This window comes from Kitasatospora sp. NPDC048365, from assembly GCF_043200835.1.
Classification (GTDB): Bacteria; Actinomycetota; Actinomycetes; order Streptomycetales; family Streptomycetaceae; genus Kitasatospora; species Kitasatospora terrestris.
Genome location: NZ_JBICYJ010000005.1, coordinates 1 through 113272, shown reverse-complemented (window position 1 = coordinate 113272; position 113272 = coordinate 1). Strand labels below are relative to the sequence as shown.

At 73.4% G+C, this 113272-nt stretch carries 104 protein-coding genes and 1 tRNA gene (1 of these 105 cut by a window edge); 49 read left to right on the top strand and 56 right to left on the bottom strand.

Annotation, left to right across the window (positions count from 1 at the left end):
• Together ACGFX4_RS06765 and folE are read right to left on the bottom strand one after the other, a co-directional pair.
• A protein-coding gene (locus tag ACGFX4_RS06765) for a hypothetical protein (protein WP_393070893.1) crosses the window boundary here: on the bottom strand, positions 1-209 show its start. The gene continues 1279 nt to the left of window position 1, outside the view; the window shows 209 of its 1488 coding nt (coding positions 1-209); the start codon lies at positions 207-209; its stop codon lies beyond the left edge, outside the window.
• Between the two features lie 30 nt (positions 210-239).
• Positions 240-851 carry a GTP cyclohydrolase I FolE gene (gene folE, locus ACGFX4_RS06760; RefSeq protein WP_393071073.1) on the bottom strand — a complete coding sequence of 204 codons (612 nt, stop codon included), beginning with the start codon at positions 849-851 and terminating at the stop codon, positions 240-242.
• 236 nt (positions 852-1087) lie between these two features.
• Here folE and ACGFX4_RS06755 point away from each other — a divergent pair, with 236 nt between their 5' ends.
• Positions 1088-1828: a helix-turn-helix transcriptional regulator gene (locus tag ACGFX4_RS06755; RefSeq protein ID WP_393070892.1), complete on the top strand. Its 741-nt coding sequence runs from the start codon at positions 1088-1090 to the stop codon at positions 1826-1828.
• A gap of 71 nt (positions 1829-1899) precedes the next feature.
• Here ACGFX4_RS06755 and ACGFX4_RS06750 read toward each other — a convergent pair whose 3' ends face one another.
• Complete coding sequence (locus tag ACGFX4_RS06750) at positions 1900-2751, bottom strand: LysR family transcriptional regulator (RefSeq protein ID WP_393070891.1); 852 nt, start codon at positions 2749-2751, stop codon at positions 1900-1902.
• A gap of 80 nt (positions 2752-2831) precedes the next feature.
• Here ACGFX4_RS06750 and ACGFX4_RS06745 point away from each other — a divergent pair, with 80 nt between their 5' ends.
• A complete protein-coding gene (locus tag ACGFX4_RS06745) occupies positions 2832-3197 on the top strand; it encodes a DoxX family protein (RefSeq protein ID WP_393070890.1) in 366 nt (121 codons plus the stop codon).
• A gap of 40 nt (positions 3198-3237) precedes the next feature.
• Here ACGFX4_RS06745 and ACGFX4_RS06740 read toward each other — a convergent pair whose 3' ends face one another.
• The 5 genes from ACGFX4_RS06740 to ACGFX4_RS06720 form a co-directional block, all read right to left on the bottom strand.
• Entirely contained in the window at positions 3238-4365 is a 1128-nt protein-coding gene (locus ACGFX4_RS06740) for a hypothetical protein (protein WP_393070889.1), read from the bottom strand.
• Between the two features lie 270 nt (positions 4366-4635).
• A complete protein-coding gene (gene infA, locus ACGFX4_RS06735) occupies positions 4636-4860 on the bottom strand; it encodes a translation initiation factor IF-1 (protein WP_393070888.1) in 225 nt (74 codons plus the stop codon).
• Positions 4861-4921: 61 nt separating this feature from the next.
• Complete coding sequence (locus ACGFX4_RS06730) at positions 4922-5677, bottom strand: GNAT family N-acetyltransferase (RefSeq protein WP_393070887.1); 756 nt, start codon at positions 5675-5677, stop codon at positions 4922-4924.
• A 276-nt stretch (positions 5678-5953) separates the two neighbouring features.
• Positions 5954-7507, bottom strand: a complete 1554-nt coding sequence (locus tag ACGFX4_RS06725; RefSeq protein ID WP_393070886.1) for an alpha-L-arabinofuranosidase B — start codon at positions 7505-7507, stop codon at positions 5954-5956.
• 194 nt (positions 7508-7701) lie between these two features.
• On the bottom strand, positions 7702-8112 hold the full coding sequence (locus ACGFX4_RS06720) for a hypothetical protein (RefSeq protein WP_393070885.1): 411 nt from the start codon (positions 8110-8112) through the stop codon (positions 7702-7704).
• 124 nt (positions 8113-8236) lie between these two features.
• Here ACGFX4_RS06720 and ACGFX4_RS06715 point away from each other — a divergent pair, with 124 nt between their 5' ends.
• From ACGFX4_RS06715 to ACGFX4_RS06700, 4 genes are all read left to right on the top strand, one after another.
• The gene (locus tag ACGFX4_RS06715) at positions 8237-9067 is read left to right on the top strand and encodes a Scr1 family TA system antitoxin-like transcriptional regulator (protein WP_393070884.1); all 831 of its coding nucleotides are present in this window, start codon (positions 8237-8239) and stop codon (positions 9065-9067) included.
• Positions 9064-9288, top strand: a complete 225-nt coding sequence (locus ACGFX4_RS06710; RefSeq protein WP_393070883.1) for a DUF397 domain-containing protein — start codon at positions 9064-9066, stop codon at positions 9286-9288. Before ACGFX4_RS06715 ends, ACGFX4_RS06710 begins: the two co-directional genes overlap by 4 nt.
• Positions 9289-9462: 174 nt before the next feature.
• Complete coding sequence (locus ACGFX4_RS06705; RefSeq protein WP_393070882.1) at positions 9463-9909, top strand: hypothetical protein; 447 nt, start codon at positions 9463-9465, stop codon at positions 9907-9909.
• Positions 9906-14411 carry a hypothetical protein gene (locus ACGFX4_RS06700; RefSeq protein ID WP_393070881.1) on the top strand — a complete coding sequence of 1502 codons (4506 nt, stop codon included), beginning with the start codon at positions 9906-9908 and terminating at the stop codon, positions 14409-14411. The genes ACGFX4_RS06705 and ACGFX4_RS06700 overlap by 4 nt, the downstream gene beginning before the upstream one ends.
• 103 nt (positions 14412-14514) lie before the next feature.
• On the opposite strand, the gene ACGFX4_RS06695 is transcribed toward ACGFX4_RS06700, so the two are convergent.
• Positions 14515-15024, bottom strand: coding sequence for a hypothetical protein (locus tag ACGFX4_RS06695; protein ID WP_393070880.1), 510 nt, complete (start codon positions 15022-15024; stop codon positions 14515-14517).
• A 229-nt stretch (positions 15025-15253) separates the two neighbouring features.
• Here ACGFX4_RS06695 and ACGFX4_RS06690 point away from each other — a divergent pair, with 229 nt between their 5' ends.
• A complete protein-coding gene (locus tag ACGFX4_RS06690; protein ID WP_393070879.1) occupies positions 15254-17998 on the top strand; it encodes a SpoIIE family protein phosphatase in 2745 nt (914 codons plus the stop codon).
• A 103-nt stretch (positions 17999-18101) separates the two neighbouring features.
• Here the strand turns inward: ACGFX4_RS06690 and ACGFX4_RS06685 are convergent, their stop codons facing one another.
• The 3 genes from ACGFX4_RS06685 to lanKC all read right to left on the bottom strand — a co-directional run bounded on the left by ACGFX4_RS06685 (position 18102) and on the right by lanKC (position 22818).
• The gene (locus tag ACGFX4_RS06685) at positions 18102-19871 is read right to left on the bottom strand and encodes an ABC transporter ATP-binding protein (RefSeq protein WP_393070878.1); all 1770 of its coding nucleotides are present in this window, start codon (positions 19869-19871) and stop codon (positions 18102-18104) included.
• A gap of 130 nt (positions 19872-20001) precedes the next feature.
• Positions 20002-20139 (bottom strand): SapB/AmfS family lanthipeptide, encoded by a 138-nt coding sequence (locus ACGFX4_RS06680; protein WP_176189324.1) that lies wholly within the window; start codon positions 20137-20139, stop codon positions 20002-20004.
• 96 nt (positions 20140-20235) lie between these two features.
• Entirely contained in the window at positions 20236-22818 is a 2583-nt protein-coding gene (gene lanKC / locus ACGFX4_RS06675; RefSeq protein ID WP_393070876.1) for a class III lanthionine synthetase LanKC, read from the bottom strand.
• A gap of 558 nt (positions 22819-23376) precedes the next feature.
• Here lanKC and ACGFX4_RS06670 point away from each other — a divergent pair.
• Positions 23377-23679 carry a hypothetical protein gene (locus ACGFX4_RS06670; RefSeq protein ID WP_393070875.1) on the top strand — a complete coding sequence of 101 codons (303 nt, stop codon included), beginning with the start codon at positions 23377-23379 and terminating at the stop codon, positions 23677-23679.
• A gap of 59 nt (positions 23680-23738) precedes the next feature.
• Here ACGFX4_RS06670 and ACGFX4_RS06665 read toward each other — a convergent pair whose 3' ends face one another.
• Positions 23739-24203 carry a phage tail protein gene (locus tag ACGFX4_RS06665; RefSeq protein ID WP_393070873.1) on the bottom strand — a complete coding sequence of 155 codons (465 nt, stop codon included), beginning with the start codon at positions 24201-24203 and terminating at the stop codon, positions 23739-23741.
• 270 nt (positions 24204-24473) lie between these two features.
• Between ACGFX4_RS06665 and ACGFX4_RS06660 the strand changes: the two genes are divergently transcribed.
• A complete protein-coding gene (locus ACGFX4_RS06660; protein WP_393070871.1) occupies positions 24474-25157 on the top strand; it encodes a VanZ family protein in 684 nt (227 codons plus the stop codon).
• 10 nt (positions 25158-25167) lie between these two features.
• Here the strand turns inward: ACGFX4_RS06660 and ACGFX4_RS06655 are convergent, their stop codons facing one another.
• Positions 25168-25977, bottom strand: coding sequence for an alpha/beta fold hydrolase (locus ACGFX4_RS06655; protein WP_393070870.1), 810 nt, complete (start codon positions 25975-25977; stop codon positions 25168-25170).
• 265 nt (positions 25978-26242) lie between these two features.
• On the opposite strand from ACGFX4_RS06655, the gene ACGFX4_RS06650 reads away from it, so the two are divergent.
• Positions 26243-28771: a hypothetical protein gene (locus ACGFX4_RS06650; protein WP_393070868.1), complete on the top strand. Its 2529-nt coding sequence runs from the start codon at positions 26243-26245 to the stop codon at positions 28769-28771.
• 157 nt (positions 28772-28928) lie between these two features.
• Here the strand turns inward: ACGFX4_RS06650 and ACGFX4_RS06645 are convergent, their stop codons facing one another.
• Complete coding sequence (locus ACGFX4_RS06645) at positions 28929-29468, bottom strand: RICIN domain-containing protein (protein ID WP_393070866.1); 540 nt, start codon at positions 29466-29468, stop codon at positions 28929-28931.
• Positions 29469-29666: 198 nt separating this feature from the next.
• The gene (locus tag ACGFX4_RS06640; RefSeq protein ID WP_393070864.1) at positions 29667-30824 is read right to left on the bottom strand and encodes a DUF3103 family protein; all 1158 of its coding nucleotides are present in this window, start codon (positions 30822-30824) and stop codon (positions 29667-29669) included.
• Between the two features lie 256 nt (positions 30825-31080).
• Between ACGFX4_RS06640 and ACGFX4_RS06635 the strand changes: the two genes are divergently transcribed.
• The 3 genes from ACGFX4_RS06635 (at position 31081) to ACGFX4_RS06625 (ending at position 33063) form a co-directional block, all read left to right on the top strand.
• Positions 31081-31686, top strand: coding sequence for a hypothetical protein (locus ACGFX4_RS06635; RefSeq protein WP_393070862.1), 606 nt, complete (start codon positions 31081-31083; stop codon positions 31684-31686).
• A 91-nt stretch (positions 31687-31777) separates the two neighbouring features.
• Complete coding sequence (locus tag ACGFX4_RS06630; protein WP_393070860.1) at positions 31778-32767, top strand: hypothetical protein; 990 nt, start codon at positions 31778-31780, stop codon at positions 32765-32767.
• Positions 32701-33063, top strand: a complete 363-nt coding sequence (locus tag ACGFX4_RS06625; RefSeq protein ID WP_393071072.1) for an SUKH-4 family immunity protein — start codon at positions 32701-32703, stop codon at positions 33061-33063. Before ACGFX4_RS06630 ends, ACGFX4_RS06625 begins: the two co-directional genes overlap by 67 nt.
• 2 nt (positions 33064-33065) lie before the next feature.
• Here the strand turns inward: ACGFX4_RS06625 and ACGFX4_RS06620 are convergent, their stop codons facing one another.
• Positions 33066-33629, bottom strand: a complete 564-nt coding sequence (locus ACGFX4_RS06620; RefSeq protein ID WP_393070859.1) for a hypothetical protein — start codon at positions 33627-33629, stop codon at positions 33066-33068.
• Positions 33630-34068: 439 nt separating this feature from the next.
• Between ACGFX4_RS06620 and ACGFX4_RS06615 the strand changes: the two genes are divergently transcribed.
• Positions 34069-35172: a 7TM domain-containing protein gene (locus ACGFX4_RS06615; protein ID WP_393070857.1), complete on the top strand. Its 1104-nt coding sequence runs from the start codon at positions 34069-34071 to the stop codon at positions 35170-35172.
• Positions 35169-36032, top strand: a complete 864-nt coding sequence (locus ACGFX4_RS06610; RefSeq protein WP_393070856.1) for a sugar-transfer associated ATP-grasp domain-containing protein — start codon at positions 35169-35171, stop codon at positions 36030-36032. The genes ACGFX4_RS06615 and ACGFX4_RS06610 overlap by 4 nt, the downstream gene beginning before the upstream one ends.
• A gap of 320 nt (positions 36033-36352) precedes the next feature.
• On the opposite strand, the gene ACGFX4_RS06605 is transcribed toward ACGFX4_RS06610, so the two are convergent.
• Together ACGFX4_RS06605 and ACGFX4_RS06600 are read right to left on the bottom strand one after the other, a co-directional pair.
• Positions 36353-37009: a response regulator gene (locus ACGFX4_RS06605; protein WP_393070854.1), complete on the bottom strand. Its 657-nt coding sequence runs from the start codon at positions 37007-37009 to the stop codon at positions 36353-36355.
• An 8-nt stretch (positions 37010-37017) separates the two neighbouring features.
• Positions 37018-38652 (bottom strand): histidine kinase, encoded by a 1635-nt coding sequence (locus ACGFX4_RS06600; protein ID WP_393070853.1) that lies wholly within the window; start codon positions 38650-38652, stop codon positions 37018-37020.
• A gap of 173 nt (positions 38653-38825) precedes the next feature.
• Here ACGFX4_RS06600 and tatA point away from each other — a divergent pair, with 173 nt between their 5' ends.
• Positions 38826-39104, top strand: coding sequence for a Sec-independent protein translocase subunit TatA (gene tatA / locus ACGFX4_RS06595; RefSeq protein WP_393070851.1), 279 nt, complete (start codon positions 38826-38828; stop codon positions 39102-39104).
• 58 nt (positions 39105-39162) lie between these two features.
• Here the strand turns inward: tatA and dmpI are convergent, their stop codons facing one another.
• The gene (gene dmpI / locus ACGFX4_RS06590) at positions 39163-39345 is read right to left on the bottom strand and encodes a 4-oxalocrotonate tautomerase DmpI (protein ID WP_393070850.1); all 183 of its coding nucleotides are present in this window, start codon (positions 39343-39345) and stop codon (positions 39163-39165) included.
• A 114-nt stretch (positions 39346-39459) separates the two neighbouring features.
• Complete coding sequence (locus ACGFX4_RS06585) at positions 39460-40389, bottom strand: LysR substrate-binding domain-containing protein (protein ID WP_393071071.1); 930 nt, start codon at positions 40387-40389, stop codon at positions 39460-39462.
• 154 nt (positions 40390-40543) lie between these two features.
• On the opposite strand from ACGFX4_RS06585, the gene ACGFX4_RS06580 reads away from it, so the two are divergent.
• Together ACGFX4_RS06580 and ACGFX4_RS06575 are read left to right on the top strand one after the other, a co-directional pair.
• Positions 40544-41737 carry a DUF4240 domain-containing protein gene (locus tag ACGFX4_RS06580; RefSeq protein ID WP_393070848.1) on the top strand — a complete coding sequence of 398 codons (1194 nt, stop codon included), beginning with the start codon at positions 40544-40546 and terminating at the stop codon, positions 41735-41737.
• Between the two features lie 129 nt (positions 41738-41866).
• The gene (locus ACGFX4_RS06575) at positions 41867-42022 is read left to right on the top strand and encodes a DUF6131 family protein (RefSeq protein WP_393070847.1); all 156 of its coding nucleotides are present in this window, start codon (positions 41867-41869) and stop codon (positions 42020-42022) included.
• 91 nt (positions 42023-42113) lie between these two features.
• Here the strand turns inward: ACGFX4_RS06575 and ACGFX4_RS06570 are convergent, their stop codons facing one another.
• On the bottom strand, positions 42114-43880 hold the full coding sequence (locus tag ACGFX4_RS06570; protein WP_393070846.1) for an ABC transporter ATP-binding protein: 1767 nt from the start codon (positions 43878-43880) through the stop codon (positions 42114-42116).
• Between the two features lie 235 nt (positions 43881-44115).
• On the opposite strand from ACGFX4_RS06570, the gene ACGFX4_RS06565 reads away from it, so the two are divergent.
• Positions 44116-44394, top strand: coding sequence for a hypothetical protein (locus ACGFX4_RS06565; RefSeq protein WP_393070845.1), 279 nt, complete (start codon positions 44116-44118; stop codon positions 44392-44394).
• 323 nt (positions 44395-44717) lie between these two features.
• Positions 44718-45209 (top strand): hypothetical protein, encoded by a 492-nt coding sequence (locus ACGFX4_RS06560; RefSeq protein ID WP_393070843.1) that lies wholly within the window; start codon positions 44718-44720, stop codon positions 45207-45209.
• A gap of 44 nt (positions 45210-45253) precedes the next feature.
• Here the strand turns inward: ACGFX4_RS06560 and ACGFX4_RS06555 are convergent, their stop codons facing one another.
• Positions 45254-45865, bottom strand: coding sequence for a hypothetical protein (locus ACGFX4_RS06555; protein ID WP_393070842.1), 612 nt, complete (start codon positions 45863-45865; stop codon positions 45254-45256).
• Between the two features lie 495 nt (positions 45866-46360).
• Positions 46361-47458 (bottom strand): serine hydrolase domain-containing protein, encoded by a 1098-nt coding sequence (locus ACGFX4_RS06550; protein WP_393070840.1) that lies wholly within the window; start codon positions 47456-47458, stop codon positions 46361-46363.
• Positions 47459-47701: 243 nt separating this feature from the next.
• Between ACGFX4_RS06550 and ACGFX4_RS06545 the strand changes: the two genes are divergently transcribed.
• The 4 genes from ACGFX4_RS06545 (at position 47702) to ACGFX4_RS06530 (ending at position 50552) form a co-directional block, all read left to right on the top strand.
• Positions 47702-47775 (top strand) — tRNA-Met (locus tag ACGFX4_RS06545).
• A gap of 76 nt (positions 47776-47851) precedes the next feature.
• Positions 47852-48286 carry a DUF5959 family protein gene (locus ACGFX4_RS06540; RefSeq protein WP_393070838.1) on the top strand — a complete coding sequence of 145 codons (435 nt, stop codon included), beginning with the start codon at positions 47852-47854 and terminating at the stop codon, positions 48284-48286.
• A gap of 147 nt (positions 48287-48433) precedes the next feature.
• Positions 48434-49690, top strand: coding sequence for an MFS transporter (locus tag ACGFX4_RS06535; protein ID WP_393070836.1), 1257 nt, complete (start codon positions 48434-48436; stop codon positions 49688-49690).
• Between the two features lie 133 nt (positions 49691-49823).
• The gene (locus ACGFX4_RS06530) at positions 49824-50552 is read left to right on the top strand and encodes a histone deacetylase (protein ID WP_393070835.1); all 729 of its coding nucleotides are present in this window, start codon (positions 49824-49826) and stop codon (positions 50550-50552) included.
• A 67-nt stretch (positions 50553-50619) separates the two neighbouring features.
• On the opposite strand, the gene ACGFX4_RS06525 is transcribed toward ACGFX4_RS06530, so the two are convergent.
• A complete protein-coding gene (locus ACGFX4_RS06525; protein WP_393070834.1) occupies positions 50620-51375 on the bottom strand; it encodes a nucleotidyltransferase in 756 nt (251 codons plus the stop codon).
• Positions 51376-51558: 183 nt separating this feature from the next.
• Between ACGFX4_RS06525 and ACGFX4_RS06520 the strand changes: the two genes are divergently transcribed.
• From ACGFX4_RS06520 to ACGFX4_RS06510, 3 genes are all read left to right on the top strand, one after another.
• Entirely contained in the window at positions 51559-51930 is a 372-nt protein-coding gene (locus ACGFX4_RS06520; RefSeq protein ID WP_393070832.1) for a hypothetical protein, read from the top strand.
• 125 nt (positions 51931-52055) lie between these two features.
• Positions 52056-53003 carry a hypothetical protein gene (locus tag ACGFX4_RS06515; RefSeq protein ID WP_393070830.1) on the top strand — a complete coding sequence of 316 codons (948 nt, stop codon included), beginning with the start codon at positions 52056-52058 and terminating at the stop codon, positions 53001-53003.
• 234 nt (positions 53004-53237) lie between these two features.
• Positions 53238-54236, top strand: coding sequence for an AraC family transcriptional regulator (locus ACGFX4_RS06510; RefSeq protein WP_393070829.1), 999 nt, complete (start codon positions 53238-53240; stop codon positions 54234-54236).
• 5 nt (positions 54237-54241) lie between these two features.
• Here ACGFX4_RS06510 and ACGFX4_RS06505 read toward each other — a convergent pair whose 3' ends face one another.
• Entirely contained in the window at positions 54242-55051 is an 810-nt protein-coding gene (locus ACGFX4_RS06505; RefSeq protein WP_393070828.1) for a hypothetical protein, read from the bottom strand.
• A 384-nt stretch (positions 55052-55435) separates the two neighbouring features.
• Between ACGFX4_RS06505 and ACGFX4_RS06500 the strand changes: the two genes are divergently transcribed.
• From ACGFX4_RS06500 to ACGFX4_RS06480, 5 genes are all read left to right on the top strand, one after another.
• Entirely contained in the window at positions 55436-56134 is a 699-nt protein-coding gene (locus tag ACGFX4_RS06500) for a DUF1062 domain-containing protein (protein ID WP_393070826.1), read from the top strand.
• Positions 56135-56245: 111 nt separating this feature from the next.
• Positions 56246-57178: an acyl-CoA thioester hydrolase/BAAT C-terminal domain-containing protein gene (locus ACGFX4_RS06495; RefSeq protein ID WP_393070824.1), complete on the top strand. Its 933-nt coding sequence runs from the start codon at positions 56246-56248 to the stop codon at positions 57176-57178.
• Between the two features lie 150 nt (positions 57179-57328).
• Positions 57329-57481 (top strand): hypothetical protein, encoded by a 153-nt coding sequence (locus ACGFX4_RS06490; RefSeq protein ID WP_393070822.1) that lies wholly within the window; start codon positions 57329-57331, stop codon positions 57479-57481.
• Between the two features lie 168 nt (positions 57482-57649).
• Complete coding sequence (locus tag ACGFX4_RS06485) at positions 57650-58246, top strand: O-methyltransferase (protein ID WP_393070820.1); 597 nt, start codon at positions 57650-57652, stop codon at positions 58244-58246.
• Positions 58247-58344: 98 nt separating this feature from the next.
• Positions 58345-59577: a serine hydrolase domain-containing protein gene (locus ACGFX4_RS06480; protein ID WP_393070819.1), complete on the top strand. Its 1233-nt coding sequence runs from the start codon at positions 58345-58347 to the stop codon at positions 59575-59577.
• A gap of 9 nt (positions 59578-59586) precedes the next feature.
• Here the strand turns inward: ACGFX4_RS06480 and ACGFX4_RS06475 are convergent, their stop codons facing one another.
• Positions 59587-60930 carry a hypothetical protein gene (locus ACGFX4_RS06475; RefSeq protein ID WP_393070818.1) on the bottom strand — a complete coding sequence of 448 codons (1344 nt, stop codon included), beginning with the start codon at positions 60928-60930 and terminating at the stop codon, positions 59587-59589.
• Positions 60931-61040: 110 nt separating this feature from the next.
• Between ACGFX4_RS06475 and ACGFX4_RS06470 the strand changes: the two genes are divergently transcribed.
• The 5 genes from ACGFX4_RS06470 (at position 61041) to ACGFX4_RS06450 (ending at position 66854) form a co-directional block, all read left to right on the top strand.
• Entirely contained in the window at positions 61041-61697 is a 657-nt protein-coding gene (locus tag ACGFX4_RS06470) for a VanZ family protein (protein ID WP_393070816.1), read from the top strand.
• Positions 61698-61847: 150 nt separating this feature from the next.
• The gene (locus ACGFX4_RS06465; protein WP_393070814.1) at positions 61848-62585 is read left to right on the top strand and encodes a dienelactone hydrolase family protein; all 738 of its coding nucleotides are present in this window, start codon (positions 61848-61850) and stop codon (positions 62583-62585) included.
• Positions 62586-62682: 97 nt separating this feature from the next.
• Positions 62683-63375, top strand: coding sequence for a response regulator transcription factor (locus ACGFX4_RS06460; protein WP_393070813.1), 693 nt, complete (start codon positions 62683-62685; stop codon positions 63373-63375).
• Positions 63368-64468, top strand: a complete 1101-nt coding sequence (locus ACGFX4_RS06455) for a sensor histidine kinase (protein ID WP_393070811.1) — start codon at positions 63368-63370, stop codon at positions 64466-64468. Before ACGFX4_RS06460 ends, ACGFX4_RS06455 begins: the two co-directional genes overlap by 8 nt.
• Positions 64469-64601: 133 nt before the next feature.
• On the top strand, positions 64602-66854 hold the full coding sequence (locus tag ACGFX4_RS06450; protein ID WP_393070809.1) for an MMPL family transporter: 2253 nt from the start codon (positions 64602-64604) through the stop codon (positions 66852-66854).
• A 112-nt stretch (positions 66855-66966) separates the two neighbouring features.
• On the opposite strand, the gene ACGFX4_RS06445 is transcribed toward ACGFX4_RS06450, so the two are convergent.
• Positions 66967-67938: a hypothetical protein gene (locus ACGFX4_RS06445; protein WP_393070807.1), complete on the bottom strand. Its 972-nt coding sequence runs from the start codon at positions 67936-67938 to the stop codon at positions 66967-66969.
• Between the two features lie 103 nt (positions 67939-68041).
• On the opposite strand from ACGFX4_RS06445, the gene ACGFX4_RS06440 reads away from it, so the two are divergent.
• Entirely contained in the window at positions 68042-68617 is a 576-nt protein-coding gene (locus ACGFX4_RS06440; protein ID WP_393070805.1) for a hypothetical protein, read from the top strand.
• A gap of 424 nt (positions 68618-69041) precedes the next feature.
• On the opposite strand, the gene ACGFX4_RS06435 is transcribed toward ACGFX4_RS06440, so the two are convergent.
• The 3 genes from ACGFX4_RS06435 to ACGFX4_RS06425 all read right to left on the bottom strand — a co-directional run bounded on the left by ACGFX4_RS06435 (position 69042) and on the right by ACGFX4_RS06425 (position 72539).
• Positions 69042-70091 (bottom strand): TIR domain-containing protein, encoded by a 1050-nt coding sequence (locus tag ACGFX4_RS06435; RefSeq protein WP_393070803.1) that lies wholly within the window; start codon positions 70089-70091, stop codon positions 69042-69044.
• 287 nt (positions 70092-70378) lie between these two features.
• Positions 70379-71893 (bottom strand): glycosyltransferase family 39 protein, encoded by a 1515-nt coding sequence (locus ACGFX4_RS06430; RefSeq protein ID WP_393070802.1) that lies wholly within the window; start codon positions 71891-71893, stop codon positions 70379-70381.
• Positions 71894-72080: 187 nt separating this feature from the next.
• A complete protein-coding gene (locus tag ACGFX4_RS06425) occupies positions 72081-72539 on the bottom strand; it encodes an SRPBCC family protein (protein ID WP_393070800.1) in 459 nt (152 codons plus the stop codon).
• Positions 72540-72726: 187 nt separating this feature from the next.
• On the opposite strand from ACGFX4_RS06425, the gene ACGFX4_RS06420 reads away from it, so the two are divergent.
• Positions 72727-73002 carry a hypothetical protein gene (locus ACGFX4_RS06420; protein ID WP_393070798.1) on the top strand — a complete coding sequence of 92 codons (276 nt, stop codon included), beginning with the start codon at positions 72727-72729 and terminating at the stop codon, positions 73000-73002.
• 35 nt (positions 73003-73037) lie between these two features.
• Here the strand turns inward: ACGFX4_RS06420 and ACGFX4_RS06415 are convergent, their stop codons facing one another.
• The 9 genes from ACGFX4_RS06415 to ACGFX4_RS06375 form a co-directional block, all read right to left on the bottom strand.
• Complete coding sequence (locus tag ACGFX4_RS06415) at positions 73038-73658, bottom strand: L-threonylcarbamoyladenylate synthase (RefSeq protein WP_393070797.1); 621 nt, start codon at positions 73656-73658, stop codon at positions 73038-73040.
• An 82-nt stretch (positions 73659-73740) separates the two neighbouring features.
• Positions 73741-74820, bottom strand: a complete 1080-nt coding sequence (locus tag ACGFX4_RS06410; protein WP_393070795.1) for an aldo/keto reductase — start codon at positions 74818-74820, stop codon at positions 73741-73743.
• Complete coding sequence (locus tag ACGFX4_RS06405) at positions 74817-75791, bottom strand: Gfo/Idh/MocA family oxidoreductase (RefSeq protein ID WP_393070793.1); 975 nt, start codon at positions 75789-75791, stop codon at positions 74817-74819. The genes ACGFX4_RS06410 and ACGFX4_RS06405 overlap by 4 nt, the downstream gene beginning before the upstream one ends.
• Before the next feature lies 1 nt (position 75792).
• Positions 75793-77100, bottom strand: a complete 1308-nt coding sequence (gene ligA, locus ACGFX4_RS06400) for a protocatechuate 4,5-dioxygenase subunit alpha (RefSeq protein ID WP_393070791.1) — start codon at positions 77098-77100, stop codon at positions 75793-75795.
• Positions 77101-77141: 41 nt separating this feature from the next.
• Entirely contained in the window at positions 77142-78056 is a 915-nt protein-coding gene (locus ACGFX4_RS06395) for an amidohydrolase family protein (RefSeq protein WP_393070789.1), read from the bottom strand.
• Between the two features lie 2 nt (positions 78057-78058).
• Positions 78059-78751: a 4-carboxy-4-hydroxy-2-oxoadipate aldolase/oxaloacetate decarboxylase gene (gene ligK, locus ACGFX4_RS06390; protein ID WP_393070788.1), complete on the bottom strand. Its 693-nt coding sequence runs from the start codon at positions 78749-78751 to the stop codon at positions 78059-78061.
• A 16-nt stretch (positions 78752-78767) separates the two neighbouring features.
• Positions 78768-79793: an amidohydrolase family protein gene (locus tag ACGFX4_RS06385; protein WP_393070787.1), complete on the bottom strand. Its 1026-nt coding sequence runs from the start codon at positions 79791-79793 to the stop codon at positions 78768-78770.
• 40 nt (positions 79794-79833) lie between these two features.
• Positions 79834-81039: a 4-hydroxybenzoate 3-monooxygenase gene (locus tag ACGFX4_RS06380; RefSeq protein WP_393070785.1), complete on the bottom strand. Its 1206-nt coding sequence runs from the start codon at positions 81037-81039 to the stop codon at positions 79834-79836.
• Positions 81040-81168: 129 nt separating this feature from the next.
• Positions 81169-81936, bottom strand: coding sequence for an IclR family transcriptional regulator (locus ACGFX4_RS06375; protein WP_393070783.1), 768 nt, complete (start codon positions 81934-81936; stop codon positions 81169-81171).
• A 74-nt stretch (positions 81937-82010) separates the two neighbouring features.
• Between ACGFX4_RS06375 and ACGFX4_RS06370 the strand changes: the two genes are divergently transcribed.
• Complete coding sequence (locus tag ACGFX4_RS06370) at positions 82011-82712, top strand: molybdate ABC transporter substrate-binding protein (protein WP_393070782.1); 702 nt, start codon at positions 82011-82013, stop codon at positions 82710-82712.
• 213 nt (positions 82713-82925) lie between these two features.
• Complete coding sequence (locus ACGFX4_RS06365; protein WP_393070780.1) at positions 82926-84383, top strand: amidase; 1458 nt, start codon at positions 82926-82928, stop codon at positions 84381-84383.
• A gap of 67 nt (positions 84384-84450) precedes the next feature.
• On the opposite strand, the gene ACGFX4_RS06360 is transcribed toward ACGFX4_RS06365, so the two are convergent.
• From ACGFX4_RS06360 to ACGFX4_RS06350, 3 genes are read right to left on the bottom strand one after another with little or no spacing between them, the layout of a single operon-like run.
• Entirely contained in the window at positions 84451-85149 is a 699-nt protein-coding gene (locus ACGFX4_RS06360; protein ID WP_393070778.1) for an ABC transporter ATP-binding protein, read from the bottom strand.
• Between the two features lie 6 nt (positions 85150-85155).
• Entirely contained in the window at positions 85156-87915 is a 2760-nt protein-coding gene (locus ACGFX4_RS06355; RefSeq protein ID WP_393070776.1) for an FtsX-like permease family protein, read from the bottom strand.
• Positions 87916-87969: 54 nt separating this feature from the next.
• A complete protein-coding gene (locus ACGFX4_RS06350; RefSeq protein WP_393071070.1) occupies positions 87970-88146 on the bottom strand; it encodes a S26 family signal peptidase in 177 nt (58 codons plus the stop codon).
• Positions 88147-88730: 584 nt separating this feature from the next.
• Between ACGFX4_RS06350 and ACGFX4_RS06345 the strand changes: the two genes are divergently transcribed.
• Positions 88731-89495, top strand: coding sequence for a transposase family protein (locus ACGFX4_RS06345; protein WP_393070775.1), 765 nt, complete (start codon positions 88731-88733; stop codon positions 89493-89495).
• A 256-nt stretch (positions 89496-89751) separates the two neighbouring features.
• Here ACGFX4_RS06345 and ACGFX4_RS06340 read toward each other — a convergent pair whose 3' ends face one another.
• Entirely contained in the window at positions 89752-90435 is a 684-nt protein-coding gene (locus ACGFX4_RS06340; protein ID WP_393070773.1) for a TetR/AcrR family transcriptional regulator, read from the bottom strand.
• Between the two features lie 85 nt (positions 90436-90520).
• Between ACGFX4_RS06340 and ACGFX4_RS06335 the strand changes: the two genes are divergently transcribed.
• On the top strand, positions 90521-92248 hold the full coding sequence (locus ACGFX4_RS06335; RefSeq protein ID WP_393070771.1) for an amidase: 1728 nt from the start codon (positions 90521-90523) through the stop codon (positions 92246-92248).
• Positions 92249-92302: 54 nt separating this feature from the next.
• Here ACGFX4_RS06335 and ACGFX4_RS06330 read toward each other — a convergent pair whose 3' ends face one another.
• Genes ACGFX4_RS06330 through ACGFX4_RS06315 form a run of 4 tightly spaced genes read right to left on the bottom strand, consistent with a single transcriptional unit; the run spans position 92303 to position 96156 of the window.
• Positions 92303-92761, bottom strand: coding sequence for a MaoC family dehydratase (locus ACGFX4_RS06330; protein ID WP_393070769.1), 459 nt, complete (start codon positions 92759-92761; stop codon positions 92303-92305).
• Positions 92762-92800: 39 nt separating this feature from the next.
• Positions 92801-94321, bottom strand: coding sequence for a long-chain fatty acid--CoA ligase (locus tag ACGFX4_RS06325; RefSeq protein ID WP_393070767.1), 1521 nt, complete (start codon positions 94319-94321; stop codon positions 92801-92803).
• A 10-nt stretch (positions 94322-94331) separates the two neighbouring features.
• A complete protein-coding gene (locus ACGFX4_RS06320) occupies positions 94332-95204 on the bottom strand; it encodes an amidohydrolase family protein (protein WP_393071069.1) in 873 nt (290 codons plus the stop codon).
• Between the two features lie 40 nt (positions 95205-95244).
• A complete protein-coding gene (locus ACGFX4_RS06315) occupies positions 95245-96156 on the bottom strand; it encodes an SDR family oxidoreductase (protein WP_393070765.1) in 912 nt (303 codons plus the stop codon).
• A gap of 155 nt (positions 96157-96311) precedes the next feature.
• On the opposite strand from ACGFX4_RS06315, the gene ACGFX4_RS06310 reads away from it, so the two are divergent.
• Positions 96312-96743: a MarR family winged helix-turn-helix transcriptional regulator gene (locus tag ACGFX4_RS06310; RefSeq protein WP_393070763.1), complete on the top strand. Its 432-nt coding sequence runs from the start codon at positions 96312-96314 to the stop codon at positions 96741-96743.
• A gap of 44 nt (positions 96744-96787) precedes the next feature.
• Here ACGFX4_RS06310 and ACGFX4_RS06305 read toward each other — a convergent pair whose 3' ends face one another.
• Positions 96788-97249, bottom strand: coding sequence for a DUF3237 domain-containing protein (locus ACGFX4_RS06305; RefSeq protein WP_393070762.1), 462 nt, complete (start codon positions 97247-97249; stop codon positions 96788-96790).
• 168 nt (positions 97250-97417) lie between these two features.
• Between ACGFX4_RS06305 and ACGFX4_RS06300 the strand changes: the two genes are divergently transcribed.
• The 3 genes from ACGFX4_RS06300 (at position 97418) to ACGFX4_RS06290 (ending at position 101153) form a co-directional block, all read left to right on the top strand.
• Complete coding sequence (locus ACGFX4_RS06300) at positions 97418-99064, top strand: ABC transporter substrate-binding protein (RefSeq protein ID WP_393070760.1); 1647 nt, start codon at positions 97418-97420, stop codon at positions 99062-99064.
• A 92-nt stretch (positions 99065-99156) separates the two neighbouring features.
• Positions 99157-99504, top strand: a complete 348-nt coding sequence (locus tag ACGFX4_RS06295; RefSeq protein WP_393070758.1) for a hypothetical protein — start codon at positions 99157-99159, stop codon at positions 99502-99504.
• A complete protein-coding gene (locus ACGFX4_RS06290; protein WP_393070756.1) occupies positions 99501-101153 on the top strand; it encodes a cation acetate symporter in 1653 nt (550 codons plus the stop codon). The genes ACGFX4_RS06295 and ACGFX4_RS06290 overlap by 4 nt, the downstream gene beginning before the upstream one ends.
• Positions 101154-101340: 187 nt before the next feature.
• Here ACGFX4_RS06290 and ACGFX4_RS06285 read toward each other — a convergent pair whose 3' ends face one another.
• Positions 101341-103506 (bottom strand): M4 family metallopeptidase, encoded by a 2166-nt coding sequence (locus ACGFX4_RS06285; protein WP_393070754.1) that lies wholly within the window; start codon positions 103504-103506, stop codon positions 101341-101343.
• 202 nt (positions 103507-103708) lie between these two features.
• On the opposite strand from ACGFX4_RS06285, the gene ACGFX4_RS06280 reads away from it, so the two are divergent.
• Complete coding sequence (locus ACGFX4_RS06280) at positions 103709-106432, top strand: LuxR C-terminal-related transcriptional regulator (RefSeq protein WP_393070752.1); 2724 nt, start codon at positions 103709-103711, stop codon at positions 106430-106432.
• A gap of 156 nt (positions 106433-106588) precedes the next feature.
• On the opposite strand, the gene ACGFX4_RS06275 is transcribed toward ACGFX4_RS06280, so the two are convergent.
• From ACGFX4_RS06275 to ACGFX4_RS06250, 6 genes are read right to left on the bottom strand one after another with little or no spacing between them, the layout of a single operon-like run.
• Complete coding sequence (locus ACGFX4_RS06275) at positions 106589-107365, bottom strand: ABC transporter ATP-binding protein (RefSeq protein WP_393070751.1); 777 nt, start codon at positions 107363-107365, stop codon at positions 106589-106591.
• On the bottom strand, positions 107358-108365 hold the full coding sequence (locus ACGFX4_RS06270) for an ABC transporter ATP-binding protein (RefSeq protein WP_393070749.1): 1008 nt from the start codon (positions 108363-108365) through the stop codon (positions 107358-107360). The genes ACGFX4_RS06275 and ACGFX4_RS06270 overlap by 8 nt, the downstream gene beginning before the upstream one ends.
• On the bottom strand, positions 108362-109249 hold the full coding sequence (locus ACGFX4_RS06265) for an ABC transporter permease (RefSeq protein ID WP_393070748.1): 888 nt from the start codon (positions 109247-109249) through the stop codon (positions 108362-108364). Before ACGFX4_RS06265 ends, ACGFX4_RS06270 begins: the two co-directional genes overlap by 4 nt.
• Complete coding sequence (locus tag ACGFX4_RS06260) at positions 109246-110196, bottom strand: ABC transporter permease (RefSeq protein ID WP_393070746.1); 951 nt, start codon at positions 110194-110196, stop codon at positions 109246-109248. The genes ACGFX4_RS06265 and ACGFX4_RS06260 overlap by 4 nt, the downstream gene beginning before the upstream one ends.
• Positions 110193-111872, bottom strand: a complete 1680-nt coding sequence (locus ACGFX4_RS06255) for a CocE/NonD family hydrolase (RefSeq protein ID WP_393070744.1) — start codon at positions 111870-111872, stop codon at positions 110193-110195. The genes ACGFX4_RS06260 and ACGFX4_RS06255 overlap by 4 nt, the downstream gene beginning before the upstream one ends.
• Before the next feature lie 57 nt (positions 111873-111929).
• Complete coding sequence (locus ACGFX4_RS06250) at positions 111930-112415, bottom strand: ATP-binding protein (protein ID WP_393070742.1); 486 nt, start codon at positions 112413-112415, stop codon at positions 111930-111932.
• 110 nt (positions 112416-112525) lie between these two features.
• On the opposite strand from ACGFX4_RS06250, the gene ACGFX4_RS06245 reads away from it, so the two are divergent.
• Entirely contained in the window at positions 112526-113092 is a 567-nt protein-coding gene (locus tag ACGFX4_RS06245) for a TetR/AcrR family transcriptional regulator (RefSeq protein WP_393070740.1), read from the top strand.
• Positions 113093-113272: the final 180 nt, after the last annotated feature.

Sequence of the window (113272 nt, the reverse complement as noted above, 5' to 3'; positions counted from 1 at the left end):
TGCAGGAGCCGGCCGTCGTCGATCGCGAGGATCTCGGCGATCATGTCCTCGGTGAGGTCCGGACGGTTCGCCACGTCCCCCGTGCCCCGCCGCCATGCGAACAGCCGACGAACCATGGAAGCCGGCAGGGCGGAATTCCTCGCCAACCCGTCCATCACCTTGTCGAGGTGGACCGGTGTCAGAGCGTCGGCATCCATGCGGGCCAGCATGCCAGGCGGGCTTCTGTGCGACGCCGGCGGTCAGCCGAGGGCGCCGGTGAGGCCGGTCAGGGCGAGGAACTCGGCGCGCGAACGGGCGTCGTCGCGCAGGGTGCCGAGCAGGGTCGAGGTGACGGTGCTGGAGCCGGTGGCCTGGACGCCGCGCAGGGTCATGCAGGTGTGCTCGGCTTCGACGACGACGCCGACGCCCTTGGGGTCGAGCTGCTGCTGCAGCCAGTCGGCGATCTGCTTGGTCAGGCGCTCCTGCACCTGCGGACGGCAGGCGAAGTACTCGACGACCCGGGCGAGTTTGGACAGGCCGAGGATCCTGCCGCCGGGCAGGTAGCCGACGTGGGCGGTGCCGACGAAGGGCAGCAGGTGGTGCTCGCAGACGGACCGCAGCGGGATCGACCGGGCGAGGACCAGTTCGTCGTAGCCCTCGTCGTTGGGGAAGGTGGTCAGGTCGAACGGGCGGGGGCTGAACAGTTCGGCGTAGGCGCGCGCCATCCGTCCGGGAGTGCCGCGCATGCCCTCCCGGGCGGTGGAGATGCCCAGGGCCTGTAGGAACCCGGCGGCCGCGCTCTCGGCCGCCGCGAGGTCGATGCCGTCGGCGTCGGGGACGACCCGCAACGCCGCCCCGGCCGGCCCCGACATCGGCACCGGCACCGGGCCCGGCACCGGTTCCGCCGCTGCCACCTGGAAGTCGTACATGTCCACCACCGCGCTCACCCGCTGCTGCGCCCGCACCTGCCGCTCACTGCGCACGACTCGACCCCTTCCCGGTTATTTCACCAACAAGTGTTGTCTTTATTCACTGCGGCCGTCAAGAGTGCAGGCCAGAGCGCCGCACGGACGGGTCGACCCGCGCCGGTAGGAGTTATCGTGGATGCGTGGCCAGCGATGAGAGTGCGACGACCGTGACGCCGACGGACGGGATCGACTCCGTCAGCGCCCTCGGCGAGGAGTCCCGGCGGCGGATGTTCACGTTCGTCCGGCGGGCGGGTCGGCCGGTGACCCGCGACGAGGCGGCGGCCAGCGTCGGCATCTCGCGCAAGCTCGCGGCCTTCCACCTCGACAAGCTCGTCGATGCCGGGCTGCTGCGCACCCACTTCGGCACGCCCGGCGCCCCCGACACCCCCGACGCGCCTCGCAGGGTCGGCCGCCGGCCCCGGCTCTACGAGCCCACCGACGCGCAGATCACCGTGAGCATCCCCGACCGTCGGCACGAGCTGCTGGCCGAGCTGCTGCTCGAAGCGGTGCTGGACGGGTCCGGCGAACAGCCCGCCACCGACACCGCTGTCCGGGTCGCGGGCCGGCGCGGGCGCGCGCTCGGCGGGGCGGACCGCGACGCCGCCCGCCCCGGCCGTCTCGGCGCCGAACGCGGCCTGACGATGTGTGAACGGATGCTGGAGGCGTACGGCTTCGAGCCGACCCGGGAGGCTCCGGCGGAGGTACGGCTGCGCAACTGCCCCTTCCACCCGCTGGCCGCCAAGGCGCCCGCCCTGGTGTGCGGCATGAACCACGCCTTCCTGACCGGCTACCTCGACGGACTGGAGGTCACCGGCGTCGAGGCCGTCCTCGACCCCACGCCGGGCGAGTGCTGCGTGCGGCTCCGCTCCGCGGCCGGCTGACGGAGCGTCGCACCCGCCCAACGGTAGGGTCGATCACCGATCACCGATCGGCGGAGCGACCGCCGGGCGGCTCAGCCCCCGTACACCGTCCGCGCGATGCGGACGAACTCGCGCACCGGAACGCTCTCCTCGCCCTCCCGCCAGGCGACCACCACCCGGCTCGGCGGCATGTCCGCCACCGGCACCAGCGCCAGCCCGGCGGCCGGTTCGTGGCCGAGCGGGGCGATCCCGACCGTGCCGCTCCACAGCACGGCCTGCAGGCACTCCTGGACGGCCCGGACCACCGGGCCCTCGCGCGGCTCGCCGCCGTTCCAGTAGGCCTGCCAGGCGGGGTCCGTCCCGGGCGGGAACTGGAACCACGGCCGCCCGGCCAAATCGGCCAGGGTCAGGCTCGCCCGTCCCGCCAGCGGATCGTCGGCCCGCAGCACCGCGCCCACCGGGTCCGCCCGCAGCTCACGGACCGCCAACCCGTCGGCCCCGAACGGGCCGCGGGTCAGCGCGACGTCCACCCGCCCGGCGCGCAGCCCGCAGGTCGGATCGGTCAGGTCGGTCTCCCGGATCCGCACCTCCACGCCGGGGTGGCGCCTGCGGTACTCGGCGGCGAGCCGCGTCACCGCCGGGTCCGAACTGTCCCCCAGCAGCCCGACGGTCAGCACGGCGGGGCCGGCCGCCGATGCCACCCGCCCGCGGATCCGCGCGGCCCGCTCCAGCAGGTCCCGCGCCTCCGCCAGCAGCACCTCACCGGCCGGCGTGAGCGCCACGCCCGCCGCCGACCGCAGCAGCAACTGCGCCCCGAGGTCGTCCTCCAGGCGCCGGATCGCCCGGCTCAGCGGCGGCTGGCTCATGTGCAGCCGGACGGCGGCCCGGCCGAAGTGGAGTTCCTCTGCCACCGTCACGAAGTACCGCAGCGTACGCAGCTCCATGCAGCCACGATACCCGTACGGTATCGGCTGCCCGGAACGGGTCTTGGACACCCGGCCCGCCCGCGCGATCGGATCGGGTCATGACCTTCGCAACCTGGATCCTGGCCGGGCTCCTCGCCGTCTTCTACCTCTACGCGGGCGGCGTCAAGCTGCTCCGCAGCCGCGAGCAGCTGCTCCCGATGATGGAGTGGGTGGACCGCACCCCGATGCCCGCCGTGCGGGCCATCGGCCTGGTCGAGGTGCTCGGGGCGCTCGGCCTGGTCCTTCCCCCGCTGACCGGCATCGCGCCCTGCCTCGCGGCCGCGGCGGCGGCCGGATTCGTCCTCCTCCAGCTCGCCGCCACCGGCGTCCACCTGGCGCGCGGCGACCGCCGGATCGCCCTCAACGCGGTCCTCCTGCTCGCCGCGGTCGCCACGCTCGCGCTGGCCGCCCGTACCTGGTGCTGAGCCTGCTGCCGCACTTGGCGCTGAACGGCGTGCCCCGGGGTCAGCCTCCGGTCGCCCACTGGTGGGCGCTGCCCCGGTGGACCGCGGCGTAGACGCGGTCGCGCAGCAGGTTGGCGTCGTGGTCGGTGAGGGTGCGGCCCAGGTGTCGCAGGACGACCTTCAGCAGGACGTTCTCCTGGTCCCGGCGGGCTCCGAGCCGTTCCAGGGCCTGCAGGGGGAGCTCGGCGCACGGTGTCCGGGCGAGGATCTCGACCGACTCCACACAGTCGGCGTCCGCCCCCAGCGCGTCGCGGACCCGGTCGCCGAGGTCCTCGGCGAGGTCGTCGCGGTCGACGGCGACCGACAGGTCCCGGCGGATCGCCGGCATCGCGGAGACGGGCCGGTACGGGGCGAGGTCGGCCATCTGGGCGGCCACCGACGGCTCGGCCGAGCGCAGGACCCGGATGTCCGGGATGTTCTTGAGCAGCATCAGCATGCGGTCCAGCCCCATGCCGAGCGCGAGGCCGCTCCACGAGGCGTCCAGGCCGGCCCGTTCCAGCACCCGGGGGTGCGCCAGACCGCACTCCGCCACTTCGATCCACTCGCCGTCGCGCTCCACGTCCACCTGGCGGCCGGAGCGGGTGTAGGGGTGGACGCGGTCCTCGTGGCGGTGTGCGGCGCCGGGGAGGACCGCGGTGACCAGGGTGGTGACCATGTCGTCCAGGTCGGCCGTGGTCATGGGGGCCGGGCGGCGGGTGAGCCGCCACAGGTCGAGCTGGTGGGGGGTGCCGGTGTGCAGCCGGTCGATGCTGTCGCGCCGGTAGACCAGGCCGGGGCAGACCAGGAGCACGTCCTCGGCCGGGTCCGGGTCGGCGGCCAGCGCGCGGAGTGCGGCGGGGACCAGGGCGCTGGAGTGGCTGCGCAGCATGGTCCGGTCGTCGACGTAGCGGGTGTAGCGCGCGTCCCGGGTGATGTCGTCGGGGCGGTAGCCGAGGTTGTCGTAGTTGTCCTCGACGCTGACGGTCCGCTCGCCGCGGCACCGGCGGACCTCGCAGCCCCAGCGCTGCGCCAGGGCGTCGACCGCGCGGTCGAGGACGAGTTGGAGGGCGTGCGGTCCGGCGGCGGGGTCGGTGAGGTCCCGGACGGACAGGTCGTGCGCGAGCTTGTCGGCGGAGAGATGGGCGGGCATGTCGGCCTCCTGGCCAAGGGCGGTGACGGGGGTGGGTGAGACCCCCCGGCCCCTGGGCCCGGCCGCTCGGCGGTCGGCCCGCTCAGCTCCGAAGACGTGGCGAGGTCCGACCCCTGCGGCGCCCATCGGGGGCCGGGGGGCCGGTAAATCGGCGAGAGATCGCTACGACGGCCACATCGGCAGCATAACCGTAGGCCTCCGTCGTGCCCCGTCGTTTTTCGGTGCCCGCGCGGGCGCCCCGCCGCCGGAGCGGCGGGGCGGGGCGACGCGTCAGTTGCGGTAGCGGTACATGATGCGTCCGCGGGTCAGGTCGTACGGGCTGAGTTCGACCAGGACGCGGTCGAACGGGAGGATCTTGATGTAGTTCTTGCGGATCTTCCCGCTGATGTGGGCGAGCACTTTGTGGCCGTTCTGCAGTTCCACCGTGAAGGTGGCGTTGCGCAGGCATTCGAGGACGGTGCCCTCGATCTCCAGGCCCTTGGCTACTCGTGGCAAGGCGTCTCGATTCTCTGGTGCGGGGTGAAGGGGTGTTCGGCGGTGGGCGGGCCGACGGGAGTCAGCGGCGCACCAGTTGCAGGGTGTGGCCGGCGCGTTCGGCGCCGAGGCTCTCGAACAGGGCGGTGGCGGCGGCGTTGGACCGGTCCACCTCGGCCCACGCGGTGGGGACCCCGGCGTCGTGCAGGGTGTGCAGGGCGTGGGCGAGCAGGGACCGGCCGATGCCGTGCCGCTGGTGGGCGGTGCGGACGGCGAGCAGGCCGATCCGGGCCCGTCCGCGGACCCGGACCACGCGGACCAGGCCGGCGTACCGGCCGCGGTGGACGGCGACCGCGTACAGCGACGGGTCGACCAGGGTGTCCCCGGGCGGGCCGGAGCGGAGTTCGGCGGGCATGGTGTGCCAGCCGGGGCCGGCCTCGACCTCGGCGCGCACGGCCCGGTCGAGGGCCCGCAGTTCGGCCTCGTCGGCCGTCCCGGCGGGTAGGATCGTCACGTCCTCGGCCGCCGGCCGTCGCGGTGTGCCGGCGGTGGGCAGGAGGTACTCCCACTCCCGCCGCTCGGGGGCGAACCCGGCCCGCTCCCAGCGGGACGTCAGGTCGCCGTCGTCGCCCGCGACGACGGTGCGCAGCGGGCCGGGCAGGGCGGTGAGCATGGCGTCGGCGAGCGGCGCGAAGGCCGCGTCGTCCCAGACGTCGATGCTGACGAACCGCCGGCCGTCGGGGCGCGGGGAGAGGTCGCCGTGGCCGACGACCAGGTCGCCCGCCCGGGCCTGCCAGCGGGTCTCGTCGACCCGGGTGACGGTGAAGGTGGTGTTCATGGCTTTCGCCTTTCGGGAGTGCCTGCGTTGTGGCGGGGCGCTCCCGATCGACACCTGGGTCAGTCGGTCACCGTGAGGGAAAGGGGGAGCACCCACCTCGATCCAGCTCTCATGGGTCACACCTCCTCGCGTCCTGTCACGGTGCCTCGAACCTTAGCAACCTCGCACCGCCCGTCCAAGCCGTTTCCGTGCGTGGGGGGGGGGGGGGGGGGGGGGGGGGGGGGGGGGGGGCGCGCCCCCCCCCCCCCCCCCCCCCCCCCCCGCGCACGGGTCGCGTCAGCTCCAGGGCTGGGTGACCAGCCAGCTGGTGTCGGCGGCCCAACTGGTGGTGCTGTCCCAGGCGTTGGATCCGCCGTTGGCCGCGATGTAGGCCTGGTAGGCGTAGTGGCGCAGGTACTTGGTCGGGTAGTTGGCCGAGCGGAAGGAGGTGCCGGTCCCGCTGTTGCCGGTGGTGGGGCAGAAGGTGGCGTCCTGGGCGAACAGGCTGCCTCCGTCGTCCGCGGCGAGGCGCAGTTCGAAGTTGAAGTGGCGGAGGAAGCGGCCGGGCCGGTCGACCGACTCGAAGGTGAGGCAGGAGCTGTTGGCCAGGCCGGCGCGGACGGTCCAGTTGGCGTCGGCCTTGAGGGTGGACGGGCTGGAGGCGGTGACGGCGGCGATGGCGACCTTGTCGTCCGCGTCGTCGTGGGCGAGGTAGTCGCCGGTGCAGCACGCGGTGGTGGCCCGCAGCGAGACCCGGGAGCCCGGGGTGAGCGACCCGGTGCCGGTGGGGGCGCTGCTGTAGCCGACGGCGGCGATGTTGGCCTGGACGGCGTTCTCGGTGGCGTCCGAGGGGTAGCCGGAGGTCATCACGCCTTCGTAGAAGGTGCCCGCCGAGCTCTTGCTGTTGTCGCCGCCGATGCCGAGGATGATCGCGCCCTCCTTGTGCATCGGGTTGTAGCCGGCCGCGTTGGGGCGCGGTCCGCCGTAGTACGTGGACAGGCCGCCCGACTGGGCGTTGCCCGCGCGGATCGCCCACTGGTTGGGGGCGCCCTTGACGATCGCGGTGAGGAAGCGGTGGGCGACGCTCGGGTCTCCCGCGTTGTAGCCGGGGTTCACGCCGGAGAACAGGCCGTTCTCCAGGTCCGCCATCACCCACGGGCCGGTGCCGGAGCCGTAGCCCCAGACCTTGCTGTCGCCGAAGTAGATGGCCTCCATGTGGCCGTTGCCGGTGTCGAGGTTGTTGGTCTCGGCGTTGCCGTAGTCGAAGCAGCAGCCGCCGTTGAAGTGCGTGCCGTCGAGGACGGCGTACATGCCTTCGGGCTGGTCGCCGGTGGCGATGCCGTTGGTGCGGTTGTTGCGGTAGCCGGTGCCGGGGGCGACGTAGACGCCGTACACCGGGTGGCCGCCGGCGGTGACCGGGGCCTCGACCGCGTTGGCCAGGTTGTCGGGACCGCCGGCCGCGCCGCCGGCGGGGGCCTGGGTGAGGTGGTTGCCCCTGCCGGTCTGGTCGTAGAGGACCGTGATCAGACAGCTGGTGCCGGCACAGAAGGCGTCCTGCGTCGCGGCGTTGGCGTAGCCGCCGGCGCCGAGCACGCCGATGTCCCTGGTGGCGCCGTCGGTGGCGCGCCTGACCTGGTAGAGCGCACCGCCGTACGAGCCGTAGAGCGCCCGCGTGGTGCTGTGCGCCGCGACGCAGGGCGTGCCGCCGGCGGCGTAGATGTCGCACGGGCCTTGGGTGGCGGCCTGTGAGGTGGCGGCCGTGCCGGTGAGGAATCCGGCGGTGAGGGCGGCCGTCAGGACGGCCCCGAGCGCGGTCCGCCGGGCACGGCGGATCCATCGGTGGACGGTCATGGAGAGCTCCTGCGCGGGTGGGTGGGGGGAGAGCGTTTGTTAGCGCTCACAATTTGCCCTGGACGGCCGCCTCGAGCGACACCCACTATCACCGCCTGTCGGAACGGCGTCAAGACGCCTCGCTCCGTCAACTTCGGTACCGTGAACCACTCCTGGGACATCTTGCTGTGAGCGCTCACGGACCGGCGGGGCCGTCACGCGGCCCCGGAGCTGCTCCCCGCCGACTCCCGGTACAGCGTCAGCTTCGGACGCACCGCCTGGACGTCCGGGACCGCGGGGATCACCGCGGGCACCAGGCCGAGCGCGGCCAGCTGCTCCACCGTGATCACCGACCGCACGTCACCGCCCGTCACCACGTAGCCCTTGAGGACGGCGTACTCGATCAGCACGTTGGCGAGCTGCGCGGACCAGTGCGCGCCGGCCCCGCCGAGGGCGATGTGGGCACCGTCCGCCATCGCCCGGACACCGTACTGCGGGGAGAGACCCGGTGGCGGACAGAGACCCGCGAGCCGGAAGGCCGTCTCCAGGCGCTCGGCGGTCTCCTCGCCGAGTGCGCGGAACCGCCTCAGCCGCTGCTCCTCGTCCTCCTCCAGCCCGTAATCCACCTACCGCTCCGTTCACCTGTCGTCACGTTCTGCATTCAAGGATCGGCACGCGGGGCTAGCATCGGAAGTCCCCCGCACTTGACACTTGCGGGTGTGGGACTCGGAGCTCTCAGGGGGATCGACCGTGCGACGTACCGAGCTTGACCCGTCGTCATCTCCGACGGCGGCGTTCGGCGTCCAACTGCGCAGGTCACGCGAGGCGAAAGGGCTCTCGCAGGTCCGCTTCGGGCGGCTGATCGGCTACAGCGACAGCTACCTGTCGTGTATCGAAAGAGCGGAACGCAATCCCACTCTCGTACTGGCCCAGCGGGCGGACGCGGCCCTCGACACCGGCGGCACCCTCGAGTTGATGTACTGGAACATCAGCCACACCGCCCTGTTCGAGGGCTTCCCGGAGTACGCCCAGCAGGAGGCCGGGGCCTCGGTGATCCGCATCTTCGAGTTGGGCGTGGTCCCGGGACTCCTGCAGACCCACGAGTACGCCCAGGCGCTGGAGGCCGGGGCCGTCGCCCGGGGAAGCGCCACCCGCCAACAGGCGGACGAACGCGTCGCCTTCCTGCTCACCCGCCAGGGCAGCATGGAGCGCAGGCCGCCGCCGCTGGTGCACGCCGTGCTGGACGAGAGCTGCGTCCGCAGCGCGGTGGGCGGGCCGGCCGTCCTCGCGCGCCAGTTGGAGCACCTGGAGCGCCTCGCCGAGCAGCCGGCGTTCATCATCCAGATCGCCCCGTTCGACCTCGGCGAGGGCCGGCCGTTTTTGCGCCCGGTGATTCTACTGACCCTGCGGGACGGAACCACGCTCGGCTACACGGAAACCCACCAAAGGGGTTACCTGGAGCGGGATATCACCACAGTGACGGAGTGGGACAGGGACTACGATCGGCTGCAGGTCGAGGCACTGTCCCAGGCGGCATCCCTTGCAGTGATCCGCCAGGCCCGGAAGGAACTGTCAGCATGATGTACGACGGCATCAACCTGAACGAACTGAGCTACGAGAAGAGCCGCTACAGCGGCAACGGCGGCTCGTGCGTCATCTGGTCCAAGGCCCTGGTCGAGTCCCACGGCCTCATGGTGGTCGGCGACAGCAAGGACCCGGGCGGGCCGAAGCTGGTCGTGCCGGTGGCCGCCTGGACGGGCCTCTGGGACGCCGTTGCCGCCGACGAGTTCAGCGGCGCCTGAACCCACGCGCGCCGCGTGCGCCGCGCACGAGCCGGTGCACGCCCGCGCTGCCGCGCATTCCGCGGCACAACCCCCTTGCACCACAAGGGAGATGGAGTGCCCGAACCCGCTGCCCCGGCGGGCGGGTGAGCGGTACGGTCTCCGGGACGACACGCTGACTTGAGGGGGAAGGCGATGTTGGCCGAGGAACTGGCGGCGCTGGCCGCGGCAGGTGGCACGGCGGTGGTGCAGGCGGCCGGAACGAGTGCCTGGGCGGGGCTGCGGAACCAGGTCGCCCGGTGGTTCGGCCGCGACGACGCCGACCGTGAGCAGGCCACGTTGGTCCGGCTGGACGAGACCGCGTCCGCCCTGGCCGCTGTCGCCGGCGACGACGGCCGGGGTGTGGCCGGGGCCCAGGAAGGGCGGTGGCAGGGCCGTTTCGAGAACGAGCTGGAGAACCTCGACCGGGTCGGCCGCGACCGGGCCGTGGACGAACTCCGGGCGCTGCTGCGGCAACTGGCGCAGGACCTCCCCGCCGCCGCGCGGACCGTCGACATCAGGTTCCACCACAACGAGGTCGGCGGGCCGGTGACGATCGTGACGGGCGACCACAACCGGACCGACGTCGGCGACGGCAGATGACCGCAGCCGATCCGGGCGGGCCCCGGGTCGATCTCACCGTCACCGACAGCGAGATCCACGGCCACCTGGTGGTCGTCCAGGGCGACAACAACCTCACGATCGTCGGGTCGGGCGCTGCCGCCTACCGGCTCGTGGAGTTCGACCCGCGCGCGGAACGCCTGGAGGCTCCCGATCCGGGGACGACTCGGGAGCCGGTGGACCGCCCGTCGCTGCTCCTGGAGGCCCGGCACGCCGTCGTGCCGTTCACCGAGCGCCCGCAGCGGCGCCGGCTCGAAGCCTGGCTTACCGAGGAGCCGGAGGTCCGCACCGGGGTGCTGCTCCTGCACGGCCCGGGCGGGCGCGGCAAGTCGCGGCTCGCCGCCGAGTTCGCCGCCGGCGCCCGGAAGAACGGGTGGACCGTGTGGCGGGTCGTCGAGCACGACCTGCCCACCGCCGCACCCGAGCCCCGGTCGGCGGGGCCGAACGGATGCCTGCTGGTGGTGGAGGACGCGGACCGCATGCCGACCGGTGACCTGGAGCTCCTGCTGGGCCACCGCGCGCTGCACCGTGGTCCCCGGCTCCGGGTGCTGCTGCTGTCCCGTTCGGCCGGGGCGTGGTGGCTGACGGTCGCCGGCAGGGTCTCGGGGAAGCCGGGCGCGACCACCACCCGGATCGAGCTGCCGCCGTTGGCCGACCGCCCCGAGAGCCGCGCCGACCTCTTCCGTCGGGCCGTCGTCGGCTTCGCCGCCCATCTGGGCCTGCCGCGCGAGCAGGCCGGTCGGATCGACCCTCCCGCCGGGCTGGCCACCGATCCCGACTACGACCAGCTGCTGACCGTGCACATCGCCGCGCTGGCGGCGGTCGACGCGGCCGTGCGCGGAGCGGACGCCCCGGCCGGCCCGGACGCCGCCTCCGCCTACCTGATCGCCCGCGAGATCGGCCGCTGGAAGGCGCTGCAGCAGCAGGACTCGCGGACGACGACACCCGTCGCCACCATGGCCCGGGTCGTCTTCACCGCGGCCCTCACCGGGCCGCTCACCCGGCCGGACGCCCACCTGGCCCTGCAACGGGTCGGGCTCGCCGACACCCCGGCGGCCGCGAACGCCCTCGTGGACGACCACCGGCTCTGCTACCCGGCCCGCCCCGCCGGCGCCCTGGAGCCGCCGCGCCACGCCCGCGTCCTCGAACCGCTGCACCCCGACCGCCTGCGCGAGGACCTGATCGGCCGCACCGTCCCGGCCGGCGGCACCGACGACGGGTACGTCGACGACCGGGACGCCGAGCACGACGGGACCGACGACGGTCCCCTGCCGGCGACCGCCTCCACCGACGGATTCGACCTGGCGCAGCTGGCGGGCGACTGGGCCCCGCACGCGGTCCGGCTCCTGCTCACGGCCGACGAGCGGCCGGCGCCCTGGACCCGCAGCGTGCTGACCGTGCTGGTCGAGGCGTCCCTCCGCTGGCCGCACCTCGCCACCGACCTGCTGGTGCCGCTGCTCACCGCCGAGCCCGGAGTGGTGCTCCGGGGCGGCAGCGCCGCCCTGATCGGCCTCACCGAACTCCACGCGCTCGGCCGGATCGACCTCGGGCTGCTCGAAGCCGTCGACCGGGTCCTGCCCGACACCCGCCACACCGACCTGGACGCCGGCGCCGCCGCGCTGGCCGTCCTCCTGACCCCGCACCGGGACAAGGGGACCACCGATCCCGCCGCGCGCGCCGAGCTGTTCGCCCGGCTGAGCCGGCGCCTGTCCGAGGCCGGGCGCCACCGGGAAGCCGTGTCGCCGGCGGAACGGGCGCTGGCCGCCCGCCGCACCCTCGCGCCCGGGGACACGGCCGGGGACACCGCCGGGGACACGGCCGACGCGGACCCCGCGCTGGCCACCGCCCTCGGCGCGCTCGGCCACCGCCTCGCCAACGTCGGGGAGTGGGACGAGGCGGTGGCCCGCACCGGGGAGGCGGTCGCGATCCGCCGCCGGCTGGCCGCCGCGGATCCGGCCCGGTACGAGGGCCACCTCGCGGTGTCCCTCACCAATCTCGGCGAACTGCTGGAACGCGCCCACCGGTGGCCGGAGGCGCTGGAGGCCACCGAGGAGGCCGTCGCCGTCCGGCGGCGGCTGCTCGCCAGAGCCACGGAGCCGGACCGGCCAGGACCGGAGCCCTCCCCCGAGGCCCTCGCCGAGACGGCCGCCGACCTCGCCTTCACCCTCGGCAACCTCGGCGCGCTGCTGGCCCACGCCGCACTGCAGGGCGCCCCGGAGCGATGGGCCGCGGCGGAGGCCGCGGCCGAGGAGGCGGTGCGCACCCTGCGGGCATCGGCCGCGGCGCACCCGTTCCGCCACGAGCCCGACCTGGTGCGGGCCCTGGCCAACTGCGGTGCGATCGTCGCGATGGCGGCCCGGAACGCGGGCGACCCTCGGGACGAGGAGGCCTTCCGGCACACCGACGAGGCCGTCCGGGTCCAGCGTCGCCTGAGCGAGCAGGGCTTCCGGGCGAACGGGCCGATGCTGCTCTCGCTGCTCGGCAACCTCCGCCTCCACCAGGTCGACCTGGGCCACGACGACCGGGCCCGGCGGGCGGCCGCGGAGGCCGAGCGCCTCCGGAGCAGGCTGGCGCAGCTCGTCCCGGCCGCCTACCTCACCGAGCCGCCCACCGGTCCGGCGGGCACGCAGGCGCCGCGCTTCGCCCTGCACCTGGGCACCCGGGCGGAGCTGGTGGCGGTGCCGGTGCTGCTGTGGCTGGACGCCTGGTGGCAGCCGAGGGACGAGCACGAGGTGGCCCCCGGCCCCGGCCGCGAGCCCCGTCGGGACGCCGGTCGGCCGGAGAACCCGTCCGGTTCCGGTGGCCCTGACGGTGCGGCAGCGGCCGCGCCCCCGACCGCCGTCGCGGTGCCGGGCCGTGCCCTCGCGGCGGTCGGCCCCCGGCCCGCCGGTGCCGGGGCGGGCGGTTCCGCCCAGGGCGGGGGCTCCTGGGCGGCCTCCGCGGTGCGGCTGCTCCGCGGGGTTCCGTCCGGGACCGGACCGCTGCCGCCTTCCTCGGCGGTCCAGCTGATCCAGGCCGCCCCCGCGGTCCGGGCGGCGGTGGCCGGGCTGACGGGGCTGGCGCTGATGGCGATGACCGCGCTCGGCGGCGACGCCCCGCGCAACGCGCGTCCGGAGCTCCCGGCGCCGTCGCAGTCCAGCCGGGCGGCGGCCCCCGCGCCGAGCGGCGCCGCCACCGGCGGCCCGACCGACTCGGCGAGCCCGACGGCCGGGCAGCCGACCGAGCAGGCGGTGCCGAGCGGTCCGCCCACCGAGCTGCCGTCCGACGACGCCTCCTCGGACGGCGGCACGCCCGGCGGCACCGGATCGCCGTCCGGAACCGGCGGTGCCGGCGGCACCACGGGCGGCGGCGCGACGGGCGGCACCGGCACCGGCACCGGCACCGGCACCACGGGCAGCAGCGGCAGCACGGGCTCGGGGACCGGCTCCGGCGGGTCCCCGGCCGCGCGGCCGCGCTGGGGCTACGCGTACATCAGTGCCGCCTCGGCCGGTGAGGCGCCGCTCGACGTGCCCACCAAGGTCGCACCCAGCTGGCAGTGGCCCACCGACGGGGTCCACAGCTGGGTGACCGTGACCCGCACCGCCACCGGCGACTACCGGGTGCGGCTGCCCGGGCTGGCCTCCGCCACCGGGATCGCCCACGCCACCGCCTACCGCACCGACTACCACGGCCGCACCTGCGCGGTCGCCGAGTACGGGCCAGCCGGGTCCGACGAGCTGGTCCGGGTCCGCTGCTTCGACCAGCACGGCGCGCCGGTCGACTGGTGGCACACCGTGTTCTTCACCGCGGGCACCGGCGGGGGGAGGCCGTACGCGACGGTGCGCTACGACGCCCCGGGCGGTCACAGCAGCCTCAGCCCTGCGGGCAACCCCGGAACCGTCAACTCGACGGGCGGGGCGGTCGACGTCCTGCGCGACGGCGTCGGCCGCTACCGGGTGCGGTTCGCGGGGTCGGCGTTCGCGGGCGACACCGGCCACGTGCAGATCACCCCGTACGGCACCGGCACCCCCGCCCACTGCCAGCCGGAGCGGACCACGCCGCAGGGCGGCGCGCTGGAGATCACCGTCGGCTGCTGGGCGATCGGCGACTCCGCGGTGGCGCAGCCGGCCGACTCCCCCTTCCTGCTGTCGTACGTGGACGGCGTGGGCCTGCACGGCGATCCGTCCGTCCCGGCGACCTACGCCGCCACCGCCGGGAGCCCGTCGAACCCGACCGTCGACTCCGCCCACTCCTACAGCGCGGACGGCGCCCGACCGTCCGTCAGCCGCCTGGGCGTCGGCCACTACCAGGTGTCCTGGGCGACCGGCGGCAGCTACGGCGGCAACGTGCAGGTGACCGCCGTCGGCGGGAGCGGCTACTGCTACCTGGGCTGGATCGGCGACTACCAGCACCCGCCCGCGCTCCCGGTCGACGTCTACTGCAACGGCCCGGCCGGCGGCCTGGCCGACTCGGCCTTCACCCTCGCCTACGTGCGCCGCCCATAAGGCGACGGAGTGCCCTCCGGGGCGAACGCGTGCCGGCAGGTGAAGGCGTGCGGCGCGGAGCCCCGGTCGTGGAGGTCTGCGATCAGGTGCGGCGCGCTCCGCGTCAGTCGTCGACCTCCGGTCCGGTGGACGGCGCGGCCGCGCGCAGGGTGTCGCGCACGGCCCGCAGCCGGTCGGCGGGGGCGCCGAGACCGTGCACGCCCAGCCGGGCCGCCTCGACGCCCGGTGCCCGGTGGACGGCGAAGGCGAGGTTCGCGGACTGGTGCACCATCCACTGGTGGTACGAGAGCAGTCGCAGCGCCTCTTCCCGGACAGCGGCCAGGTCGCCGTCGGCGGGCAGAACATGCAGCCAGCCGGCGAGCCTCGCGTAGTGCGCGGCCCGGCGTTGGAGGACCTCGGCCAGACCCGCCGGTACCGGACCGGGCTCGCCGCACGCGGCCACTGCCAGGTCGGTGGGCGCCTGCGCGGCGACGGCCTCGTCCAGGACCACGAGCAGCGCCGCCCGCTGATCGCCGAGGTCGCCGACGGCAGGCGGGCAGGAGCGCGAGCGGCCCACCCACCGGCGCAGCGCCGCCGGTCCGGCGTGCCGCCGCGCGAGCGGGGCTTCACCCACCGGTCACCTCCACAGTGCCCTTCCAGTGTGCGCCGCCCCCGCCGCCGCCCGGCGGGTCGCGGGTCGGCCCCGGCCCAGCGCCTCGGCGATCCGGACGAGCCGGTCCGGCTCGGCGATGCTCGGGGTCGTCGACGTGGAAGCGGCGGCCGACGGTGCGGGCAGGGCTCGGGAGCAAGTGGCGGGCACCGACGCTTCGTGGTCGACCTTGCCGCGGTGTTATCAATGACACATGGTCGACCAGCCCGACCGGGACCGAACCGGGTCGAAGGGGTCGGCGACAGCGAGGAGTCCTCTCCGGAGAAGTCCTCGGAGCGTCGCCGGCCAGGTCTTCCTGCTCCAGGTCGCGGTCGTGGTGCTGCTCGTCCTCGGTGCGATCCTGGCGCTGGTCCTGGAATCGCGGCGCGCCAGCGACTCGGAGGCCCGGAGTCGCTCGGTGGCCGTCGCCGAGACCTTCGCCCACTCCCCCGGCCTGCTCGCGGCGCTGCAGTCCCCGTCTCCGTCGGCGCTGCTCCAGCCGGTGACGGAGGAGACGCGCCAGCAGGCCGGTGTCGATTTCATCGTGGTCATGGACACCCACGGAACGAGGTACACGCATCCTCTCCCGGACCGGATCGGCAAGCAGTTCGTCGGGACGATCGGCCCGTCGCTGGCCGGCCAGGTCTACACCGAGAGCGTGCACGGTCCGCTCGGCCACGAGGTCCAGGCGGTCGTTCCCGTCAAGGCCGCCGACGGTTCGGTCGTCGGCCTGGTGTCGGCCGGGCTGAAGGTCAAGAACGTGACCTCGGCCGGCGACCGGCAGCTGCCGGTCATCCTCGGCACCGGTGCCGCGGCACTCGCGGTGGCCACGACCGGGACCGCGCTGGTCGCCAGGCGGCTGAAGCGCCAGACGCGCGGCCTGGGTCCGGCCGAGATGACCCGCATGTACGAGCACCACAACGCTGTCCTCCACGCGGTGCGGGAGGGCGTGCTCATCGTCGGGCAGGACAAGCGGCTGCTGCTCGCGAACGACGAGGCGAGGGAGTTGCTCGGACTGCAGGCCGACGCGGAGGGCAGGCAGCTGGACGAGTTGCAGGGCCTCGACCCCGACACCGCGGAACTGCTGTCGTCGGGCAGGGTGGCGACCGACGAGGTGCAGCGGGCAGGCGGCCGGTTGCTCGTGGTGAACCAGCGGCCCACCGACCGCCACGGCGGTGCGATGGGGACGGTCGCGACGATCCGTGACTCCACGGAACTCCTCGCGCTGGCTGGCAAGGCCGAGATGGCCGGCAACCGCCTCGCGCTGCTCTACGAGGCCGGTATCGGCGTCGGCACGTCGCTCGATGTCGTTCGCACGGCCGAGGAGCTGGCCCGGATCGCCGTTCCCGGCTTCGCCGACTTCGTCACCGTCGACCTGGCCGACCCCGTCCTGCACGGCGACGAGCCCACGGGTGCGGGGCTGAACCTGCGCCGGGTGGCCGTCAACGGCATCCGTGAGGACCATCCCTTCTACCCGCGCGGCAAGCTGATCGACTTCGTCCCTTCCACACCCCAGGCCCAGGGCTTCGGCAGTGGCCGGTCGCAGGTGGTGCCCGACTTGTCGGTCGCCCACGGCTGGCAGGCCCAGGACCCGGAATGGACCCGCCGGATCATCGACTACGGTGTCCACTCCCTCATCACCGTTCCGGTGGCCGCCCGCGGCATCATCCTCGGTGTCGCCGCCTTCTGGCGGTCGCAGAAGCCCGAGCCGTTCGACGACGGGGACCGGTCGCTCGGCGAGGAACTGGTCGCGCGGGCCGCCGTCAGCATCGACAACGCCCGTCGCTACACGCGCGAGCACGCCATGGCCGTGACCCTGCAGCGCAGTCTGCTGCCGCGTGCCCTGCCGGAGCAGAGTGCCCTGGACGTCGCGCACCGCTACCTGCCCGCACAGTCCGGAGTCAGCGGCGACTGGTTCGACGTGATACCGCTGCCCGGCTGCCGGGTCGCCCTGGTCGTGGGCGACGTGGTCGGCCACGGGCTGCACGCGGCGGCCACCATGGGCCGTCTGCGCACCGCCGTGCACAACTTCGCTGCCCTCGACCTCCCGCCCGACGAGTTGCTCGGCCAGCTGGACGAGCTGGTGAACCGCATCGACCTGGAGGAGAGCGACAGCGAATCCGGGATCGGCGTCACCGGGGCCACGTGCCTCTACGCGATCTACGACCCGGTCTCCCAGCTCTGCAGCATCGCGAGAGCAGGGCACCCCGCACCCGCGCTGGTCCGTCCCGACGGCAGCGTCGTCTTCCCCGAGCTCCCCATCGGCCCACCGTTGGGAGCGGGCGGCATGCCGTACGAGACGGCGCAGGTGCACCTGGCCGAAGGCACCCAGATCGTCCTCTACACGGACGGCCTGGTCGAGGAGCGCACGCGCGACTTCGACGTCGGCATGGAACTGCTGCGCGAAGCGCTCTCCCACCGCAACCGGCAGCCGGAGGAGAACTGCCGGGCCGTGCTCGAAGCCCTGCTGCCGGACCGGCCGCAGGACGATGTCGCGCTGCTGATCGCCGAGACCCGGGTGCTGGGTGCCGAGCGGGTCGCCGAGCGGGAGGTGCCCTCCGATCCGGCCGCCGTCGCCGATGTGCGGGCATGGATCACCGCGACGCTGGAGGAGTGGGGCCTGGCCGATCTGACGTTCGCCACGGAGCTGGTCCTCAGCGAACTGGTCACCAACGCCATCCGCTACGGTTCGCCACCGGTACGGGTGCGGCTGCTGCACGACCGCAGCCTGATCTGCGAGGTGGCGGACGGCAGCAGCACCTCCCCGCACCTGAAGTACGCGGCGACGACGGACGAGGGCGGCCGCGGGCTCTTCCTGGTGGCCCAGCTCACCGAGCACTGGGGCGTCAGGTACACCTCGCAGGGAAAGATCATCTGGGCGGAGCAGCCCCTGCCCGCCTCGGCCGGAATCCCGAACGGCAGGCGGCACGAACCCTCGACGGCCGTGCACGTGCCGTAACGGGCAGAGCCCTGACTCGCTCGGGGCGGTCCGCACCGGCCGGTTCCGGGCCGGTTGCGGCCTCTCCGCTCCCCGCGTGCCGGAGAGGCCTCCGCGACCGCCCTCAGTGGGCGGGGGCGGCCTGGCTGGCGACCAGGTCGCGGTAGGGGGTGCAGCGGGCCAGCAGGGTGGAGTGGTCGCCGGCGTCGAGGACGGCGCCGCGGCCCATCACCACCACGTGCTGGGCGTCCTGCACGGTGGAGAGCCGGTGGGCGACCACGATCACGGCGCGGGTCGCGGCGAGGCGGCCGACGATGGCGCGGAAGCGCTGTTCGTTGAGGCCGTCGAGCTGGCTGGTCGGCTCGTCGAGGAGGATGATCTCGGCGTCCGAGAGCAGGGCCCGGGCGAGGGCCATCCGCTGCCGTTGGCCGCCGGAGAGGTCAGCCTCGCGGCCGATCGGGGTGTCGAGGCCCTGCGGCAGGCGGGCGATGTCCTCGGTGAGTCCGACGGCGTCGAGCGCGGCGGCGAGCTCGTGCGGGTCGGCGGGGGTGCGGCGGCCGAGTTGGAGGTTCTCCCGGACGGTGGCCTCCAGCAGGGTGAACGCCTGGTCGACGTAGGCGATCCGGGCGCGCAGGGCGTCCAGCGGCCAGTGGCGGGTGTCGTGGCCGAGGACGGTGATCGACCCGGCGGACGGCTGGATGAACCGGTCGATCAGGGCGAGCGTGGTGCTCTTGCCCGCGCCGGAGGAGCCGACCACGGCGGTCAGGCCGGTGCGCGCGGTGGTGAAGGAGATGCCGCGCAGCGCGGCGTCGGCGGCGCCGGCGTGGGTGTAGCTGACGCCCTGGAAGACCACCGAGGGCGCGTCCGGGACGGGCGCGGGGACGGGCAGCGCGGCGTCCTGCGGGTCGGCCTCGGGCGGCAGGTCGAGCAGGTCGTTGCAGCGGTCGCGGGCGGCGAGGCCGGCCTGCAGGCGGCCGAAGCCGGTGGCGAGGGTGCTCACCGACGGCACGGTCTGCAGCAGGTAGAGCAGGAACGCGGCGAACGCCCCGACCTCCAGGTCGCCGGCGGCCAGCCGGGCGCCGCCGGTGAGGATCACGGCGATCATCGCGAACTGGTTGCCGAGCGTCAGCACCGCCGGGACGAGCGCGCTGAGCCGCGCGCCCTCCAGCGACACCACCCGCAGCTCCTCGGCGTCGGCGGCCAGCGCCCGGGCGGCGACCGGTTCGGCGCGGTACGCCTTGACGGTGGTGAGGGCGTCCAGGGTGGCGGTGTAGCGCTGGGCGATCCGGCCGACGGCGTCCTGCTGGCCGGTGACGTTGCCCCGCATCCGGCGCAGGATCAGCAGGACCAGCACGGTGAGCACGGCGAGCGCGCCGACCGTGACCAGGGTGAGCACCCAGTCGATCCACACCATGACGAGCAGGGTCGCCCCGACGGTCAGGGCGGCGAGCGGCAGTTGGGTGGCGACCTCGACGACCTGGCGCAGCAGCAGCGCGTCGGAGGTGATCCGGGCGGCGAGGTCGCCGACGCCCTGGGCGCGGACGACGGCCAGCGGCAGCCGCAGGCTGTGTTCCATCAGGCGGATCCGCAGCCGGTAGGTCATCCGCTCGCCGATCCGGGCGAGCAGGAAGCCGGAGGCGGCCTGGCTGAGCGCGCCGGTGAGAGCCGCCACGCACATCGCCAGGACGGCGGGGCCGAGCGGGTGGTGTTCGGAGAATTCGGCGATGATCTCCCGGACCAGCAGCGGCAGGACGAGGCCCGCGCCGGTGGAGACGAGGGCGAGCAGCAGGGCGAAGGCGAGCCTCAGCGGGTGGGCGGTGAGTTCGCGGCGCAGGCGCAGCCGCGGAGGTCCGGGGACGCGGGGGGTGGTCCGGGGAGTCGGGGCGGCGGCCACGGGCAACCTCTCTGCTGGACGTGGATCGGGCCGCAGCGGTCGGCTGCGGCCCGGGTACCGGCCGGGCCCGTGGTGCGGCGGGCCCGGCCGGCGTGTGGTGCCTGTCTGCGCAGCGTGGCGCAGGGTCAGATCACAGGCAGAGCAGGGTGCTGACGGTGCTGGTCCCGCAGTTGAGGACGCTCAGGGAGCTGGTGCTGGCGAGGGTGTCGTCGATCGGGGCCGCCTCGGTCTCGGGCAGCTCCATGGTCTGGAGGTCGAGGATCGCCATGACGTTCTCCTTCTCACTGGTGTGACCCACCCGGCCGGACGGCCGGGAGTTCGGTGGGGGCGCGCCGCACGGGCGCCCGGGGGGTGTGGCGTACGGTCAGTTCGCCGCGGCGGTACCGGTCCAGGGCAGGAACGGGGTTCCGGCCAGGGCGGTGCCGAGGGCGAGCAGGACGCCGGCGGATCCGGTGGCCAGGTCGGCGGAGAGCCGCAGCAACTGGTCGCCGGGGAAGGCGGGGTGGCCCTGGTAGGTGACCTGGTGCAGGGTCAGCAGGGCGCGTTGGCGGTCGAGCAGCGCGGGCCCGTCCGGGTCGGCGGCGCGGTGGCGGGTGAGCGCGAGGTAGCCGATCAGTCCGGCGCGGCCGTTGAACAGGCCGGGCTGGATGATGAATTCGGGTTCCGCGGCTCGGCGGATCGCCGCCTCGTGCCGTCCGGTGGGGCTGTCGGGCCGGTGCGCGAGCAGCGCGTCGACGGCGAGTCCGATGCCGGCGCTCCCGGTCTCCAGGTAGGGCAGGACGCGGTGCCCGTCGAGCACTTGGAAGGTGCCGTCGGCCACGGGGGTGCACCGGTCGAGGTCGAGTTCGAGCAGGGCCTCGGCCTGGTCGAGCAGGGCGCGCTCCCCGGTGTGTTCGGCGAGCCGGACGAGGGCGAGGGCGGTGCCGGAGGCGCCGGCCAGCAGTCCGGCGCGCCGCCTGGGGTCGTCGCGGCCGGCCTTCTCCAGGTCGGCGGCCGCGGTGCGGACCAGGGCCAGTGCCTCGTCGAGGTACCGCTCGCTGCCGGTGGCGTCGGCGAAGTGCAGCAGGGCCAGGGCGATGCCGGGTGCGCCCGATGCCAGTGCGGTGCCCGGGTCTGCGGTCCGGTCGCGGTCCGGCGCGGTGAGGCGTTCGATCAGCCGCAGGGCCGTGTCGCGTTCGCCGAGCAGGTCGAGGACGTACGCGACGCCGTGGCCTCCGTGGTAGAGGCCGGGGGTGGTGCCGCGGGTGCGGGCGGCGTCGGCGAGCCAGCGGACGTGGTCGGGGTCGACGGGTGCGCCGGTGGCGTGCAGGGCGTACAGGACGCCGGCGGCGCCGTGGGCGATGCCGAGCCCGCCGAGGGTGAACTGGGCGACGTCGCCGGGGAAGAGCCGGTCGGTGCGTTCGGGGCTGGCCGTGGCGGCGATCCCGGCGGCCAGCGCGTCCCTGATCCGGGGCCAGTCCGCCTCGGGTGCGGCGAGCAGGGCCTTGGCCTCGGCGCGGCGCAGGCCGAGCGCGGGGCGCTGGGTGCGGCCGTCGTCCGGTGCGGCGCCGAGGTAGCGGCGGATCGCTTCGGTGTAGCCGGGCGGGACCGGGAAGCGGGCCTCGATGGCGTCGGCGAGTTCGGCGGCCTTGCCGGGGTCGAGCGCGGGCAGTTGGGCGAGCGGGTAGAACAGCCACAGCCGGACGGCGGCGAGCGCGTACCGGTCGACCTCCGTCCCGGTGTAGCCCTTGGGGGCGGTGAAGCCGGCGGCGCCGAGCGCCGGGCGGAGGAAGTCCTCCTCGGTGCTGGCCAGTTCGAAGTCGATGAAGCAGAGTTCGCCGTCCGGGCGCAGGATCAGGTTGCGCGGGTGGAGGTCGCCGAAGACCACCCCGCGGGCGTGGATGCCGGCCAGCGCCCGCTCCAGGCGGTCGACGACGGCGAGCGCGTCGCGGGTGTAGGCGGCGACGACGTCCGGGTCGGCGTCCGGGTGGATCAGCGGGTACTCGGCGGTCAGCCACTCGCTGAGGGAGCGGCCCTCCACGTACTCCTGGACCAGGAACTCGTGCTCCCAGGCCGTCAGCAGCCCGTGCTGGGCCGGTACTCCGGGCACGCCGGCGAGCCGTTCCAGGACGGCGTGCTCGTTGCGCAGCCGGGTGACCGCGTCCACGCCGCGCTGGTCGAGGCCGGCCAGCGGCCGGGCCTCCTTCAGCACCACCTGCGGTCCGTCGGCGCCGGTGGCGCGGCCCAGGTAGACGCCGCCGGCGTTGGAGAAGTGCAGGACCCGTTCCACGGTGTACGGCAGCCCGCTGTCGCGCTGGGCGGCCCGTGCCGCGACGGCGGGGGCGACGACCGGCGGCACCGGCGCCCAGTCGGGCACGGCGAAGCCCGGTCCGCGCACGTCCGGGACCAGCCGGCCGTCCGGGTGGGTCAGGGCGAGCACCCGCTCCCCCGCCTCGTTGCGGCAGTACTGCTCGGCGAAGCCCCCGTACCGCAGGTAGAGCGGTCCCTCGCCCCAGCGCAGGTCGCTGAGGATGTACGGTCCGCGCCGCCCGGCGAGCAGGGTGCCCAGGTCGTCGAGACATCGTTCCAGCGCCTCGTCGTCGACCGGGTAGATCGTGCAGAACTTGCCGCTGGCGCCGCGCGGGGCGTACTTGGAGTTCTGGACCTGGAGGATCGGCAGTCCGCGCAGGAACTTGAAGGCCGTCCGCTCCCGCAGGCAGTACGCGAAGACCGTCTCCAGGACCTCCTCCGCGTCCTCGGCGCACGAGGACACGTGGATCTTCCAGCCCTGCTCCGGCAGCCGCACCCCGGTGGGCCGCACGACGGCCCAGATCTCCAGGTCGCCCCGCTCCCAGCCCGCCGGCAGCGGGCGGGTCACGGCGGCGAACTCCTCGGTGGCGCCCCAGCGGCGGGGCGAGTCGTAGAAGTGCGGGTCTGCGTAGGCGTACGCCTCGTAGCGGTTGTCCAACGGAACCTCCTCGGCACGGGGGTGCGGACGGGGCCGTCAGCAGGCCGGCGGTGGGGGAATCTCCCCGCCGCCGGTGCGACAACCAGAAGTATTCAATCCCGATGAGTTCGTGGGCAACGGCGTACAGGACGCTATGTCGGCGGAATATTCACCACGGCGCGGGCCGCGACCCCGCTGCGAGCCTTGGCGCGGACACGTACGCCCCGCCGCCCCGCCGGCCCCGTCCGCCATCGACCGCGCGCCCCCGCCGACCGGTCGTCCGCACCGCTTCGACCTGCTACTTCACCCACCGCCCCGACCTCCGGGCGGGCATCCGGCGCCCGGGGCGCCACCGGCGCACGCACCATCGGCATTAACGGTTCCGCATGGTCCGATTCACCTGGAACCATTGTCGAATTTATGGAATGCCAACGAACAGACGCCCACGAATCGCATTCATGTTCGCATCAAAAAGCCATTGTCGACCGCCTCGGTGAGGCGCCTCGCCTCCCGCCCGCCCCCGGCCGATCCTGGAGCGAGCAGCCGGCTGCCGTGCCGGCGGACCGAGGAGGCCAGACCGTGAAGTTCGTTCAGATCATCGAGTACAGGACGAGCCGCATCGACGAGTTCGACGCCCTGCTGGACGCCTGGGTGGAGAAGAACAAGGGCAGGCGCCTGGCGTCCCGGGCGATGCAGACCCGCGACCGCGACAAGGAGAACGTGTACCTGAACATCGTCGAGTTCCCGTCGTACGAGCAGGCGATGGAGAACTCCGACCGCCCGGAGACCGCCGAGTTCGCGGCGCAGATGGCGGCGCTGTGCGACGGGCCGCCGGTCTTCCGCAACCTCGACCTGCTCGACGAGCGGAACTTCGAGGGCTGAGACGGACACGGGCCCGGCCGGCAGCGCTGCAGCCGCCGGCCGGGCCCGTACCCGGCGCCTCAGTACTCGTTCTTGATGACGAAGAAGGAGCCGCGGATGGTGCCGGCGAGCTTCGACTTCTGCCGCGCGAACTTGAACCGCGACACCAGCTCGTCCGGGACCTCCATCCCGTCGGAGAGCTTGAACCCGACCGCCCGCTTCCCGCCCTCCCCCAGGGTGTACATCACGTTGACCGACAGGCCGCTCTCGTAGAAGACGTAGGCCATCCGGATGTCCTCGACCTGGAACTCGGTGGCCTCCAACGGCCGCGACGCGATGACCAGGTCGCGCTCCTCCGCGAGGATCCGGTGCACCCGGTCGACCGTCTCCCGGGCCTCGTCCGCCGGCTCCACGGTGAAGACGTGGTCGTACTTGTTCTTGAAGTAGCGGGCCTCGTTCGCCCGCAGGCCGGCCAGCGCCTCCGCGACGGGCGACGACTCCAGCCCGACGGTCGACACGGTCTCGAAATCCACGGCGTAGGTCATGGCAGATCCCTCGTCCTCGGGACGGCACGGGTGCAGTACGGCGATCCTAAGCGGCACGCCCCCTTCCGGGGCGCAGCCGCCCACCCGGGAGTGACCCGCCGCGCAGGCCGCCGTCGCGGGCGCCGTCGCAGGCGCTGACTCCGGTCGCCGTTCCCGGCCGCCGTTTCGCGGGCGCAACCGGGCCGGTGCGGGCGGACGTCCTCCTCCCGTGCGAGCGGGGCCGCCGGGCTCCCGTCCGCCCCGTCCTGTCGCCGTCCCCGCAGTGGAGCCATGAACCACACCGCCTCACCACCCGCCCCGTGGCGCCGTACCCGCCGCTTCGCGCTCACCGCCCCGGCGTTCCTGGCCGCGGCCGCCGTGGCCTTCCTCGCACAGCGGCCGCTGCGCCACCACCGCGACGGATGGCACGCCTGGGCCGGGACGTTCAACGGCGTCGTCCTGGTCACGGCGGCCGCGCTGCCGTTCGCCGCGCTGGCGGTGTGGGCGCTGGCCCGCCGCCGACGGGCCGCCGGCGCGGCGCCACAGTGGGCCCGGCGCAGGTCGCTGGCCGAGGTCGGGATCGTCTACGGGACGGTACCGTGGGTCTGGATGATCATGCTGCCGGGCGCGGGCGCCGGTGTCGCGCCCCGCCGGATCAGCCTGCTGCCGCTGCGCGACCTGTTCGCGATCCTCACCGAGGGCTCCGCGGCGACGGCGACCGTCCAGATCGTCGGCAACCTGCTGGTCTTCGCGGCGCTCGGGTTCTTCGCACCCGTCCGCTTCGCCGCCCTGGCCTCGGTCCCGCGCGTCCTCGCCCTGGCGGCCGGCTGCTCCGTCCTGGTCGAGACCGCGCAGTACGTCCTGTGGCTGGACCGGGTCTCCTCGGTCGACGACGTCCTGCTCAACGCCGCCGGCGCCGGCCTGGCCGCCCTCGCCTCACGCCGCCGGTGGCGCACCCCGAACGCCACCCCGTGATGCCGGGTGGTCAGGTGTCCAGGCTGCGGGCCGCCTCGACGATCACCGCGGCCACCCGGGCGGGCTGGTCGACCAGGACGAGGTGGCCGGCGTCCGGCACCGCCACCATGGTGACCCGCGGGTTCGCCTCCAGCTCCCGGCGCTCCTCGTCCTTGAGGCCGATCTCGTCGTGGTCGCCGCGGACCACCCAGGCGCGGGCGCCCGAGTCCCGCAGGCGGGTCACCAGCGACGGGTGCCGGTCGAGGTAGGCGTAGTAGTGGTGAACGACCTCGCGGCAGAACGCGGGGTCGTTGTCGGCCATGTCCGCCGCCAGGGCCTGTGCGCGGTGCTCGGGGACGTGGTCCTTCAGCATGTCCTTCTTCATCGTCCGGGGCATCGCCTTCAGCATGGCCGTCCACGCCAGCGGGCCCAGTCCCGGCACCCGCCCGGCCCGGTCCAGGACGCCGAGGAACCTCGCCTCGTCCGCCCGCGAGAACGTCGGGGAGAGCAGCACCAGCGGGCCGCGGAAGAGCCCGAGGGCCGCCGCCTCGATCGCGACGTTCGCGCCCATGCTGTGCCCCACCAGCACCTCGCAGCGCCCGGCGGCCGCGACCTCGCCCATCCGCCGCGCGTAGCCCTCCATCGACAGGTCCGCCGGCGGCTCCGTCCGGCCGAACCCGGGCAGCGTCACGGCCACCGCGCCCAGCCCGGCCCCGGCCATCGCCGGTTGCGCCATCACGTCCGCGTAGAACTCGGTGGTGCACAGCCCACCCGGCAGCAGCAGCACCCGGCGCCGGGCGTCCTCGGGGCCCGCCCTGCGAACATCCAGACTCGCGTCCATACCCCCAACCCTCCGCCCGCGGCCCCCACCGCGCGACCGCCCGCGCCCCGGCACGGTCGATCTCGTGATTCGACCTCGAACGGAAGGGCGAAATCCCGGCGGGCGGGGGGCCGCCCGCGCCACGTTCACTCAGTCACATTCGGTCACGATTCATCCAATACGAAAAACCGCGTCTGACGCGTACCCTCCATCGACCTAGCCTGATCGACGGGCCTGACCTGACTGACCGTCAGGCCGTTTCGCTGATCCGAGGTGGAGAGAACCTGTGCTGAAAAGCCCGCGTCCGCCCCTGTCGATCCGTCCGCTGCGTGCCGTTGCGGCCGCCGCCCTGACCACCGCCGTCGTCCTGTTCGGCCTGGCCGGCACCGCCCCGGTGGCCGTCGGTGCCGCCGAGGACGGCGCGTCCACCGCTGCGGCCTCCGCGCTGGTGAAGAGCGTCCAGAACGTCACCCACCCCGGGGCGGCCACCGCCGACCACGGGGACACCGTCAACTGGACCGTCCGCTACCAGAACGGGGCGACCGGAGCCGCCGCCCCGGCCACCGTCACCGACCCGATCACGGGGGCGGGCAGCGCCCAGACGTACGTGCCCGGCTCGCTCCGCGTCCCGCCCGGCTGGACGCCGTCCTGGTCCACCGACGGCAGCACCTTCGCCGGCACCGATCCGGGCGCGGCGACGACCGCCGTCCGCGCCGAGAACCCGGCGGCCCGCGGTACCGGCACGAGCCTCGCCGCGCCGCTGCTCGCGCCGGTCCGGCCGACCGCGCAGTCCACCGGCGGCGACGGCTTCACGCCGATCCTGCACCGGACCGCGTCCGGGGAGGTCCAGGCGTGGAACATCTACCACCACGCCGGGCGCACCGCCCCGCAGGTGGTCTGCAGCAACCTGTCCTCCGGTCAGCCCTGCACCGGCGGGCCGTGGCCGCGCCCGCTGAACACCACCGCCGGCCCGCTCGGCAGCGGCGCCACCGGTGACATCGGCAGCCCGCTGACACCCCAGTACGTGCTCGACCCCCAGCACCCCGGCCAGGTCCTCTACCCGGCCGTCACCGCCGGCTCCGTCGGCGTCGGCTGCCTGGACCTCGACGCGCACGCCAACTGCGGCTACACCGCCCTCGCCCCCACCGGCACCACCCCGAGCAGCGCCAACAGCCTGGCCGGCCTGGTCCTCGCGGGCGACAACGTCTACGGCGTCGCCACCACCGGGCAGGTCCTGTGCCTGGCGACGGCCACCCGCACCCCGTGCGCCGGCCAGCCGTACGCGCCCGTCGTCGCCCCCAACCACGACCTGCCGAGCACCCCGAACGCCCTGTACCTCGGCGCAATGACGGTGGCGGGCGACAAGGTCTTCGCCTCCTCCTCGCCGCAGAGTTCCGGCTCCACCACCCCCGGCGCACCCGCCATCGGCTGCTTCGACACCGCCACCCTCACCGCCTGCGCCGGCTGGACGACCCCGCACCTCGCCGGGCCCAACGCCGGCTACTACGCGTACGACGCCTACACCGCGTACGACACCGCCGGGCACCCGGACGGCGTCTGCACCAGCACCGTCGGCGGCGCCAACATCCTGACCACCTGCTACGGCCTCGACGGCTCCGCGCACAGCGCGCCCGCCACCCTGTCGACGCTGTCCGGCGGGGTGCTCACGTTCAACCCCGAGACGGTCACCACCGCCGACGGCACGCGCAGCTACTTCCCCGTCTGGGGCGGCGGCGTGGCCGGTGCGACGGTCTGCCACGACTGGACCACCGCCGCACCCTGCGCGGGCTTCCCGCTGCCCGCGACCCACCCGGGCGTCAACGGCGGCGCCACCCGGGACTACGGCTACACCTACGACACCACCACCCGCTGCCTGATCGCCCTCGGCGACGCCGGCGTGCTGTTCTCCCTCGACCCGGCGACCGGCACGACCCCGTGCGTGCACAGCGGCGCCGCCGTCACCCTCAAGCCCGCCGACTTCTACTGCGACGGCGCCACCGGCCACGTCCAGGCCTACACCCGGGCGCGCCTCACCGACATCGACCTCTCGCACATCGACCTCGCCGCGTCCCGCGCCGTCGTCACCGACCCGGACGGCAGCACCGTCCTCAGCACGGCCCTCGCCGCGGACGGCACGGTCGACCTGTCGGGCATCCCGCCCACCGCGCACCCCGCGATCACCGTCACCACCCAGCTCGTCCTCACCGGCACCGGCGACTTCACCGCCGACAACCACCCCGCCCTCGTCGTCGAGTACCAGGGCGACGCGCCGCAGATCTGCTTCCGCACCACCGTCACGCCCGACTGCGCGACCACGGCCCTCACCAACACCGCGACCGGCACCGACGCCACCGGGGCCCTCACCTCCAACACCGTCACCACCGCCGTCGCGCCGGGCGCCGGCTGCCGGCCGCGCGTCAGCGTCGAGAAGGAGATCTGCGGCTCCGCCAACCCGCACGACTGCGCACCCGGCGGCCCCGGCCCCTGGGCCAAGACCAGCCCCGTCGGCCTGCTGGGCCTGCTCGGCACCGCGCACTGGCGGATCACCGTCACCAACGCCGGCCCGGTCGCCGCCACCTCCGTGACCGTCAACGACGCGGTCACCCCCGGCTGCCGGACGGCCGCCGGCACCTTCACCCTGCCCACCGGGACCAGCCGCGCGATCTACTGCGACTCCTTCCTGCTGGCCCTCCCCCTCAAGAACACCGCCTCCGCCGGCTTCGTCCCCGCCAACTCCCCGCCCGGCACCGCCCCCACCACCACCGCCCCCTCCTCGGCGCTGGCCTGCTCCCTGCTCTGCATCCTCCACGACTGACGGCCAACTGATGAGCCCTCCGTACGGCCCGGGCGGGCCGTACGGAGGGCTCGACCCGTAGGCCTACGCACCTGGGAGCTGTCGTCCGAGCTGAGCTGCGCCATCCGTGGCAGGTGCCGCTCGCCGAAGCATGCCTGATGCCCCTCCCCTCCGGAGGCTAGTGGTTGGGCGAGAAGGGGTACCAGATCTGGTTGTTCCCGTTCCAGCAGTCCCACTGCTGGGCGCGGGCGCCGTTGGTGGTGTACCGGCCGTCGACCTCCAGGCACTTGCCGCTGTGGACGTTGCGCAGGACGTAGCCGGTGCCGGGGACGTGCGTCCAGGTCCACTGCTGGCTGGCGCCGCCGGTGCAGGCCCACTGGCGGACGGGCGCGCCGTTGTCGGTGCGCCAGTCGGCGACCTCCAGGCACTTGCCGCTGTGGACGTTGACCAGCGAGCCCGTGGGGCCGGCCGTCAGGCTCCACTGCTGGCTGCCGCCGTAGTGGCAGTCCCACTGCCGAGCGGGGGCGCCGCTGTCGGTGCGCCAGTCCGCGATCTCCAGGCAGTGGGGGCTGTTGGCGATGCCCAGCACGACGACGTTCGGTACGGCGCTGGGGTGGTAGGGGTTCGCGGCGCTCGCAGCGCTCGCGGTGGGTGCGCCCGCGACGAGCGCGAGGCCGGCGCCCAGGAGGGCGGCGGCGGTCCGGGTCTTGAAGGCCATGGCGGCGGTTCCCCGTCGGAGAGAGGTGCGGATGGGCGGGTGGTGCGGCTGCCCGTTGCATGATCATCGGGCAGTCGACCGGCACACCCTAGCGGTTGGCACCGGAACGGTCGACGCGGTTTCCGGGGCCACGCGCGGAACCCCGCCCACCGGTCGGCGGGCGGGGTCGGGGAGGGTCCGGGAGGAGCTGCCGCGGGCTCAGAACTGCTGCACGAAGTACGGCTCGACGGTCATGAAGCCGTTGCCGCGCGCGCCGTCGAGGCGGCCGGTGCTGGTGCGGGCGAGGGTGTACCAGGACTCGACGTAGTCCGGGTCGTCGGTCCACCAGGACGAGGGGAGCGCGCCCAGCACCGCGTTGACCAGCGGGATGTACGCGCCCTGGTCGGCGATGGTGAGCAGCACGGCGGCGACGGCCTGGGCGAGGGCGAGGTAGTTGGTGTCGCCGTCGTCCTCCATCAGGACGACGTCGGCGAGGTTGTACTTGTAGTTCGACCAGTTCACCAGGATCTGGTTGGGGCGGTAGAGCGTGCCGTCGTACTGGAGGTAGGGCATCGCGACCGAGTCGACCCGGACCTTGCCGTCCAGGCCGAAGCCGGTGACCAGGGCGAACATCTCGGCGGCGCCCTTGAACCAGGGCTCCTCGTCGTCGGCGACCTGGATCGACGTGATCTTGGTGGCCCACCAGCCGGCGGCCGCCGTGGCCGACGCCGGGGCCGTGGCCGCGCCCTGGGCTCCCGTCGGCGTCTGGCTGCCGAACTCCCGCTGGAGCAGCGCGATCCCGGCTGCCAGGGTCTTCGCCGTGTCGAGGTCGACCAGGTAGACGGGTCGCTCGGGCACCCGGGCGGTCTCCAGGACGTGGACCCGGCCGGCCGTGTCGTAGGCGCGCAGCGTACGGGCGTGCTCGTCGGTGGCGGCCGTCGCGACCAGCGGCGCGGCGCCGCCGTCCAGGGCGCCGCGCATCGTGCGGTCGGCGAGCTGTACGCGCAGGAGCGGGCCGAGGTCGGCACCGAGGCCCTTGGCCGCGGCGACCTGCCGGTCGGCTCTCGCGGTGGTGTCGGCGAGCTTCCGGGCGGCGGCGCCGGGGACGGCGGTGGCGAGCGGGGCGAGTGCGGCCGGTCCGGCGGTGGCGGCCGTCGCGGTCCGTACGCGCTCGCGCAGGGCGGAGTCGGCGAGGGCGGTGGCGAGGGTGCGGGCGACCTGGTCCTCGATCGCCGTGACCCGGCCCGCGGTTGCGGCGGGGTGCGAGGCGCCGGGGGGCTGCGGTGCGGGGGTGGCCACGGCCTGACCCGCGCCGAGCGCGAGCAGGGGCAGGGCGGCGAGCGTCGCGACGGCGCGCCGCAGGCGGAACTGGGGCATGCGGGATCTCCAGACTCGTCGGGTGAGATGTCGGAGCAGCAGTGCGCATGGAGCGGCACCGCCGCCTGGTGGGTCAGCGGCGCCATGACAAGTGAAGTGCCTCCCCGGGCCGGGATCAACCCCCGTTCAACGAACTGTCAGTCCGTCGCGCGTGAACGCCCGCGGACGGTCCGTCCGACCGATCCGCCACCGACCTGACTGTTCATCAACTACGCTCTTGTTCGGGCTGATTGGCCACGAGGTGGGGGTGGATCGGATGGCGGGGATCCGGCGGGGTGGTGCGGCGGCGGCGCTGCTGGCCTGCGCACTGCTGCTGACCGCGTGCGGCGGCGGCTCCGACGCGTCGGCCGACCGCGAGACGGGTCCGGGCCGCTTCCTGAAACCGCCGACCCACCTCTGCGGGTCCCTCGATCCCGCGCCGTTCGTGGCCGAGTACGGGACGCCCAAGCCGGGTGAGGACCACCTGGAGGCGACCGTCCGGGACTGCTCGTTCGAGTTCAAGGCCCGGATGGGCAGCGCACCGTACTTCCTGGACCTGTTCGCCGACTTCCGGCCGAGCGTGGAGGACGCCCGCGCGTATTTCGCCCGGGAGCGCGACAAGCCGAGCGACAAGCAGTTCAGCGCGTTGGCGACGGTCAAGAAGCTCGGCGACGCCGCGTTCGCCTTCGACGAGGAGCCCAACGACCACGAGGTCCGCACCATCATGGTGGTCCGGCAGAGCAACCTCGTGCTCACCGCCTGGTGGGACGACACCGTCTACGGCTCCGGCCCCGACCGGTCCGAGGAGCACCGCAACCAGATCCGGTCGAAGCTCGCGAACTACGTCACGGCCGCCCTCACCGAGCTGGCCACCACCCCCTGAGCCGCGAGCCGAGCGACCGTGCGTCAGATCTCCCCACCGGCAACGGACTTCACCGTCGCACCCGTACGCCGCATGATCGCGAGCGACTAGCATGCAGGCCATCGAAGGGCCGGGCGACGGGGGAAGCAACGTGAGCGGGTACGGCAGGGACGGGTACGGGACGCCGCCGGGCGGCGCAGGCGGCTGGCCGCCGCCGCAGTGGTCCGACCGGAACCACCCCGCACCGCCGCCGGGAGCGACGTACATCCAGCCGCAGGGCCACCCGTACGCGTCGCCCCTCCCGCCACCGCCGTACCCGTACGCCCCGCCGTACCCGCCGGCCCGGGTCGAGCCGTCCCGGACGCGGAAGATCCTGCGCGGTCTGCGCAACCCGTTCTACGCCGCCCGCTGCACCTTCCGTCCGTCGCGGCCCGGCGTCGTCGAGGACCCGACGGTCCGCCGGCTCCAGCTGTGGCGGACGGTCCTCGGGCTGGCCGCCTGGATCGGCCTGACGGCCACGTACAAGGCCGTCGTCGGCGCCGACGAGGTCAAGGCGATGGCCGACGACCGCCTCGACCAGAGCTGGCTGAGCGTCCTGGTGCTGGTGTGCACCTTCCCCGTGGTGGTCGGCGCCTTCGTGGTGGCCTCGCGGGGCGGGCTGCGGCGGCTCTACCTGCGCCGGGCGCTGCGGCCGTTCGGCGCCGTGGTGGCGATCATGGCGTCCATGGGCACCGCCGCGCTCGCGATGGCACCGGAGCTCGCGGGCCTCCGTGCCGCCGTCGGCATGGGTGGAACGGTCGCCATCGGGGTGCTGTGCGTCTGGTCGGTCGGCTTCGCCCTCTACGGCATCGGCCTGTCGCTGGTGCACGTCTTCCGCACGGCCGACATCCCCGAGGTGCTGCCACCGCTCCTGGCCGGAGTCCTGGTCTGGGAGATGGCCCTGCTCGACGTGGTCACCGGCGCCTACCCCGACGTCCCGACAGCCGTCCGGGCCGCCTTCGTCCTCGGCGCCCCGGTCACCGTCACGGCCCTCTCCTGGTTCGAGCTCCGCCGCCTGCGCCTCCACCACGGACTGACCCTCCGCACCGCCCTGGGCCGCTGACGCCCCGGTACGGCGTCGTCGCGGTCGACCCGGGGCTCAGCCCGCTCGCCCTCCGGCGTGCGGACGGCTCGCTCTGGATCCTGCCGGAGGACGGTGCTCCCCGGCTGCTGAACTCCAGCCTGGAAGCCTTCGTCGTCTACGGCGAGGCCGCCGAGGAGGCCGCCGAACACGCCGCCGACGCAGTCACCGAGGCCCTCCTGGAACGATTCCGGGTAGTGGACGCCGCCGCCGTGGCCGACGAGAACTCCTGCTGGCACATCGCGGCTGAGGAACTGGGCTACGGCATGAGCGTGTGATCTCACATGACCGTCGGGGTGACCGGGGGCCATGGGTAGCCGAGCTGCTCGGCGTCGTGCGAGCCTCCCCAGACCTCGGCATCGACGCGTGGGTCACCGGCGGTGAGCTGCGCCTCGAGCTGCTCGGCCTGGGCCGACGGGTCGTCCGCGGAGATCGGAAGGGCCGTCCCGAACTGGAGCCACGGCCGGTCCGAGTCCTCGCCGTTCGGGGGATGCATCAGGACGACGTGGATCCGATCGGGCTGCACGCGGGACGCCCAGACGCCCTCCAATCCGCAGTCCCACCTGGCGAGCCAGTCCTCGCGGCCCTTGAGTCGCGCTTCGAGCAGCCGCGCGACCGCTCCTGCCGGCCACTCCCAGCCGCGGTCCGCTTCGGCGCACAGGACCTCGGCCTCGTACCGGGGTGCGGCGAACCGCAGCTCCGGCAGGTCGATCTCCGGGTTGGCCCGGTCCTGCCAGTCCGTCCACACCACCTGCTCCCCGTCCCGCCCGACCGTCACGTACAGCGCGCCGCAGCACTCCTCCCACCCGCACCCGGACCAGGCGAGACGAACCTTGTGGGGCACGGCCGTGGCATGCAACGGCCCGTCGGGGTCCAACAGGTGACGGGGCCCTGTCCCCAGGTACCGGGAGCCTCCGACGCCACGGGGAATCATCTCGGCCAGGAGGTCCCGGCCGTTGACGATCGGGCGGACCTGCACCGCCCCCTCGCCGGGTGGTGGGCAGTCGATACGGAGAGCGAGCTGGTCCGGGTCCGTGGTCATCGGCCAAGGATCGCGGAGCCGGCCACCGCTGTCATACGAATTCTCCCGGTTTCCCGTACCCCGCCGGTCGGCGGGGTACGGGGGGCACTTTCGTTGCGGTGTGCGGGCCGATCGTCACTACTGCGCGGGGTGGCCGCTCGCCGAGGCTGGTGGGGTGGATGACGTTCAGACAATCAGAACCGGCGCAGCCGCCGCGGACCGTCCGCCGCTCGACCACCGGGGCGGTCGCAGACGGGTGCCGGTGCTCCTCAAGGTGCTGGCGGCGGTGGCGGGGCTGGGCGTGTTGCTGCTGGCGGTGCTCGGCTCTCCGGACCGGTCGTTGGGCCGGTCGCCGGAGGTGATCGGGGAGCGGGAGATGGTGCGGATCAGCGGGCCGAACGGGAAGACCCTGGAGGTGCTCGCGATGGTCGACACGGGAGCGTCGGCGTCCTCGCTGGACACCAGGCTGGCGCGGGACCTCGGCTTCGATCTCGCGGCGGCGCCGCGGGTGACGGTCGCCTCGGCACTGGGCCGCGAGCAGCGGCCCGTCGTCGACTCGGCGATCCGGTTGGCGGGGCGGTCGTTCGTGGCGAAGGCCACCGTGAACAACCGTTCCAAGCGGGAGACTCCGGTCCTGCTGGGCCGTCAGGACGTCCAGGGTCTGCAGGTGGCGGTCGGGAAGCGCCTGCTCACCCGGCCGGACGCTGCGGTGGCGCCGTCCGCGCTGCGGATCCTGTTCGCGAAGGCCCCGGCGATCGACCCGGTGTCGATGATGGCGCTGCTGCCGCTGGCCGCGCTGCTGATCGTGCTGCTGCGGGTGGTGGTCGGTCTGAACACGCTGGGCACGTTCAGCCCGGTGCTGCTGGCGTTGGCGTACGCGCAGTCGGGGCTGCTGCTCGGGGTGCCGTTGACTCTGGTGCTGTTCGCGCTCGGGTTCGTGGTGCAGCCGGCGTTGCGCCGCCTGCACCTGCCGCGGGTCGCCCGGCTCGGGGTGCTGATCGGGGTGGTGACCACGGGCCTGATCGCGGCGCAGCTCTGGCTCGGCAGTGCCGGGTTGTCGGACTCGTGGGGCATGACCCTGCCGGTCGTGGTGACCTCGATCATCACCGAGCGGCTGTGGGAGCAGTGGGACCTCGAAGGGGCCCGGGCGGCCGCGGTCGGTGCGGTGCTGACCATGGGTACGGCCGTCCTGGTGGCGCTGCTGTTGCTGACCCCGTACGTGCGCCATCTCGCGGAGGCGGTGCCGCTGCAGTTGGCGGCGGTCTGCGCGGTGTGGGCGGTGCTGGTGGGGACGTACCGCGGGCTTCGGTTGAGTGAATTGTTCCGGTTCGCGCCGGCGGCCAGGGCGCAGGGAGGTGTCCGGTGATCCGGCTCCGGGGCTGGGACCCGGTCTTGGGGATGAACCTGCGCAACGCCCGGATCGCGGAGCAGAATCCGTCCGCCGCGATCCGCCTGGTGAACAACAAGTACGCGACCAAGCAGGCGCTGACCGAGGCCGGCGCGCCGACCTCGCCGACCCTGGCGATGCTGCGCTCGCGCCGGGAGATCGCTGCGCTGGACTGGGAGGCGCTCGGGGACTGCTGGGCGCTGAAGCCGAACCAGGGGCTCGGCGGCAACGGCATCCTGCTGTCGTTCGGCAGGCGCCGGAACAGCTGGCAGTCCTCCTCCGGCAAGCGGATCGAGCGGGAGGCGGTCGCGGACCACCTGCGGCGGATCCTGGACGGGGAGTTCTCGCCGCGGACGACCGACTGGGCGCTGTTCGAGCCGCTGATCCGGGCGCACCCGGACCTCGCGCGGCTGTCGCACCAGGGGCTGCCGGACATCCGGGTGATCTGCCGCGGCGACCGGCCGCAGCTGGCGATGCTGCGGCTGCCCACCCGCTTCAGCGGCGGCCGGGCCAACCTGCACCAGCGGGCGATCGGCGCCGCCGTGGACCTGGCCACCGGGCGCATCACCCACGCGCTGGTCGGCAAGGAACCGACCGGCCACCATCCCGACACCGACGAACCGCTGATCGGCGCGACGGTCCCGCACTGGCCCGAGGTGCTCGACGCGGCCCGCCGCTGCGCCGGCGCGACCGGCCTACGCTACCTGGGCGCGGACATCGTCGTGGACGCCGACCGCGGCCCCCTGATCCTCGAGGTCAACGCCCGTCCCGGGCTCCAGATCCAGAACGTCACCGGCCGGGGTCTGGCGACCCCGGCGGCTCGCCGGAGGAGGCACTGATGCGGGGAATCGCCCTGGCATCCAAGATCGTCGTTGCCGGAGCCGCCGGCGCGGTCCTCGCACTGAGCGCCGTCCACGCGGAGCCGGCCCGGCCGGCGTCGGACGTGGACGCCTTCCGGGACACGCCGGTCGGCCCCTCGTCCGCGCCGGCCACCCCCACGCCGAGCACCGCGCCGCCGAGCGCGTCTCCCCCGGTGCCCGCCGTGCCCCCGGCACCCCCGGCACCCCCGGCACCCCCGGCACCCTCGACTCCGTCACCCGGTACCCCCGGCCGGCGCTGACGGACGAACCGGTGCACCGGCCCCACCCGGTGCACCGGTTCACCCCTGCGCGTGGAACCCCGCATCCCTGGCGAGGAGCGCGGCCTGGACCCGGTTGGCGCAGCTCAGCTTGGTGAGCATCCGGCTCACGTACGCCTTCACGGTGCCCTCCCCCAGGTGCAGCGCCCGCCCGATCTCCGCGTTCGAGGCGCCGGTGCCGACCAGGGCGAGCACCTCCCGCTCCCGTTCGGTGAGCGCCGCGACCCTGCCCAGCCGGGGGTCCGCCGGCTGCTCGTCGCGGGCCAGGTAACGGTCGATCAGGTGCCGGGTGATCTGCGGGGACACCACGGGAGCGCCGCCCGCGACCGTCCGCACCGCCTGGATGAGCTCCTGCGGAGTGCTGTCCTTCAGCAGGAATCCCGCCGCGCCCGCCCGCAGCGCCCTGGCCACGTACTCCTGCTCCCCGAACGTCGTCAGCATGACGACCCGCACGGACGGGGCCCGCGCGGCGATCAGCTCCGCCGCGTCGAGCCCGTCGGCACCGGGCATCTGGATGTCGAGCATGGCGACGTCGACCCGGTGCCGGACGGCGAGGTGCGCCGCCTCGTGGCCGTCCGAGGCCTCCGCCACCACCTCGATGTCGTCGGCGTGCTTGAGCACCAGGCGGATCCCGGCGCGCACCAGGTCCTGGTCGTCGGCGAGGAGTACACGGATCACGGCGGGCCTCACGGTGCGGGGAAGGGGATCGGGACGGACGGACCGGCGAATCCGGGTACGTCGACGCCCGGCGCGTCCATGCCCGGCATGTCGTCGCCCGGTTCGTCGACGCCCGGCCGGTCACTGCCAGACTGCCCACTGCCGAACGGCTCGGTGCCGGGCCGGTCGGGGCCGGGCTGCTCGACGCCGGGCCGGTCGACGTCCGCGGGTGCGGTGTCCGCCGGGAAGGGGACGAACGCCAGCGTGACGAACTGCAGCGCGACCGCACCCACCACCCCCAGCCCCATGACGGCGGCGGTCGCGGTACGGCTCAGCCAGGTGTGGGCGGCGGCCGGAGCGGCGACGTCCGTCGGCGACATGGTCGCGGCCCGGGGTACGGCCGGGCCGACGCGCAGCGGAATGCACGCGTCGACCAGGAATCCGCCCTCGCCGGTCGGGGCGGCCCGCAGGGAGCCGCCGAGCACGCGGACGCGCTCGTGCAGTCCGGCCAGCCCCAGCCCGCTGCCGGGCGTCGACTGCCCTCTGCCGGGCGTCGGCTGCCCGCTGCCGGACGTCGGCTGCCCGCTGCCGGACGTCGGCTGTCCGGGCCGTGGCCGGCGTACGAGCGGGCCCAGCGGGTCGGGCCCGTTGCGGACGTCGACCCGGACCTGCCCCCGGTCGCGGTGGACGGTCACCTCCACCACCGCCCCGGCGGCGTGCCGGTGCACGTTGGTGAGCGACTCCCGGACCACCCGGTGGACCGCGCGCCGGGCGGTCGGGGCGGCGTCGGCCAGGTCGTCGCCGCCCCATCGCAGGTCGACCGCGATGCCGGCGGCCCGGGACTCGGCGACCAGGGCCGCGACGTCCGCGTGCGTGCCCGTCACGGCGGTCAGCGGTTCCGGGGCGCCGGCCGCGGGGTCGGCGGCGCTCAGCACGCCCAGCACTCCCCGCAGCTCGCCCATCGCCTCCCGGACGGTGCTGTGCACCAGCACCGCGGTGCGGTGGATCTCCGGATCGGCCGCCCGGCCCGCGAGTTCCAGGCCTCCGCTGTGCAGTGCCACCAGGCTCAGGCGGTGTCCGAGCAGGTCGTGCATCTCGCCGGCGATCCGGGCCCGCTCGCGGGAGCGGGCCTGTTCCTCCGCGGACCGCTGGGCCCGTTCCAGTACGGCGTTGCGTTCCCGCAGGGCGAGGACGAGCCGCTCCCGCTGTCCGGCGAGCGCGCCGACCAGGCCGGGCAGCGCGCCGCACACGATCCCGGTGACGATCACGATCATCGCCTCGTACGCGCGGACCGGCGTGGGTTCGCCGGCCGTGATCGCCGCGGTGACCGCGAGTGGCGCCACCACGACCAGGGCCAGGAGCGCCGCCCGGCGCCGCAGGCCGGAGCAGCGGTACCCCGCCGTGTACGCCACCGCGGCCAGTGCCCCGCCGGTCAGCGGCTCCAGCGCGACCGCGGCGGCGGCGGTCACCAGTGCCACCGCCGGCCACCGCCGGCGGGCCGGCACCGCGACCGCCGCGCAGCCGACGGCACCGGCGTAGGCGACCGGGCCGATCAGACCGCTGACGCCCCAGCTGTCGACCCACTCGAACAGGACCAGCGCCGTGCAGAAGGCGACCGCGACGAGCAGGAGGTCGCCGAGGGCGCGGAGCAGGACGGGCGGCATCGCGGGATCTTTCGTGCGGCACGGGGTGGGCTGCCCTGCATGGTTCCGGGAACTGAAGATTCAGTCAATCTGACCCCGCCGCCACGCCTGTCTCGCGCCGCATGGATTGACTGATTTTTCAGTCGCTGAGATGGTTGCTCCAGATCACGCCCCCCGACAGAGCGGTGAGAACGATGCTTCGCAACGGCCTGGAACCCTGGCACATCCTGATCGTCGTGGCCGTGGTGGTCCTGATGTTCGGGTCGAAGAAGCTCCCGGACATGGCCCGCGGCCTGGGCAAGTCCATGCGGATCCTGAAGGCCGAGACCGCCGCCATGCGCGAGGACGTCTCGGCGGCCGCCCGGTCCGACGCGGCACCGGACGACCGCACCGCCCGCCCCGCCGTCGAACCGCAGCCCCTCCCGGCCGAGCCCGGGGAGCAGCGCTCCCGCCGCCCGGACCCGGCCGCCTGACCTGTCGCCACACGGACCCGGCTGCCCGGCCTGTCGGCGGCCGGGTGCCGATGGCCGGCTACTTGTCGGCGATCAGCTTGCCCGCCGCGGCCCAGCTGTCGGCGGGGACCTCGTGGATCCACACCTGGACGGTCTCGGCGGGCAGCTGCAGGGTGTCGACGAACGCGTCGGTGATCTTCTGCACCAGCTCGCGCTTCAGCTCGATGCTGCGGGGGCCCTGCTGGACGGTGACGATCGGCATGGTCTGCTCCTCAACTCGGTTGCGCTGTCCGGTTCGTACGGTCCGGTCTGCGCTCTGGGAACAGTTCATCGGAGTGGGCGGCGGCGAACCAGACGCGCTTCGCTCCGGCAGCGATCACGATTCGTGATCGCTGTCGCCGCCGGTGCCACTGCCGCTGCCGCTGCCGGACGCACCGCGGCAGGCGGCGACCAGCAGTCCGGGCAACGGCGCGCTCCGTCGCACCGCGATCGCGACCGGCAGGGCGAGCGCGCCGCCGCGCAGCGGGCGGAAGGCGATCCGGGGGTGGCTGGTCAGGCGGGCGTTGGCGGCGTAGACGACGGTCCACATCGGCGTGCCGGTGCCGATCGCGGCGAGGGTGTCCTGAAGGGTGCTGGAGGCCGGGCCGGGGACCGGCTCGAAGCCCGCGGTCCGGCAGGCGGTGAGGACGAGGTCCACCAGCGCCGGGTGGTTGCGGCGCGCGGTGAGCCGGAGCGGCAGCGCGGCCAGCTCGGCCAGGTCCAGTTCGGTACGGGCGGCCAGCGGGTGGCGGGCGGGCAGCGCGACCACCAGCTCGTCCGGGTGCAGCGGCAGGCAGTGCTGGTCGGCGGTGCTCTCCGGGATCTCGCCGCGGACGAACGCGGCGTCGAGCCGGCCGTCGGCGAGCAGGGCGAGGCGTTCCCGTACGGGCAGCGCGTGGAGTTCGACGCGGACGTCGGGCGCGTGCCGCTGGTACGCGTCGAGGATCCGGTCGAGGCGGTCGCCGAGCCCGGTGATCGTGCCGAGCCTGAGCACCCGGTCGGCGGGGGAGGCCAGTTCGGCGGCCAGCGCCGCCGCGGCGGCCTCGGCCGCGAGGACGTCCCGGGCCGCGGGCAGGAAGCGTTCCCCCGCCGCGGTCAGCCGCACGTGCCGGGGCGAGCGGTCGAAGAGTTCGACCTTCAACTCCCGCTCCAGGCGCCGGACCTGCTGGCTCACGGCCGGCTGGCCGAGCAGCAGCCGGTCGGCGGCGCGGCCGAAGTGCAGTTCCTCCGCGACGGCGACGAAGCAGCGCAGCTGGCGTAGCTCGATGGGATCCCCCCGGGTCCGTACCTGCGATGGGCTGTCGGCAGCGTACGGGTCGTGGGCGGTCCGGCCGCCGCGGGGCCCGGGAGCGGATCCGGGGGCGGATCCGGGGGCGGACCCTGGAGCGGTGGTGTCGGTGGTGCCCTGTTCAATGGGCGCCATGACCGTTCGCGACCTGCTGCCCCTGCTGCCCGACCCCGCTGAGCTGCGCCTTCGCTGCCGGGCGATCGCCCTGCTCGACGCCGTCCTCGACGGCGGGTCGCCCTCGCACACCTACCTCCCCGGGTGGCGCGACGGCGTGGATCTGGCGTGCATGGACAACGGTTCGGGCGACCTGTACGCGGTCGTCTTCGACCCTGCCGGGGTGTTCCTCTACGGGTTCGACCACGAGAGCGAGGCCACTCCCTGGCGGGAGGACGACCGTGCGCACTGGCCCGGGCTGCTCGACGGTCTGCCCGACCCGCTGTCGGCCTACCCGGCGGCGCCCGAGTTCCTGCTCGACGGGTTCTTCGACGCCACGGTGTGCGTGTGGCGCGAGCACGGGGACGCCGAATGGCGGTGCGGGTCGGTGGAGTTCGACGCCGACGGGACGGACGGCGCGGACTGGCTGTTCGAGCTGCTGCTCGACGGCAGCCCCGACGCGTACGTGAGCTACGCCGAGGACTACCTGGAGATTCCGGTCGACCGGGCCGCGGTGGCGGCGGTCCTGGCGGGCGCGCCGCTCACCCGGGGGACGGTCGCGGCGCTCTCCGCCTCCGCCGACTACGAGACCGTCGCCACGCGGGCCCGCGAGCTGGGCTACTCCACCCCGGACAGCGCGGACACACCGGGCAGCGTGGATAACGCGGACACCCCTGGCGCCGACGTCCCGATGAGCTGGGAGCGGTTCTGGCAGCTCATCGAGGTGCTCGGCGGCGAGGCCGGTATCGCGACGTGCGCGGTCTTCGAGGACGCCTGCGAGCGCCTCACCGAGCTGCTCTCCGACGAGCCGACCGAGCAGATCGTCGCCTTCGGCGAGCGCCTCGCCGAAGCCCTCTACCGCCTGGACCGGGCGGAGTTCGGCACCCTGCCCGTCCTCGGGACGGAGCTGGCAGACGGCTCCCCGTTCCCGCAGTCGGACGACGGCTTCCTGTACTCGCGCACGGCGGTCGTGGCCGCCGGCCGCGCCACCTACGAGAGCGTCCTCGGCCGACCGGACCGGTTCGTGCCGTTCACGGACATGAGCTGCCAGCAGCTGCTGTACATCCACGAGGAGGCCTACGAGGCGGCCACCGGTGAGGAGTGGGACCTCCTCACCCGCTACGACTACGAGTCCTGCTCGAACGAGGAAGGCTGGCCCGACCTCCACCGCTGACCACCCACCGCCGCCAGTCGGACCGCCGCGCCGCGCCGGGTGGTGCACGCGGTGGTGCATGCGGTGGTGCATGCGGTGGGTCATTCCGGGCAGACGGGTGCATATCTGCCCGGCTCGGAGGAGGTTCCCATGATCGCCCTTGGGGTGATTCTGCTCGTCATCGGATTCGTCACCGGCATCGGTTTCCTGTGGACGATCGGGGTCGTGCTGCTGGTCGTCGGCCTGATCCTCTGGCTGGCCGGCGCGCTCGGCCACGCCGTCGGCGGCCGCCGCCACTACTGGTGAGCGGGCGGTGTCCGGAGGCGAGCCGCTCCGCCGCCGGACGCCCGGACGGGCCGGCCCACGTGTTCCCGGTGGGCCGGCCCGTCGGCCTGCTTCAGGCCGTGGGGACCGACTGGAGCATGGCGTAGTGCCCGCCGTTGCGCAGCAGTTCCTCGTGGGTGCCGATCTCGGCGATCATGCCGTCCTGGAGGGTCGCGATCCGGTCGGCGCCGCGGATGGTGGAGAGCCGGTGCGCCACCACGAAGACGGTCCGGCCCTGCACCAGGCGGCCCAGGGCCTGCTGGACCAGCCGCTCGGAGTGCGAGTCGAGCGCCGAGGTGGCCTCGTCCAGGACGAGGACCCGGGGGTTGCGGATCAGCGCCCGGGCGATCGCGAGCCGCTGCTTCTGACCGCCGGACAGCCGGGCGCCGCGCTCGCCGACCACGGTGTCGAGGCCGCGCGGCAGCCGGTCGATGAACTCCAGCGCGTTGGCGTCGCGCAGCGCGGCGCGCACGGTCTCCTCGGTGACGTCGGTGAGGCCGTAGGTGACGTTGTCCCGGACGGTGCCCTCGAAGAGGATCGACTCCTGCGGGACGACCGACAGGAACCGCCGGTAGCTGCGGAGGTCCAGCTCCTCCATGTCGGTGCCGTCCAGCAGGATGCGCCCCTTGGTCGGCCGCAGGAAGCCGATGACGAGGTTGAGCACGGTGGACTTGCCCGCGCCCGAGGCGCCGACCAGGGCGATGGTCTCGCCGGGCCGCACCGAGAGGGTGAAGTCGCGCACCGACGGCCGGTCCGACTCCTGGTACCCGAACTCGACCTGCTCGAAGTCGATCCGGCCCTGGACGGCGGTGACCTCGGTCTTGCCGGCGTTGTGCTCCAGGTCCGGCTCCTCCAGGACCTCGCCCGCCGAGCGGACGGACTCCAGGCCCTTGCTGATCACCGGGGCGAGGCTCATCAGGGTAGTGACGGCGGCGGTGAGCGAGGAGAAGTAGGCGCTGAGCATCACCACGTCGCCGGGGGTGACGGCGAGCCAGCCGTAGTAGGCCGCGAGCCCGGCACCGGCGAGGCAGCCCGCGCCGAGCATGTTGAGCAGGATCCACGCCAGGGCGCCGAACTGGCCGTTGAGCCGGTCCAGCCGCATGGCGGCGGTGAGCACCTGCCGCAGGGTGCCGTCGACGCGGCGCAGCGCGGTGCCTTCCAGGCCGTGGGCGCGGGTGATCGGGATGAGGGTGGTCATCTCGCTGACCCGGGAGGAGAGTTGCTCGACCTCCTGGCGGAACGACTCGTTGTAGGCGCGCAGTCGGCCGCGCAGCCACATCACCAGCGCCGAGGCGGCCGGGACGACCAGCAGGAAGACGGGCAGGAAGGCAGGGGTGCGGAGTCCGATGACCAGCAGCGCGCCGACGAGGGTGGCCAGAGCGGACAGGCCCATGTCCCCGGTCTGGGCGAAGGCCTGTTCCAGGGCCTCGACGTCCCTGATGACCTTGCTCTGGAGCACGCCGGCGCTGACCCGGGTGTGGTAGCCGATGGAGAGTTCCTGCATCCGGTGGCAGAGGGCCGAGCGCAGGTGGGTGCCCATCCGGCGTCCGCTGCCGTACCAGCAGCGGACGTAGAGGAGGTGGAAGGGGTAGTTGGCGACGAGCAGGACGAGCAGGAGTCCCGTTCCGGCCCACAGCCCGGAGATCGGCTTGTGGTCGACGACCACGTCGATGACGTAGGCGGTGATCAGCGGGGTCAGCCAGGTCGGGCTGTGCTTGATCGCGAAGGCGAGGACGGCGAGCGCGATGCGTCCGCGGTCCTGGTGGAGGAGGTAGGCGACGGAGCGGAGCGGGTGCTCGCCGCGGTAGCGGTGGTCGAGGGGGTGTTGGGGCAGCGCCATGTCGCGGAAGCGTACCGACGGTGCTGCAAAAACTCGACCGAGTTAGGAAGCTCCCCTACCCCCTGTTCCCGCGCAGGCCCACCCGCAGCCTGCGACGATTCCACTCCGTGACCAGGCCACGCCAAGCATCGCCACGGTCACGTTAATATTTTGCGATGTTTTCTTTTCTTCTTGCCAAGCCTTGGCTACCGTGAGGGCAGAAGGCCACCCACCCGGCCGAGGAACGGAGCACGTCATGACCCTCGCGTCCACGCCCTGGCCCCACCCGGCCGCCTCCGGCCACCTCGCGACCCGCCCGGTGCTCCCGATGTGGCTGGTGACCGTCCCCACCGTGAACGCCGACACCCGCGGCGGGGTCCAGGTCTTCGCCGTGCCGGCCGCCACCGTCCAGGAGGCCCTCACCCTGGCCGGCGACCGCGCGACAGCGCCGGACGCGGTCGTCCGCCGCCGCGGCGCCGCCGCCGACCTCGCCCGGGCCACGGTCAGCCTCTCCGGGCACGGGTTCCGGGTCTGAGCGGAGCCGGACCCGGGCCTGAGCCGGGCCGGATGCGAGGTCAGCGGTCTCGGAAGCGGTGCTGCTCAACCAGCCGGGCGAACTCCTCCCAGAACAAGGTGTCCAGGACGGTGCTTCTTGGCCCCAGGGTGACGGCTGCAAGTGGCCCCACCGGCGAACGGTTTTGGTTGGCCCCACCAGGCAGTCGGTGCGGTAAGTGCGTGGAGGGCGGCGGTCGTCACCGGCCGGGACGGTTGGTCCGACCCCTGGACTACTCTCTGGTGGTCGGCGGCGGTGGGCGGCGCCATCTTGAGCTGCGGGGACTCCCGCCGGTAGGGGATCCGATGAAGACCGTGGGCGATTTCGTTCCCCTGCTCGGGGCTCCCGTCCGGCAGGACGAAGGGCATCTGATCAAGGAGATCGCCGCGTCCTGGTCGGTCACCTTGCCCGACGACTTCATCGCGATCGCCGGCGCGTACGGCGACGCGGCCATCTCGGACTACCTCTACTTCTGCGGGGCCCGGACGCTCCGCAGCTACGCCGACCGCATGGGCCGGAAGCTGGAGGCGTCCCGGACGGTTCCCCACGTGGTGCTGCCGACCCCGGGCGGCGCTCTGGTCTGGGGGAACACGATCGAGGGCGACCAGTTGTTCCTCGTTCCCCACGAGGGCGGGTCCTGGACGGTCTCGGCGTTCCGTCGTGGCTGGGCAGATTGGCACGACACCGATCTGAGCTTCAGTGACTGGCTCCACCTCGCGCTGACCGGCCAGACGGCCACCGACTGGCTGCCGGAGTGGGAGCCGCTTCCACACCCTCTGGAGTTCGACAACGAGTGACAGAAGAGTGGGGCCAGCCGGAATCGTTCTGGTGGGGCCAGAACTCACCGGCGCAGACAACAAGGCGTCCACCACCCCGTCACCGCCGTGGACGGCGACCCCGGGAGCCGTTCCGGGTTCCCGATGCCCGCGGCCCGCAGGAACGCGGTGCCGGTTCCGAGCACCGCCACCGGTTTGCCGTGCCGCACCGCCTCCGCCACGAACCGGACCGCACCGGAGTCCGACGCCAGCGCGGCAGCGCCGTCCGGGACGACCGCGTCGCGCAGCACCGAGGCGGTCGTGGGCAGCGGGAGGCCGACCGGAACGCCTTCGCCGCCGGGCCCGGGCACCTCGCCCCCCGTGTGTGCGGTCAGTGTCTCCACGGTCGCGCCCTGCTCCCCCAGCAGCGCACGGGCCCCGCGCACCTGGGGCCCGTCGGCTCCCGGGGCGACCAGTACCGCGACCTTGCGGGTCCGGATGCCGACACCCCGCAGACCGTCCGGACTCGGCGCAGGTGACGTGCTGGGCCCGGACTCCCGGACACCGCCGCCCCCGGCCTCCTCACCGGCCTCGCCCCCGCCCTCTCCGCCGTCGGCCCGGGTACGCCGATGCGCCGGGCAACGTCGGCGGCCGGCCCCGAGTCGACGTGGGCCAGGTTGGCGACCGTGCGGTGGCACACCTGGTCGTCCGTCACCTTGCCGAGTTCGGGGGCATCGACGGTCCGTCAGGCCGCGCTGGCACCGTGTCACCTCCGGGAGCAATCGGTCCGGGGTCGGAGGGGTAGGGAGGGTCCGGGGTGGGCAGACGTCCTGCAGAGATCTTCGACGATCGTGGAGGTGAGTGAGATGGCAGGGATCAAGGTGGTCAAGCGCCCCGCTCCGCAGCGCCCGCGGCCTCCGCTGGATCTGCGCACCCCCTCGGGCCGCCCGCTGCCGTACTGACCCGCGGCCGCGCCTGACCGAGCGGGCGACCCGTCGCCGACCCGAACATCCGACCCGAGCACCTGACCCGTCATCGGCGAGTCGCCGGCCCGTGAGACCCGCCCGCTCAGGCGGGCGTGTCGCCAGTACGCGAGCCGGGGGCCGGGAGCCGGAAGAGTCCCTTCAGCCTGCGCAGCGCCTCGGCGTCTCCGGACACCGAGGCGGCGCCGTCGCCGTCAGGCCCCGTCGCCGTCAGGCCGCAGCCCGATCGCCGCCGAACACGGCCCTGATCAGCCGGTCGAGGGCCTGGGGGAAGACCTCCGCCGGGTTCTTGTCGGAGTCTCCGGTGGTCAGCCCGGCGGTCAGGGTCCGGCTGCCGTCGGGCGTGGCGATCATCAGGGCGCCGTAGCCGCCGGGCGCGCCGCCGTTGTGGTGGACGATCGTGACGTTGCCGGCGTCGGGGCCGAGGTCCTGGACGAAGAGGCCGAGGCCGTAGCCGAGCATGCCGTGCGGCGTGCACATCTCGGCCAGCAGCGGGGCCGGCAGGAGCCGGCCGCCGAGCAGGGCGGCGAAGAAGGTGTGCAGGTCGCGGGTGCTGGAGACGAGGTCGCCGGCGCCGGTCAGGAGCGAGGAGTTCTGCCGGGTGACGTCCTCGACCTTCCAGTCGTCACCGTCCTGGTAGCGGTAGTAGCCGTGGGCGTGCGGCTCGGGGAGCTCCGGCGAGCCGCCCGGCACGAGGGTGTCGCGCAGCCCGAGCGGTTCGAGCAGCCGCGTCCGCATCACCTCGGCGTACGGCAGTCCGGTGACCTTCTCGATCAGCAGGACGGCCACCGTGTAGTTGGTGTTGGAGTAGCTCTGGTCGGTGCCGGGGTCGAACCGGGCGGGCTTCGCGAGGGCGTACCGGACGAGCTCCTCCGGCAGGTAGGTGTGGAAGCGGTTCTCCACCCACGGCTTGCCCGTCGCGGGGAGCCCCGGCACGAAGGTGCCGTCGGGGGCGAGGTCGCCGGTGTAGCTGGGCAGGCCGCTGGTGTGCTGCAGCAGCATCCGCACGGTGATCCGCCCGTCCAGCCCGAGTTCGGGCAGGTGCTCGGCGACCGGGGTCTCCAGGCCGGTGGCGCCGTCGGCGACCAACTGGAGCACCAGGGTGGCGACGAGGGTCTTGGTGCTGCTGCCCACCCAGAACCGCCCGTCCGTCGGCGGCTTGTCGCTCTCTCCGAGCTTGCGCACCCCGGCACTGCCGACCCATTCGCCGTGCTCGTCGTTCACCCGCATCTGCACGCCGGCGAAGCCGGCATCGACGAACTCCTGGACGGCCTTCTGCAGTTCGGGGCGCTCGCGGAACCCACTCATGACTGTCTCCCTGCGTTGCTGTTTCTTACATTAGAAAAGCTACGTTGCTTTCCAAGCTGACGCAACGTCACCGTTGCAGAGGTCCAGCATCAACGCAGGTCAGCATCCATAAATGGTTGCAATGAGACCAAATCTAACGCAACGACAGACGTCGCTCGTTGCAATGGACTGAAGCTGAACGCTACGCCGCCGATTATCCGTTTTCGTTCCTCGCCCGGGATGCCGTAAGGTCGTGTTCACCGACGCGGGGTGGAGCAGCTCGGTAGCTCGCTGGGCTCATAACCCAGAGGTCGCAGGTTCAAATCCTGTCCCCGCTACTGCAAGGCTCGGGGCCGGAACGCACTGGCGTTCCGGCCCCGAGCCTTTTCTGTGGCGAGTCGAGGAGGGGGCCCGGTGGGGGATCTCGATGTGATCAGGTTCGGGGACCGGACGAAGAGCGTCACGGTGGTCCTGGACAACCCCGCCGGCGGCGGGCGCCACCGGGGCTGGCACGACGCCGAGATCGTGGTCCGGAGCGGGTTCGTCGACGCGAGCCTGCCGCTGCACTTCACCGACGCCGACCTCGCGGCCCTCGCCCGCTACCTCGACGCCCGTGCCGCCGCCGAGGAAGGGAACGCCCGGCCGGACGGCTCGTCCTTCGACTGGCCCGAGGCGGGCCGCACCGCCTGTCTCCGCCTGATCGCCGGCGACCCGTACGTGGTGGAGGTCCGCGACCCGGTCCAGAGCGGCGTGACGGTGGTCGTGCCGCTGCTGCCGCGCGACGGGTGGGCCGAGCGTGCCGCCACCCGGCTCGGCCGGCTGCGCGCGGAGCTCACCGAAGGCCACTGAGCGGGCGAGCGGGATCACGTCGAACCGTCCCGCCGAGCGTCCCACCGACCCGACACGGGACGTCGGCCGGAAAACCCGGTGCGCCGCGCCCGGCGCCCGGATAGCGTCGGGGCTTTGCCGAATTGCGGACGGTGAGGGCGGGTACTCATGGCGGGCAGGGACGGCCGAGGGCTCGGGCGCGGCTTCGCCAAGCTGTGGTCGGCGGCGGCGGTGTCGGCGCTGGGCGACGGGATCGTCGCGGCGGCGGCCCCGCTGCTGGTGACGTCACTGACCAGGGATCCGGTGCTGGTCGGGCTGTCGGTGTTCGTGCAGCAGCTGCCGTGGCTGCTGCTGGCGCCGGTCAGCGGTGTGCTGGTCGACCGGGTGGACCGGCGGCGCCTGGCGGCGCTGATGAACGCGGCGCGGGCCGTGCTGACGGCGGCGCTGGCGGCTGCGGTGTTCGCCGGGGTGGTGTCGCTCCCGCTGATCTACGGGATCGGCCTGCTGCTGGGCTGCTGTGCGGCGCTCGGCGACAACGCGTCCGGCGCGATCATTCCGGCGGTGGTCGCCGACGCCGACCTGCCGCGCGCCAACTCCCGAATGTTCGGCGCGTACACGGTGCTCAACAAGCTCTGCGGACCCCCGCTCGGGGCGGCGCTGTTCGGCGTGGCCGCCGGTCTGCCGCTGGCCGTGGACGCGGTGAGCTTCGTCGGGGCCGCCGCGCTGCTCTCGGCACTGCGGCTGGTGTCCGACACTCCTGATCGGCCGGTGGAACGCGCGCCGATGCGGCAGCAGTTCACCGAGGGCGTCCGCTGGCTGTGGGGGCAGCCCGCGGTGCGGGCGCTGACGCTGGCGCTGTGCCTGATGAACGTGACCCTGATCGCCGGGTTCTCGGTGCTGGTGCTGTACGCCCGCGAGCACCTGGGCCTGTCCGAGTTCGGCTACGGCGTGCTGCTGACGGCCTCGGCCTGCGGCGGCCTGGTCGGGGCGGCGGTCGCGCCGCGCCTGCAGGCCCGGTTCTCGTCCTCGGTGCTGCTGCGGACCGGGCTGGTGCTGGAGACGCTGACCCACGTCGGCCTGGCACTCGCCGGGTCGCCGTGGGTGGCGGGCGCGGTGCTCGGCATGTTCGGTGTGCACGGCGCGGTGTGGATGGGTGTCGACCGGACGCTGGTGCAGCGGGCGGTGCCGGACGAGCTGCGCGGACGGGTGACCAGCGTCTTCATGGCGCTGGCGGTGGGCGGGTCGGCGCTGGGCGCGGTGATCGGCGGTCCGCTGGCCCGGGCGTTCGGCCTCACCGGCCCGTTCTGGTTCTCCGCGGTGGTGATGGCCGGGCTGACCGTCTTCGCCTGGCGCCCGTTCGGCCGCGCCATCGACGACCCGGCGCCGCTCCCCTCCCCCGGACCCGCCGCGGTCGCCACGAACTGACCGCGCGCCGGCCCCGCGACCGCGTCGTCCTCGCCTTCACGCCGCCGAAGGAACCACGGCTGTCCCCCGAGCGCGTGACACCACCCGGGCGGCCACCCGGCACGGAGGGCGCCGACGGCTAGCGTCGGCCGACATGGACGACGCCGACCGGGACCGCGACCGCGACGCCGACCGGGGTCGGGACCGCGACCGCGACCGCGACCGCGACGAGGGCATGGTCTGGTACGCGGCGTACGGCTCCAACATGGACGCGCGCCGGCTCGCCACCTACATCGCCGGCGGGCGTCCGCCCGGTGGCAGCCGCAGCTACCCCGGCTGCCGCGACCGCCGGCTGCCCGACCGGGCCGTACCGCTGCTGCTCCCCGGGCTGCTGTACTTCGCGCTGGAGTCGCGCGTCTGGACCGGCGGCCTCGGCTTCTACGACCCCGCCCAGCCAGGCGAGATGCCCGCCCGGGCCTACCTCGTCACACCCCAGCAGCTCGCCGACATCGCCGCCCAGGAGATGCACCGGGCACCCGGCGCCGACCTCCCGCTGAGCCTGGCCCTCGCCCGCGGCACCGACCGGCTCGGCCCGGGACGGTACGAGACCCTGGTCTGCCCGGGCATGCTCGACGGTCGGCCCGTGTACACCCTCACCGCGCCGTGGAGCCTCGCCGACGCCGACCTCAACCCGCCGTCCGCCGGGTACCTCGCCAACTTCGCCGCCGGTCTCGCCGACGCCCACGGCTGGCGGCTCGACCGCTCCGCCGTGTACCTCGCGACCCGTCCCGGGGCGGCCGGCCACTGGACGGCCGGGAGCGTCATGGAGGCCCTCCGGGCCGCGGCGGAGGACGGCACCTCGGCGCTCGACAAGCCGCCCTGACGGCCCGCCACCGCCTCGCGCGCCGGCGGACCGGGCCTCGCGCGCCGGTGGACCGGGCCGCCCGGTGTCAGGCCGGGCGGCCCGCCAGCAGGCCGTCGATGGCCGGGCCGAGGTAGCCCCGCGTCAGCTCCGCCCGGCGCTCGGCCCACTGCGGGGACGCCGGAGCCGGACTGCCGTACCGCCGCTGCCGGACGTCCTCCACGACCTCCGCCGGGGCGCCGAGCTCCACCAGGACCTCCAGCGCCTCGCCCTTGGTGATCAGCCGTCCGCTCTCCAGCGTCCTCGCCGCCCGTGCCAGGGTGAGCAGGCCGAGGTCCACCCAGATGTCCCGGAGCCACCGTTCGGGGTGGTCGAGCGCGGGCCGCCAGTACTCCCGCAGGTCGTCCGCGACGAACCGGGCGAGCTCGCGCCCGGTCACCGGCGGTACCAGGCCGGCCGGCGGCGGCCCGTACAGCACCACCCCGAAGCGGTGGAGCTCCGCGCGGGTCACCGGGGTGACCGGACGGCGCATCAGCTCCTGGTGGGCCCAGGTGAGGTGCCGCGCGGCGGCGTCGTCCCAGTCGCCGGCGGCGACGTAGCTGCAGTGCAGCGCCGACGCCTGCGGGAGCTCCGCCGCGAGCGACTCGTGGAGCCGGACCAGCCGCGCCTCCTGCTCCGGGGAGGGCCGCTGCGCCACGGCGGCGATCAGGTCGAGGTCGCTGCGGCCCGGCCGGTAGTCGCCCCCGGCCAGCGAGCCGTGCGCCCAGACCGCGATGACCGACGGCATCGGCCGCAGCAGACCCACGAACCGGTCCAGGAGCTGACGGGTCGCATCGTCTGCCATGCGGGCATGCTCCCACACCGCCGACCCGCCGAAGCAATGTTGAACGCGTTCAAAATATCTGCCACCATGATCGGAGAGGCACCGGCCGCAGGCCCGGGCCTCCCCGCCGACGCCACAGCTGTCGGACGGATCGGAGTACCCGCGCCGGGCCCAAAGCCCCGGGCGGACATCGGAGGGGACGACATGATCCTGGTGATTCCGCTACTGCTCATCGGACTGGCCCTCACCGTCGCGGCGCCGTTCGCCGCCGCCTGGGCCACCAGCGAGCTGACCCGCCACCTCCGCATGCCGGCGCGCATCGTCCTCGCCGCGCTCGCGGTCGCCGCCTCGCTGTGGTGGCTGCTCGCCGACGACCCCGCCGTCTACCTGCTCGGCGCCCTCCTCTCGTGGGCCGCCGTCGCGGTCGCCACCACCGCCGCGATCGTGCGGGTGGTCCGGCGCCGGGCCATGGACCCGGCCCGGCTGCAGCGACGGATCGACGCCTGGCACGCCGCCCACCCCGCCATGCCGCCCGGCTGGTACGGCGGCCCGGCCCAGTGGCCCCACCAGCCCTGACCCCTGCGCCCTGCCCCGGCGACCTGCCCTTGCGCCCTGCGCCGAGCGGCGCAGCCCCGCGTGCAGCACGCCGCCGGAGGTGAGCGAATCGCCGTAGCGGCGACGGCGGGCGGTGGAGGCGAACGGTGCAGGACTTCGAGACGATCGCCGACGGGCTGTACGCGCTGCCGCCGGGCGGGTTCACCGCCGCGCGCGACGCCGCGGCCGCCGAGGCGCGAAAGGCCGGGGACCGGGAGCTCGCCGGCCGGCTCAAGGCCCTGCGCCGGCCCACCCTCGCGGCGTTCGCGGTCAACCTGCTGGTCCGCCGTCACCGGGAGGAGGTCGGGCCGCTGCTGGAGCTGGGCCGGGCCCTGCGGGAGGCCCAGGAGCAGCTCGCCGGACCGACCCTGCGCGACCTGTCCGCGCAGCGCCACCGGCTGGTCGCCGCACTGACCGGCCAGGCCCGCCTGGCGGCCGCCGACGCGGGCGAGCGGCTGGGCGAGGCCCACCTGCGGGAGGTCGAGCAGACGCTCCGGGCCGCCCTGGCGGACGAACGGGCGGCGGAGGCGGTGGTGGCGGGCCGCCTCACCGGCGCACTGGACGAGTCGGCCGCCCTTTCTCCGGCGCCCACGGACCACCCCGTCCGCGGGCGTTCCGCCGGTGGCGGTCCGACGACGCCGCGGAAGAAGGCGCCCGCGGCGTCACGGCAGTCGGGCACTGCGGCAGCGGCACCCGACGAGGCGGCCCGCCGGGAGGCCCTCGCGCGCGTCACCGAGACCCGAGCGGCGCTGGCCGCCGCCGAACAGGCGCAGCTCACCGCCGACCGGGACGCCACCCTGCTGGGGGATCAGGTCGAGCAGCTGGCCGCCGAGACCACCGCGGCGACCGAGCTCGCCGAACGGGCCCGGGAGTCCCTGGCCCAGGCCGAACAGCACCTGGCGCGCGCCCGCCGGGCCGAGCAGGTCGGCCTCGACGAGCACCGGACCGCCCTGCGCCAGGCCTCCTCGGCGGCACGCACCACCGAGCGGGCCCGGCAGGAGCTCGACCGGGCGCAGACCCGCCTGGAGCGGCTGTCACCGGAGCGGCCCTCCTGAGCGCCCACCGCCGGCGCTCCCCCGAATCGTCGTCAGGCGCACCCGCTGCCGAGCCGATCCGATCCTCGGCCACCCTTCCTCCCCCATCTTCGCGATCTTGGTTGCCGGGCGGCATGACACACCATCAGAGTGGGTTCCGTCGCCACACCGGCGGCGGTGCCGGGCCGGCGGGCCCGGTTCGGGTCGGCGGGCCCGGTTCGGGTCGGCGGGCCCGGTTCGGGTCGGGGAGAGTGCTTGGGGGTCAGGGTGCTGGATCAGGTCGAGCACGAGGCGGGCCCGGTCTCGCTGTACGAAGGCGGCGACATCGAGGAGTTGCGCCAGGTCGTCAGCGGACGCCTGTCGCCGCACCGGCTCACCATCCTCGGCGCGCAGGTGCTCCCCGGCCGGTTCCGGGCTTTCCACGAGGGCCGACTGGGCCTGTACGAGCTGGCGTACGGCGCCCCCGTGCATCTGGAGACGGGCGAGCTGCTCGACTTCTACAACGTCATCCTGCCGCGCGCCGGCGGCGGGGACGTGGTCGTGAACGGCACCGCGATGCCGTCCCCGCTCTCCGTCGCCGGACCGGGGGACGAGGTCACGATGGACTGGGACGTCCGGGCCGTCAACTCGGCGCTCGCCATGTCCCGCCAGACCGTCGAACAGGCCCTCGCCGTACGGCTGGAGGACGTCCCGCAGCATCCGCTGCGCTTCCGCCACCACGCACTCGACGCGGCGAACCCCGCCGCCCGATCCTGGCTGGAACTCGCACAGTCCTTCCGGCAGTTCGTCGCCTCCCCGCTCGCCCGCAGCTCGGCCCTCGGGGTTCAGCACTTCGAGCGGCTGCTGGTCGACGCCCTGCTCGACGCCCAACCGCACTCCTACACCGACGCCCTGACGGACCGCGGCCGCACCGCCCTCCTGCCGAGCGCCCTGCGCAGGGCCACCACCTACTGCGCCGAGCACGCCCACGAGCCCGTCTCGGTCTCCGACATCGCGCAGGCCGCCCGGGTCAGCCCGCGCACCCTCCGCGAAGGGTTCCGCACCCACCTGGACACCACCCCGCTCGCCTACCTCCGCCGCGTCCGGCTCGACCGCGCCCACCACGACCTCACCGCCGTCGCCGCCGGACACGCCACCGGCACCGTCACCGACATCGCCTGCCGCTGGGGCTTCACCCACCTCGGCCGCTTCAGCGCCGACTACCGCCGCGCCTACGGCCACCCACCCTCCGCCACCCTCCGCGGCCGCCGGTGACCACGTCAGCTGTTCGGCACGCCCCACAACTGCCCGTCGCGCTTGCCGACCAGGTGCCACTCCGACCGTGAGAAGTCCGCGGGCAGCGGTGTGAGCATCGACCACGCCTCGTCCTGCACATGCTCCACCTGTTCGAGCGTCAGGCCTCGGCAGCTACGGAGCAGCTCGGCGATCTCACCTGCAAGCTCCAGGTCGAGCAGTGGGGTGTCACCGGGAGCGACCCCGGCCATGGCGGCGAGATCACCGGGGTCGATTCCCAGGAGTGCCGCGAAACCCGTCACGAGGTCCGTCCTCAACGCGACGTTCCCCACCTCGATTCCGTGAATCGTGGAATGCGAGAGGAAGATCCGACCGCCGATCAGGTATCTCAAGGCCCGATTCACGGCGAGCACGCCGCCGAGTCCCCGATTGACGCGGGCCAGCTCGACGAGCACCGCCCCGAAGCCCTCCGGCCGGGGTCGGGAGCGCGGCGGGGGCTCCGCCGGCCCGGCCTGCGGCACGCGCGGCTGCGCGTGCGCCAGTCGAACGAGCCGAGCCCGCTCCTCCCCCGACAGGGCCCCGGCCACAGTGATCATCTCGACGACTTCCCGGCCGACGCGCAGGTCTGCGGCGACCGGCGCATCCCCCGCCGGCACTTTGGCGATCACCCGGAGATCATCCGGATACAGGCCGAAGGCGCGCGCCAGGGCGTCCACCTGCTCACCGGACGCCGGGGCGCCCGACAGCACCGCCTCGACCTCCGCGACGGCCAGGCCGGAGGACGCGGAGACCTCCGCCGCCCCGACCCGACGGTGCCGGAGGAGCCGGTTCAGCACAGCTCCGAAATCGCCACTCGCATGCATCCCAGTCGCCCCCTGCAGTCGCCGGTGCCGGCGATGCGACCGTACAGGGTCTGCCCGGCTGCCCGGCCTCTCGGCCGGAACGGGGTCGGCGGTGCGTCCGCGGGAGCAGCCGACCGGCGTCGGCCGAGGGCTCGGGGAAATTCGGTTGCCGCGGGCGGCCGCGTCGATCATGATCGCCCGCATGGACTTTTGATCACTGCCACGTAGTACGTACCTGTCGCGCGATCGACCTCGGAGCCTGACGATCCGGCCCCGGGGCGATGGGTCGCGCCCTTCTCGTGAGCATCCGTCAGATAGCGGAGCCGCCGAGTGAGTTCGGCATGCGCTCCCGCTGAGTCCTGAAAGCACCCACCACACATGAATACCGACCGCAAGGCCCTGTGGGCCGTGCGTCAGTCCGCCCTGCCCACTGTCGTCCGGTCCTGCCCGGACTGCCCGAGCATGCGGCACCGCGCCTCGGGGAAGATCCGCGTCAACGCCAACGGCAAGCTGCTCGATGTCTGGCTGCTGCTGAGCTGCGCGGCGTGCGACCGGACCTCGAAGGTGCCCGTCCACGAGCGCGTCCACGTCTCGACGCTGGAGCCGGCCCGGCTGGTGGCGTACGAGATCAACGACCCTGCAGCAGTACGGGAGTTGGTGATGAGCGCGTCGCTCGCGGCGAAGAACCGGTACCGGCTCGACTGGGCCGGCACCTGGGAGTTGGAGACCCGCATGCCGTTGTACGCGCTCGACGACCCGAGCCCGCTCACGGTGCGGGTGGGGTTCGAGCTGCCCGCGCCGGTCCGGGTGGAGCGGCTGCTGCAGCTGGGTCTCGGCCTGAGCCGGGCCGAGGTGCGCCGTCTGGTCGCGGAGGGACGGATCCGTCTGCCGTTCGCGCCGGACGCCAAGGCGCACCGGGACTTCGAACTCACCCTCCACGGGCCGGGTTCCGTCGATGCGGCCAAGCACGCGAAGGCCCCCGACGGGTCGGCCGCCGAAGGCTCCGACCTGGCCCGGATCGGGCTGCCGCCGGCACCCGGCCGGGAGCTCGCACGCCGGGCGACGGCGCGCGGCTAGGTAGCGGGCAGGGCCTGCCTCCCCGGTGGCATCGGGGAGGCAGGCCCTGCCCCGGCACTGCCCGGCACGCCGCCTACGGTGGTCGGGACGGAACGGAGTGAGGGGGATGCGATGACGGTCGTGGAGCACGAGGTGACGTCGCCGTGGGAGGCGGTGCTGATGGAGCCCGCGGCGGGCAGCAGCACGGGTGTCGTGGTGCTGTCGGGGTCCAGCGGCCGGGTGGACCGGCAGCGCGCCCGGCTGTTCGTCGAGCGGGGGTTCCTCGCCCTGGCGGTGCGGTGGTTCGGCGGTGCCGGGCAGCCGCCGGGGATCTGCGAGGTGCCGCTGGAGACGTTCGTCGCCGCCGTGGACCTGCTGCGCTCCCGCGGGGCGCGCCGGATCGCCCTGCTGGGCCTGTCCAAGGGTGCCGAGGCGGCGCTGCTGACCGCGGTGCGCGACCCCCGGGTCGACCTGGTGGTCGCGCTCGCGCCGACGTCCGTGGTGTGGTCCAACGTCGGACCGGGCTCGGACGGGCGGCAGCTCCCGCTCCGCTCCTCGTGGACGTGGCGCGGGCAGCCGCTGCCGTTCGTCCCGGTGGACCAATCATGGCAGCCCGAGGGCCACGGGACGGGCCACGGGCAGGACGGCAGGCAGGACGGCGGGGAGGGCAACGGCCCGGTGGCGATCCGGGGTTGGTACGAGCAGAGCGAGCGGACCTTCGCCTCGCGGCTGGACGCCGCCGCCATCCCGGTGGAGCAGGCCCGCGCCGATCTCCTGCTGGTGGCCGGCGGCGGCGACGCGATGTGGCCCTCCCTCCCGTACGCGCACCGGCTGGCCGCACGGCGGGAGGCGGCCGGCACCCCGGTCGAGGTGATCACCCGGGAGGACGCCGGGCACCGGCCGGTCCTTCCCGGCGAGAGCCCTGCCGCGCCCTCGCCGACCTTCGACTACGGCGGTACGCCGGAGGGCGACGCGCTGCTCGGCGCGGCCGCCTGGGCGGCCGTCCTCGACCGCCTCGATCGCCTCGACCGTCTCGACGACATCGCGCCGCCACCTCACCGTTGATCCATCAATCGAAGGTGAATCACGGGAGACCGCCTGGAAAATGAAAGTGGATCGGCGCAACTTGGTGTAGAATCGTTAGCACGAGGGCGGCCTTCGGGTCCGGAGCCACAGTGGCACCGGCAGACCGTCCGACAGCTGGGGGAAACCACCATGACGTACCACCTCGACACCGCCCGGGCCACCATCGACGAACGCCTGCGCGAGGCCTCGGAGTACCGCCTCGCCCGCGCCATCCGTCTGCGGGACCGCGCCGAGGCCACCGCCCGCCGCGCCCGGCAGGTCATGTCCACCCTGGGCGTATGAGCACCCGCACCACGACGGGCCGTCACCGAACACCACGGTGACGGCCCGTCCGCGTTTCCGCGGTCGATGAACCGCCGGACCCCCCAAGTCCGTTGGTGTGAAGGGCCGGTAGGCTCGCCCGGTCGCCGGGCAACGCTCCGGAACCCGACACACCGAGGGGTTGGCACCGTGTCCGTTCAGGGAACCGACAGCTACCGCAGCGGGATTCCGCTGCCCTACCTGGTCGCCCGCGCCGTCGAGGTCGCCCGGGAGTCCGGCTTCGCGCAGTCCTGCCGCGTCGAACAGGGCCGGCTGCTGCACGCGTTGGCGTCCGGGGCGCGCGGGAGCATCGGCGAGACCGGCACCGGCTGCGGGGTCGGCCTGGCGTGGCTGGTGTCCGGCCGGCAGCCGGGCGTACGGGTGGTGAGCATCGAACGCGAGCTGTGCCTGGTCGAGATCGCCACCGAGCTGTTCCAGGACGTGCCGGACGTGGAGATCGTCCACGGCGACTGGACGCGGATCCACGAGCACGGCCCGTTCGACCTGCTGGTGGTCGACGGCGGCGGCAACGGCAAGCAGACCGCCGCGGCCGATCCGGAGGTGCTGCTCACCCCGGGCGGCTCGATCGTCGTCGACGACTTCACCCCGCTCACCGGCTGGCCGCCGGTCTTCCAGGGGCGGCCCGACACCGCCCGCTCCGCGTGGCTGGAGCACCCCGCCCTGCTCGCGACCGAGGTACGGCTCGCACCCGACCTCTCCACCGTGATCGGCACCCGGCGCCCCTGACCCGCCCCGACGACGGGTCGGCGGCCTGACGGGTGATCTTTGCGCGGGTTGCCCACGGCAGGACCGGGGCCCGGGCGGGACCGGCCGATACTCCGGCTATGCGACCCACCCCCAGGACGTCCCTGCTGCGCCTCGCCGCCGTCACCGCACTGGTCGGCCTCGGCATCCCGGTCACCGCCACCGGCAGCGCGGCGGGCGACCACGGCGACGGCGGCCGGCACCGGCCCTGCGTCAGCTCGCCCACCCCCCGGGACGGCCGGGCACTCGACATCCTGAAGGTGGCCGAGCAGGCGAAGACCGAGATGGGCCTGAAGTCGGTGATCCTGCGGGTCACCGCCGACGGCCGCGAGGTGCTGACCGCGGCGCTCGGCGAATCGATGACGGGGGTACCGGCGCAGCCGGACATGCACTTCCGCAACGGCAACATCGCGATCAGCTACCTCGGGACGGTGCTGCTCCAGCTGGTCGACGAGGGCGTGGTCGGCCTCGACGACCCGGTGTCGCGCTGGCTGCCGGACCTGCGGGACGGCGACCGGATCACGCTGCGGATGCTCGGCGACTCCACCTCCGGCCTGGTCGACTACGTCACCAGTCCCGGCTTCGGCGAGACCCTCTACGCCGACCCGTTCAAGCACTGGACACCCGAGGAGCTGGTCGGCGTCTCGCTGAAGCAGGACCCCTGGTACGAGCCGGGCAAGAGCTGGAGCTACTCGCACGCCAACTTCGTGCTGCTGGGCGCCGCCCTGGAGAAGATCACCCACACCCGGCTGGACGAGCTGCTCCAGCAGAAGCTCCTCGGACCGCTCGGACTGACCGAGACCACCAACAGCTTCACCCCGGACATCCCGACGCCGGTCCTGCACGCCTTCACCGCCGACCGCGGCACCTACGAGGAGTCCACCTTCTGGAACCCCTCCTGGACCACCGCCCCCGGCGCCGTGCAGACCACCGACATCTGCGACCTCGCCCGCTCGGCGGCGGCCATCGGCTCCGGCGAACTGCTCTCCCCCGCCTCGTACCAGGAGCTGCTCGACCCGGGGACGGTCGGACTCGGCGGGGCGACCGGCACGTGCTCCGACAAGGTGTGCATCCCGCAGACCGAGGCCACCCACTACGGCATGGGCGTCCTGGTGATCGGCGGCTGGATCTCCCAGCACCCGCTGTTCTTCGGCTACTCCGCCTCGCAGGACTACCTGCCGTGCGAGCACCTGTCGATCGCCGTCTCCACCACCGACGGCCCCAACGCCCCGGGCGGCCACAGCGCCCACACCATCGCCCAGCGCATCGCCGCCACGATCACCCCCGACCACCCCATCCCCGACTTCGGCTGACCGGTGCCGTCAGCGGTGCTGCGCCAGGTCGACCAGCCGATGCATCGTCGCCTGCGGCAGCACCGGGTTGCGCGCCGCGGCCCGCGCGCTCTCCGGACGGGCGAGCCGCCTGAGCAGTTCGTCGACGGGGAACCGGGGATCGCCGATCGCCCGGCCCGCCACCGCGGGGTCGTCGGCGAGCCGCAACAGCAGCAGCCGGTCCGCCTGCGGGTCGGCGAGCGCGAGGTGCCGCAGCCGAGGATCGGGGTCGTCCGCGAACCGGGCCAACCCGGGCCGGGCGAAGTTGCGGTGGGCACGCAGCGCGAGCCAGTGCCGGTCCCGTGCTGCGGCGTACTCCTCCAGCAGGAGCTCGTGCGGGGCGTCCTCGCAGAAGTGGCACAGGGTGTTCCGCACCCACGGATCCGGGTCTGCGGCGAGCCGTGCGACCACGGCGTCCGGCAGGCGCGGTTGCCGGGCGAGCACCCGCCGCAGGCCGACGTGCGCCGACCCGGCGATCCGCAGGGCCGCCTCCGGGTCCGTTGCGCGCTCGGCGATCCAGGTGGGCTGCTGGAGCTCATGCGCCACCACCTCGCACGGGATCGCCAGGCGCTCCTCCTCGGACAGGTCCTCCCGCATGGACAGGGCCAGCCGGACCCCGTTCTCGGGGTCGCCGGCCAGCCGCACGGCCAGCGCGCGGGGCACGTCCGGGTCGGCGGCCGCGGCCTGGCGGGTCCAGCGGTCGGGATGCGCGACGCGCTCCGCTGCCGTCAGCGCCGCCGGCTGCTCCGGCGGACGCGACAGCTCGGCGGCCTTCTCCCGCACCCGCGGTGACGGGTCGTCGAGCAGCCGCTCGCGGGCCGCCGGAGGGAGCACCTCCCACAGCACCGGGGTGAGTGCCACGGCCCGCACGTCGGGGTGCTCGTCCGCGGCGAGGCGTTCCCGCACGGCGAGCGGCACCTGCGGGCAGTCGGCGGTCATCCGTCGGACGCCGGGGGTCGGGTCCGCGGCCAGCGTCTCCGCCACGCCCTCGGGGATCCTCCGCCCGAAGTCGGTGAGCAGCGCGGCGTACACGTACCGCACGCGCGGCACCGGGTCGTGTGCCAGCCGGGCCAGCACGTCGACGTCCGCGGTCGGGTTGGAGACGGCATCGAGCCGGTACTCCGTCTGTCGCGCCGACACGGCGATCCCGGTCGCCTCGATGTCGAGCGGGCGCCGGTCCAGCCACGAGGTCGTCGTCGGCAGCTCGTCGAACTCCAGCAGGCGCTTGAGGACCGACCCCGGCAGCGCGGGGTTGTCGGCCAACCCGCACAACCAGTCGTCGACGACGCCGTCCGTCTGCCCGGCCTTCTTCAGGTCCTCGTCCACCCCGCTCATCCGATCATTCTCACATCGCGGCGGCCCGCCCCGGGGGCCGCTCCGGCCTGTCGTGGGCGTATCGGAAAACGGGTACGCCGGTGCAACGGGCCGGCGGCTGCAATGGGGGCGTGAACTTCTACGCAGTGCGCAGGACGGTGGTCGCGGGCCTGGTGGTCCTCGGGGTGGCGGGCGGGCTGTTCGTCCTGCGGCGGCCGTTGGTGATGTCGGCTCCCCGGTGCCTGGCCGGGCGGTGGCACGGCTGCTTCGACACGTTCAACGGCGTGGTGCTGATGACGCTGGTCGCGGTGCCGTTTGCGCTGCTGGTGGCGGGGGCGCTGGCGTACCGTCGGCGGGCCGCCGGTGTCGGGGGCGGGGTGGCGTGGCGGCTGTCGCTGGCCGAGGTGGGCATGGTGTACGGGACGGTGCCGTTCCTGTGGCTGACGCTGATGCCGGGTGAGGGGGCCGGCGTGCTGCCGGAGCGGGTCAGCCTGGTGCCGCTGCGGGACCTGGTCACCATGGGGGCCCTCGGGATCGCCGGCAACCTGCTGGTCTTCGCGGCGCTGGGGTTCTTCGCCCCGATGCGGTTCGCGGCGCTGGCGTCGGTGCCGCGGGTGCTGGCGCTGGGGGCGGGCTGCTCGGTGCTGGTGGAGACCGCGCAGTACGTGCTGCGCCTGGACCGGGTGTCCTCGGTGGACGACGTCCTGGTGAACGCGGTCGGCGCGGTGCTGGCGGGGCTGGCGTCGCGCCGCCGGTGGCGCGGGAAGCCGTTTGCCGGTCCGCGGTGACCACTGCTACGTTTCCGGAAGCCGTGCGTCAGAACAAGGAGGTGGTACCCGTGAACGCAGTTTCGACATGGGTGCTCCCCTCCGGGGTCACGGTCGGGCGATAGGTCGTCCCGGGAGCGCCGTCCATCAGCACTCCCGAAAGGCACGACCGTGCACTTCACTTCCGAACAGCGCTTCGACGACGGTGTCCTCGAGCGCGAATTCACCCTCGGCGAGATCCCCGGCATCCTCTGGACGCCCGCGTCCGGCTCGGCGCCGACGCCGCTGATCCTGATCGGCCACCCCCCGCTCGGCCTGCGCCGGATGTACCCCCGCCTGGCGGGCCGGGCCCGGTACTACGCGGCGGAGTTCGGCTTCGCCGCCGCCACCGTCGAGCTGCCCGGCAGCGGTGACCGGCCGAGCCGGCCCGAACTGGAGGAGGCCCGCGCCGAGCTGCGCCGGGCGTTGGCGGCGGGTGAGCCGGTCACCGGCGGGATCGTCGACGCGCTGATCCTGCCGCTGGTCGAGCAGGCCGTCCCGGAGTGGCGGGCCGTCCTGGACGCCCTCCTCGCGCTGCCGGGGATCGACGGCCCGGTCGGGTACGAGGGCGGCGTGATCTCCATCGGCATCCGGCTGGCGCTGGTCGAGCCCCGCATCCGCGCCGCGGGTCTCTTCGCCGGGAGCTTCGTGCCGGCCGCGATGTTCGAGGAGGCCCGCCGGGTCACCGTTCCGCTGCACGTCCTGCTGCAGTGGGACGACGAGGGCAATGACCGGCAGGCGGCCCTGGACCTGTTCGACGCCTTCGGCAGCACGGAGAAGACGCTGCACGCCAACATGGGCGGGCACACCGGCGTCCCGGCGTTCGAGCTGGAGCCGGGGGCCCGCTTCTTCGCCCGGCATCTGAAGTAGTCGCACCACCGGCCCCGCCCCCGCTTTCCCGGCCGGGGCCGGGCCGGTTCCCTCCCCGCATACGCGGGCGATATGCCAGGCTGCTTAGGCTTCGGCCATGCGTGTACTGATCGTGGAGGACGAGCCCTTCCTGGCCGAGGCCGTCCGGGACGGGCTGCGGCTGGAGGCGATCGCCGCCGACATCGCCGGGGACGGCGACACGGCACTGGAGCTGCTGGCCGTCAACTCCTACGATCTGGCGGTCCTCGACCGCGACATCCCCGGGCCGTCCGGTGACGAGGTGGCCCGGCGGATCGTCGCGTCCGGCAGCGGGATCCCGATCCTGATGCTGACCGCCGCCGACCGGATCGACGACAAGGCCTCGGGGTTCGGGCTCGGCGCCGACGACTACCTGACCAAGCCGTTCGACCTGCGGGAGCTGGTGCTGCGGCTGCGGGCGCTCGACCGCCGGCGGGCGCACGCCCGGCCGCCGGTCCGGGAGATCGCGGGCCTTCGGCTGGACCCGTTCCGCCGCGAGGTCTTCCGGGACGGACGCTATGTGGCGCTCACCCGCAAGCAGTTCGCCGTGCTGGAGGTCCTGGTGGCCGCCGAGGGCGGGCTGGTCAGCGCCGAGCAGCTGCTGGAACGGGCGTGGGACGAGCACGCCGACCCGCTCACCAACGCCGTCCGCATCACCGTCTCCGCGCTGCGCAAGCGGCTCGGCGAACCGTCGATCATCGCGACCGTGCCCGGTGTCGGCTACCGGATCGAACCCGCTCCGGCCCCTGGCCCCGGCGGCGCGCATGCGTAGCCGCGGCGGTCACGGCGGTCGCGGTGGCCTCAGCGCCCGGCTGAAGCTCGCGCTCAGCTACGCCGGGTTCCTCGCCGTGGCGGGCGCCCTGCTGCTGACGGTGGTGTGGGCGTTCATCCTGCGGTACGTGCCCGACAACTCCCAGGGCCTGCTCAGGATCTCGCCCAACCGCTACCTCCTGGTCCACATGTTCGCGCCCGCCGCGGCCGCGGCGATGGCCTTCCTGCTGGTGTTCGGGCTGCTGGGCGGCTGGCTCCTGGCGGGCCGGATGCTGGCGCCGCTCACCCGGATCACGGACGCCGCCCGGCGCGCCGGGAGCGGGTCGCTGTCCCACCGGATCCGGATGACGGGCCGGCGGGACGAGTTCCGCGAGCTCTCCGACGCGTTCGACTCGATGCTGGAGCAGCTGGAGTCCCACGTCGCCGAACACCGGCGGTTCGCCGCGAACGCCTCGCACGAGCTGCGCACCCCGCTCGCGATCTCGCGGACCCTCCTCGACGTCGCCCGCCGCGACCCCGACCGGGACCGGGGCGAGGTGATCGAGCGCCTGCACGCCGTCAACGCACGGGCGATCGAGCTGACCGAGGCCCTCCTGCTCCTCGGCCGCGGCGACCGTGCGGACTTCCCCCGCGAGGACGTCGACCTCTCCCTGCTCGCCGAGGAGGCCGCCGAGACGCTGCTGCCGCTCGCCGAACGGCGCGGGATCGCCCTCGACGTCACCGGCGGGGCGGCCCGGACCCGGGGCTCCGCGGAGCTGCTGCTGCGGCTGGCGACCAACCTGGTCCAGAACGCGGTGGTCCACAACCTGCCCGCCGGCGGCACGGTGACGGTCCACACGGAGGAGGAGGACGGCGGGACGAGCGTCCTGCGGGTCGAGAACACCGGCCGCCCGCTCCCGCCCGAGCTGGTGCCGACCCTCACCGAACCCTTCCAGCGCGGATCGGCCCGGGTCCGCACCGACGAGCACGCCGGCGCCGGGCTCGGCCTGGCCATCGTGCGGAGCGTCGTCCGCGCGCACAACGGCACGCTCGACCTCGCACCGCGCCCCGCGGGCGGACTCCTCGTCACCGTCCGGCTCCCCCGCACCCGGTAGCCGCCGCCACCCCTGACGGATGTTCCGATTCGCCCGGAATGGACCAGTGTTGCGGGACGATCCGCGACCATATCCGCACGTACAGTGACGGTCGACCCATTGCCCGGCGTCGGGCCACCTCCGGGAGCCGCCCATGTCCAAGTCGTCCTCGTCGTCACCAACCATCACGGCGCCCCGAGCGGCCGACCGCCGACCCGGCCTGCTCTGGCGGATCGGCAACTGGTGCGCCCGGCACTGGGCGATGGTGATCGCCGTCTGGCTGGTCCTGCTGGTCGGCGTCCAGGTCGCCAACCGGACGGTCGGCGGCGAGTACTCGGACGACTTCTCGCTGCCCGGCACCCAGGCCACGAACGGCAAGAACGTCCTGCAGGCGCACGAGCCCTCGGTCGGCGGGACGAGCGCGCAGGTCGTGCTGCACGACGGGCAGTCCCTGGAGCAGTTCCAGAGCCAGGTCGACCAGGCCGTCACCTCGCTCCAGCACCTGCCGCACGTCCTGTCCGCGCAGAACCCCCTGCCGCCGCCCGGCCAGCCCGCCCCGCCCGGCGGACCGCTCTCCGCGGACGGCCAGACCGGCTACATCACCGTACGGTTCGACACCAACCCGACCACGCTCGGCGACGAGTACCTCGACCAGGTCGACACCGCCGTCCAGCCGCTGCGCGAAGCCGGCGTCCAGGTCGAGTACGGCGGCCCGCTCGGCGAACTCGCCCGGCCCGCCGCCGACGACCGCACCAGCGAACTCATCGGCTTCGCCGTCGCCATCGTCGTCCTGCTCGTCGCCTTCGGCAGCGTCATCGCGGCCGGACTCCCCCTGGTCACCGCCCTCATCGCCGCCATCGTCGGCCTCGGGCTGCTCGGCCTGCTCGCCGCGCTCGCCACCTTCGCCACCGTCGCGCCCACCCTCGCCACCATGATCGGCCTCGGCGTCGGCATCGACTACGCGCTCTTCCTGCTGACCCGCCATCGACAGAACCTGATGGACGGCGTCGACGTACCCAGAGCCGCCGCCCACGCCGTCGCCACCAGCGGCCGCGCCGTCCTGATCTCCGGCTGCACCGTCTGCATCGCCCTCGGCGGCCTCTCCGTCTCCGGCGTCACCTTCATCTCCCGCCTCGGCATCGCCGCCGCCGTCACCGTCATCTCCGCCGTCTGCGGCGCCCTCACCCTGATGCCCGCCATGATGGGCCTGATCGGCCGCAACATGGACCGCTGGAAGGTCCGCACCCCGGTCGCCGAGAAGGGCGAGGGCGACGGCGAGGAAGTCACCGGCATGTGGCACCGCTACGCGCTGCGCGTCGAACGCCGCCCCTGGACCTACCTCACCTCCGGCCTGGTCATCGTCGCGATCCTGGCCATCCCGCTGTTCTCCATCCAGCTCGGCCACATCGGCGACGGCGCCGACCCCACCACCTTCACCGACCGGCGCGCCTTCGACCTGATGTCCGACGCCTTCGGCCCCGGCTCCAACGGCCCGCTCACCGTCGTCGTCGACCAGACCAACGTCCCCGAAGCCAACCGCGCGGCCCTCGCGAGCAGCGTCCAGCAGTCACTCACCGGACTGCCCGACACCGCCAGCGTCAGCCCCCTCCAGACCAGCAGCGACGGCCAGGTCCTCTTCAACACCGTCGTCCCCGCCCAGGCCCCGCAGGAGCAGGAGACCACCGACCTGGTCAACCACCTCTCCGACACCGTCCTCCCCCAGGCCACCACCGGCACCGGCGCCCAGACCTACGTCACCGGCACCACCGCCGCCCAGGTCGACTTCCTCGACATCGTCGCCAGCCGACTCGTCCCCATCATCGCCGTCGTCGTCGGACTCGCCTTCCTGATCATCCTCGGCGTGTTCCGCTCGCCGCTGATCGCCCTCAAGGCCGCGGTCCTCAACCTGATCTCCATCGCCGCCTCGTACGGCGTGCTCGTCGCCGTCTTCCAGTGGGGCTGGGGCGGTCCGGCCCTCGGCGTCGCCGGCAAGGTCCCGATCGAGAGCTACGTGCCGATGATGATGTTCGCCATCGTCTTCGGCCTCAGCATGGACTACGAGATCTTCCTGCTCTCCCGCGTCCACGAGGCCTGGCTCGCCACCGGCGACGCCAAGGCCGCCGTCGCCCACTCCCTGGAGATCACCGCACGCGTCATCAGCTCCGCCGCCCTCATCATGGTCAGCGTCTTCGCCGCCTTCATCGTCAGCGACAACATCGTCATCAAGATGATGGGCCTCGGCCTGGCCGTCAGCGTCCTGATCGACGCCACCATCGTCCGCCTCCTGATGGTCCCCGCCGTCATGACCCTCCTCGGGCCCGCCGCCTGGTGGACCCCCCGCTGGCTCGACAAGATCCTCCCCCACATCGACACCGAGGGCGACTCCGTCGCCCCACCCACCGCCTGACCCCCCGACGGACGACGAGCCACGCGGCCCCGCCCGGCGCCCGATCGACCCGGCCGTGGACGTGTTCGAGCCCTGGACGACCGGCAGGGCCGGCTGACGCCTGTCGTTGGCGCTACTCGTCTCCCCGGAGCGGGTCGCAACCGTCGCTCCGTTCGTAGGAGTCGAACCAGTGGGTCTCGAAGCGGTCGGCGATGGAGTATCGGTGACCGCTGTCGGTGAGCGTGCGGCACACGAACTCGCTCACCGAGCAGTCGAAGCGCTCCCACGAGTCGGCTGAGTCCATGCGGGCGAGGATGGGCCACCCCTCCGGGTCGGGGCTTTCGGTGAGCCAGTAGAACTCGTGCTCCGCGGACGTCGCCCCCCACTGGAGCAGTCCCTTGGGTGCGGGATGGACAGGATAGGGACGGTAGACCTCGCGGTACTCCGGAAAGGAACCGAGAAGGGCAGCGAGCTTCACAGCCTCCGAGATCAGGTCGAGGTGCCCGGCCGGCGAGTCCGGGGCAAGGAGTACGACCGAGCCGTCGAATGCGCCGGCACCGAAGTGCTCCACCAGCAGCTTGTAGTCCGCGGGCAGGGGAAGGCCGAGGCGCTTCTCCACCGACTCCCAGTCGACTGTTCGTCGCGTCTCGCCGCGGCCCGCAACGGAGATGAGCTTCTCGGCCCACTCGGTCGGTGAGAGCTTCGCCTGTGCCGATTCAGCGCGCGTCGACGTGCTCGCGACGGCTACCAGCCGCAGCGGCTCGGCCTCTGGGCCCTTGACCAGGCCGAGCCCGAGCCACCTCTCTCCGACCTGCCAGCCGTACATCTCCACGGCGACCCCGGCGAGTGCCTCGCCGAGTGCCGGTCCGGCGTGCAGTTTCAGGCCGGGGTCGAGGAACCCGTCCATGGCCACGGTCCGGGGCTGGCCGAACTTCGGCCACAGATCCGCCACCAGGTCGGCCAGTTCGGCAGCAGCACCGTCACCGGCGGCCGGGGTCGGGTCGTAGGCCCCGAGGCAGGTCAGGCGGAATCCGGTGTCGTCTGCCGTCGACGGCTCGACCAGCAGGTTCTCGATCGCAGCGAATTGTGCGGCGGTGGTCTTCATCCCCAGAAGTCAACCGCATCGCACGGACAGCGCCTTGACGACCACCACCGATCAGCAGGCCGTACCGGCTGGGGTGTCGGCGGGCGTGGTTACGATGCGGCGCATGGGCTACACCACGACCTTTATCGGGCGGATCGCCGTCGAGCCGCCGCTCAGCGAGCGGGAAATCGCCTATCTGCGGAAGTTCGCCGGCAGTCGGCGGATGGATCGGGACCAGGGCCCGTACTTCGTGGACGGCACCGGTCCTTTCGGGCAAGGCCGGGACGCGGACATCCGGGAGTACAACAAGCCGCCGGCGGGGCAGCCGGGGTTGTGGTGCATGTGGGTGCCGACGGCGGACGGCGCGGCGCTGGAGTGGAACGGGCACGAGAAGTTCTACAACGCGCCGGAGTGGATGGCGTACCTGATCGACCACTTCCTGCGGCCGGGCGCCCACGCCCGGGGCGGGCCGGGGTTCGAGGGGTTCACGTTCGACCATGTGCTGGGCGGGGTGGTCGACGCGCAGGGCGAGGAGTCCTGGGACAGCTGGCAGTTGTCGGTGCGTGACAACGAGGTGTCCGCGTCGGAGCCGGTGGAGCCCGAGTCGGTGTGGGTCTGCGAGAACTGCCGGACGGTGCTCCCCGACGAGGATTCTGTCTGCTGCCGGGGGTACGAGCCGGTGCAGGCGTACGTCGAGTAGCTCTCCCGCGTCCGCTTCCCCCGGCCGAACCATCCGGACGGCCCACCCCGACGAGCGCGCGCGTCTGTTCGCGCACGCCGCGAGTGGCATCCGCGACCCGATCGGCAAACCGCCGCTGTGCCTGGTCCTGGCCTCCGACCAACCCGACGGGTTCGTCGTCTGCGCGCACGCGAGCGGCCGTGCCACGACCCGCGAACCCGGCATCCTGGGCGCACCGCCCGTCGAATTCGGCGGCGGACGCCTGCTGTGGAGTGCCGGCCCGGCCGGCGTATCCGGACCGCGGCGGCACCGATACACGCTCCACGAAGACGGGGAGGCCTTCCTGCATTCACAGTCCTCTCCGACCACGCCCGACGCACCGACCCACGTCTCGGACTGACTCCGTCCGACGGTACGGAGCGGACCCGGGGTCGGCGCGGGGCCCTCATGCAGCGGATGGGAACCCTCTGCTTCGGTAGGGCGGATAGTCCGAAAGCTCCTCCAGAAGTGCTTGCCTCTTCGCTTCGGTCAGTACGTCCACTTCGTCGCTGACCGGATATGATGCGACCTCAGATATGACCTTCTGCTCCTGGACCTTGAAGGCGATGCTCATTTTCTCCGAGCCCCCGTGAGGAACTCGACTCAGATATTCGCTGAGGACTACGGGAACAATCTGCGGATTCATGCACTCCAGAGCTCGGGCCGCGCGAAATCTGGGACGGAGATGCCTCGAGTGCTGAATCACATCAAGCATCGCCAGCACCGCCTCCCTGTCGTCCCGGGACTCGGAAATCCAGTAGGGAACATCCCCTTCCCGGCCATGTTGGACTGCCGACGTCAGGGCATAGCCGAGCAGATGGGGCGGTATCTGAGAGTTACGCGCCCGCCGCCGCAGATCTATCAACTGCGGCGGGCTCAACAGGTACTTGTAACGCTGCCTGTGCTCCTGCCACAGTGCATACCGCTCCTCGGCGGACGACCCGAACTTCCCTGCGCGCTCCCAGCCTGTACGCGCTGTGATCGGAATGGCCCTGGCCGCCAGCGACTCCTTGACCTCCACCAGCCCTGCGCGGCTCGACAGATTCACGACGTGCACGCCGGCCAGATCCGACAGAACACGGCTCGGAGACGTGGAGACAATCAGAGACCTGTCCGGGTATTTCCCGAAAGCTATGCCGGCCTCAAAGATTACGTTCGGCCTCGACTGTTCCTCGTCGGCGTCCTCGGCCGGCTTCTCTCGAAATTCCGACTTGAGGCTGATCCTCTCATCCGGCGTCATCAGGACGATGATAGTCTGACATGCCTCCATGCCTGCCCTGATGATCTGCATGATCGTTGGCGCCAAACCAACGTCCTTGACCGCCAATGCGCGGGCATCGGACCATTTTATTGGCTCAAGTCCGAGCTTCTTGAGAAACTTGTGAAGCTCTTCACGGGCATCGTGATCTCTCCCATGGACCACGAATACCTTCTTAGGGTCTGGAGAGGTTGCCATGCCGACCTCCGAAGGCAACATAGCGTCACGGCAGGGCTGATAATCCCAGCGTAGGCCTGCCCTTGCATGAACGCAGCCACATGCGGCGCGCTGCAACACGGGTAGTCCACCCGCCGACTCGACTTGCGCCCATGACGGCTGTCAACCCAACGAAACAGCTCAACCAGAACGTCCGGGCCCGGATTCGGGCATGGTGATCGCGACAACGGCACCGCGGATCCGCAGCCCGCTGCACCAGCGCGCCTGGATCAGCTGTCCTGCTTAGAAGTGATGTTCGGCGGCCGGGGCTACTGCTGGTTGCGGACCAGCAGCGACACGGTGAGGCCGGCGACCCGCCGGACCTCGGCGGGGGTGAAGTCGGCGCGCAGCGCGGACGTCTGTTCGGCGGTGAGCTTCTGGTAGGGGTCGCCGCTGGTTCCGTTGGTGACGACCCAGATCCGGTGTGCCGTGCGCAGGCCGCCCGCCGGGACGCGGGACTCGACGGGGTAGAGGTCGTCCGCGTCCTCGGCGGAGCGCGCCACGTAGGGCTGGGCGGGTTCGACGCCTTCCGGCAGGTAGTAGTCGAGGGCCGGGCCGATCATGAGCCAGGCTTCGAGCCCGCCGGCGGCGATCAGTTCGTCGCCGCTGCGGTAGCCGCGGGCGATGAGTTCGGCGGCGCCGCTGTAGTCGTTCGGCGAGTGGGCGGTCGTGCCGCGCACGCCGCGTTCGCGGGGTACCGCGAGGTAGGCGGGGTAGGCCACCAGGCCGACGGCGAGGACGGTGGCGACGGCGCCGGACAGGGCGGTGTGCCGGGCGTCGGCCGCGCGTACCGCTCCGTGGGCCGCCGCGACCCCGCCGCCGGCCGCGATCGCCCAGACCGGGACCGTGAACAGCAGGTAGCGGTCGGCGAAGTAGGAGGTGGTGCCCTGGGAGACGAGCCAGACCAGCAGCACGGGGAGTGCGGCCAGCAGGACCAGTCGCGCGGTCACCGCGCGGGTGCCGGCGGCCGCGCCGGGGAGGAGGAGTCCGAGCGCGACCAGGCCGAGGAGCGCGTACATCACCTGGTGGGCGCCGATCAGGCCCTGCCAGAAGAACTGCAGGTCCTCGGAGTCCGGCCGGTCGATCCAGGACAGTTGCCGGCCGACCTGCACCGTGCCGAGCACCACCAGCGGGACCACCGGCAGCACGGCCACCGCGACCGATGCCGCGTACGGTTTCAGGACCCGCCGCCCGGCGGCCAGGACCAGGGGCAGTTGGCCGACCACGGCGACCAGCGACACCAGGTGCAGGATGCCGCCCAGGGCCGTGCACACCGTGAAGCCGACCCACCACCGCCACGGGGCCCGGTCGAGCGACCGGTCGAGCGAGCGGTCCACCGACAGGTCCAGCGCCCGGACCAGGCACCACAGCGCGGCCGTCACCGCGCAGGCCACCAGCGCGTACGACCGGGCCTCCTGCGCGTAGCGCGAGACGCTGGGCGCGACCGCCAGCAGCATCCCGGCCGCCAGGCCGGCCACCCGGCTGTGGAAGAGCCACTGCGCCGTCATCGCGGTGAACCACGCGGTGCCGGCCATGGCGATCGCCGAGGGCAGCCGCAGCGCGGTCGGCGAGTCGCCGGCGAGTGCCGTCCAGCCGTGCAGCAGCAGGTAGTACGCGCCGTTGCTGGCGTCCACGTTCCCCAGCATCGCGAACAGGTCGCCGAGGCTGCGGCTCGCGGCGCTCCAGCTCGACACCTCGTCCCGCCACAACTGCGGGGAGCCGATCCGCCACAGCCCCACCAGCAGCACCGTGACCGCCGAGGCGCCGGCCGGCCAGTACCTCACCGCCGCCGCCTTGACCCGTTCCGATGCCGCCCATGGCATGTCAAAAACTGACAAGCCGCTGCTACTTCCCATCACTGCATAATAAGGGACCTGCATGAGCAAATCGGACCGCCCGGGCCGTCGCACGAGGCCGGGCCCCACCGCACACGGCGGGGCCCGGCGTTCGTTCACGGTCGGTGCCGGGCGGTCAGCCGGGGGTGATCCGGCCGCGCCAGCCGCCGGTCTCGACGCCCCGCTCCTCCACGAAGGACTTGAAGCGCCGCAGGTCGCCCTTGACCCGCCGGTCGACCATGCCGGTCATGCCCGCGGCCTTCTCGGCGATGCCCTCGGGCTCGAAGTCCATCGCCAGGCGGACGGTGGTGTGCCGGTCGTCGACGCGCTCGAAGGTCACCACGCCCATCTGCTGGACGTCGCCGCCGACGGTGCGCCAGGCGATCCTCTGGTCCGGCAGCTGGTCGACGATCTCGGTGTCGAACTCGCGGGTGACCCCGGCGACGGTGGTGCGCCAGTGGTTGTGCCGCTCGTCGAGCTGGGTGACCTCCTCGACGCCTTCCATGAAGCGGGGGAAGTCCTCGAACTGCGTCCACTGGTTGTAGGCGGTGTGCAGCGGGACGTCCACGTCAACGGATTCCTGGACCATGGTCATGCGGTTCCTCCGATCTCTCGGCGACCTGCCGCAGCCTCGTCTGCCCCGGCCTTCGGAACCGAAACCTCCGCTTCTCCGCCGGGTGCGGCGGACCGCCGCTGCCCACGGAGGCCCGCCGCTGCCCACGGGGGACCGCCGCGGCCCGCGGAGGCGGTTCGCTGCGCGCCCCGGTGCTGCGTTAGCCTCGATGCACCGTCACCCGGACGTCCTGGAGGTCGAGATGCGCCGCGCCGTCATCACCTTCCACGAGGTCGCGGAGCGGCAGCTCGCGGAGCTGGACGACGCGGCGCTGGCCCGGCTCGATCCGCACCTCGGCGTGATCGCGGAGGACCCGGCGGGCGCCGGTGTCCAGCTGCGGCCGGACAGCCCGGTGCGGGAGTACGCGAAGGACGGCGTGCGCGTCGCGTACGTGGCGACGGTGCTCGGCACGATCGTCCTGGTCGCGTACGTCGAGGTCGACTGAGGTCCGAGGTACCCCTGCCCGCACGGCGGGCCCGGTCACTCGAAGCGGGTGGTGTCCCCTGCGCCGCGCCGCACGATCTCCGCCTCGCCGCTGGAGAAGTCGACGACCGTGGTCGGTACGGTCCCGCAGTCGCCGGAGTCCACCACGGCGTCGAGCACGTGGTCGAGGCGCTCCTTGATCTCCCAGCCCTGGGTCATCGGCTCGTCCTCGTCGGGGAGCAGCAGGGTGCTGGAGACCAGGGGCTCGCCGAGCTCGGCGAGCAGCGCGCGGGTGACGGCGTGGTCGGGGATCCGGACGCCGACGGTCTTCTTCTTGGGGTGCAGCAGGCGGCGCGGCACCTCCTTGGTGGCGGGGAGGATGAAGGTGTAGCTGCCCGGCGTCGCGGCCTTCACGGCCCGGAAGACGTTGTTGTCGAGCTGGACGAACTGTCCGAGCTGTGCGAAGTCCTCGCACATCAGGGTGAAGTGGTGCCGGTCGTCCAGGCGCCGGATCGACCGGATCCGGTCGAGGCCGTCGCGGTTGTCCAGGCGGCAGCCCAGGGCGAAACAGGAGTCGGTCGGGTACGCGATCAGGGCGCCGGAGCGGAGGCTGTCGGCCACGGTGCCGATGGTGCGCGGTTGCGGGGTCTGCGGGTGCACGTCGAAGTACTTCGCCATTGGCCGACCATACGGGATCGCCGTGGTCCGTGGGCGCTGCGGCGGCTCCCGGCGCGCTGCCGGGCGCCCCACGGCCGGCAGGTCAGCCGGCCGGCCCGCAGCGTTCGGTGTCGATCTCGGCGAGGGTGGCCTCGTTGTAGCGAGGGCCGTGGACGGTGGTGGCGTTCAGTACCGCACCGGCCGCCTCCAGGGCCTCGGCGGGGACGGCGAGGCCGAGCACGGCCAGGTTCTCCTTCAGGTGGGCGACGGAGCGCGTGCCGGGGACGGCGACCACGTGCGGTGCCCGGGAGAGGACCCAGGCCAGGGCCAGCTGTGCGAGGGTGCAGCCGGTGTCCCGGGCGATGCCGGCCAGCCGGTGCCGCAGGGCCAGGTTGGCGGGGTAGTGGTCGGCGCCGAAGCGGGGCATGGCCCGGCGGATGTCGCCGGCGGGCAGGCCGTCCGGGGCGGGCGGCGCCGAGGTGAGGAAGCCGCGGGCGAGCGGGCTGAACGCGACCAGGGCGACGCCGAGTTCCCGGGTGGCGGCCAGGGTGCCTTCCTCGGGGTTGCGCGTCCAGAGGCTGTACTCGTTCTGCAGGGCGGCGATCGGGTGCACGGCGTGGGCGCGGCGCAGCGTGGCGGCGGACACCTCGGACAGTCCGAGGGCCCGCACCTTGCCGGCGGTGACCAGGTCGGCCATCGCCCCGATGCTCTCCTCGACCGGCACCTGCGGGTCGAGGCGGTGCAGGTAGTAGAGGTCGATGGTGTCGGTGCGCAGCCGGGCGAGCGCCCGGTCGGCGGTGCGCCGCAGGGTCTCGGGCCGTCCGTCGACGACGCGCCGGCCGTCGACGCCGGTCATGCCGCACTTGCTGGCCAGCAGGACGCGGTCGCGGTGGCCGGCGAGCACCCGGCCGAGGAGTTCCTCGTTGGCGCCGAAGCCGTAGAGGGCGGCGGTGTCGAGGTGGGTGACGCCTTCGTCGAGCGCGGTGCGGAGCAGGTGTTCGGCGGCCTCCGGGGTGGGCGGGACGCCGTAGGCGTGGCTGAGGTTCATGCAGCCGAGGCCGAGCGCCGGGACCTCGAACGGCCCGATCCGGCGCGCGGCCGCGGCAGGCACGGCGGTCCCGGCGGCCGGGGCGGTCCCGCCGGCCGGGGCGGGCAGAGCCGCCCCGCCGGTCGCGGCGTTCATGCGGTGCGGGCGGCGTCGAGCTGCCGCTCCAGGTCGGCGAGCGTCCGGTAGCAGTCGAGGACCTGGGCGACGGAGGAGTTCGGTTCGCGGCCCTCGCGGATGGCAGCGACGAACTCGCGGTCCTGCAGTTCGATGCCGTCGGTGGAGACGTCGACGGTGCTGACGTCGATCGGCTCGTCCTTGCCGGTGAGCAGGTCGTCGTAGCGGGCGAGGTAGGTGCCGGTGTCGCCGATGTAGCGGAAGAAGGTGCCGAGCGGCCCGTCGTTGTTGAAGGACAGCGAGAGGGTGCAGAGGGCGCCGTTCTCGGCGCGCAGCTGGATCGACATGTCCATCGCGATGCCGAGTTCGGGGTGGATCGGGCCCTGGATCGCGTTGGCCTGCACGATCGGCGACCCGGTCTGGTACGCGAACAGGTCGACGGTGTGCGCGGCGTGGTGCCACAGCAGGTGGTCGGTCCAGGAGCGGGCCTGGCCGAGGGCGTTGAGGTTGCTGCGGCGGAAGAAGTAGGTCTGCACGTCCATCTGCTGGATCCGGTACTCGCCGGCCTCGATCCGGCGGCGGACCCACTGGTGGCTGGGGTTGAAGCGCCGGGTGTGGCCGACCATCGCGACCAGGCCGGTGCGCTGCTGCGCGGCGTGGCAGGCCTCGGCGTCGGGCAGCGCGTCGGCGAGCGGGATCTCGACCTGGACGTGCTTGCCGGCCTCCAGGCAGGCGAGGGTCTGGGCGGCGTGCAGCGGGGTGGGCGTGGCGAGAATGACGGCGTCGACGTCGTCCATCGCGAGCACCTCGTCGAGGGAGGCGGCGGCGCGGCCGATGCCCTGCTCGGCGGCGAACTTCCGGGCGCTGTCGAGCGAGCTGCTGACGACGGCGGTCAGCTCGACGCCGTCGATCCGGCGCAGGGCGGCGGCGTGCTTGGCGCCGAAGGCGCCGCCTCCGGCGAGGGCGATGCGGACGGGCTGCTGGTCGGTCATGTCATTCCTCCGTACCGGGCGTCTGGGCCCGCGGGTGGTTCTCCAGGATCAGGTGGCCGACGGCGGTGTTGGACGCCGGCACGTGGTAGAAGCGGTGCTTGGTCTCGACCGTTCCGCCGCCGTCGACGTCGCTCATCGCGCCGCGGGCGATCAGCCACATGACGAGTTCGATGCCCTCGCTGCCGGCCTGTTCGACGTAGTCCAGGTGCGGCAGCCGGGCGAGGCCGGCGGGGTCGTCGATCAGCCGGTCGAGGAAGGCGTTGTCCCACTCCCGGTTGATCAACCCGGCTCGGGGGCCCTGCAGTTGGTGGCTCATGCCGCCGGTGCCCCAGACCTGGACGTTCAGCGGGCGGTCGTAGGACTCGACGGCCCGGCGCAGTGCCCGGCCGAGTTCGAAGCAGCGGGCGCCGGAGGGCACCGGGTACTGCACCACGTTGACGTGGAACGGGATGACCTTGCACGGCCAGCGCTCGACGTCGCCGAACATCAGCGACAGCGGGACGGTCAGGCCGTGGTCGACAGTCATCTCGTTGACCAGGGTGAGGTCGAAGTCGTCGCGGATGAGGGAGTGCGCGATGTGCGCGGCGAGGTCGGGGTCGCCCTCGATGCCGGGCACGGGGCGCGGGCCGTAGCCCTCGTCGGCGGTGGCGTAGGCCGCGCCGGTGCCGAGCACGAAGGTCGGGATCAGCGACAGGTCGAAGGTGGAGGCGTGGTCGTTGTAGACCAGGAAGATCACGTCGGGGAGGTTCTCCCGCTGCCACTGCCGGCTGTACGCGTAGCCGTCGAACACCGGCTTCCAGTACGGCTCTTCGGTCTTGTGGTGGTCCATCGCGGCGCCGATCGCGGGGACGTGCGAGGTGAAGACCGCGCCGGTGATCACGGCGTGCTCGGCGGGCTGCGCCGGGTCGGCGTAGGCGGCCTCCAGGACGGCGTGGTCGATCCGGTTGCCCTCGACGGAGCGGCCGCCGGCGACCATCATGGCGCGGTACTCCTGCTCGGTCATGCCGGTCATCGAGCCCGCCATCTGCTGGAAGGAGAGCCCGAGCGTGGCGCCCCACTTGGCGAGGAAGTAGATGTTCCCGCCCTCGCGCATCGCGGCGTTGAGGTCGCGGTCGAGCAGGGCCTGCTTCTGCTCCTCGCGCAGCGGCCAGGCGTCGAGGTAGGCGCGTTCGTCGGCGAGGTAGGCGGCGCGGTTCTCGGCGGTCATCAGCGACATGCAGAACTGGTTGAGGTGGTAGCCCTTGGCGGACTGCTCGGCGTCGAAGATGGTCGTCCCCGGCACCAGCCTGTAGGTCTTGTCCAGCGCCATGCCGGTCTCCAATCGTGCGGTAAGCGGGCGGTGCGGGCGGTTCAGTCGGCGTCCGGCCAGTACAGGCGCGTCGGGTTGGCGACCAGCAGCCGGTGCTGCAGTTCGGCGGTCGGGGCGATGTGCGGGACGAAGTCGACCAGCAGGCCGTCGTCGGGCATGTGGTCGGTGAGGTTGGGGTGCGGCCAGTCGGTGCCCCACAGCACCCGGTCGGGGAACTCCTCGACCACGCGGCGGGCGAACGGGACGACGTCGCGGTAGGCGTGCCGCTCGCCGTCGAGGGCGGGCGGGCCGTCGGCGGAGAGCCGTTCCGGGCAGGTGACCTTGCACCAGATGTCGTCCCGGGCCCGCATCAGGTCGAGGAAGGCCTCGAACGCGGGGCCGTGCGGGTCGGCGGTGACGTCGGGGCGGCCCATGTGGTCGACGACCACCGGCACCGGGATCGACAGCAGGAAGTCGCGCAGCTCGGCGAGGTCGGCGGCCTCGAAGTAGACGACGACGTGCCAGCCCAACGGTGCGATCCGCTCGGCGACGTCCAGCAGGTCCTGCTGCGGGGCGGCGTCGACCAGCCGCTTGACGAAGTTGAACCGCACGCCGCGCACCCCCGCCTGGTGCAGCTCGCGCAGCTCCGCGTCGGTGACCGTGGGCCGGACGGTGGCCACGCCCCGGGCGCGCCCGCCGGAGGCCCGCAGCGCGTCGACCATGGCGCGGTTGTCGGCGCCGTGGCAGGTGGCCTGCACCACGACGTTGCGGGCGAAGCCCAGGTGGTCGCGCAGCGCGAAGAGCTGGTCCTTGGACGCGTCGCAGGGGGTGTACTTGCGTTCAGGGGCGTACGGGAACGCGGCGCCGGGGCCGAAGACGTGGCAGTGCGCGTCGACGGCGCCCGCGGGCAGTTCGAAGGCGGGGCGGCTCGGGCCGGCGTACCAGTCCAGCCAGCCGGGGGTCTTCTCGAAGTCCATGGTCACCGGTCCTGGTAGCGCAGTCCGAGCTCGGCCAGCGGGCCGCGCATGCCGTAGATGTCCAGGCCGAGTTCGCCGGCCCGGAAGCGGGCGCGTTTGCCCTCCTCGGCGGCCTCGCGCTTCGCGGAGGCGGCGGCGACCTCGGCGGCCCGCTCGCGGGGCACCACCACGACGCCGTCGGCGTCGGCCACCACCACGTCGCCGGGCCGGACCAGGGCGTTGGCGCAGACCACCGGCACGTTGACCGAGCCGAGGGTGGCCTTGACCGTGCCCTTGGCGTTGACGGCCCGGGCGAAGACGGGGAAGTCCATCCGCTCCAGGTCGGCCACGTCGCGCACGCCGCCGTCGATGACCAGGCCGCGGGCCCCGCGGGCGCGGAAGGAGGTGGCGAGCAGCTCGCCGAAGAAGCCGTCCTCGCTCTCGGTGGTGCAGGCGGCGACCACCACGTCGCCCTCGCGGATCTGCTCGGCGGCGACGTGCAGCATCCAGTTGTCGCCGGGCTGCAGCAGCACGGTGACCGCCGTCCCGCACAGGCGGGCGCCGGGGTAGGCGGGGCGCAGGTACGGGCGGGCCAGGCCGACCCGGCCCATCGCCTCGTGGACGGTGGCGACGCCGAACTCCGACAGGGCGGCGACGGCCTCCGGGTCGGCGCGGGTGATCGCCGTGCGGACGACCCCGATCTCGGTGTGTTCCATGGCAGTTCTCCTGGGGTCAGCGGTCGGCCGCGGCGAGGCGGGCGGCGAGCCGGGGGTGGACGCGCAGGGCGTTGCCGGAGTGGACGGCGGCCCGCTCCTCGGCGGTCAGGTACGGGGTGGCGTCGACGTACCTGCGGGTGTCGTCGAAGTGGTGGCCGGTGTCGGGGTCGATGCCGCGGACGGCGCCGATCATCTCGCTGGCGAACAGCACGGACCGGCTGGGGATCACCCGGGTGAGCAGGTCGATGCCGGGCTGGTGGTAGACGCAGGTGTCGAAGAGGACGTTCTCCAGCAGCTCCACCGGGTCCGGCCGGCCGAGGGCCATGGCCAGGCCGCGGAAGCGGCCCCAGTGGTAGGGCACCGCGCCGCCGCCGTGCGGGATGACGAACCGCAGGGTCGGGAAGTCGGCGAACAGGTCGCCCTGGACCAGCTGCATGAACGCGGTGGTGTCGGCGTTGAGGTAGTGCGCGCCGGTGGTGTGGAAGGCCGGGTTGCAGGAGGTGCTGACGTGGATCATCGCGGGCACGTCGTAGTCGACCAGCGCCTCGTACAGCGGGTACCAGCTGCGGTCGGTGAGCGGCGGGGCCGTCCAGTGCCCGCCCGAGGGGTCGGGGTTGAGGTTGACGCTGACCGCGCCCAACTCCTCGACCGCGCGGCGCAGTTCGGGCAGGCAGGTGGCGGGGTCGACGCCCGGCGACTGCGGGAGCATCGCGCCCGTCGCGAAGCGGTCGGGGTAGAGCCCGCCGACCCGGTGGACCAGGTCGTTGCAGATCCGCGCCCACACCGAGGAGACCTCGAAGTCGCCGATGTGGTGGGCCATGAAGCTGGCCCGCGGGGAGAAGACGGTCAGGTCGATGCCGCGCTCGTCCATCAGGCGCAGCTGGTTGCCCTCGATCGCGGCGCGCAGGTCGTCGTCGGTGATGACCAGCTCGGCGGGGTCGGGCGCCTCGCCGGTGCCGCCGGCGGCGGCCACCTGCCGGTCCCGCCAGGCGGCCAACTGCGGTGGGGCGGTGGTGAAGTGGCCGTGGCAGTCGATGATCACGGGTGCTCTCCTGGGGGTGGTGCGGAGGTCGGGGGCGGGGTCAGGCGCCGGTGGGCCAGCCGGTGTACTGCTCGGCGAGGTAGGTCCGGCCGGCCCGGGTGCCCGCGACGCTGTCGAGCTCGCCGAGCTGGCGGCGCAGGTCGAAGGGGGTGCCGCCGGGCTCGGTGTGCAGCAGCCGGGTCATCCAGGAGGAGAAGTTCTGGGCCCGCCAGATCCGCTGCAGGGCCCGCGGCTGGTAGTCGTCGAGCGCCCGGTCGCCCTCGCCGCCGAGGGCGCGCACCAGGACCTCGGCGAGTACCTTCACGTCGTGCAGCGCGAGGTTGAGCCCGCGGGCGCCGGTGGGCGGCACGGTGTGCGCGGCGTCGCCGGCGAGGGCGAGCGAGCCCCAGCGCATCGGCTCCTGGACGAAGGAGCGGAAGCGCAGCACGGTCTTCTCCAGCACCGGCCCCTCGTTCAGCCGGAAGCCGTCCTCGCCCGCGACCCGGGCCTGCAGGGTCTCCCAGATCCGCTCGTCGCTCCAGGCGTCCACCGACTCGTCGGCGGCGCACTGGAAGTACATCCGCTGGACGCTCTCGGTGCGCCGGCTGATCAGCGCGAAGCCGTGCTCGGAGTGGGCGTAGACCAGTTCGGGCGCGCTGGCCGGGGCCTCGGCCATGATGCCGAACCAGGCGAACGGGTACTCCTTGCCGTACCGGACCCGCCGGTCCTCCGGCACCAGGTCGCGGCACATGCTGCGGGAGCCGTCGGCGCCGACCACGTAGCGGGCCCGGATCTCGTGCCTGGTCCCGTCGGGCAGGGTGCAGCGGACCCGGGGCGCGTCGGTGGTGATGTCGAGGACCTCGGTGTCGCGGACGCCGAACAGGACGGTGCCGCCGTCGCGCATCCGGGCGTCGGCCAGGTCGAGGAACACGTCGGTCTGCGGGTAGAGCCACGCCGAGGCGCCCACCAGTTCCTTGAAGTGGATGCGGTGCGGGCGGCCGCCGAAGCGCAGCTCGATGCCCTCGTGCTCGTGGCCCTCGCGCAGTACGCGGTCGGACACGCCGGTCTCCACCAGGTCCCGGGCGGCGTCGGCCTCCAGGATGCCGGCCCGCTGGGTGGTGGCGATCTCGTGGCGGGTGCGGGTGTCGATGACGACCGTGTCGATGCCGGCGCGGCCGAGCCGGTGGGCCAGCATGAGCCCGGCGGGACCGGCGCCGACGACGGCGACGGGGACCGAGGTGACGGTGTCGACGATGGCCTCGGCCATGGGGGATCTCCTGTGCGACGGCAAGGGTTCGGAACACCCCGAACGCTGGCATCCGCCGCCTCGGCCGGTCAGCACCACTTCCGTCAGGCGGAAGTCGCCGCCGGAATCACCCGCGCGGCAGCCGCCGGGTCAGACCGCCGCGCGGGCCCGCCGGCCGAGCTCCTCGGAGATGCCGTGCACGGCCCGCAGCAGCGGTTCGCGCAGCCCGCGGGCCCGGCCGGCGCTGCTCGCCGCGATGACGATCCCGAGCGCGGCGCCGACCGGGCCGGTGCGGCCGATCCGGACGGGCGCGGCCACCGCGACCGTGGTGTCCGAGAGCTGGCGGTCGCTCACGAAGACCTGCTCGCGGCGGATCCCGTCCAGTTGGGCGCGCAGCGTCCTCGGGTCGGTGACGGTGTGGCTGGTCCAGGCGCGCAGCGGCGCGTCCAGGACCGCCTCCTGGATGTCGGCGGGGGCGTGCGCCAGCAGCACCCGGCCCATTCCGGTGGAGCCGATCGGGAAGCGCGAGCCGACCATGGTCACCAGCTCCACCGAGCGGTGTCCGGCGATCCGTTCGACGAAGACGAGTTCGGTGCCCTCCCGGACGGCGAGCTGGATGTTCTCGTGGGTGGCCTCGTACAGGTCCTGCATGAACGGCAGCGCCACGTCGCGCAGGATCTGGCTGCGCGGGCAGCCCGAGGCGATCTCCCACAGCCGCAGCCCGACGTGCCAGGAGCCGTCCTCGCCGCGCTCCAGGGCGCCCCAGGCCGCCAGTTCCGCGACCACCCGGTGTGCGGTGCTCAGGGCGAGGCCCGTACGCTGTGCGATCTCCGACAGGGTCTGCGACGGGCAGTCGCGGCCGAAGGTCGAGAGGACTTCGAGAACTTTTCCAGCCGCCGTGCTCCGGGTTGCGCTCACGCGGCCAGTGTCGCAGACAGGCACTGGGCCGACCGTGCGCCCGTCGCAGCATCGGCCGCCCACAAGGAGATGTGATGAACCGAGAGCTCACCGGCCTGTCCTCGATGGCGACCAGGCAGCTCCTGGCCGAGCTGTCCGGGTACGTCGGGCGCGTCCACGGCGCCGCGGTGCGCTTCGAGTCGGCGGGCGGGGTCGAGGTGGCGCGGCGGGTGCGCGAGGGCGCCGGGGGCGACCTGCTGGTGCTCGCCGCCGACGCGATGGCGGGGCTGGAGGCGGCCGGGCTGCTGGCCGCCGGGACGCTGCGCCCGCTGTGGGTCTCGCAGGTGGTCGCGGCCGTGCCGGACGGCTCGCCGCTGCCCGCCCTGGCGTCCGCGGCGGACCTGCGGGCCGCCCTGTCGGCCGCCCGGCGGATCGCGTACTCCACCGGGCCGAGCGGCACCGCCCTGGTCGCGCTGATCGCCCGGCTGGGGCTCGCGGACGAGCTGGCGCCGCGGCTGGTCCAGGCGCCGCCGGGGGTGCCGGCCGGGAGCCTGCTGGCCTCCGGCGACGCCGACCTCGCCTTCCAGCAGCAGAGTGAGCTGATGGACCTGCCCGGCGTAGTGGTCGTCGGTCCGCTGCCCGGCGACACGGCGATCAGCACCGTCTTCGGCGGGGCCGTGCTCGCCGCCTCGACGGAGCCGGACCGCGCCGCCGCCGTCCTCGACCTGTTCGGCGCGGAGGACACCTGGGCGACCGCCCGCGCCGCGGGCCTGCGGGCCGCCCGCGACCTGGGCTGATGCCCTCGTCCGGCCACCCGGCGCGCATGCGGGCCGGGCGGCCGGTCCGTAGCGTGGGCAGCGGGGGCGACCTTGACAGCTCCGGCACCGGGAGTCACGATGACTGAATCAAACGTCGTCCTATAACGACGTTGTACATCCCGGAGCGGCCTCCGCGCCGCCTTCCACTCCCTCCGCGCGCTCCGCCGCGGGCGCGCCCTCGCAGAGGCGATCATGGAACACGACTCCCCCACCACCGAACCGTGGCAGCTGTCGGCCGTCGAGCTCGCGGCCGCGATCCGCAACCGCACGCTGTCCTCGGTGGACATCGTGCGGTCCTGCCTGGACCGCATCGACGCCGTCAACCCCCGCATCAACGCCCTCGCCGACCTCCGCCCCGAGGAGGCCCTCGACCAGGCCCGCGCCGCCGACCGGCTCACCGCCTCCGGCGCCGAACTCGGCCCGCTGCACGGCATACCGGTCTCCACGAAGATCAACACGGACCAGTGCGGGTACGCCTCCAGCCACGGCGTCGTCGCCCTCGCCGCCACCCCCGCCGCCGAGGACGCCGCCTGCGTCACCGCGCTGCGCGGGGCCGGCGCGGTCCTGGTCGGCCGCAGCAACGCCCCGGCGTTCTCCTACCGCTGGTTCTCCACCAACGACCTGCACGGGCGCACCCTCAACCCCTGGGACACCGACCGCACCCCCGGCGGCTCCAGCGGCGGCGCCTCGGCGAGCCTGGCCGCCGGCATGACCCCGATCGCCCAGGGCAACGACATCGGCGGCTCGATCCGCTACCCGGCCGCCTGCTGCGGCGTGGTCGGCATCCGCCCGACCGTGGGCCGGATCTCCAACTGGGCGGAGCCGGTGTTCGTCGACACCCCGGGCGGCCGCGAGCAGCTCGTCATGCCGCCGACCGTGCTCAACTGCGCCGTCGAGGGCCCGCTCGCCCGCACCGTCGCCGACGCCCGCCTCGCGCTGCGGGTGATGACCACCCCCGACCTGCGCGACCCGGTCGGCGTCCCCGCCCTACCCACCCGCCCGGCCCCGGACGCCCTCCCCCGGATCGCCGTGGTGCGCTCCATCGGCACCGTCGCGAACCACCCCGCCGTGGAGAAAGCCGTCGACGAGGCCGTCGCCAAGCTCACCGACGCGGGCTACGCCGTGGAGGAGCTGGACGGGCTCCCGCTGCTCGCCGAGGCGGCCCGACTGTGGTCCCTGCTCATCTACGAGGACTTCCGCCCCACCATGCCGACCGTCGAGCTGCTCGGCGACGCGGACATCCGCACGTCCCTGAAGTACTCCTTCGCCGCCGCGGCCGGCCAGTGGGGCGAGGCCCCCACCCTGGCGCAGTACATCCACGGCTGGTCCCGGCGCGGCGCCCTGGTCACGGAGCTCCAGCAGCTGCTCGGCCGCGACGCCCTGCTGCTCACCCCGGTCTCCGCGGAGCCGCCGTTCGAGCAGGACGCCGACCTGGCGAGCCCCGAGCGGGCCGCCCAACTGGTCGCCGCGATGTGGCCGATGGCCGCCGTGCCGATCCTCGGCTTCCCCGCAGTGACGGTGCCCAGCGCCCTGGTCGACGGGCTGCCGATGAGCGTTCAGCTGATCGGCGGCCGCTTCGAGGAGGAGATGGTCCTGAACGCCGCCCAGGCCGTCGAGGACCGGACCCCGCGCCTGGCCCCGGCGCTCTGACCGGTTCGGCGCGAGCACACCGGGCGGACGTGGGCGCGGGGCGCCGACCGCGCCCACGCCTGCGCGGCTACTCCGCGGCCTGCAGGCGGCCGTCGTGCAGGCGGACCTGCTCCTCGCAGGCCTCCGCCAGCCCGGGGTCGTGCGTGGCGACGACCATCGTGGTGCCGTAGGTGGCGCGCAGCTCCGTCAGCAGCTCGAACACCTCAGCGCCGGTCCGGCTGTCCAGGTTGCCGGTGGGTTCGTCGGCGAGCAGCAGCGACGGCGAGTTGACCAGCGCCCGGGCGATCGCCACCCGCTGCTGCTGGCCGCCGGACAGCTTGGACGGCAGCGCGTCCTCCCGCCCGGCCAGGCCGACGGCGGCGAGCAGTTCGCGGGCCCGGGCACGCTTGTCGAAGGCGGTGCGGACGGGCAGGACGGGGGCGATCACGTTGTCCAGCGCGGTGAGCGCGGGCAGCAGGTGGAAGCGCTGGAAGACGATCCCGATGCCGCGCCGGTAGTCGGCGAGGGCGCGGCGGCCGAGCGCGGTGATGTCCGTCCCGGCGACCTCGATGCTGCCACTGTCGGGGCGTTCGATCGCGCCGAGCAGGTGCAGCAGCGTCGACTTGCCGGACCCGGACGGGCCGGTCAGCGCGACCAGTCGGCCGGGTCCGATCCGCAGGCTCACGCCGTCGACGGCGCGCAACTGCTGGTCGCCGCCGGTCCGGAACGCCTTGCGGACGTCGGTGACGAGCACCTCGGCGCCCTGCGGGAGCGGGGTCTCGGTCATGGTGGGTCAGTCCTCCGTGAGCAGTCGGCCGAGCGGGATGCGCCGCAGCAGGGCGGCCGGGACGAGCGAGGCCAGCACGGTGACCAGGACGGCTCCGGTGGCGACGGCGGCGGCGGTGGCGAGCAGGGGGGAGGGCAGCTGCCCGGCCAGGACGGCGGTGACGGCCGTACCGGCGGCCGCGCCGCCGAGCGCCCCGGCCAGGCCGAGCAGGATGCCCTCGGCGAGGACCAGCCGGCCGAGCTCGCCGTCCCGCCAGCCGGACGCGGCCAGTGCGGCCAACTCCCCTGCCCGTTCCCGGATTCCGAGGTAGAGCACGTCGGCGACGGCGAGCGCGCCGAGCACGAGCACGGTGCCGACGGCGGCGTAGTCGATGCCGCGGATCCGGAACGACACCGCCTGCCCGAGCAGCGAGCCGACCAGCGAGTTGCGGAACGTCCAGGTGATGCCGAGCAGCACCGTCAGCGCGGTGCTGCCGATGGCGACGCTCAGCACGCCGAGCAGGCTACGGCCCGGGGTTCGGCGCAGGTTGCCGGCGGCCAGGCCCAGCAGGCCGCGGCTGCGCCGGGCCCGGCGCGGGTCCGAGACGGCCGGGCGGACGGCCTCCGCCGGGACGGCGCGGGCGGCTCGCAGCACCGGGACGGCACCCGCGAGCAGTGCCAGTACCACCGCGCCGGGCACGGCGAGTCCGGCCCGCAGCAGGGTCGCGTGCAACCCGAACAGTTCGGCCACCGGCCAGGCCAGGGCGGCGCCCGCCAGACCGGCGACCAGCCCGAGCAGCGCCACCTCGCCCAGCAGCGTCGCGCCGATCCGGCCCGCCGACCAGCCCAGGCAGGACAGCACACCCAGCTCGGTGCGCCGTGAACGGACGGCCGCCGCGACGGAGTTGGCGACGAACAGCGTGCACACGGCGAGGATCAGCACGAACAGGGTGAAGCTCTTGCGGTCGAGGGCGTCCAGCACGGTGAACGCGACGCCGAGCTTCACCCAGTTCTGACTCACCGCCAGGGCGGGCCGCCCGAACTGCCCTGCCGGAAGTGCGATCGTGACCGGCCGGGGCGAGGAGCCGTAGGTGACGTCCACCAGCAGCCCGGTCGCCTGCTGGATCTGCTCGGCGGCCAGCCGCACCCGCTCCCGACTGACCGGGTCGGTGCCGGTGACGCCCGCGACCTTCACCCGGATCGAGCTGATCGGATCGGCGAGGTGCATGTTGCCCTGGTACGCGCCGCCGGTGATCGTGTAGAGCGCGTCGATCGTGGTGAGCAGCTGCGGCGGCTGGGCGAGCAGCCCGGCCATGTTCCCGTCGGGCCGCATCGGCTGCCCGCCGAGGGCCTTCCGGGAGGCGTCGTCGGCGCCGGTGGTGACGGGGGCGTCGAACGCGCCGAGCGGGACGGCCGTCAGCGCGTTGACGGCGGGCAGCTTCGCCGGGTCGTAGACGCCCACGATGTCGGGCAGCGGGTGGGCCAAGGACGCCAGCCGGTGGGTCCGGACCTCGCGCAGCGCGCTGTCCGCGTTGCTCCGCGGGACGTCCATCCAGGTCGTGCCCTGGTCCACCCGCGACCATGTGCCGTCGGGGTTGCTCACCTCGGCGGGCACCAGCGACCCGTCGGGGCCGGCCCTCCAGTCGGTCGGACCGGCGGTGAACACCGCGCCGAAGCTCGTGTTGTTGATCGAACCTTCCGTACCGTTCACGGCGTCCGCCAGCGCCCGGTCGTACGCCTCGCCCGCGGTGACCTTCCGTGCGACCACCTGGGGGCCGGTCAGGCTGCGGAAGTTGTCCGGCCCGAGTTGGAGCGGGGTGCGGCCGCCGGTCCCGTCCAGGCGCTGGACGCTGATCTCGACCGTGCTGTCCAGGTCGCTGCGGGCCGCCGCCAGCACCGGGAAGGTCGGCATCGTGAAGCTCTGGACCGTGGTGGAGTCCCCGCTCGTCACAGTTCCGGACATGTCGCGGGTACCTGGCGCCTGGTGGTCGGCGAGGTAGCGGCCGGAGACCACGGTGCCGTCCAGGCCGTCCAGCGCCGCCTCCGACGCCGGGTCGATCGCACCGATCAACAGCGATGTCGGGATCGCCGCCCGGTAGCCGACCGGGCCGGTCTGCGCCGTGCCGCGGGAGACCTGCGCCCCGTTCACCTCCCACCGCCGATCGGCGGTGGAGGCGCAGGACAGCTGGTCCGCCCGGTCGAACGGTCCTCTGCCGACACCGGGATCGGTCACCAGGCACGCCTCGACCCGCGTCCCGTCGGGCCGTTCCTCCAGCGCCGGCAAGGGCCGATCCGTGTTCCCCGTACGCCAGATCAGGCCGTTGCGGGTGACGTACTGGTAGGCGGTGGCGGCCGGGAACCTGCTGAGGCCGCCGTCCGTCGTGGTGGTGGTCGTGACCCGGAACAGCGCGCTGTCCTGCCCCGCCGGGATCTGCGACGCCAGCTCGATCGGGACGGACACCTGCGGCGTGATGTAGCCCGCCAGCGCCAGCGGCGCGGCGACCTGCACGCCCGGGATCTGCTGGATCCGGTGCCACTGGTCGAGGGTGATGCCGCCGAAGATCCCGGACAGGAACCCCGCCTGCACCACCCCCTGCCCCTCCTCGGTGGCACTGCGCCCCTTCACCGGCCGGACCAGGATGTCGTACGAGGAACGGGAATTGTCCTCCACCGTCTCCTTCACCTGCAGCTCCTGCGTCCGCGCCGCACCCGTCAGCACCGTGAACGCCGACGTCGCCACCGCGATCCCCGCCATCAGGGCGACCGCCCGCCCCAACCGGTGCCGCACCTGCGACCGCACCATCACCAACACGCCGACCGCCCCATTCCCCTCACCGTTCCCTCAATCCCGCGGCCCAGTGCCGCGGAGGACCGCGCCGACCACTCCGGACACCGGGACCGGGCCCCAGGACCGGGAGTCGTGGCTGGCAGCGGTGTTGTCACCGAGCAGGACGACCTGCCCACGCGGCACCGCGGACCCGGCGGGCAGCCCCGCTGCGGCGCAGACCTCGGCCGGCATGGGCTGCCCCTGGGTCGCGGCGACCCGCTTCACCACCAGGCCGTGGTTTCCACCCCTGAGGTCGGCGGACACCCTGGCGACCACGATCCGTCCGGGGCGTAACGCGAGCCGCCCGGATCGGAGATAGTGCGGCAGACCAGCAGGAACTGGTCGTTCATGATCTCCCCCATTCGCGCACCCGCTCCCGGCGCCATCCGAGGATGGCGCCGGGAGCGGCCGGCCGTCAGCGACCGATGCCGCCTGCTAGCAGGGGATGCTGTACTGGACGCACACGAGCTGCGGCTGCGCGGCCCAGTTCCACGAGTACCACGCATAGCGGCAGCGCCACCCGCCGGTGCAACCCTCTCCGCCGGTGCACTGGAGGCAGCCGGAGCTGGCCTCGGCCGTCTCTTCCCTGAGCAGCATTCCGAGCACCCGATCGGCCGCGACCTTCATTTCCTGAACCATTCCAACCCCCACTGAACGTCTTTCATCCTGTCCCGGCAGGGTGAAATGGCTGGTCAGGAGGGGTGGGGTAACAGGCGAGGCTCCTGGTCGTTGCGCTGGTGTTCTCTACGCACCGCGCTTCGCCCGAGGAGCCTCGCTTGGTCCCGTATCCTGCCATGCTCGATGTCCCGCACGAGCTCGTTGAGCACGTCTCATGGCTGATCTACGCCCGAAGGCGTGAACTGCGTTCGCGTTGGCGGCGCTTGAGCTGCTTCAACCAGGCCCTGCTCACCCTGGCGCATCTGCGGAAGAACGAGACCCTCGCGCAGGTCGCAGCAGGCTTCGGGGTGTCGGAGGCGACCGCCTGGCGGTACGTCGACGAGACCGTCGAGCTCCTGGCCGCGTGGGCGCCGGGCCTGCGCGAGGCGCTGGTCGGCCTGGGCGAGGGCGACTTCGTGATCGTCGACGGGACACTGATCCCGACCGACCGGATCAAGGCGGACGAGCCGTACTACTCGCAGAAGCACCGGAAGCACGGGATGAACGTGCAGGTCATCGCCAGGCGGGACGGCACGCCGCTGTGGTTCTCCCGCGCTCTGCCCGGCCGCACCCACGACCTGACCGCGGCCCGCGCCCACGGGATCGTCCAGGCCTGCCTGACCCGCGAGATCCTGGTCCTGGCGGACCGCGCCTACCAGGGTGCCGGCGCCACCGTCCGCACTCCCTACTACCGGCATCACGAACTCCCCGAGCACTACCAGCAGTACAACCGCGACCACGCCCGCCTCCGAGCGCCGGGTGAACGCGCCTTCGCCCGACTCAAGTCCTGGCGAATCTTCCGAAAAGCCCGCTGCTCGACCAACCGCATCGGCCTCCTCGTCTCCGCCGTCCACACCCTTCTCACCTGCGAAGACTCAGGATGAAAGAGGTTCACTGGCGGGAATTCGGAACTCATCGGTAGTTCCAGTCCTGGCGAGGTCTCGCGACACAGAGGCTATAGGACGTACAGAGACGTTGTCTAGACCACAATGACCCCACGAGTCACACGAGCCGACAGTAAATACGGAACTGACAATTCCGTCCGCAGCGGCATACGAACAAGTAGCATTTCGGGTGCATGAACGCCAGAAAATGCACCGTTTCGGACAGTCGGACCCGCAACCAGTCGCCCGGCCGCGGTCAGGGCCGGTCGGTCGGGCGGAGTTCGCGTTCGAGGGCGGTCAGGGCGAACGCGTTCGCGGAGGCGTTCTGCCAGCGCGTGCGTCCGAACATCACGTCTCCGGAGAGACCGTTGAGCATGGCCACCGCCCTGATGACGAAATCGGGGAGGTACACGTCGGCGAACTGCCCCGTCGCGCGGCCCTCGACCACGACGGCCTCCAGGCGCTGCTCCCAGGCGTCGGACAGGTCCGTGAGGATCTGCCGGCCGGCGTCGTCGTGGGGCTGGGCCAGTACCTGCGTCCACAGCGCGTAGCGTTCGTCGCCCGGGTGGCGGGGCAGGTAGAAGCGGACGAACAGCGCCAGTTTCTCGGCGGGGGTCGCGGCCTCGTCCGCGGCCTGCTGGTACCGGGCGCCGAGGTCCGCTTCGCTCCAGGCGAGGACCTCCAGGAGCAGCCGGTCCTTCTTCCCGAAGTGGTACAGGATGTGCCCGGTGCTCATGCCGGCCCGTGCGGCGATGTCCGACATCCGCACGGCCCCGGCGCCCTTCTCCGCGATGGCACCGATCGCAGCCAGCATGGCCCGCCCCCGCGCCTCGTCGCCGCTGGGCTGGCGCTTCCGGTCCAGCGGGGCCCGGACGGCCTCGCCCGCGGCGCGTGCCTCGGACCGCTTCTCGGGCCCGGCGTCCGGCGTCGGCGTCGGCATCGGCGCACCTCCGTCCTGGGAGTCTAGATCTGTAGTCTAGACTGAAAATCTAGTCAGTGACGACTGCACCCCCGGAGGTATCCGCATGACGCGCGGATTCGATGTTGTGGAGACCTGTATCGCCGACCTGCGCGCGGCGCTGGAGAAGGGCGAGACCACCGCGGTCGACCTGCTCGACGCCTACCTCGCACGGATCGACGCCTACGACCGGCCGGGCACCGCCACCGCGCTCAACGCGATGGTCGTGATGAACCCCGACGCCCGCGCCGAGGCGGAGGCCTCCGACGCGCGCCGCGCCCGCGGCGAGACGCTCGGCCCGCTGGACGGCATCCCGTACACCGCGAAGGACAGCTACCTCGCGAAGGGCCTGACGGCCGCGTCCGGCTCGCCCGCGTTCGAGCACCTGGTCGCCCAGCGCGACGCCTTCGCGATCGAGCGGCTGCGCGCGGGCGGCGCCGTGCTGATCGGCCTGACCAACATGCCGCCGATGGCCAACGGCGGCATGCAGCGCGGCGTCTACGGCCGGGCGGAGAGCCCGTACAGCGCCGAGTGGCTGACCAGCGCCTACGGCTCCGGATCCTCCAACGGCTCCGGCACCGCGACCGCGGCCTCGTTCGGCGCGTTCGGTCTCGGCGAGGAGACCTGGTCGTCCGGCCGGGCGCCCGCGTCGAACAATGCGCTGTGCGCCTACACGCCCAGCCGCGGCGTGATCTCGGTGCGCGGCAACTGGCCGCTGGTGCCGACCATGGACGTCGTGGTGCCGCACACCCGCACCATGGCCGACCTGCTCGAACTGCTCGACGTCGTCGTGGCGGAGGACCCGCAGACCCGCGGCGACCTGTGGCGCGCGCAGCCCTGGATAGCGCTCCCGGCGGTGTCGCAGGTGCGCCCCGCCTCCTACCCGGCGCTCGCCCCCGCGGACCTCGGTGCCGCGCGGGCCGCGCTCGCCGGCAAGCGGGTGGGCGTCCCCCGGATGTACATCAACGCCGACCCGGAGGCCGGCACCAACCCCGAGGGCGGGATCGGCGGCCAGACCGGGCAGCGGATCGACACCCGGCCCTCGGTGATCGCCCTGTGGGAGGCGGCCCGTCGCGACCTGGAGGCGGCCGGCGCCGAGGTGGTCGAGGTCGACTTCCCCGTGGTGTCGAACTACGAGGCCGACCGCCCCGGAGCCCCTTCGCTGTTCACCCGCGGCCTGGTCGGCCGGGACTTCCTCACCGTCGAGATCGAGGACCTGTCCGCCTGGGCGTGGGACGACTTCCTGCGCGCCAACGGCGACCCGGCGCTGGCCACCCTCACGGAGGTCGACGGCGAGCGCATCTTCCCCAAGCACGAGGGCGAACTCCCCGACCGCTACGCCGGTTTCGACGACACGATCGGCGAGTACCCGCGCTTCGTGCGGGAGCGCCCGTACGCGTCGTTCACCGAGATGCCGCACCTCGAAGCGGGGCTGCGCGGGCTGGAGGAGACCCGCCGGGTCGACCTGGAGCAGTGGATGGACGAACTGGGCCTGGACGCGGTGGTGTTCCCCGCCGTCGCCGACGTCGGCCCGGCCGACATGGACGTCTCCGAGGCGTCTGCCGAGCTCGGCTGGCGCAACGGCGTCTGGGTCGCCAACGGCAACCTGGTGCCCCGCCACCTCGGCATCCCGACGGTGACCGTGCCCATGGGCACCATGGCCGACACCGGCATGCCGGTCGGCCTGACCTTCGCGGGCCGCGCCTACGAGGACAACGTCCTGCTGACCCTCGCCGCGGCCTTCGAGGCGACGGGCAGCCGCCGGACGGTCCCCCCGCGCACCCCGCGGCTGTAGGCGGCACGGAGGGCTCCCGGACGGTCGAGTGACGGTTCCGGGAGCCCTTTCGGTTCAGCTGTAGTGGCGGTAGACGGCCTCGGCGACGCAGGCCGGCTTCGCGCTGCCCTCGACCTCGACGGTGAAGGTCAGCGGCATCTGCACGCCGTTGCCCTTGACCTCCGCCACCTCGCCGACGGTGCCGTGCAGCCGGATCTTCGCGCCGACCGGCACGGGGCTCGGGAAACGGACCTTCTCCAGGCCGTAGTTGACGCTCATCCCGATGCCGGTGATCTCCAGCAGCTCGCCGAAGAGCGGGATGATCAGCGACAGGGTGAGGTAGCCGTGCGCGATCGGGCCGCCGAACGGGCCGTCCTTGGCCTTCTCCGGGTCGGTGTGGATCCACTGGTGGTCGTCGGTGGCGTCGGCGAAGGTGTCCACCCGGTCCTGGGTGATCTCGCGCCACTCGGTACGGCCGAGGTCGGTGCCGGTCAGGGCCTTGAGTCCGTCGATGCCGTGGGCGGTGGTGGTCATGGGTGGTTCCTGTTCACTGGTAAGGGATCTGACGAACTGTCAGGAAGAATGCAGGTCGCGGACGGCGGGCTTGACGATCTTCCCGGAGGCCGTCCGCGGCAGGGTGTCCGCGAGCACCACGGACTTCGGGATCTTGTACTTGGCGAGCCGCCCCCGCAGGTGGTCGAGGATGTCCTGCTCGCCGGCGTCGGCGCCCGGCCGCAGGACGACGACGGCCCGGCCGACCTCGCCCCAGCGCGGGTCGGGCACGCCGATGACGGCGCACTCCGCGACGGCGGGGTGGGCGAGGATCGCGTCCTCGACCTCGGCCGGGTAGACGTTCTCGCCGCCGGAGACGTACATGTCCTTCACCCGGTCGACGATGTACGCGTAGCCGTCCGCGTCGGTGCGGGCGATGTCGCCGGTGCGCAGCCAGTCCCCGTCGGCGAACGCGGCGGCGGTGTCCTCGGGCCGTCCCCAGTAGCCGGTCATCACGTTGGGGCCCTGGACCAGGACCTCGCCGCGCTCGCCGGGCCCGGCGTCGCGGCCGTCGGGCAGCACGACGCGGGTGTCGGTGAAGAAGTGCGGCACCCCGGTGGAGCCGGCCTTGGCGGCGGCCTGTTCCTTGTCCAGGAAGAGGACGCCGGGGGACGCCTCGGTCATGCCGTAGCCCTGGCTGAAGGCCAGGCCGCGCGCGAGGTAGGCGGCGATGGTGCGGGCGGGCACCGGGGCGCCGCCACAGTTGAGGCTGCGCAGGCTGGAGAGGTCGGTGCCGGCCCACCGCGGCAGGGCAGCCATCGCGTCGTACATGGTCGGGACGCCGAACATGGAGGTGACGCCGAGGCGTTCGACGGTCTCCAGCACCCGCTCGGCGTCGAAGGCGCCGTGCAGCACCACCCGGCCGCCCTTGAGCAGGGTGGGCAGGCAGGTCATGTTGAGGCCGCCGGTGTGGAACAGCGGGGCGACGACCAGGGTCACCTCGTCGCCGGCCAGGTCGGTGTCGACGAGGACGTTGACGCTGTTCCAGGTGATGTTGGCGTGGGAGAGCACCGCGCCCTTGGGGCGGCCGGTGGTCCCCGAGGTGTACATGATCATGCACGGGTCGTCCGGGGCGACGGCGACGTCCAACGGCTCCTCTGACGCGCCGGCGAGCAGCTCCTCGTACCCGAGGATGCCCTCGCCGGGGCCGGCGAGCGCGATCCGCAGCCGGACGCCCGCCCGGTCGGCCGCGGCCAGGGCGGCCTCGGCCTGCTCCGGCGCGTGGACCAGCACGACGCTGCCCGAGTCGGCGAGGTTGTACGCCAGCTCCGGTGCGGCGAGCCGGGTGTTGAGCGGCACGAAGACCGCCCCGAGCGCCCCGGCGGCGAACAGCGCCTCCAGGAAGGCCGGGTGGTTGGGGCCCAGGTAGGCGACCCGGTCGCCCTGCGCCACGCCCAGCGCGCGCAGGCCGTGGGCCAGGCGCAGCACGCGGCGGTGCAGTTCGCGGTAGGTCAGGGATCCTTCCTCGTGGACGACGGCGACCCGGTCGGGGGTCTTGCGGGCCCGGCGGGCCGGCCACGAGCCGATGCCTTGGTTCAGCACGGGGACTCCTTCAGTCCGTGAGCAGCCCGAGCAGCCGGGCGGCGTTCTCCTTGAGGATCTTCGGCCGCACCTCGGGCTTGATGTCGAGCTGCGCGAAGTCGGCCAGCCACCGGTCGGGGGTGATGACGGGGTAGTCGGAGCCGAAGAGCACCTTGTCCTTGAGCAGGGTGTTGGCGTAGCGCACCAGCTGCGGCGGGAAGTACTTCGGCGACCAGCCGGACAGGTCGATGTACACCTGCGGCTTGTGGGTGGCGACCGCGAGCGCCTCGTCCTGCCAGGGGAAGGACGGGTGGGCCAGGATGATCCGCAGCTCGGGGAAGTCCACGGCGACGTCGTCGACCAGCATCGGGTTGGAGTACTTCAGCCGGATGCCGCCGCCGCCGGGCACGCCGGCGCCGATGCCGGTCTGCCCGGTGTGGAACAGGGCGGGCACGCCGAGTTCCTCGATGGCCTCGTACAGCGGGTAGGCCAGTGGGTCGTTGGGGGCGAAGGCCTGGATGCTGGGGTGGAACTTGAAGCCGCGGACGCCGTGCTCCTCGACCAGCCGCCGGGCCTCCCGGACGCCCGCGCGGCCCTTGTGCGGGTCGATGCCGGCGAACGGGATCAGCGCGTCGGGGTGGGCGGCGCAGCTCTCGGCGATCTCCTCGTTGGCGATCCGGGGGTGGCCGGTGGCGTGTTCGGCGTCGACGGTGAAGACAACGGCGGCCATCCGCCGCTCGCGGTAGTGCTCGGCCATCTCGTCGATGGTGGGCTGCCGGTGGCCGTGGGCCTTGAAGTAGGCCTCGGAGGCGCCGAACAGCTCGGGGCTGAGCGCGCCGTGGCCGTCCTTGGAGATCTCGGCGTGGGTGTGCATGTCGATGGCGGTGAGCCGGTCGACGTCCAGCGCGGGGGCCGGTGCGGGCGCGGGGGTGCGGTCGGGCATGTCAGGCCTCCGGGGCCTTGGGGGCGGGGATGCCGTAGGTCTCGGGCTCGGCGCCGACGCCGTCCTGCCACTGGGCGGCGATGGTCTCGGCGCTCCAGCCGCCGTCGGCGAGGGCGACGGCCTTCTCCTTCGGGTGGGCCCACAGCGCGAGGCGGTCGCCGCCGATGCCGATGGCCTGGCCGGTGACGTCCTTGGCGGCGTCGGAGGCGAGGAAGGTGATCAGGGCGGCGACGTCCTCGACGGTGCCGAGGCCCTCCTCCTTGCGCAGCCAGTCGGGCAGCGGGTTGCCGGTGCGCTCGGCCTCCTCGATGACGGGGGCGAAGGCCGGGATGGTGCGGGTCATCTCGGTGGCGGCGACCGGGACGACGGCGTTGACGGTGATGTCGGCGCGGGAGAGCTCCATGGCCCAGGTGCGGGCCATCGCGACGATGCCGGCCTTGGCGGCGGCGTAGTTGGTCTGGCCGAAGTTGCCGCGCTGGCCGGCCGGGGAGGAGATCAGGACGAGGCGTCCGCCGGTGCCCTGCTCGCGCATCCGGACGGCGGCGGCGCGGGCGCAGGTGAAGGTGCCGCGCAGGTGGACGCGGACGACGTCGTCGAAGTCCTCGTCGGTCATCTTCCACAGCACCCGGTCGCGCAGGATGCCGGCATTGGTGACCAGGACGTCGAGGCTGCCGAACTCGGTCACGGCGGTGTCGACCAGCAGCCGGGCGGCCGCGCTGTCGCCGACCGCGGCGACGGCGCCGGTGGCGCGGCCGCCGGCGGCGGTGATGGTGGCGACGGCGGCGTCGACGGTGGCGCGGTCGACGTCGTTGACGACGACGGCGGCGCCGGCCGCGGCGAGGGCCTGGGCGTACGCGAGTCCGAGTCCGCGGCCGCTGCCGGTGACGACGGCGACCTTGCCCTGGAGATCCATGAGGGTGCACCTCTCGTAGGGGGTGATGGGGTGGGGGAGGGTCAGGATCGACAGGAATCCTGATGAACGGCAGTGTGGTCAATCATCAGGATTCCTGTCAATGCCCTAGGCTTGGCCTCGCCGCCGCACCGGCGGCGGACGGCGAAGGGAACGAGATGGACCGACCTGCAGTGACCGGCACCTCGCTGCTGTACCTGGTCAAGAGGACCGAGCTGGCGGTGCGCGCCCGGCTCGACGAGCTGTTCAAGCCCGCCGGCATCACGGCGCTGCAGTACACCGCGCTCACCGTGCTGGAGCGCCACGACGGCATCTCGGCCGCCCAGCTGGCCCGCGACTCCTTCGTCACGGCCCAGTCGATGGCCGACATGGTCCGCGCCCTGGAGACCCGCGGGCTGATCCGCCGCGAGCCCAACCCCGGCAACCGCCGCGAGCGCCTGGTCCTGCTCGCCGAGCCCGGCCGGCGGCTGCTCGCCGAGTACGCCGGACCGGCCCGGGAGCTGGAGGCGCGGATGGTCGCCGACCTCACCGCCGAACAGGTCGACGGCTTCCGCGAGGCCCTGAACGCGGCCTGGCGCGCCCTGTCCTGAGCCGTAGGTGGCCCCTCCCCACCCGGGGCCACCTACGAAGGGGGTCAGTCCAGCGCGTACATCCGGATGACGACCGCACTGTCGCCGTCCGGGCGGGCGAGGCCGACGAAGACGGTCTCGGCGAGCCAGCGGTGGGCCGGGGCGTCCGTCCGGAAGACCGGTGACGTCCGGTAGTAGTGCCCGGCCTCGCTGACCTGGAGCTCCCCGTCGAACTGGTCCGGACTGTCGGCCTTCGGCACATAGAAGCCGCGGTTGACGATGTCGATCACCGCGCCGTCCTCGGCGCGCAGCAGGTAGCGCGCGTCGAGCTCGCAGACCTCCCCGCGGGTGCTGCTCCAGTCGCCCCCGCCGGGCAGCACCTCCCCGCGCAGCAGGGGCCCGTCGACGCTGCCGCCGGTGATCGGGGTGAATTCGGTGACCTCGCCGTCGCCGTGGCCGATGTGCAGCGTCTCGGCCACCTCCGCCCGGATCTCGAAGGCGAAACGCAGGGCCGGGGTGAAGGACATGAGGGTTCTCCAATGCCTCGGTGCCGGCTCTTGACTCGCCGGCTCACCAGATGCGAGCGTGACATGCAACAACGTTATATGACGTTAGTTTACGACGTCTCGTCGTCCGCGCTCCCCCCTTCTCACGAGCGCCCCTCCCCCTCACTCCTCCTTGACAGGAGCACAGCCATGGCTGCGAAGAAGTCGGTGCTGACGCTGCTCACGGGCCTCGCCCTGCTGGCCGCCACCGCCTGCACCTCCACCCCCACCGGCGGCGACGCCGCCCCCGGGGCCGCGCACCTCACCACCACCACGACGGCGGGCGACGCCGACCTCGACAAGGTCACCTGGGCACTCCCCTACGGCGAGCCGACCACCCTGGACCCGGCGAAGATCGGCGACTACTCCCCGCAGACCGTCGAGGCCAACCTCTGCGACACCCTGACCCGGACGAACGCGGACTTCTCACTGAGCCCCGGCCTCGCACAGAAGGTCACCTGGACCGACGAGCACACCCTGGTCCTCGACCTGCGCTCCGACGTGACCTTCTGGGACGGCTCCCCGATGACCCCGCAGGACGTCGTGTACAGCCTGGAACGCCAGCGCGACCCGAAGACCCAGGCGCTGTACGGCAACTACCTCGCCGCCGTCACCGCGATCACCGCCACCGGCCCGCACCAGGTGACGCTCACCACCAGGAGCTACGACCAGACGCTCCCCAAGGCGCTCTCCACCTCCTTCGGCGCGGTGAACCAGCGCGCGTACACCGAGAAGGCCGGCGCCGCCTACGGCACCGCCAAGGGCGGCCTGATGTGCACCGGGCCGTTCAAGCTGGGCTCCTGGGAGTCCGGCAGCGGCATCACCCTGGAACGCAACACCGCCTACTGGGACGCCGCGCTGAAGCCCAAGGCGCACCAGGTCCTCTTCCGGTTCATCACCAACAGCAACACGCTGACCGGCGCCCTGCTCTCCGGCGAGGTGGACGGCACCTACGAGCTCCCGCCGAGCAGCGCCACCGCGCTCGCCCGGACCGGCAACGGCGCGATCCACCTCGGCCCGTCCACCCAGAACGTGTTGCTCATCCCGGCCAACGCCGACTCCCCCGCCACCGACCACCGGCGCCTGGACGCGCTCTCCCAGGTGATCGACCGCGAGGCACTGATCAAGAACGTCTTCGGCGGCGACGCCACCCCGCTGAAGTCGCTCGTCCCCCCGGCCACCTGGGGCGGCGACCAGGCCGCCGCCACCTTCGACGCCGCCTACCAGGCGCTGCCCGCCGTACCGACGCCGGACACCGCCAGGGCCAAGGAGCTCGCCCAGCAGGCCGGCCCGCTCACCCGCCCGCTGACCGCCGCCATCCCGGCGGGCGACCAGCGCTCGCTCCAGGCGATGACCTTCATCCAGGCCGCGGGCAAGAAGATCGGCATCGACATCGAGATCAAGCAGCTGCAGCCCACCGAGATGTCCTCGCTGTTCTACGACCCGTCCGTCCGCAAGAGCCTCGACCTGGTGCTCACCTTCGGCTACGTCACCATGCCCGACCCGGCCTCGTACGTCGCCGAGATGGTCACCCCGCGCGGCATCTTCAACTGGACCGGCTACGACAACGCCGAGGTGACCCGCCTGCTCGACCGGGCCCGCACCGCCACCGACCCGACCGCCTCCGCCACCGCGTACGCCGCCGCCCAGGCGCTGTTCACCCCCACCGCCCCGGCGGTCTACCTGGCCACCACGCACGAGCGGATGTTCATGAACAAGCGCCTCTCCGGCGCGCCGACCTCCTTCGCCTACATGGGCATGCCGTGGGCCGCCGCCCTCGGCGGCACCGGCAAGTAGCCCGCCCGTACGAACACCCGCGCCCCCGGCGGTCCTGCCGACCGCCGGGGGCGCGGCGCGCCCGCCCTTCCCCCGCTCCCGGAGGCCCCCCGATGTCCCTGTTCGACCAGGCACTGCACGAACCGCCACCGAGGTTCGACGCCGCCGCCCACCCCTCCCTCACCCGGCTGCGCCGCACCACCCGCCGGCTCCGGCGCCGGCTGCTGGCCGCCAACGCCGCCGCCGCACTCCTGGCCGCCCTCGCCCCACTGGCCGGCGGCGGCCTCGCCACCCCGCTGCTGGGCGGCTACACCGTCGGCATGCTGCTGCTCAGCCTCCAGGTCGCCACCCTGCTGGGCTCCGCCGCCTGGTACGAACGCGCCTGCCGCACCCACGGCGACCCGCACGCCGACGCCCTCGCGGCGGCCGCGCACGGCCACGGGAGAGGGGTCCGACCGTGACCGGCTCCCCCGTCGTCCTCCTCGCCGCCGGCCAGGGCTCGCTGCTCTCGCCGCTGACCGCCTTCCTGGTGGTCATCTGCCTCTGCTTCCTGCTCTGCCTGGTCGCCGGCGTCGCCAACGACACCGCCGCCGACTTCTGGACGGCCGAGCGCTCGATGCCCGCACTGCGCAACGCCCTCGCACTGTGCGGCGACTACCTCCCCGCGACCGCCCTGCTCAGCCCGATCGGCACCGTCGCCCTCGCCGGGTACGACGGCATGGCGACCGCCGCGAGCGCCGCCGCGAGCATGGCCGTGCTGCTGGTCCTCGCCGAACCGCTGCGCAACACCGGCCGGTTCACCCTGGGGTCGGTGCTCGCCACCCGGACGAACGGGCACACCGGGCGGGCCGCCCGGATCGCGGGCGCGGTCACCACGGTGGCGGTCTGCGTCCCGCTGACCGTCGTCCAGCTCAGGGTCGCGGGCGAGGCCACCGCGTACGTCCTCGGGTCGCGCACCCCCGGGGCGGCACTGGTCTGCACGGTCCTCAGCGGACTGCTGATCACCACCTTCGCGGCCTTCGGCGGCATGCGCGGCACCGGCATGATCCAGACCGGCAAGACCCTGCTGGTGCTCGGCGTGGTCGTCGCCGTCGCAGTGGCCGCCGGCGGCGCGCTGCACTGGGACCTCGGCGCACTGATGGACCGCTCGGCGATCGGCGGCGGCGGCGCGGCGGTCTTCCACGCCCCCGGCCTGCTCTTCGGGCCCGCCGCGCCCGGCCCGCTCGAACAGTTCTCGCTCTGCCTGACCGTGGCACTCGGCTCCGCCGTCGTCCCGCCCCTGCTGATGCGCGTCGGCGCCTCCCTCGACGGCCGCACCGCCCGGCGCGCCACCGGGTACGCCGCCGCCGTGATCAGCGCCTTCTACGGCATCGTGGTCCTGCTCGGCCTGGCCGCCGCCGCGGTCGTCGGCGTCCGCGGGATCGCCACCGACGACCCGCAGGGCAACTCCGCGCTGCTCCTGCTCACCGACACCCTCGCCCACGGCGCCGGCGGCCGGGTGCTGTTCACCGCGGTCGCCTGCGCCGTCTTCGTCACCGCACTCGCCTCGGTCGCCGGGCTCACTCTCGCCGGCGCCGCCGCCCTCTCCCACGACCTGCACACCGGGGTCCTGCGCCGCGGCCGCTCCACCGACCGGCGGGAACTCGCCGCCGCCCAGTGGTCGATCGTCGCGATGGGCGTGGTCGCGGTGGGGCTGGCCGTCCTGCTGCGCGGCTGGAGCATCCTCTTCCTGGCGTCCTTCGCGGCCGCCGCCGCGGCGTCCGTGATCCTGCCCGCCCTCGTCTACACCCTCTTCTGGCCGGGCTTCTCCCGGCTCGGCATGCTCTGGACGCTCCACGGCTCGCTGGTCTGCTGCTTCCTGCTTCAACTCTTCGGCCCGACCGTCTCGGGCCGGCCGTACTCACTCCTGCCGCACGTCGACTTCCACTGGTTCCCCCTGCAGAACATCGCCGTGGTGACGGTCCCCATAGGCTTCCTCCTCGGCTGGGCCGGCAGCCGCCTGCGGCCCCCGACCACCGCCGAACGCGCGGCCCACACCGACGCGGAGACCATCATGCTCGTCGGCCACAGGACGCGGTCCCTCGCGAGCGGCGCCACCGCGGAGCGCTGATCGAGCGATCGGGGTGCCGCCTCCGTTGTTCCCGTGCGAGGGGGATGCGGTCCGGCCCCTCCCCGGCGGGGCCGGACCGCAGGGCTGCCGCCTTCTTTCAACCCCGCGAGAACGCGGCAGCTCCTGTCGCCGGGCCCGTCCCACAACGGTTCCGGCGACAGGAGTACTGGGCGTGGAGCGGGACGGGTCAGCCGATGGCGACGTCGTCGATGAGGAAGTTCGTGGTCAGGTAGGCGTCCTCCTGGCCGGCGAACTCCAGGGTGATCGTCGTGCCGCGGTAGGCGGTCAGGTCGATCGTCCTCTGGACGTACCCGGTGCCGGCGTTGGCGTTGGAGTAGGTGGCGGCGGTGGTGCCGTTGACCTTCACCTTCAGCGTGTCGTAGGCCGTGGCGCCGGACTCCTGGGTGGCGACCTGGAGCCAGAACGAAAGCCTGGGGCTGCCGGTGGACGGTACCGCGATGTTGCGCTGGGACAGCGACTCGGTGGCTGCGCTGCCGTAGCCCATCATCGAGGCGTACCAGGATCCGCTGCGGGCCGGCGCCGCGGTGGAGGTACCGATGATGTCGGCGCTCTGGGTCCAGCCCGTGGCGCCCTGCTCGAACGAGCCGTTGACCAGGGCGTTTCCGGTGGTGGGGGAGGGCGAGGGGCTGCCCGGCGAGGACGGGGACGGCGTGGGGGTCGGGGTTGAGGTGCCGGGGTCGGGCAGGGCGGTGCCGATGGAGACGGCGGCCCAGGCCTTGGAGACGATGTACCGCTCCTGGGAGTTGGTGCCGTACAGGTCGGCGGCGGCGTTCAGGGTGGCGGTGCGGGCCGAGGAGTAGTTGGTGGTGGAGGTCATGTAGGTGGACAGGGCGCGGTACCAGATCGCCGCGGCCTTGTCCTTGCCGATGCCGCTGAAGCTGTCGCCGTTGCAGGGGCTGCCGTTGTGCGCGAGGCCGCCGATGGTCTTGGCGCCGGTGCCTTCGGCGGTGAGGTAGAAGAAGTGGTTGGCGATGCCGGAGGAGTTGTGGACGTCGACGGTGCCGGCCTGGCTGCTGTAGCAGGACAGGGAAGCGCCGTCGGCGTTCGGCTTGTCCATGCGGCGCATGAAGCCGTTGCTGCCCATGTTGAGCTTCTCGCCGATGTAGTAGTCGCCGGGGTCGGCACTGTTGCCCGCGTAGAACTCGACCATGGTGCCGAAGATGTCGCTGGTGGCCTCGTTGAGGCCCCCGGACTCGCCGGAGTAGGTGAGGTTCGCGGTGGCGGCGGTGACGCCGTGGCTCATCTCGTGGCCGGCCACGTCCAGGGAGGTGAGCGGGGTGTTGCTGTTCGACGAGGAGCCGTCGCCGAAGGCCATGCAGAAGCAGGAATCGTCGTAGAAGGCGTTCACCAGGTTGGTGCCGACGTGCACGTAGGCGGGGGCGCCGCGGCCGTCGTTGCGTATGCCGCTGCGGTTGAAGGTGTTCTTGTAGTAGTCCCAGGTCTTCGCCAGGCCGTAGGAGGCGTCCACAGCGGCGCTCTCCCGGCTGGAGGAGGTACCGGTGCCCCACGTGTTCGTGGACTTGGTGAATGCTCGGGCGTTCTGCTTGGGCGCCGTGTCCGGGCTGCCGTAGGAGTCGTAGACGACGGTGCCGCCGTGCGCCGCATCGGTGAGGGTGTAGCCGCTGCCGGACTGGGTGGTCTCGATGGAGACCTGGCCGACGTGGATGCCGTTGCCGGTGCCGGTGGCGCCCTGGTGCAGCTCGTACTGGTCGAGCAGTGCGCCGCTGCCGGCGTCCACGATCACCGCCTCTTGCGAGGCCGGGCCGGCCTCGCCGGCGCCCGTGACCGTCGAACGGTAGGCGAGGACCGGAACCTTGCCGACCGCGTACACCACCAGGGTGTTGTGGTCCGAGCTGTCGGTCTTCGCGTTTCTCACGTGCTTGGCGTGCTTCACCGCGGCGGCCGAGGCGTCGGCCGCCGTCAGCTTCGGCGCGACGCCGGCCACCGAGATCGCGCCCTGGTGCGCCAGGTCGGATCCGGTGACCTTGCCGTCCTTGCCGTAGTGCACCACCAAGTCGCCGCCGATCACCGGCAGTCCGCGGTAGGTGCGGTCGTAGCGCACGTGCCGGGCACCGTCGGTGTCCATCAGCACGTCCTTCGCCACCAGGCGCTCGTCCGGGCCGAGGCCGAGGGTGCGGGCCGTCGCGGCCGCCTCCCGGTCGGCCGAGCGCATCGCCTCGCCGCGTGCGTCGGCCGTCATGGCCTGGAATCCGGCGCCCGGTCGGGCGGACGGGCTGCTGGCGGCCGCGGTCGACTGGGAGGCCACCGCGGTCACGGTGCCCAGGGTCAGGGTGGCCGCGACAGCGGCTGCCAGGGCGTTCTTTCGGGACATCTCAATCCTCCCGTCGAGCTGGGGTTGAGGGGGAAAGGCCGCAGGACGCCATCAGGGGGTAGGGGAACGTCCTGCGGCCGGTGACAGCTCGACTGTGGCGATGACGTTAGGGAAGGCGGGGGGTGGCCTACATCGGGGCAATCCCTTGTCCTGGCGCGCAGGGGCCCCGCGGGCGCACCATGGCCCGATGCAAGATGCTCCGATGGGGGTGAACGTGGTTCAGGAGACGGTCGGCACCGTGCTGCCGGTGATGCCGGACGAGGCACACAGCACCCGACGGGTGGTGCTGTTCGGGCCGCCGGGGATCGGCAAGACCACCGCGGCCGTTGTCCTGGGGCAGCGGCTGGGCCTGCCGGTCCTGCGGCTGGCCCCGGGCCCGCAGGACACTCAAGTCCCCTGCACCGGGCTGCTCGAACTCGCGCTGGCCCTGCAGCCGCTCCCGGCCGCACGGGAACTCGCGACGGTTCTGGACGAGACCGCCGGCGAGTCGGAGTCCCCTGATCGTGCCGGTTCGGCCCTGCGGCTGCGCCGGCTGACCGCCGACGTGCTGCGCGATGCACCGCCCATGACGCTGGTGGTGGACAACGCCCAGTGGCTGGACCCGGCCAGTGCCGCCGTCCTGGGCTGGGCCCTGCGCCTGGCCCCGGACCTCCCCGTCGTCGTGGCCGAGCGCACCTGGCGGCCGGCGGCCGGCGGCCACTGGAGCGGGGAGGACGCGTACGCGGTGCGCGTCCCGCCGCTGACGGTCCACCAGGTCGAGACGCTGTTGTCCCCTTACCGGCGCACTCCCTGCGAGGTCGCGCGGATCCACGCCCGCAGTGGGGGGAATCCGGCCCTGGCCCTGGCGCTCGCCGAAGCCTCGGCCCCGCCCGCGGGCCGGGACGGCGGGGACGAGCCGGTCCTTCCGCCCAACGCCCGCCGGCTGCTGGGCGAGTGGCTGGACGAGGTACCGGTGCAGGTGCGGGAACTGCTGACGTTCGCCGCACTGGACGACCGGCCCGACCTCGCACTGCTCGGCCGTCTAGCCGGCCCGGCCGCCGAGAACCTCCTCGCCGAGGCCGAGGCCGCCGGGCTGGTCGACCTCGCTCAGGAGGACGGGGAAGTGCGGTTCACCGCCCCCGCGATCGGCACGGAACTTGCGACCCGGCTGCCGGACACCACGCGCAGGCTCCTGCACGCACGCCTGGCCGAGGCCAGCGGCGACAGCGTCCGCCGCGAGCGGCACAGCACATTGGCGGCCGACACCGCCGACCCTCGGGCGGCCCGGCACACCGCCCACGACGCCGCCCGGGCCGCCGGCCATGCCAGGCTGCGCGGCGAGCACCCGCTGGCCGCCGAACTCTCCCTCCTCGCCGCCGAACGCACCCCGCACGAGGACACCGGGCTGCGCACCGAGCGGGCGCTGACCGCCACCCGGGACGCCGCGCACTGCGGCGACCTCCCCCGCGGCCGAGCAGCCGCCCGCCTCGTCCTCGAACACGACAGCAGCCCCGCCCAGCGCGTCAGCGCCCTCGTGGCCCTGCTCGATGCCAGTGGACAGCGCCTCAACGGCGCGGACGAACTGTTCGCCGAGGCGGTCCACGAGGCGGCCGGCCGAACGGACCTGATCGCCCAGATCCTGCTCCGCCAAGCCGTCCGGGCCAACGTCAACGAAGGCGCCCCCGACCAGGCCGCAGCCCTGGCCGCCCAGTCCGCCGCCCTCGCCCAGGCGGCCGGCGACACCACCGCCACCGCGCTCGCCCTGACGATGCAGGCACGCGTCCAGCGCATCATCGGCCGCCCCGAGAACGAAGCCACGCTCCGCCGGGCCCTGTCCCTGCCGCGCACCGCGTCCGTCCCCGTCAACGCCACCCCCGAACACCTCGCCGCCCGGCACTCCCTCTTCGACGACCGCCTGGACGAGGCCCGGACCACGCTGCTGCCCCTGCTCGTCCGGGCCCAGCGGGACGGGGACGCCGAGGGCACCGTGGACATCCTGCGCAGCCTCGCCGAAGTGGAGCTCCGCGCCGGACAGTGCGCCCGAGCGCTCGACTACGCCGACCGCGCCCGGGCGTTGACCGAGCGGGCAGACCTGCCGCCCGCGCCGGCCTGCTACACCTCCGCTCTCGTCGAGGGCACCGCCTCGCGCACCGACACCGCCCTCGCCCACGCACGCCGCGGAGCCGACGCCTCCAGGCAGGAGGGCAACCGGGTCTTCCTCTCCCGCAACCTCTTCGCCCTCGGCCACGTCCTCCTGGCCGCCGGCCGCCACCGGGAGTCCCTGGACGCGCTGCAGGAGGTCCGGGCCCTGGAGGAGTCGCAGCAGGTCCACGACCCGTCCGTGCTGCGCTGGCACTCCGACCTCGCCGAGGCCCTCATCGCCCTGGGCAGTCTCGACCAGGCCCAGAACCTGCTGGACGACACCCGCCGCACCGCGACCGACCTCGGCAAAAGCTCCGTCCTCCTCTCCCTCGAACGCGCCCAGGCACTCGCGGACGCCGCCCACGGCGACTACGACACCGCCGCCCACCGCCTCACCGAAGCGGCCGACCGCCTGACCCACCTCCCCCTCGAACGCGGCCGGACCCTGCTGGCACTCAGCCACACCGAGCGGCGCGGACGCCGCCGCGCCAGCGCCCGCACCGCCGCACAGAACGCCGCCGACCTCTTCGCCGCCCACCGCGCACTCCCCTGGGCCGAAACCGCCGCACACGTCCTCCACCGACTGGAAACCGCCCCCGCGGACACCGGCACCGGCCCCCGCCTCACCTCCGCCGAACAGCGCTGCGCCGAACTCGCCGCCGCCGGGGCGAGCAACCGCGACATCGCCACCGCCCTCACCGTCAGCGTGAAAACGGTCGAAGCAACCCTCACCCGCATCTACCGCAAGCTCGGCCTGCACTCACGCGTCCAACTCGCACACACGGTCACCCCGGCCCGCGAGTGATCCGCCGGGGGCTCCGGCCGGCGGCGGTTGATGCACATGCGCGCCGGCGGAGGAGCGGCTGCGACCCGTGTCCTGCCATTCGGCACGACGCCGGTAGTGCAGAGAACGCCCGCCTCGGACGGGCGGATCCGGGGCGGGCGTTCTCGTGATGTGGGGTCAGGCGGTCCTGCGCTGCGGCTTCCAGCCGGGCTTGGGGACGGAGGCGATCAGGCGCTGCGTGTACGGGTCCTGCGGGGTGCCGAGGACGTCGGCGACCGGGCCGCGTTCGACGACCCGGCCGGCCTGCATCACCAGGACGTCGTCGCTGATGTGCCGGACGGCGCCGAGGTCGTGGGTGATGAACAGCAGCGCCGTGCCGGTGTCGGCGCGGATGCGGGCCAGCAGGCCGAGGATCTGCGCCTGGATGGAGACGTCCAGGGCGGCGATCGCCTCGTCCAGGATCAGCACCTGCGGCTCGGCGGCGAGCGCGCGGGCGATCGCCGCGCGCTGGCGCTGCCCGCCGGAGAGCGCCCGGGGCAGGGAGCGGGCCTGGCGTTCGTCCAGGCCCACCATGTCGAGCAGGTCGGCGACCCGGGTGCGCAGCGCGTCGGCGGGCAGCGGGTGGTGCAGGCGGACGGCCTCGGCCACGGCGTCGCCGATGCGCTGGCGGCGGTCGAGCGAGGAGTACGGGTCCTGGAAGACCAGCTGGATCTGCCGGCCGCGGGCCCGGCGCTCGCGCGAGCCGATCCGGCCGGGCCGGCGTTCCTCGCCGGCGACGGTGATCCGGCCGGCGGTGGGCGTCTCGAGTCCGGCGATCATGCGGGCGGTGGTGGTCTTGCCGGAGCCGGACTCGCCGACGATCGCCAGCGAGCCCCGGGCGGGGAGCGCGAAGGCGACTTCGTCGACGGCGACGAACTCGCCGTACTCCTTGCGCAGGTTGCGGACCTCAAGCATGGCTGCCGGCCTCCTCGGGCGAGGGCGTGTGCGGGAGCGGGTGCGGGACGTGGCAGGACGCCGTGGACGCGCCGACGGCGGTCGGCCGCGGCCGCTCCGCGCGGCAGCGGTCGACCACGCGCGGGCAGCGGTCGGCGAAGGCGCATCCGTCGGGCGCCTCGAAGCCGGAGAGGGGTCGGCCGTCGATGGTGCGCAGCGCGGCGCCGGCGTCGTCGACCGAGGGGCGGGAGGCGAGCAGCGCCCGCGTGTAAGGGTGGGCGGCGCCGCCGCGCAGCCGGCCGGCGGGGAGCTCCTCGACGGTCGAGCCGGCGTACATGACGGCGACCCGGTCGCAGACGGCGGCGGCGAGTTCCAGGTCGTGGGTGATGAACAGCATGGCCAGTCCGCGGGCCTCGCGGGCCTCGGCGACGATGGCCATCACCTCCTCCTGGGTGGTGACGTCGAGGGCGGTGGTCGGTTCGTCGGCGAGCAGCAGGCGGGGCTCGGCGGCGAGCGCGGCGGCGATCATGACGCGTTGCAGCAGGCCGCCGGAGAGCTCGTGGGGGCGTTGGCGCATCCGCCGTTCGGCGTCCGCGATGCCGACCTCGCGCAGGATCCGGGTGACCCTGGCGACCGCGTCGGCGGCCGGGAGGCGACGGGCGGTGGTGAGCCCTTCGATCAGGAAGTCGCCGATGCTGCGGGCCGGGTTGATGTGGGCCCGCGGGTCCTGGAAGACCATGGCGACGTCGCCAGCGCGGAAGGCCCGCAGGCGTTCGGGGGTCATCGCGGGGACGGACTCGCCCGCGAACAGCAGTTCGCCGTGGATCCGGGCGGCCGCGGGCAGCAGGCGCAGCACCGAGCGGGCGGTGAGCGACTTGCCGGATCCGGACTCGCCGACCAGGGCGAGGGCGGCGCCCTCGGGGACGGTCAGGTCGGCGCGGTGGACGACGGTGCGCAGCGCGCCGTCGAGCGGCAGGTCGATCCGCAGTTCGCGGATCTCCAGCAGGGGTCGGGGGCTCATGCGTTGGCTCCGAGCAGGCGTCGGGACAGGCCGGTGCCCAGCAGGTTGAACGCGACGACGACGACCAGGACGGCGAGGCCGGCGTAGAGCGACTGCTGCGGCTGGCCGGCGAGGATGGAGGGCGCCCCGTTGGACACCATCAGTCCCCACTCGGGGGCGGGGGGCCGGCTGCCGAGGCCGAGGAAGGAGATCGCGGCGACGTCGAGCAGCGCGTAGCCGAAGCCGATGGTGGCCTGGACGAGGACGAGCGGCAGCAGGTTGGGCAGCAGGTGCCGCAGCCAGATCCGGGCGGTCGGGGCGCCGAGCAGTTGGAGCGCCGACACGTACGGCAGGTTGCGTTCGCGGATCGCGGCGGAGCGCACCACGCGGGTGATCAGCGGTAGGTAGGCGACGGACAGGGCGGCGACCGGCGCGGCGAGGCCGGCGCCGAAGACGGCGGCGGCGAGGACGGCCATGATCAGGCCGGGGAAGCCGAGGACGATGTCCAGGGCGCCGGAGACGATCCGGTCGAGCAGGCCGCCGGACCAGGCGGCGGCCAGGGCGAGCAGGGTGCCGAGCGTGGTGGACACCAGGATCACCACGGTGGGGGCGGCGAGGCTGGCCCGGGCGCCGGTGATGAGCCGGGAGAGCAGGTCGCGTCCGGTGTCGTCGGTGCCGAGCGGGTGGGCCGGGGACGGCCCGGCGTTGACGCCGAGCGGGTCGACGGCGTTGGGGTCGTGCGGGGCGATCAGCGGCCCGAGGACGGCCAGCAGGACGAACAGCGCGACCACACAGCCGGCGCCGAGGGTGAGGCGGTCGCGCGGGGCGCGGGGCTTCGGCGCGGCGGCGGTGCGCGTGGGCAGGGTGGACCGGGCGGTGGTGCGGGTGGACCGGGTGGTGGTCATCTCGCCCCCTTCTGGGCGGCTCGGGGGTCGAGGGCGGCGCTGACCAGGTCGACGGCGGTGTTCAGGACGACGAACACCACCACGAAGATCAGCGAGACGGCCTGGACCACGGCCATGTCCTGCTTGGACGCGGCTTCGATCATCAGGGCTCCCAGCCCTCCGGTGCCGAACGCCTGCTCGGCGACGGCGGCGGTGGCGATCAGTCCGGCGACGGCGACGCCGGAGACGGCGAACACCGGGCCGGAGGCGTTGTGCAGGACGTGCCGCCGGATCACCGTCCACTCGGGGACGCCGCGGCTGCGCGCGGTCTCCACGTGCTCGCCGCGCAGCTCGGCGCGGACGGCGGTGCGGGTGACCTGGGCGACGTAGCCGATCCAGGTCATCGCCAGGGCGACGGCGGGCAGCGTCAGGTGGGAGAGGGTGCCGGCGAGGCCCTCGCCGGACCCGTACACCGGGAACCACGGGAGGCGGACGGCGAACAGCCAGATCAGCAGGACCGCGAGGACGAAGGTCGGCACCGCCATCGCGCCGGCGGTGAGGCCGGTGGCCAGCGTCTCCGTCCGGCCGCCGCGCAGCGCCGAGACGGTGCCGACGGCGATGCCGGCGGCCAGCACCAGCACGGAGGCGTAGCCGACCAGGGCGAGGGTGTCGCCCGCGCGGGCGCCGATCAGGTCGGCGACGGAGTCGCGGTAGACCAGGGAGCGGCCGAAGTCGCCGTGCAGGCAGTCGCTGAGCCAGTGCCAGTAGCCCTGGAGGAACGGGTCGTCGAGGTGGTACTCGCGGTGGATCTGCGCCAGCACGGCCGGGTCGGGGTTGCGGCTGCCGCCGACCAGCAGGGTGGCCGGGTCGCCGGGGGTGAGGAACATGGCGCCGTGGATGGCCAGGCTGGAGGCGAACACGGTCACCAGCAGCATGCCGAGCCGGGTGGCGACGTACCGGAGGGTCATCGGGGCTCCCCGCTTCCGGGCAGGACGGTCAGGCGCAGCCGGGAGGGGTGGGCGGGCCCGGTGCGCAGCGTCTGGACGCTCGCCCTGGGTGCCGTCGTGGTCCACGGGCTCTCCGCCGTACCGGAGTTGGGGAGGTGGTTCGGGAAGTCGCTGGAGGCGACCAGCAGCGCGAGGCGGTGGCCGGGGCGGAGCCGGTAGCCGGTGTGGCCGAGGGCGATCTCCAGCTCGCCGGGCCGGTCGGCCTGGGCGCAGCCGCGCAGCACCAGGCGGGCGGTGCCGTCGGGGGCGAGGTCGAGCAGCCGGACGAACACGTCGTAGGTGGGCGCGGTGCTCTCCACGTGCAGCACGGCGTGCGCGGGGCCGGCGAGGTCGAGCGGGGTCTCGGCGGCGGGGGTGGTGAAGACCAGCACGTCGTCGCGGTCGAGGGTGGCCCGCTCGTCGGCGTGGTCGCGCAGTTGCAGGAAGGTGTCGGTGGCGGCGGAGGGGACCAGGTCGTCCGGGTCGTAGCGCCAGTCGACCGTCGCCGTGGAGGGCGCCGGGTCGGCGCCGAGGCGGCCGCCGGGGACGGGGCCGGTCGCGGCGGCCGGGTCGGCGAGGTGCAGTTCGGTCTCCACCGCCTCCGGGGGCGGCCAGCGCTCGGCGGTGCGCCAGCCGACGTGTCCGAGCCGCCAGCGGACCCGGGGCAGGGACTCGGGCCGGGCGGTGCCCTTGAGGAAGACGTCGAAGAAGTCGGCGGCCGGACCGGTGTAGCGGTCGATCATGCGATCGAGGGCGGCGTCGTCGGCCAGGTGGTCGTCCTCCGGCCGGACGGGGGCGCTCTCCAGGAAGTAGTTCTCGTGGTCGATGGTGTCGGCGAGCAGGTACTGCACGGCCGACCATCCGGGGCGCCGGTCCAGCTCGCTGTAGTCCCGCATGTGGGCGGTGCCGAGGTTGTCGAACCAGCCGACGCAGTGCAGCACCGGCACCGGCCGCGCGTCGTACGGGTGCGGCCCGTTGTACGGGGCGAGCGGGATGCCCGAGACGATCAGGTCGAAGCCGGCCGAGCGCTTGCCGATGGCGGCGAACGCCTCCTCGTACGCGGCGGCGACCGGACGCCGGGTGAGGTCGACGTCGAACTCGTGGATGTCGTTGTCCACCCACACCTGCGCCTGGTAGGTGGCGCCCTCCAGCCAGAGCGGCTGCGGGCCGGATCCGGTGTCGTAGCCGGCGATGCCCGGCCCGTTGCCGGTGCAGGTCACCCGGGGGACGATCGCGCGCAGCGCCGGGTGCTCGCTGGAGACCGCCGACCACTGGGTGAAGCCGTAGTAGGAGTCGCCGAACATGCCGACGATCCCGTCGGACCAGGACTGGTGGGTGATCCACTCGATGGTGTCGTAGCCGTCGTCCACCTCGCCGGTCCAGCCGAGGGTCCGGCCCTGCGAGCGGAACTTGCCGCGGACGTCCTGGACGACGACGGCGTAGCCGCGGGCGGTGAACCGCTCGGCGATCCGGTCGAAGAAGACGTACCGGCTGTTCTTGTCGTAGGGCAGTCGGGCGAGGACGGTCGGCACCGGCCCGTCCCCGCCCGGGGTGTAGACGTCGGTGGCCAGCAGCACTCCGTCACGCATGCGCACCATGTGCTGCCGGGCGTGCGGGGGGACGGGCTGCGGGGTGACGCGCTGGACGGCAAGGCTCATAGGGGGCCCTCCAGGGAAGCGAATCTTTGGAAAACAACGTGATACAACAGCGTTGCATCACGCGCCGACCAGCGTCAACCCCCGGTCCGGCGAAGGGATCCGGCGCGCGACCCCGGTCCGGACGAGGGCGAGCGCCCGGGTGGACCCGTCCGGCCCGCGGCGCAGGGCGAACCGCTCGGACAGGACGGACACCATCGGCAGCCCGCGCCCCCGGAGCCCTTCGACGTCACCCCACGCTTCGACATCTCCCCACGCGGCAGGCCCGGGGACGGCGGGCAGCGGGCGACCGGGCGAGCCGGTGTCGACCACCTCGACCTCCAGGTGGTCCGCGCGGTGGCACAGGCGGACGGCCATGTCCTCGCCACCGTGCTCGGCCGCGTTGGCCAGCAGCTCGGCGAGGACGACCAGCGCGTCACCCGCCGGCACGCCCCACGCCGCCAGCAGCCCGGCGCAGCAGGAGCGCGCGCGGTGCGCGTTCTCGAGGGTGGCCGGGAGGCACAGGGCGGCGACTCGGCGGCTTTCGGTGCGCGGCAGGACGTCCATCGGGATTCTCCTCAAGGAGCGAAATCCCCCCGACGAGACAACGTCGTGATATAACAATGTTTCATCACGCGGTGTTCTGCGTCAACCCCCCTCTGAGCTAGGTTTCCTCCATGCCGATCGACGTCGACGAAGTCCAGCGCCGCAAGGCAATCGCCCAGGCCACCCTCGCGGTCGCCGCCCGGGAGGGAGCGCGCGCGATCACCATCCGCGCGGTCGCCAAGGAACTCGGCGGCTCCACCGCCATGGTCACCAACTACGTGCCCACCCGGGCCGCCCTCATCCTCAACGCCGTCCGCGCGGCCGAGTCCCGGTGGCGCGAGGACCTGGAGGCCCACGTCGGCGACCGCACCGGCGCCGACCGGCTCCGCGCCACCGTGGAATGGCACCTCAGCACCGACCCCGAGGACCTGCTCCTGCGGTCGCTCTGGGTCGAGATGCTCTCCGCCGCCCACACCGACCCGGCCGGCGTCGACCGGCAGGAACCCCGCGAGTCCCGCCAGCAGTTCCTCGACGCCTCGCTCACCGCAGGCGTCCCCGACGCCGCCCTCGCCGCCGACGTCCTCTCCCTGCTCACCCGCGGCTACTACATCTCCTCGATGGAGGAGCCCGGCTACTGGACCCCCGAACGCGTCACCCGCGTCGCCGAAGCCGTCGTCGGCGCCCTCGTCGCCGACTGACTGTGAGGATGTAGATGGCACCGCTTGGCGGTCTGACCCTCCGACTGACTGACACCCCGGGCTGTCCTTGGCTGGAATCGTCGGCCGTCCAGGCGGTGCCGCTCTGCACGCGGCCGGTCGGGCGCCTGTGACCTCATAGGAGCCCGGCCAAAGGTCCCATCACAGTCTTGTCCTGCCGCC

Coding starts and splice junctions, on each gene's coding strand:
- ACGFX4_RS06660 (WP_393070871.1), top strand. CDS start 24,474: ATGAACCACACCGCCTCACCACCCGCCCCGTGGCGCCGTACCCGCCGC.
- ACGFX4_RS06425 (WP_393070800.1), bottom strand. CDS start 72,539: ATGACCATGGTCCAGGAATCCGTTGACGTGGACGTCCCGCTGCACACC.
- ACGFX4_RS06705 (WP_393070882.1), top strand. CDS start 9,463: ATGTTGGCCGAGGAACTGGCGGCGCTGGCCGCGGCAGGTGGCACGGCG.
- ACGFX4_RS06665 (WP_393070873.1), bottom strand. CDS start 24,203: ATGACCTACGCCGTGGATTTCGAGACCGTGTCGACCGTCGGGCTGGAG.
- ACGFX4_RS06270 (WP_393070749.1), bottom strand. CDS start 108,365: ATGAGCCCCCGACCCCTGCTGGAGATCCGCGAACTGCGGATCGACCTG.
- ACGFX4_RS06440 (WP_393070805.1), top strand. CDS start 68,042: ATGGGCTACACCACGACCTTTATCGGGCGGATCGCCGTCGAGCCGCCG.
- ACGFX4_RS06265 (WP_393070748.1), bottom strand. CDS start 109,249: ATGACCACCACCCGGTCCACCCGCACCACCGCCCGGTCCACCCTGCCC.
- dmpI (WP_393070850.1), bottom strand. CDS start 39,345: ATGCCGATCGTCACCGTCCAGCAGGGCCCCCGCAGCATCGAGCTGAAG.
- ACGFX4_RS06310 (WP_393070763.1), top strand. CDS start 96,312: ATGGACCGACCTGCAGTGACCGGCACCTCGCTGCTGTACCTGGTCAAG.
- ACGFX4_RS06680 (WP_176189324.1), bottom strand. CDS start 20,139: ATGGCGATCCTCGACCTCCAGACCATGGAGCTGCCCGAGACCGAGGCG.
- ACGFX4_RS06690 (WP_393070879.1), top strand. CDS start 15,254: ATGGTCGACCAGCCCGACCGGGACCGAACCGGGTCGAAGGGGTCGGCG.
- ACGFX4_RS06475 (WP_393070818.1), bottom strand. CDS start 60,930: ATGAGCGGGGTGGACGAGGACCTGAAGAAGGCCGGGCAGACGGACGGC.
- ACGFX4_RS06550 (WP_393070840.1), bottom strand. CDS start 47,458: ATGAGTGGGTTCCGCGAGCGCCCCGAACTGCAGAAGGCCGTCCAGGAG.
- ACGFX4_RS06635 (WP_393070862.1), top strand. CDS start 31,081: ATGGCGGGGATCCGGCGGGGTGGTGCGGCGGCGGCGCTGCTGGCCTGC.
- ACGFX4_RS06285 (WP_393070754.1), bottom strand. CDS start 103,506: ATGTCCCGAAAGAACGCCCTGGCAGCCGCTGTCGCGGCCACCCTGACC.
- ACGFX4_RS06280 (WP_393070752.1), top strand. CDS start 103,709: ATGGGGGTGAACGTGGTTCAGGAGACGGTCGGCACCGTGCTGCCGGTG.
- ACGFX4_RS06260 (WP_393070746.1), bottom strand. CDS start 110,196: ATGACCCTCCGGTACGTCGCCACCCGGCTCGGCATGCTGCTGGTGACC.
- ACGFX4_RS06275 (WP_393070751.1), bottom strand. CDS start 107,365: ATGCTTGAGGTCCGCAACCTGCGCAAGGAGTACGGCGAGTTCGTCGCC.
- ACGFX4_RS06490 (WP_393070822.1), top strand. CDS start 57,329: ATGACGTACCACCTCGACACCGCCCGGGCCACCATCGACGAACGCCTG.
- ACGFX4_RS06335 (WP_393070771.1), top strand. CDS start 90,521: ATGACGCGCGGATTCGATGTTGTGGAGACCTGTATCGCCGACCTGCGC.
- ACGFX4_RS06570 (WP_393070846.1), bottom strand. CDS start 43,880: ATGGCGCTGCCCCAACACCCCCTCGACCACCGCTACCGCGGCGAGCAC.
- ACGFX4_RS06730 (WP_393070887.1), bottom strand. CDS start 5,677: ATGAACACCACCTTCACCGTCACCCGGGTCGACGAGACCCGCTGGCAG.
- ACGFX4_RS06745 (WP_393070890.1), top strand. CDS start 2,832: ATGACCTTCGCAACCTGGATCCTGGCCGGGCTCCTCGCCGTCTTCTAC.
- ACGFX4_RS06700 (WP_393070881.1), top strand. CDS start 9,906: ATGACCGCAGCCGATCCGGGCGGGCCCCGGGTCGATCTCACCGTCACC.
- ACGFX4_RS06750 (WP_393070891.1), bottom strand. CDS start 2,751: ATGGAGCTGCGTACGCTGCGGTACTTCGTGACGGTGGCAGAGGAACTC.
- ACGFX4_RS06640 (WP_393070864.1), bottom strand. CDS start 30,824: ATGCCCCAGTTCCGCCTGCGGCGCGCCGTCGCGACGCTCGCCGCCCTG.
- ACGFX4_RS06245 (WP_393070740.1), top strand. CDS start 112,526: ATGCCGATCGACGTCGACGAAGTCCAGCGCCGCAAGGCAATCGCCCAG.
- folE (WP_393071073.1), bottom strand. CDS start 851: ATGTCGGGGCCGGCCGGGGCGGCGTTGCGGGTCGTCCCCGACGCCGAC.
- ACGFX4_RS06330 (WP_393070769.1), bottom strand. CDS start 92,761: ATGACCACCACCGCCCACGGCATCGACGGACTCAAGGCCCTGACCGGC.
- ACGFX4_RS06305 (WP_393070762.1), bottom strand. CDS start 97,249: ATGTCCTTCACCCCGGCCCTGCGTTTCGCCTTCGAGATCCGGGCGGAG.
- ACGFX4_RS06530 (WP_393070835.1), top strand. CDS start 49,824: ATGGACGACGCCGACCGGGACCGCGACCGCGACGCCGACCGGGGTCGG.
- ACGFX4_RS06600 (WP_393070853.1), bottom strand. CDS start 38,652: ATGCCGCCCGTCCTGCTCCGCGCCCTCGGCGACCTCCTGCTCGTCGCG.
- ACGFX4_RS06255 (WP_393070744.1), bottom strand. CDS start 111,872: ATGAGCCTTGCCGTCCAGCGCGTCACCCCGCAGCCCGTCCCCCCGCAC.
- ACGFX4_RS06370 (WP_393070782.1), top strand. CDS start 82,011: ATGAACCGAGAGCTCACCGGCCTGTCCTCGATGGCGACCAGGCAGCTC.
- ACGFX4_RS06655 (WP_393070870.1), bottom strand. CDS start 25,977: ATGGACGCGAGTCTGGATGTTCGCAGGGCGGGCCCCGAGGACGCCCGG.
- ACGFX4_RS06250 (WP_393070742.1), bottom strand. CDS start 112,415: ATGGACGTCCTGCCGCGCACCGAAAGCCGCCGAGTCGCCGCCCTGTGC.
- ACGFX4_RS06445 (WP_393070807.1), bottom strand. CDS start 67,938: ATGAAGACCACCGCCGCACAATTCGCTGCGATCGAGAACCTGCTGGTC.
- ACGFX4_RS06350 (WP_393071070.1), bottom strand. CDS start 88,146: ATGCCGGCCGAGGTCTGCGCCGCAGCGGGGCTGCCCGCCGGGTCCGCG.
- ACGFX4_RS06450 (WP_393070809.1), top strand. CDS start 64,602: ATGTCCAAGTCGTCCTCGTCGTCACCAACCATCACGGCGCCCCGAGCG.
- ACGFX4_RS06580 (WP_393070848.1), top strand. CDS start 40,544: ATGACCGTTCGCGACCTGCTGCCCCTGCTGCCCGACCCCGCTGAGCTG.
- ACGFX4_RS06380 (WP_393070785.1), bottom strand. CDS start 81,039: ATGGCCGAGGCCATCGTCGACACCGTCACCTCGGTCCCCGTCGCCGTC.
- ACGFX4_RS06630 (WP_393070860.1), top strand. CDS start 31,778: ATGCAGGCCATCGAAGGGCCGGGCGACGGGGGAAGCAACGTGAGCGGG.
- ACGFX4_RS06405 (WP_393070793.1), bottom strand. CDS start 75,791: ATGACCGACCAGCAGCCCGTCCGCATCGCCCTCGCCGGAGGCGGCGCC.
- tatA (WP_393070851.1), top strand. CDS start 38,826: ATGCTTCGCAACGGCCTGGAACCCTGGCACATCCTGATCGTCGTGGCC.
- ACGFX4_RS06315 (WP_393070765.1), bottom strand. CDS start 96,156: ATGGATCTCCAGGGCAAGGTCGCCGTCGTCACCGGCAGCGGCCGCGGA.
- ACGFX4_RS06435 (WP_393070803.1), bottom strand. CDS start 70,091: ATGGCAACCTCTCCAGACCCTAAGAAGGTATTCGTGGTCCATGGGAGA.
- ACGFX4_RS06340 (WP_393070773.1), bottom strand. CDS start 90,435: ATGCCGACGCCGACGCCGGACGCCGGGCCCGAGAAGCGGTCCGAGGCA.
- ACGFX4_RS06365 (WP_393070780.1), top strand. CDS start 82,926: ATGGAACACGACTCCCCCACCACCGAACCGTGGCAGCTGTCGGCCGTC.
- ACGFX4_RS06535 (WP_393070836.1), top strand. CDS start 48,434: ATGGCGGGCAGGGACGGCCGAGGGCTCGGGCGCGGCTTCGCCAAGCTG.
- ACGFX4_RS06645 (WP_393070866.1), bottom strand. CDS start 29,468: ATGGCCTTCAAGACCCGGACCGCCGCCGCCCTCCTGGGCGCCGGCCTC.
- ligK (WP_393070788.1), bottom strand. CDS start 78,751: ATGGAACACACCGAGATCGGGGTCGTCCGCACGGCGATCACCCGCGCC.
- ACGFX4_RS06420 (WP_393070798.1), top strand. CDS start 72,727: ATGCACCGTCACCCGGACGTCCTGGAGGTCGAGATGCGCCGCGCCGTC.
- ACGFX4_RS06480 (WP_393070819.1), top strand. CDS start 58,345: ATGCGACCCACCCCCAGGACGTCCCTGCTGCGCCTCGCCGCCGTCACC.
- ACGFX4_RS06395 (WP_393070789.1), bottom strand. CDS start 78,056: ATGGACTTCGAGAAGACCCCCGGCTGGCTGGACTGGTACGCCGGCCCG.
- ACGFX4_RS06520 (WP_393070832.1), top strand. CDS start 51,559: ATGATCCTGGTGATTCCGCTACTGCTCATCGGACTGGCCCTCACCGTC.
- ACGFX4_RS06560 (WP_393070843.1), top strand. CDS start 44,718: ATGAAGACCGTGGGCGATTTCGTTCCCCTGCTCGGGGCTCCCGTCCGG.
- ACGFX4_RS06460 (WP_393070813.1), top strand. CDS start 62,683: ATGCGTGTACTGATCGTGGAGGACGAGCCCTTCCTGGCCGAGGCCGTC.
- ligA (WP_393070791.1), bottom strand. CDS start 77,100: ATGGCGCTGGACAAGACCTACAGGCTGGTGCCGGGGACGACCATCTTC.
- ACGFX4_RS06710 (WP_393070883.1), top strand. CDS start 9,064: ATGATGTACGACGGCATCAACCTGAACGAACTGAGCTACGAGAAGAGC.
- ACGFX4_RS06575 (WP_393070847.1), top strand. CDS start 41,867: ATGATCGCCCTTGGGGTGATTCTGCTCGTCATCGGATTCGTCACCGGC.
- ACGFX4_RS06525 (WP_393070834.1), bottom strand. CDS start 51,375: ATGGCAGACGATGCGACCCGTCAGCTCCTGGACCGGTTCGTGGGTCTG.
- ACGFX4_RS06740 (WP_393070889.1), bottom strand. CDS start 4,365: ATGCCCGCCCATCTCTCCGCCGACAAGCTCGCGCACGACCTGTCCGTC.
- ACGFX4_RS06495 (WP_393070824.1), top strand. CDS start 56,246: ATGACGGTCGTGGAGCACGAGGTGACGTCGCCGTGGGAGGCGGTGCTG.
- ACGFX4_RS06415 (WP_393070797.1), bottom strand. CDS start 73,658: ATGGCGAAGTACTTCGACGTGCACCCGCAGACCCCGCAACCGCGCACC.
- ACGFX4_RS06295 (WP_393070758.1), top strand. CDS start 99,157: ATGTCCCTGTTCGACCAGGCACTGCACGAACCGCCACCGAGGTTCGAC.
- ACGFX4_RS06410 (WP_393070795.1), bottom strand. CDS start 74,820: ATGAACGCCGCGACCGGCGGGGCGGCTCTGCCCGCCCCGGCCGGCGGG.
- ACGFX4_RS06300 (WP_393070760.1), top strand. CDS start 97,418: ATGGCTGCGAAGAAGTCGGTGCTGACGCTGCTCACGGGCCTCGCCCTG.
- ACGFX4_RS06725 (WP_393070886.1), bottom strand. CDS start 7,507: ATGACCGTCCACCGATGGATCCGCCGTGCCCGGCGGACCGCGCTCGGG.
- ACGFX4_RS06455 (WP_393070811.1), top strand. CDS start 63,368: ATGCGTAGCCGCGGCGGTCACGGCGGTCGCGGTGGCCTCAGCGCCCGG.
- ACGFX4_RS06565 (WP_393070845.1), top strand. CDS start 44,116: ATGACCCTCGCGTCCACGCCCTGGCCCCACCCGGCCGCCTCCGGCCAC.
- ACGFX4_RS06360 (WP_393070778.1), bottom strand. CDS start 85,149: ATGACCGAGACCCCGCTCCCGCAGGGCGCCGAGGTGCTCGTCACCGAC.
- ACGFX4_RS06500 (WP_393070826.1), top strand. CDS start 55,436: ATGAATACCGACCGCAAGGCCCTGTGGGCCGTGCGTCAGTCCGCCCTG.